Below are 102,909 nucleotides of genomic sequence, written 5' to 3' on the forward strand. Positions count from 1 at the left end.
GGTCGAACCACCAACTACCGGAGACCTCACCAATTCACGACCACCGCCACACCGACAAGCGGCCAGCAATCCACAACCACTTACCAAACACGGCTTAGGGGTGCCATCCACCCACCGGGAAATACCGGTGAAATCACCTCAATGAAGAGCGCAGATCGTCGGGAGCTGCGACTTGTCGGCGTTGCCGAGCCACACGCCCGCCTTACCTAAATGAAGGGCAGCTCCGTCGGGAGCTGCGACGTCCCGAATTTCGGGGCGTACAGGTTCGTGCCGTAGAAGCCTCAATGAAGGGCAGCTCCGTCGGGAGCTGCAGCTCACCTACTGGTGACCCGGGACGGCCTGATGGGGCTTCAATGAAGGGCTGCTCTTCTCGGTGCCGCAACCCAATGGTCATCGTGCGCTGAGCGTCCGTCAGTTCCTCGCCTGAATGAAGGGCAGCTCCGTCGAGAGCTGCGACCGGGTACCTGCCTCGGCACCAATTTGGTTAAGACCGCGCCTCAATGAAGGGCAGCTCCGTCGGAAGCGGCGACTGACCCTGAGCGTCGCACTGGACCCGAACACCCTCGAGCCTCAATGAAGGGCGGCTCCGTCCGGAGCTGCGACATGGCGGCGACAACCGCGACGGCTACGTCGAGGCGATGCCTCAATGAAGGCAGTTCCGTCGGGGAGCTGTGACCAACGGCGCAAACCAACCTGACCTATGACGTCGATCCTCGATGAAGGGCAGCTCCGTCGGAAGCGGCGGAGAGCCGCAGGTGACGGGCGACCAGGCGAACTCGTCGGCTCAATGAAGGTAGCTCCACCGGGAGTTACGACTTACCTGATAGGTATCAGTGGCTCGCCAACCGTCTCCACCCAGGTGGCCCCGACGGTGTGGGACGCCTGATGCGGCATCAGGATGACGGCAGAAGGTCACGGTGCCGTCGTCGAAGGACATTAGCGGATGCCTGTCTTGAGTAGCTCACCGATCATGGCTCGGCGTTCGGGCGCGCTGTCGCTGCCGAAGCGTTTCACCTGGAAGCGCACGACAGCGCTCACGCCGCGGCTGCGGAGCCACTCGCGAGCGGCCTCGTCGGTCAGCCCTGATCTGTCCGGTCGTAGTCCGTGTTCGGCGAATCGCCGCAGTGGGCCGCTCGCGACGACGGACCGGAGGCGTGCGGTCCGCCAGGCGCCCTGCCAGACCGGCACATAGAAGTGGCCGGCGGTACCCTTCCCGAGGTGGCCGCTCGTGTCCGCGAAGCCCTGCGTTCGGTACGCGATGGGAAACTGTGAGATTCCCCAGAGCGCGCACCAGGCCACAGCATTGTCGACCGGTCCCGGCGAAGCGAAACCAGTGGATGTGCGGCTGGTAGGCGAGTCCTTGCCAATCTCGTCCCGGAGATTCCGGCCCTGCAGGCCGTCGCTGATGGCGGACGGGGTACGGGCGGCGACCGCGGCGGCGAGCGGGCGGAGCCGGTTACCGACAAACTCGGAACCCTGATTGCGGGGCTGCATCTCCAGCCGGCTTGCCCCGTCGTCCTGGAGCCGCTGCTCCTGGCGGTTGAAACGCCAGTAGCTCGGCTCGCCCAGCGCGGCGATCAGCCGCAGGTCGAGCAGCGCTCGCGCCGTGGTGAGTTGGTCGAGCACCTCGTGCCGGCGGGCTTGGAACGAGCGCCACCCGTCGCGGGTGGTGATGACGCCGAGCCGTGGGCTCATCAGGCCACGTGACTCGCTGTCGCTGACGTGCCGGGCCGGCCAGGCGTCCGGGGCCGCGAGCCGTTGCGCGTGCGCGCGGACCAGTTCACCGATGACGTCCGGTGTCGCCTGCGGCGCGCTGAGCACCGGCCGGGTCGACATCCCACCGCTCCAGGAGAGCCGGACGCCTTCGAGGCCGCCGTCCTCGACGATTGCCGCGAGTCCATACAGCGCCATGTGGGACAGCATCGTTGTGGGATCGGCCGCCGCCAGTACGAAATTGTTCATCGTCCCTCCGCCGAGATCTGCCCGTCGGCGGCGCGGAGCACGGCCTCAAGGTAGGCGCAGCCCCAGACCCCCCAGTGCGCGTGCGTACGCTCGATCAGCTCGTCCCAGATGCCCTCGTCGAACAGTTCGGCCGCGACGTCGTCGGGCTCGGGCAGCAGGTGGCGGCTCGGGTGCGGGAAGCCGTGCCGGCCCCGCCCGTGGCTCGTGCCGACCAGGCGCACGGCGAGGTCTCGCTGCACCGCGTCCTGTCCGGACAGCGCCCGCCAGGCATGGACAGCGGACAGCTGCTCGTGCCGCCAGCCTGTCGGAAGACCCGACGCGTCGCGGAGCCGCCGCATCCATTGCACGTTTACCGTGCCGCTCTTGGCGAGCGGCTCCATGGTGCGCGGGTCGGCGCCGAGCGAACGCTGGAACCGCGGGTCGGACTTGCCGTCGTCGTGGTGCAACCCGGCGAGGCGCATGATCTCGATCAGTTGTGCGCCGAGGCCCAGCCGCGTCGCGGTCACCGCGGCCCGTTCGGCGACATCGGCGGCGTGGTTTTGGAGCGTTACCCGCCGCCGGTGGCGTGACCACGACTGCCGCAGTTCGTCGTCGGCTGCCGCCTTGCGGAGGTCGACCACGATCAGCCGAGTCAGCCCGGCGCCGGGGTCCGACAACAGTCGGTGGACCGTGATTCCCGCGTCGGCGGGTCCGTCCGCGGACGAGTCGAGCAGGGCTGCGGCGGCACGTACCATCGGCGCGGGCTTCAGCTCGGTCGCGTGATCGTGCAGGAGCCGGGCGAGGTCGGCCGGACTGAGGTCGCCCTGTTCGTCGAGGAGGGCCTCCGCCGCGTCGAGCAGGCGGCGGCCGGCCTCCGTGTCGCGCTCGATCCGCAGCACCACCTGGCCGATCTGCGGCGGGTCGATGTCGTGAAGCACATCGCTGACCTGCCCGGTGCCGTCGGCAGTGAGCACCCCGGCGGTGAACAACTCCGCGGTGTCGTCCACAACCAGCTGGTCGCCCGGCCGAAGGCGTTCGCCCTCGAACGTCCGCAGCGGATCCCCGGGCCGGACGAGGACGGCCGGGACCTTCAAATCGAGCATCCGGGTCGTCACGACAGACTGGATCCGTACCGGGAAGACCTCGTACGGGCGCGGCGGCAGGGCCTGGATCAGCCGGATGGCGTCGGCAGGGTCGTCCGGCAGCATCCGCCGAACGACAAGCCCGATCTCGTGATCCTCACTGAGGTCGTCGGAGAGCCATAGGTCCAGGTCGTCCGGCTCGGCTGCCAGGTCGTCGCTGGTCCGGGCCAGATGCCATATCTGGCCCAGTTCCAGGCGCTGGAACAGGTCGCGCGTGGGTTCGCGGGACGGTGGTCGACTGTCCCGTAACGCCCACGGTGCAAGGCCGCGCGGGTCGGCGCATCGTTCACGGAGCCATTCGTGCGCGGCGGTCAGGTCGCTGCTGCGATATGGGGAGTCGTTCATCTTGTCCGGCAGGTCAGTAGCCGGTGCGACCACGGACACTTCGGTCTTGCGCTGGCCGAGCCGGTTGACCCGGCCGGCCCGTTGCGCGAGCGCGCCGCCGGATGCGAGCTCGGTCACGGCGGCGGCCAGGTCGAGGTCGGCGCCGACCTCGAGCGTCTGAGTCGATACCAGCACGTCCACCGAGGAATTCCCGGTGAGATTGAGCAGGCCAGGACGGCGGTGGCGCAACGCCGCGACGTCATGTGGTCTGAGCCGCCCGCAGATCAGCTCAGTCTGCATGCCCCGTGACCGCAGCTCGTGAGTGACGGCCACAGCGACGGCGACGGTGTTGACGAAGCAACCGACAGTCGGCCCGTACGTCTGCCGCAGGCGCACCGCCTCGTCGACCAGGACTTGGATCCCCGTCGTTTGCGCGGCGCCGCTGCGGGGGATCGGCCAAGCCTGAAGCGGGATGAGGCCGACGGGTTTCGGGGTGGTCAGCCTCTGCTGTAGTAGTTCGTCGGCGTTGAGGTCGTCCGGCTCGACACCGACGGTCACGCCTGCGTCGGCGCTGGGCGTCGCGGTCGTCTCGACCACCTGCAGCACCGGCACGGCCAGCGGTTCGTCGGCGACTGCGGCGAGCTCGGCGACTCTGCGGGCCGTGATCACCAGTTGCTGGGAGAGGTGGGCCTCGTCCACGACGGCCACCGTGTCGTACGCCAACAGCCCGGCCTCGCGCGGCCGGGCCTCTCGTCGCGACCCGTAGCCTGCGAGCAGGAGCCGTGACCCCCACATGTCCGGCGTCGCGCAGATCACTGTGCAGCCGATCGGGTCGTCGCGCCACGACCGGGGCGGCGGTGCCCCGCCCCGCAACTTGACCGTCCGCAGCGGCGGCAGGATCGGGGCGCCTTTCGGTTCGCCGCCGGACCACCGCAGCAAGTCGAGTGCCGCAGCCACCCGACCCAGGACGTCGTCGCGGCCTCGGGCATCGCGGAGCCTGCCGGCGACCTGCTCCGCATGGTCGTACTGGTCGTCGACGAGTGCCCGGCGATCGACCACCAGCGCGAGCCGACGGGGTACCCGCCGCCCGTGTCCGGCCGCCATAAGCGCCACCGCGAAGACGTGCACGTCGATGACGCTGGTCTTGCCTGCGCCGGTCGGGGCGACGATCTGGTCGGGCCAACACCCGGTGTCGAGGACGTGGTCGAGCAGTCGAAGCTGCCAGCGGAACGGCCGGTGCCCGCCGTGAACCTCGGCGAAGAAGGCACCGAAGTCGGCGCGGTCGAGGCTCACCGGGCCAGCCTCCGGGCGTTCTCCACCGGCACGTCGACCGGGACGAGGAGGCCACCACCGAGGTGCCGGGTCTGCCCGATGGCCGCAATCGTCCGCGGACCGGCCAGATTGCCGAGGCTTAGCGTTGCCCGGTACGGCTGGATCAGCGCATCTGGATTGATTTTGTGCACGTACCGGCCGACGTCACCGTCCATCACCCGCATCGCCGAATGCACTTGGACGCCGCGCGTGACGGCGCCTGCGGCCAACGCACGGTAGCGGGTGTCGCCTCGGCCGGATACGGGGATCTCGTACCGCCAGACCATGCCGACCGACATGGCCACGGCATCCGCGAGGGACCAGCGGCCACCGCGGGGCGGGCGACTGTCGGGGATCGCGACCGGGTCGGTGCGCCACCACCGGACGGTCCCGGCGGCAGGCGCCGGCCAGAACTGGTCGGCCGGCACCAGCTCCGGCGCGCCAGCGACTCCGAGCCGGCCGTACGACGACGTGACGTGACGCAGCCGCGAGACCGCGGCGCCGATCATGGCGAATTCGACGTCGGTCGTGTCCTGTGGCAGCAGAAGGGCCAGCGTGGACCCGCCGACGAATTGAATCGCGCAACGGTTGCACGGACGCGGCGCGCCATCGGCGTACACCCCAGTCAGCACCGCCGGCGCGCCGTCGCCGACATGCGAGATGAGCGCACGGTGAACAGCGACCGCCCACCGAACCCGCTGCTCCGGCGGGACCTCCTGGCCGAGCGGAAGGCGTAGCACCGACGTCCACGGCGTGACTGGAACCGGCGGCGCTGGCTCGGCGTAGCGTCCCGTGACGACACCGGCGGTTACCACCGGTGGTGGTGTGGTCCGCTCACTCGACCGATGGGCATCCGCCTTCATCGCCGGTGGCACCGTCGCCACCTGATGCGCCGCCTCCAGCGCGTCGGCACGTCCGGCAGTGGCCACCGTCAGGTCGAGGCCGGACCCGGTGAAGAGGTCTGCTTCGCGGTCGAGGAGATGCGTCGGTTCGGCCTCGGCGACCGAGAGCCGGACGGGTGACTCGGACGTGCCGAGGTACGGGACCTCGGGGCACAGCTCGGTCAGGGCCGCGACCACCGGCTCCGGCGGCCGCTGCTGCCACGTCCAGGCGAACCTTCCCCGCACCGCGACGCCGTCGACGGCCGCCTTGCCGATCAGCTTCTCCTGCAACGGGCTGCGACCCTCTTTGACGATCACACCGTCTTTCCGGTACGCGGTCGCGTCGCTGTCGATGCGCAGCGTCGCCGGGACGACGATACCGTCCGGCGGGTGCTTCTCCAGCCACCGCAACGCCTCACGGTCGGCGTCGCACGGTCGCAGCTTGTCGCCCTCGGCAACCGCTCGAATTCCCTGCGCCGCCGCACACAGCAGGGCGGCGTGCAGTCGAGCTGGAGACGGTAGCGAATCCGGCTCACCACTGCCGACATGCCCCTTGTAGACACCGAGCAAGGGCTCGGCAACGATCGCGAACGTCACTCGCCGCCCTCCGCATCCGCGTCGACCGCGCCCGATACAACATCCGGGTTGCCGACAACCCGCAGCGCAAGGCCCGACCACTTGACATCGGCGACCTTCTCGGCGTGCGCGAGCGCCTCGCCGAGCAGGTGATCGGCCGCGTCGATGCCGAGCGGTTCGACCTCGAGAAACTCGCCGCGCCGCTGGTCGAGCCGGACCTGGGGGGTCGCGGCTTCCCGCAGGTCGCAGTTGGCGCGTAGGAAGAGCTCGGCGTCCGACCGGGCCAGCGCGTTGAGCGCCAGAGCCGCCAGCAGCGCCCGACACGCCGCGTCACCCTCCGGACCGGCCCCGAACCGCATCTGCCGCAACGTCGCGAAGGACAGCACGTGTGTGCGGATGATGGTGTCGCACGCCACGCCCGCCAGCTGATCCAACGTCGGCGGAATGCCGCCAAGCCCCAGCGAGGACGCCGACATCGACGCACCCGCCTTGACGGCACCAGCCGCCTTGGAGAGCTTCTCTACCGTCGCAACGCTCATCTCGTCCCGCTGACCGGTTGCCAACTCCTTCATGGCCTTGCCGCTAACGTTGATCTGCATGCCAACAGGGTCGACACGCGCTCCCCCACGCAATGCTGGCCTTGGTTGGACCAGGTTGCCCTTCTCGTCGCGACCAGCTGCAACGAACCCCACGATCTCCCCGACCAGCGCACTGCGCCAGCGACCCTGGCGACTGCGTCGGCTCGAGTCCCAGCCGCCGAAGATCAACGTCACCGGACTCATCTCAAGCAAGGCCCGCGCATTCGCCGGCGTCGCATCCCGAACTGCTCGATAGATGGGGACCTGCGTGGTCTGCTGCCCGTCGACCGATCCGGCACGGATGTGGCCATCGAAGACACGGTGGGGCAACGTCAGGTCGTAGTAGCGGTCGACTCGCCCCTCCCGTTCGTACGTGACCAGCACATGCGGCAAACGCGACAATAGCGGGTGACCGTCGTCGACAGCCTGGGCCAGCGCCTGCTCTGCCCGGTTGAGCTGGGACTGTTTCGAGTCGAGGATGACCGCGTACCGATCCTCGCCATCGAGGAAGCGCTGCTCATACGCATACACCCCGCCCTTCTTGCCCCGCTCGGCGAACTTGGCCGGCGCAACGGACATATGCGCTCCCCCGGCCGGCTCAAGCGGTGTGGTCGACGTCAAGCAACTCGATCCGCCCGGCGACGCGGCGGCGAGCAGCGCGGCGAGGTCCAACGATCGCATTCAGAGATTCCCTTCTGAGGCAACTGACAGCCGGAGCGCTCACTCTCGACTCATGGCAGAAGAGTACATGGTTTTTCGCGATGTGGAGTCCTGGTGCTACGGTGGTCATCGATCGAGAAGCGGGAGAGGAGCGCGATGCGCAGAAAAGTTTCGATCAACTATGAGGTTTTGGATGGTCGCTCGATCCGAGGTGGCGAAGAGCTGACCCGTCGCCGGCTCCGTGTCCGTGTCCGTGTAACGGAATCGCCGGACCAGTTCGTCACCGGCCACTTTCTGTGGCTGCGCGCTCTGGCGAACGCCGTCGCCACCGTCGCACTGCTGAACGTGAGACAGTCGGCCTGACGAACAGCGCTCGCGCCCGACATTTCCCGGATGTATTTGCCGATCTTGACCAGCTGGTCCAGACTGGCCCTGCGGGAGGGGGCGCCCTTCATTGAGGCATGGTGTTTCGCGATGTCTGGTAAGTAGGGAGTTCGTCGCGTCCCTTTCCGCGTCGGCTGTCCGACCGTCATAGGAGCCGTCGCTGTCCCCTCGGATGACGGCACGACTCGTCGGGCGCGGTTGATCACGTCGTCTGTGGACAGCGGGTTGGGGGTGGTGGCTGAGACACAGTGGGGTGCGGACCTTGCGAAACGGTTCACCCTCCAGCGCCACGTAGTACTGGCCAGCACTCAGACGCGAGATGTCCGGCACGTCGCCACCCTTGAACCGGGCCATCTCGCGGGTCGCCTCGATGTGGACGGGGACGCTGAGAAGGCCGAGGGACCGCGTCGCCGCGTTACCGGAAATGTGGCTGTGCAGACCCTTGGGTTCCTGTGTGGCGGAGATCAGACCGAGTCCGTGCTCGCGGGCATGCGACGCCGGCATCCGCGTGCACACGGTCATCGCGCCGGACGGCGCCAGTGTCTGCGCCTCGTCCATGACCAGCAGACCGCCCAACGGATGATCGCCGGTCGGATTGCGCTTGACCCACGAGAAGAGTGCCATCTGCAGCTGGCTGACGAAGCCCTGCTGTTTCTTACCCCGAAGACCGACAAAGCTGATCACCGAGATCCGCGCCCGCTTGTTCGCCGCCGGCGTCAGGCGACTTCCGGGGTCGGCCGAGTGCCCCACACCGCTGAACAGCGGATCGTTGATCGGCGCGGCTTCGAGGTTCTCAGCGCGTTCGGCGGCGATCGTAACGTTCTCCACGGGCCGCACCGTAGCTGCTGGGTACGACAAGAATGACGGGCGATGACACGAACGAGTGACGGGCATCCGAACCGGGTGCGGTCGACTGTCGCCGCTTGTACCGCACCGCAGCCCAGGCCGGTCACGTCGAAGCCTCAAACAACCCGGCGGCGGTCCTTGCCGAGGGCTGCGAGCACCAAGCGGCCGAGCGCTTCTACCGGTTCGCGACGTCGTCGGGCAAAGTCACGAGCATGGTCAATCTCGCGGCTGCTCGAGGCGCTCGACCGAGACGACGAGGTTGAGGCGCTCCATCGACAGGCGGTCGCCGGCGGCAGCTCCGACACGGTCCGGTACCTTGCGTTGCTATTGATCCGGACCGGCCGGGAAGCCGAGGCGGTGGCGACCTACCGACTGCGTCCGGACGCATTCTCCGAGCCGCCCACGCCACCGATGGGACCCGGTTATTTCGGTCTCATCAATGAGGTCTCGCCGGAAGTCCATGGATCATCCAGCGGCGTGGGGATCAGAACAGGTGCAGTTGGTCTTCTTCGATGACTGGGGCGCTGACACCACCGTCCAGCGGGACGTCTGCCACGGCGGTCAAGTCAGCTATTGCCGGGTCGGTCTGCCATTGAATGTGTATGAGTGCGCCGAGCAGCAGCGCGGTGCCGACGGTGTCCCAGAGGGCGCGGTGCGGTTGGCTGCCCGGCGCCATGGTGTCGACGGTGGCGGTGAGGTCGAGCGTCTTGAGCAGGTTGGTGAGGCTGTAGCTGGGGGTGTTCATCACCGCTCGCGCGAGTTTGTAGGTGTCCAGCAGTGCGATCGGTCTGATTGACGGGCACCGCCGCTGTAAGAGCCGCCAGTCCACGCGGACGTTGTGTCCGACGAGTACGGCGCCGTCGAGCAGGGCGGCGAGCCCCGGCTCGACGGCGGCCAGCGGTGGGGCGGACGCCAGAGCGTCGTTGGTGAGTCCGGGTGAGATCCACGGTCGGGCCGGGATCGGCCGGCCGGGGTTGACCAGCGTGGTGTAGGCCGTGGCGACGTCCGGTGCGCCGTCGATGAGGGGAACGGCGGCGATCTCCAGGATGGCTTCGTCGGCGCCGTCTTGTGCGCCGGTGCCTTCCAGGTCGAGGGCGACGAGTCTGGCGGTCCGCCATGACGGTGCGGCTCCGGCTCTGGTGTGCGCCACGCTGGCCTCCTGCCGCTGGTTCAGTCTTCCTCGTGCCGCACGGCGGCGGTCACCGTTGCCCTGGCCTGCGCGATTCTGTCCAGGTCTTCCGGGGTGATCATATGGCCGTGTGGGGATCGGCCGTGTGCGCCGAGGTAGTGCGGCGAGCCGAGGTTGTGTACCTGGAAGCCGAGCAGGTGCTGGATCGGGTAGCGGTTCATCTCGTCGAGGCCGTCGACCCAGACGTGGCCGTCTTCAATGGCGTAGGGCACGGCGCCGAGGTCGAGACGGTTGAGGACGGCGTCCATCGCCTCGGACGTTGGTTTGGTGTGGGCGGCGGCGCAGCGTTGAAGCTGCCTGGTGGGGCAGATGTCGCAGATGCCGGCGATGCCGACGTGGCCGTTGTAGTCCGGCGCCCCGTGGGCGTAGGAGACGCCGCAGCTCGTCTTGCGGAACAGCGGGGTGGCGATGCCGGATCGGCGCCACGCGGCGATGACCTGGGCGTCGAGTTCGTGGGACATGGTCTTGCGGCGGTGGAAGTCGCCGGGACCGAAGGGCACGGGAACGCCCAGCGCGGTCAGGTGCTCGTAGTTCTCCTGCTTGTGGTAGTAGCCGGTGAAGACGATCGCGTCGACGTCCCGACCGATGTCGAGCACGTGGGCCATGGTGTTCTCGGCGTCGTTCCAGCCGGGGACGATGGGCCGCCAGTACAGCACGACGCCGGTGCGGCGCTTGTGGGCTGCCGCGGTGCGGATCGAGGTGACGGTGATGTCGGACTTGGCGACGAGTTCGATGCGCGGGTCGGTGATGCCGGAGTACGTGAACAGCAGGGTGACCCGCACGTGTCGCAGCGTCTCGAGTTCGGCCATGTCGGCTTCGGTGACCTTGAACCGGCTGATGATCAGGACGTGGTTGGTGTGACCGAGGCGGTCCAGGGCGTGCAGGATCTCGAACACATGCGGTTTGACGCCGGGTAGGAACGGGTCGGTGGCCTTGTTGTACAGCTGGATCGGGGTGACGTGCGGCTCGAACCCGGGGTGGTTGAGCAGCATGGTGATCGCCTCGACGGTGGGGACGATCAGCTGGGGGATCTTCTGGTCGTAGTTGTCCCAGAAGTGCCGGACGCAGTAGCCGCAGTCCAGCGGGCAGCCGATGATGTTGTTGAGGGACAGGCCGGACTTGCGGTAGCTGATGACCGTGGCCATGTACGAGTCGAGCGCGGCGACTTCGCTCGCCGACAGCAGCCGCAGCCGGCCCGGACCACTGGGAATGCCGGGATCTACCTTCATGACGAGCCTCCAGCGCGGGTTGTAGGGATGGTCGCCGGTGCGGGCCGGCGCAGCAGGTGGGTGTTGGCGGGCCCGTACCAGGTGGCGAAGTCGCGTGGGACGGCGGCCGGGTTGTCCGAGGTGTGGATGAGGTTGTCCACGAGCCGGCCTTCGGCCGTCGCTCGGGCGAGGGTGTCCTCGGCATAGCGGCCGCGGATCGTGGTGGTGGGTGCGGCGGCGGGGTCGGTGGGGCCGACCAGTGCCCGGACCCGTGCGGCGGCGTCCGGGCCGTGGCCGAGGGCGACGGTCACGGTGTTGCCGACGAAGATGCGCCGCAGCTCGGCCGGCACATCCCGGCCGATCTCCTCGGACAGCGGGAGCATGTCGTCGTAGTGGACGAAGATCTGCTCTTCGGTCGGCTGGACCTGCCGGACGTCGACGAGGTCGACGACCTGACCGATCCAGAACAGCACCGGCGCGACCAGATGCCTGCGCAGGCAGTCCGGTTTGAGCAGGACCACCGTCCAGTCACCCCACCGTTGGTCGGCCGCGTCCAGCGTCGCGCCGACGCCGGCCGGATGGGCGTTCACCGGGCGCCGACCGAGGCGCGGGGCATCTGGTCCGGCCAGCGGGCGGCGAGCAACCACCGGTGGCCGGGGTCCAGGGCAGCTAGGACGTCGGCGGTCACCTGCTGGCGTGGTGTGCGCACGATCTGCCGGAATGCCTCGAACAGCAACACGATCCGCTGCCAGTAGCCGGGCAGTGGCAGGTCCGCCGCCTGCTCGGCGGTGAGGGACGCCTGGTGTTTGCGGAGCATCTCCTCGTACTGCAGGACGGTTCGCAGGGTGTCCCAGGTGGTGCTGGCCGGCATCGGCTCGGCCGGGAACTGCCGGACGGCGCCGGCGTCGGCTTCCGCGATGATGGTGCGGACCTGGTCGAGGTCGGCGGTGTTGACGTGCATCGACCCGACGTGGTGCGTGTAGGTGCCAAGCTCGGCGCCGAGGAGCCGGGCGGCGAACTCCTGGATCATCGTGAAGGAGTGCACGTCGCAGAGCAGGCCGATCCGGGCGTCGTTGCCGCGCATGTACCCGGTCATGTGCAGTTGGCCGTTGCGGAGCATGAGCTGCAGGGCGAGGGTGCAGGCGACGTCGGGGTTGCTGAGGTCCAGCAGCTCACCGGGCTCCATGACGATCATGGCGGCGCGTTTGCTGTCGGGCTCGTGGCGCGCGAAGTCGAGGGCGCGGTCGAACTGGCTGCGGTCGTCGGGCGCGGTGCGGCCGAACAGGCGAGGTCCGTAGGCGGTGCCGGTCAGCGTGCGGCCGTCCTTGGAGAGCTTCCGCAGCCTCGGGGCGTAGTGGCCGATCATGTCGAGGTCGTTGCGGCCGGCGACGTACCAGAGGAATTCCGCGGCGGTGAAGACGGGGTTGGCGCGTCGTGCCGCGATGAACGGGGTCCGGGCGGTCGGGTCAGCCAGTCGGAAGGTCACGTTCGGGACCTCCAAGGCGTCCTTGCTGCGCCCCCAGGTCGTGATGTGCGGTCCGTCGACGATGGTCCGGAGCACCTCGACGTACGCGTCGGTGAACGTGGTGAAGGTCGTTGGGGTGAGCACGGTCAGCTCCTGTTCGGGGTGGTGGCCGATGCGGCGGCCGGGTCGCGGGCCGGCGGGTTCGTCATCGTCCGCAGGACCTGGGTGAGGTAGGCGACCTGCCGGGAGGTACGAAACGGTTCGAGGCATGCCAGGCACGCCCGGATCAGGTCGGCGTGTTCGGGACTGCCCTGGATGCCGCGCAGCCACGCGATGCGGTCGAGCACGTCCGCAGCGCTGACCACCCGCAGTTCGGCCGGGACGAACACCTCGGCGAGCGCGAGTTCCGCCGGCGCCAGGGGCAGGCAGCCGGCGGTGACAGACTCGAACCACCGGGAGCCCATCGCGGCGACGGCCGCGTAGCGGTCCGGCATCAGCAGCACGGTCGTCAGCGACCGGCGGTGTTTGCCGGCGACGTCGGGATAGGCGCAGCGGCCGGTGAACGTGACATGCGGCCACGCGCCGGTCCTGGGCCACTTGCCGGCGACCTCGTGGGAGACCCGCGCTGCGGCGGGGGCGAAGTACTTGGCGAACGCCGGATCGCGGTCGTACTGGTTGCCGACGTACACCAGCGATGTCGGGCGGGCGGCCGCGGCAAGCGCGACGGGGTCGGCCGTGTCCAGCAGCGCATCGGGTACCGGGCACGGCAGGGCGAGCACGCCCGGCCTCTGCTGCAGGGCGAAGTCCGCGACGGTGACGTTCGGCCAGCTGCGCAGGGCGTCGCGTTCCGCCAGTTGCCGGTCGAGGTCCCAGATCAAGGTTGGCAACGTGCGGTCTCGCGTGTAGTGCTCCAGCAGCTCGTGCTGGCGGTGCAGGTCGCAGGTGTGCCCGGTACTGCCGCACGGCGTGTCGTTGCGGCCCCGCAGCCGCCACCGCCACTCGACCATGAGCACGTCGAGGTCGGGCAGCTCGTCGTCCCACCGGTAGCGGCCACGCAGGTCGTCACCGGCGTCGAGCAGGTCGCGGTTGCGTTGCAGGAACACCACGTCGTGCCCGGCCGACATCAGCTCGTCGATCAACGCGCTGCGGTAGCTGCGCGAGCCGTCCGGAGTGTCCAGCACTCCATCGCCGAGAAATCCCCACATGCTGTACCCGATCCGCATCGAAAAGCTCCGTCCGCCATGTCGGTATCTGGGGTGCGGTCGCGAGGGGTCCGCCCGTCAAGCGACCTGGTCGTTCGCCTGCGCAGGCCGTCAGGCGGGGGCCGTGCTGCGACGGCCGGTCTCGATGTAGGCGGTCGAGGACCGCAGGTGCGGGAACGGGCCGGCCAGCTTCCCGGGGTTGCGCAGGAGGGTCTCTTCGTGGGTGAGCAGGACGCCGGTGACCGGGTCGAGCACGAGGGTTTCCCGCGATACGCCGTCGGTGCTGTCGATGCTGACCGCGACACCGGTCCGCCCGGCCCGGTCGGTCACATCGCCCCGCCAGATGACCGGACTCTGCGCCAGCACGAGCAGGGCTGCGGCGCGGACCGGACATGAGAGGGCGTATTCGCGGGCGATGTCGGCGAGTGCCCGTATCCGGGCCTGGACACCGACCCTGGCAGGCTGGACCAAGTCGAGTTGCCCGGCGAGAGTCTGCGGGTCGCTGCTCGGTTCGCCCGGGAACCGGTTGTGCCAGGCGCCGGTGGGCGCGTGTTCGCGTTCGGTTCGGCCGCCCGGAACGTTCGGGCCGGGGCTCGCGGTGCCGTCCGGGAATGTCGTGGTGATGGTGGCGGCGGAGCCATCGGCGGCGAACCAGCTCTCCGACATCGACACCCGCATCGTCGTGCGCCCTACCTGGTCCGCGCCTGCGGTCATGTCGCTGGCCCACTCGTACAGGCGGACGTAGGTGAACTCGCCGGTCAGGGTGTCGGCCGGTGCGGTGACGAGGGTCGCGGCGGTCAACTGGAGCCAACCCGACGCGTCGGTGTCGCGGGCCGATCGCGCCTGCGTGGGCGCGCCAGCATCGGCGGGTTTGCACGGTGTGCTCCCGCCGCTGGCCTTTGCAGGGCCGGGGACGTGCGGCCTGGCCACGGACGCCTGGTCGTGCCACGTACTTGGGCCGTCCGACTGGCGCTGCCCGGCGGCGACGCCGGCCACGGTGGCAACGGCAAGGACAACGACGGCTGGGATCAGCCAACGCCAGCGCCGGGGAGACGGCGGTGCAGTGGTGGACATCGTGCGACTTCCTTCCAGGACGGCAGACGGTGTGGCTGGTGGCGCGGGGTGGCCCGGCCTGGGGGAGGCTCCGGGTGCGGGCCACCCCGCGACAGGTGGCGGCAGCCCTTGACGGTGGAGGGCCGTTCGCCGCCGCCCCGGCTCTCCTGGGCCGGGACGCTGGACGTTCAGCCCGCTGTGAGGACCTGGGCAGGGCTCATCGGTAGACCGCCACGGCGGTTTCGGCGATGAGGTGGTCGGTGGCCGTGATGACCTGCTGCACGGCTGGGTGTTCGGCACCGACCCGGCCGACCATCCAGCTGAGCAGGGCGCGGAGGTCCAGGCCGGTGCCGTCGAGGTAGAGCTCCGCGGTCAGGTTGAGGGCGAGCATCAGGCCGCCGAGGGTGCAGGTCTGCGGGTCCGGTGCGGTGTGGCCGGTCAGCACGCTGCACAGCCGACCCCGGACCCGGGCGATGACGGCCGCGTCGCTCGGCGGGTACCGTCGCCGCCCACCGAGTGCCCGCCGGCGGGTCACCTCCTGGACGAGGTCCCCGGCGACGAGGCCCGCCGCCGTGCGCTGGTACGCATCCACGGCCAGCGCCCGCAGCGCCGCCCGCAGCTGCGTCGGCCGGCTCGTTTCCAACGCCGACATCCGTCGTCCGTCAAGGGTCCGGACCGCCCAGTCGGCAACCGGATCACCAGAGAAGCTTGAGGTGGTGACCACGACCAGCTCACCGACGAGCCGTATCCGCGGTTCCGGCCGCAGCAGTTCGTCGACCAGTACCGCGCCGGCGAGGGCCACGCCGAGCGCGCCACCGTGCACGAGGGGTTCGCCGGTCTCGGCGTGGGTCAGGAAGAACAGCTCGACCCGCGACGGCTGGCGCAGGTTCGGCGGCGGCGCACCGTAGGCCGGATATGTCATCGCCGGTCACCACATCGACCGGGCCACGTCACGCAGCCTGCGGTGGACGCCGCCGTACGCGCTGGCACCGTGCAGCACCGCGGTGTCGATCGCGGCGTGCATCGTGTAGTTCGGGTCGCACACGTTGCCCGGCGCGGCACGCCCCGCCTGCGACACCAGCTGGTACGCGTCGAGCAGGTCTAGGCCGGTCAGGTCGGCGACCCAGGTGACGAGGTCGTGCTGGCTGATCCTGTACGCGTCCTCAAGGGGACGTGCGGCACCGACGGACATAAGCTGGTGGTCGGTCTCGATTCGCGGCCACGGCGTCGGCACACCTTTGATGAGGTCGACGGCGACGGTGACCCGCATCGCGCACTCCACCCCGACGCCGCACACCTCGCCCTGGCCTTGGCGGGCATGGCCGTCGCCGAGCGCGAACAGCGCTCCGGGCACGTTGACCCCGAGGTACAGGGTCGCGCCGGGCCGGAGTTCGGGGGTGTCGAGGTTCCCGCCGTGGGCGTCTGGGACGATGCTGGAACGCACTTCGCCGCCGGCCGGGGCAACGCCGACCGTGCCGAGCATCGGATCCAGTGGCAGCTCGACCACGAAGTCTGACCGTCTCGCGTGGTACCGCACGACACCGGCGGCCAGGTCGACGTCGTACTGCCAGACCCGTTCCTCCAGGGGCGGGTGGAGCGTGGCGGTGGTGCGGGTGCCGGTCAGGGCGCCGAAGTGCGGGAACGTCGCCGACATCGCCCAGTCCCGGGCCGGGACCAGCGACACGACGTGCAGGGCGAGGGTATCGCCGGGTTCGGCGCCCTGGACGTAGAACGGGCCGGTGACCGGGTTGAACGCCTCGCACACCTTCGACGGCAGGTCGTCCACGGTCAGCACCGCCCCGCCGAAGCAGTCCTCGGTGTACGTCCGCAGCACCTGCCCGGGGCGCAGCATCGCCACCGGCTCCGCACCGCCGAACGTGTACAGGGCCGGCTCATCGGGCTCGAAGTCCACCACACCGGCCGTGGTTGCGATCTCAGCGGAGGTCATGACTGGGGCTCCTGCCCGACACCGGAAAACACCGGACGGCGACCGGCCGCGTACAGGCCGATCAGGACGACGACACCGATGCCGAGCCACACAAACGCGAGGCGCTGCGCGGCGACGTTCGCATTGACCGCCACGTAGGCGAGGATCGCGAACCCGACCGCCGGGACCAGCAGGTGCGACCACAGGTTCCGGCTCCGTTTCCGCACCAGGTAGTGCCACATCACCGCAACGTGCAGGGTGAGGAACGCGGCGACCGCACCGAAGTTGATCAGCGAGGCGAGCAGCGAGATCCCGTCCTCGCGCCACGCCATGTACAGCCCTATCCCGACCGACAGCACACCGGTCAGGGTGATCGCGTTGGCCGGGACGCCGTACCGGACCGAGATCCGGCGCAGGAACGACGGCAGCTGCCGGTCCCGGGCCATCGCGAACAACAGCCGCGACGTGGCCACCTGCGCCACCAGGGAGTTCGCGACACCCCACGCGATCGCTGTCGCGACCGCGCAGAGGGTGGCGAGCCAGCCGCCGCCGGCGACTCGGGCAGCGTCATAGAACGCCACTCCGTCCGGGTCACCGTGCGCGAGCAGCGCAGCCGGGTCGGGCACAAGGAGCGCGGCGACCCAGGTCTGTACGATGAACAGCAGCCCGGCCAACCCGAGGGCGGCGGCCATCGCCCGGCCGATCTGCCCCGGACCGCCTTTGTTCTCCTCGGCCAGCATGCTGATGCCGTCGAACCCGAGGAACGACAGCACCGCCACCGACACCGCGCCGAAGACGAGTGGCCACGTGAAGGTGCCGGCGTTGAACAGCGGCTCCCACGAGAACCCGCGGCCACGGCCGGCGAGCAGCGCGCGGACCCCGACGACGAGAAAGACCGCCAGTACGAGCGCCTCGCCGACGAGCATCACGCGCGTGATCGCGGCCGTCATCCGGATGCCGAGCAGATTCGTGACGGTGTTGAACAGCACGAACCCGATCAGCCACGCCCACACCGGCACCGCTGGGACCGTGGCGTGCATCGCCACCGACGCGATCAGGTACAGCAGGCTCGGCACGAGTAGGTAATCCAGCAGCACCGCCCATCCGGCGAGGAACCCGACCGGCGCCGTGACCCCCCTCCCGGCGTAGTTGTAGACCGACCCGGCGAGGGGGAACGCCTTCACCATCTGTGCGTACGACGCCGCCGTGAACACCATCGCGACCATGCCGATCACGTATGCAAGTGCGACCATCCCGCCGGACGCCTGGAACACCCCGCCGAAGATCCCGAACGGCGCGATCGGCACCATGTAGACCAACCCGTAGAACACCAGATCCTTGAAACCCAATGTCCGCCGCAACTCCGGCCGATACTCGCCAGACTTCGGCGGCCCGCTCGCGTACACCGGCGCGGACTGCTCGATGCTCATACGTCCTCCCCATTGGTCAACAACGCCGCCGACATGCAGCCGGCGGGCATGACGCATCCGCGCGCATCACCGCCTGAGCGCGCAAACGAACGAATACGTGAAATTGCCGATCCAGGCTGTTCGCCGCCCTTAGCCAACGCAGGGACGGCGAACAGGGCTCCTAGATCCGCCAGCGGTACGTCAACGCCGCAACGTCCGCACCAACCCGCACCTCCACGAAGAGGCTCCTGAACACCGGACCCAAGTCGCTGGCCGCCGCACCGGCCACCAATGCGACCGACGCAGCCTCAACCCGGTCCCGCACCACCCGCTCAACAAGACCGGCATCAATCGCTTGCCAGCGGCAACCGCACAGGAACAGGTAAACCCGCTCACCCGCCGCGGTTCTCGACGGCTGCAACCGGCGGTCGCACCCGCCGCACGTCAACAGCGAGCTGAGGCTGTACGTCCCAACGGCGGCGCCATGGCTGGTGCGCGTAGCCGAGGACGCCTGGACTGCAGCGGCGTCCGACAAGGTGATCGACATCGTGGTCCTCGAATCCGTTACAGCCAACGGCAGCAGTGAATGTCAGGTTCGGCCAGCATCCAGATCCGATTGATGCTTTCCATGGCAAGAACGGTACGATCGACGCACTGGCCGATGAACTCACTGGGAGTACGAGTTCACGCCGAATCGGCTCTCCACAAACAGTAGAATCGCCGCGCTATAGCCGACTGTGAGTACGCATCGGGGGTGAAGATGCCACCAAAGGCTGGGCCAGCGGCCCGACGCGGCGCCGTCACCGGATACATGTTCAAACTCATCCGCGAGTCCGTCCCGGCGAGCCAGGAGCGTCTCGCGGCGCACCTGGGCATCGACCGCGCGACGGTGCAGAGCTGGGAGTCCGGTCGGCGTCCGTTCACCTCGGTAGGCTTCGGCCAAGCGATCGCTGTCCGCCACAAGTTGATCCAGCTCGGCGCCGACGCGCAGCTCCTCAGCATGCTGGACGAAGCCGCCGAGGCGGACTACCTCCTCGAACTGATCATCGATGCCGACCCGGCAACACTCGATGTTGATCAGCACCCGCTCGGTTGGACCGTATTGACACACTCACTGACCGAGATGCTCGCCTGGGCGGTGATCGGTCAAGAGCCGGCCCGTCTCCAAGGCCACTACCGGCCAGCTCACCGACGAGGTCCGAGCCCATCCGCACCGTCACTGGAATCCACCGAAGCACGTGCGTTCTTCGACAATCTGCACGTCATCGCAGACCGAACCGGACAGCGCGACTCGACCAACATGCTGCTGCACCGGCAAGCATGCTTCCTCGCCAGCCTCGACCTCACCGGCAGAACAGCCGACTGGCTCAGCTCGACGCGACGATCGACATTCCCATCGACGTTCCACGGCTGGTCACCGATGTGGCCAGACGCCCGATCGATCGCCACTTCCCTGGCCAAGCACGGAGATCCCCAACCCTTGCGAGACTTCATCGCACGCGCCCACCCAGACGACGCGTGCGAACTGGCCGGCCTGAACTATTCGGCGTACTGGGTCGGCGACGTGAGGCACCGCCAACACCACGACACGTTCATGCCGGACCCGGCGCTGTCATGGCGTGGCGGACGGCTTCTGCGGCACTTGGTCGAGCGACTCGATGCGGACCATCCGTTCGTCGACCTGAACATCCACAGTCTGTGGGCACTCTTGACCGCTCGGCAGCACCTGGCGCAGGACGAGCCTCACCTCGGCACCGAGCTGCTGCGGCGCGCGGCCGAAGTGCTCGACACCGACATGATTTCCCCGCAGTCCCGCCGAGAGCTAACGTCCATCCTCTACGGACTTCGGATGAGCGGGGTCCGGGAGCCAGGGACGGGGCGATGACCGAAACCGACGCAGCCGGGGCGATGCGCTTCATCTTCGAGGTCGGCATGCTCAAGCGAGCCAAGCGGACCGGTTGGTGGATCGCCGGGATCAGCGAGCCGGAATCCATCGCCGACCACTCATTCCGGACAGCCATCACCGGGACCGTACTCGCGGCGATGGAAGGCGTCGACGCCGCTCGCGTCGCCCTCATGTGCGTCCTGCACGACACGCAGGAGACGAGGGTCGGCGACATCTCCCGCATCGGCAAGCGGTACGTCCAGACCACCGACAACACCAGCGTCACCGCCGACCAGGTCGCGGCCTGCCCGCCGCCGGTCGCGGACACGATCACCTCCGCAGTGGCGGAGTACGAGGCGGGCATCACCCCCGAGGCCATCGTGGCGCGCGACGCCGACAAGCTGGAATGCTTGGTGCAGGCCATCGAGTACCAGCGCCAAGGCGTCACCACGGTCCAGTCATGGATCGACAACTGCCGCGCCGCCCTCAAGACGGACTCCGCCCACCGCCTCGCAGACGCCGCCATCGCCGGCGATCCCGTGGCCTGGCTCATAGCTGGTCCGCACGATTGAGTCACCCAACAGCGGTCGCTGTTCGCTTCAATCTGGTGCGTGCACCACGAAGTACGGCACTGGTCTCGGCACCACGCCGACCGAACTTTATTGCCGAGCACAGCCTTAGACGAGCGCCAGCCGACCGGCGCGTTCGATCTGTGGCAAGAGTATACGCATTGCCCGTGAACCTCTGTGCGCAGCGATGATCGGTGTGACGAACCAGCAGCGACTCCAGCAAATGATCGATGAGCTCCGCCGTGGTCGTGACCGGCACGAGCCGAAGCCGGACTAGAACCTTCGTTACCTTCGTTACTCAAACGCCGTAGCCCGATGCGTTGGAATTGTCGATGACCTGTCGAAAGACTGGTCGGTTAATCGAAATTGTTAAAAGGCGCGACGAGTTACCGCTCGCATCACGGCATATGCGAACTTATGATCGATCGACTGCATAGTATCCAAGTGGTGGGCGCTTCCCGCTGCCCGCGGCCCGCCATCCCTGATGGCAGAGAAGGCGGCCGAATCGCGGGCAGTCGGCTTACTGAGTTGACCGACGCGGTCAACTCGTCGGAGATTTTCGCCACCGTGAAATGGGGTTCCGATCGCCTGCCGGCCCAAACGTGCAGGCTAGGCTGCGCGGCGGCGGCCGGGCAACACCGGAGAGCCTACGAGGCGGGAGGCGGCGACGCCGGAAGCGGTGGCAGCACGCCCCACTGCTGCAGTCGGTACCTGAGGAACTCGACCGCCATCCGCGCGCCGACGGGCACCACCATCTCGGATACCCTCGTGAGCACCGCGAACACGCGACTCTGGTTCGGATGCGTTGACTCGGCCTCCTCGGCGACCTCTTCAAGCGCCGCTCGGGCCTCCGGCTCGGCGTCACCGAACTGGCTGAGTTGCGGCAGCAGCATGGCGACGAGTTCGCGCAGCGCCGCTTGATCGAGGCCCACGTTCACGTGTTGCGTGGCCTGCGTGTTGCCGATCTGAATACCCGACCCGCCGCTGATCGACCCGATGTGATTGTTGTGCATCGCTGCTCCTAGACGTTGCCGTGGATACTCGCCGATGGCTTGCTGAGGGGCGACCATGATCGTGTTGCGCTCGCCAGTGATCACCAAGTGGACTGCCTGGTCTACGGCCGCCCGGTCCGGCACTTCCTGGGAAACTGGGGTTAACGCGATTAGCTCGGCGACCATTTCAGCAAATGCGGTTCGAATACGGACCATCACGCCCCGCAGCGCAGCATCGGTCACTGGCCAGTAGACGTATTGCACCCTGCTGTTATATGCCACGTTGTACTTATTTAGGGTGTCGATTACGATGTCCGCCCAGCCGGGCATGAAGTGATGCTCGCTCGTTGCCGAGTTTGCCAGCGCTTCCAGTTCGCCGACACCGGAGCCCAGGATCGCCACCTCCAGGTCTGCATCCTGAGTGCGCATAAAGTCAATGATTTTGCTGGGGAATATCGAAGGACTAATCCTCTGGGTGATCGGATTGTAGCCTGCCGAGTTCGTGATCTTGGCAACCAATGTCGTAGTGATTCGCCGGTAATCCGGTACCGGGTCACCACCATAGCCGTTGAGCTCCTGGCGGGCCCAGTCCCGCATCTTCTCGGATCCGGCCTGCCCACCGAGCACGATGCACTTCTGGAGCAGTGAGGCGAGCGGCACGGAGTCATCAACTACGCCAGCTTCGATCTGGGCAAGGATGCCTTCCCGTTTGTGAGCCATGTCGAGCATCCTCCCATTAACATCGCCGCAGGCCTACGGGCCAGCCTCTTCGCGAAACCCACGATTTGATCGGGCGGGGGCAAGTGCCCAGGCCTGAAGGCAGGGGCGGCGCCGTGCCTGCTTGCCGCCATGCCCCGTCCAAAATGATGTCCGCCTGCGGCAGGCCACCCCGTGGTGCGGGTCCCCCGGGGCGGTGCACGGAGCGTGTGTTGATGGTGGCCGCGACGCCTAGTCGAAGGCAGGAGCAGACGCACAGGCCGTACACGAACCAATCCAAGCCCGCATGCTAGACCTCGAACTTCGCGGCAGCATTCAGTTTCTGCCTGATCAAACGTTGTGGATCAGGCAATGCAAGTTCGCATTGTGAGCAGTTTCGCTCCTCGCCAGTTTGACCTCCAAGGCCGCAGTATTGACACGTGCTCGATGACTCATTCGCCAATGCATAGCGCAGGGCTTCTAGGATTCGCTCGTGGACGAGGTCGGCGTCGGTGAGAGCTTCGACCGCATCGACCCTGACCAGGTTGTCGGTGTCACGTATCCCGCCAAGAAGGATCGACTGCCGTTCTGGATGCTCACGAAGTACGCTCATCACTGAGCTGCGAAGCACCGGGTCTGCCGTATCGCGCCATCGGTCGATCATGGCGTCGCGATTGAAGTAGCAAGCCAGCTGGGCCGCAAGAAAGCGATTCCGGGTGGGCACCGCCTGATTCTCAGCGGCAGTCCGGGCCAGATTCAATGCCTGGGGACGATATTCGCCGGGCACTTGACTCAGAGCCAACTGACTTTGACGGGCCAAGAGGTAGCCCTTCCGGAGGAGATCACCTAACCACATGAGAGTCTCAGGGACGTCAATCACATCCCAATGCGTCAGCCTGCATCGAGGAAGTTCGCAGAGAAGCGCGACATCACCTTCGGGCTCCTGCAATCGTGCGATGGCCTCGGACGCCACGGTGGACCGGTCCAAGCCGCCGCAGTCCACAACGAAATTGATCATGCGAGTCAAGTCGGCGGGGTACCTCCGGATGGCGTTGCCTATCGCGCCAGCTTCTAGTTTCATGTAGGCGAGGCCGTGTACAACTCGACCCACGTTGTTCAGGCGCCTACGCTCGACAGCTTTCAAGGGGCGCAATGGACCAAGTTCGCTGAGCCGTTCCAACAGCCACGCTTTTTCCTGCCGGCTGCGCGCAATAAAGGCTTCTATGCCGTCGAGCGTAGTCTCACGGCTTCGATCGACAAGTTGATAGCCCTTCGCGGCCAAGAGGCCGTCAATCTGCGCGCGGATGCGGTGATCGCAGCGTTTGTAGGCGACCTCCTGAATCTGTTGTGCCGCGTCAGGTTGGCCCGACGGCAGGCGCATCGCTGCGCCGAGCATGGCTGCTTCGAGGGGGCCGTCGTGTGCGCTCCGACCGCCCAGATCGAAGATGCCGTCTTCGGTTATATGCGGTGGCTCGCTGTCGTCTTCGGGCGGAGACATGGCAACATCGAGACAGAGCGTGAGGGCGTCGGGCTCATCCCAGCGGTGTGCCAGCATCGCCTCCCACACCGGCAGCTGATGCGGAGGCACCAGCCCGCGCACCTGTTCTCGTATGCGACTGCGGGCTGTCAGCGAAGCGGGTAGCCCGCAGATCGCCTCGGCCGCCTCCAGCGCCCTTTCGTCACCACGTGCCGCCATCGCACTCAAACTTGCTATGAGTTCGGAAATCGCATCTTGTGGCGCGTTTTGCCGCGACTGCACGCCGTCGGCCAGTGCGAGAAGCACGTCGATGCTGTCCTCGGCTGAGAGGAGATCCACCGCTGTGGTTAGGACCTCCGGGTTGAGCGCGACTGCCATGGTCAGGACGTGCGTCATTGCGGGATCTGCGATGGCCTGGCCGAGCAACAACGCACGGGCGGCCAGCGGCGCATCGGCGAGGTGACGAGCTGCGGAAGCTTCGACGACGTTGCGGGCCCGTGCGTTCAGGCCACCCTCGTCGTCCCGGACGAGCACGCCGGCCTCATCCCAAAAGTCCAGGCATGACTCGGACAGGATTCGCGCTTTGCCGAGAGGAAGACCCTGGTCGGCGTGAAACCGCTCACTGAGAAGAGCAAGAAGGTAGCTCTCAGGGGGCGATCCGGTGGACGTAACGCATTCCCAACCGACGATTGATAGTGCGTCGCTAAGGGCTGCCTCGATCTGGCGGTCGGGAAGGTCTGGCATGCTGATTCCGCCCCGCCCGCTTCGGCGTTCCCAGTCGAGCGCGATCCGACGTGAGACCGAGTCCATGAGTTCAGCCTTACTAAATGTCGGCACAGAGCGGCCGGAGGCGCAAAGCTCCAGCGCTAGGGCGGTGACCAACAGCGGCGTCTCGCCCAGGTACGGGGTCTGAGTCAGCTGGTCATCAAGAAGCCTCAGCCGTGCACCGACCCACACGCTGTCACGTCCGTCGCGCTGCGCGACCGCATGGATGATCGGCTCGGCTATTGCCCGAGGCCACCGCGGGCCGAGAAGACGAGCACCGGTCCATCCGAGAATCGCAGCAGAAGCATGGGCACTGGATCGCGTTGCTAGAAGTACGTCACAATCGACGTGCAGGGCGGACACGAGCCGCCGGATCCAGCTCACCACCTCCCGGCGATGCTTGCGGGTTTCGTCCAACGAATCCAGACAAAGCAGCAGCCTTCCCTGCCCAGCTGACCGTCGGATCGCCTCGGTCAGAACAGGACGATCTTCCGGCTCGGCAGCCTCGACAGCCATCGCTGCAAGCTCATCTAGCGGGTTGCCCCGCAACTCAAGTATCGGCAGGTGCTCCCGGCCCAGGGCCACAGGCTGAAGCAGCCGGCGAAGGTCAATCAGGACGGGCAGGCACCAGCCACGGTGTGCCTCACGCTGAGCTACGTCACGCAGCGCCGTGGACTTACCCGATCCCGGTGCGCCGATCATGAGCACGCGCCCGTAGCGGCGGAAGAAGTCGTCGAGCTCGACTTCTTTGTCCTCGCCATCGACGGCGCTGACCCAACAGCGGATATCGGCCTCGATCGGCGGCAGGTCCGCCCCAACGGAAAGCAAATCGATACTGCCAGGATTTCCGAGCCGCTCGCAGTAGCGGCGCACGGCTGCGTCTTCGATGATCTTCCTCGCTGCCGCGCTCGCGGCTCCGTTGGTGAGCAGCGTGAAGCGGCCGGCTAGGAGGTCAACCCACTGATCGAAGTCGAGCCCGCTGCGAAGCGAGGCCGACTTGCGATGTGCCTTCGCCAGCTCTCCGACGGCCATTCCACCCTGCCCAGCAGCCACCACATTGCCGTCCAGCATCGCTACGGAGATAGACAGACCGCCATGGCGTGCGTGCCACGGGAAGACAGTGACGGAAGCCCGGTCGAGCACAGCGTCGCGCACTGCAGGTGCCAGCCTTGCCAAGGCCGTGTCCAGTTTGGTGAGCGCCTTTTTCTCCGACGGCGACGGCAACGAAGCATGACGGTCCCGCCGGCGGTCCAGCGCATCGGCCAAGTGCTGGATCTCGGCCGAGCCTGACGCGGCCACAACGACCAGAGGAGTGTCATCATCCGGGTTGGAAACGACCTGCTGCACCCACTGGTCGATCACCTTGCGAAAGGGCTTGTCGACCGAAATCGCTAGGTCCAACGACTTCTTTAGCTGCAACAGGACACGCCGCCCGCCGTCGAAGACGACCTCCAGATCGTCAACGTCCTCGTCGACCTCGGCCCGGATCAGATACGGACGTCCACGAGTGCGCTCGTCACCGCTGATCTCGACGTCCAAACCACGAAGTCCATGAGCCGCGAGGTGAGCCGCGTAGTCCGCGCGGAAGTCACCACCCTGCTCGTTCTCGGACCCGCCAAGCGGACCTCGCGCCGCCACCCTGGTCGACATCCAGCCATCATGCCTCGGGAGTACGACAAAATAAATTCGCCGCGGACGGCATTTATGCCGGCCACATCCACGCCTACGACAGGCAGCGTGCCGTCACACTGGGCACGCACAGCTCGCGGCATCGGATCCGGGAACTGCGGCTGGTCATCCAGACGCCGCATCGTCCGCCGACTACGGCAGGCCGAGCGGTCGCTGCGGATTTCGGCGCTCGCTGCCTTAGCCAGACGCCGGACGGCTGTCACCGGAGAGATCCGCTTGCGGAAGGCTTGGACGGCGCAGCACGAATCATGACCCGTCAACACTCCGCGAACCGCATTAGCACCAATTAGCACGAAGCTCAATATGCGTTATAAATTTGTTATGATCGACTTATTGACCGGGATGGTGCCGTGGCTGCCTACTGGTGGTACGTCCCCGTGCGGCGACCTCGGTCGCCGGGCCACATATCTTGGCTGATCTGTGGGCGCTCCAGTGGGAGCGCCCGTTGTCGTCAGTGCCCGGTCTCGTGGCCACGTCCACTACGCGCGTTGATCGACAGGAGGCCCAGATGAAGGACCTGCGCTCCGCGAGCTGATCCGTAAACCCTGCACCGGCACACATGCGGTCGACACGACCCCGGTGACCGATGCAGCGGCGCTGGCCAACGGCTCAACCGGATGTCGTCATCGACGATCCTCCGCCTGACGCGACCACGCTCCCCGTGGCCGCGGATTCGACCCTGCTCTCCTACCACTGCCCCGGCATGCCGGTGGCGCCGTGCGTTGACAAATCCACAGTGGAACGACCTGCACCGCAAACCGCCCGGCCTGGCGTAACCCGGCAGGGAACCCCCTGCCCTGAAACCGGCCGACGCAACCAACACCAACCCATGCTGTTCACGAGGAGACCTGTGTTTGCCCCTCATCCGATCCGTTCGAGCCTCCGCTCAAGCGGTGACCGTCCCCGGCTCACTGTCCGTGCGGGTGTCCCGCCGGCAGTCCATGCTGACCTCCGTCTTGAACCGGATCCCCGCATGGACCCCTCGGTCAGGCTCACAGCGCAGCCTGTGGCCGCTGTCAGCAGCTGCGGGCCCGCTGCGACTGACCCGTCCAGTCGGGTCCTGTCCTGGGTGGAAGTACGCATCGGCGGTGGTGCCTGGTGACCGATCCGGTCCTGCGGGTGCAGTCGCACCTGACCGACCGCGACCACACCCTGCTCGGCTGGCTCGCCGACCACGGTGTGCTGACCTCGTTCCAGATCGCCGACGCGTTGTTCCCGTCGCTGGACTTCGCCCAGGAGCGGCTCCGGACGCTCACCCGCATCGGTGTGCTCGACCGGTTCCGGCCGCAGAAGCCCGACGGCGGTTCCTACCCCTACCACTACGTCCTAGCCCAGCTCGGGGTCGAGGTCGTCGCAGCACAACGCGGCGACGATCTCCCCCGCCGGGACCAGGCCCGCCGACGGCGGTGGCACCTGACCAACCGGGCCAACCTGCCGCACCTGCTCGGCACGAACGGGTTCTTCACCGACCTCGCCGGCCACGCCCGCACCCACCCCCACACCGCCCTTGTCAGGTGGTGGCCGGCCGCACGCTGCCAGAACATGGGCGCGTTCGCCCAGGACGGCGACGACATCAACGTCCGCACCTACACACCCACGTCGCGCCCCGATGGGCACGGCGTCTGGGTCGACGGTGCCCGCAGCGTGCCGTTCTTCCTGGAGTTCGACACCGGCACCGAACGGCCCCTGACCCGGCTGGTCGACAAGCTCGACGGCTACTTCGACCTGGCCCGGGTCACCCGCCGGGTCTGGCCGGTGCTGTTCTGGCTGCCCTCCCAGGCCCGCGAACGGCACCTGCACCAGCACCTGTCGCAGGCCGGGGTCCGGTACCCGGTCGCTACCGCCGTGCACCGCGCGGCCGGCGGCGGTCACCCCGCCGGGCCGGTGTGGTGGCTGCACCGCCACCCCGGCGCCCCGCGCCGCCTCGCCGACCTCATCCCGCCCACCCACGCGGACACGACTTGACCAATATGCAAAGTCAAGCGTCGATCGACAACGCCGCCGTCCGGTCCATGGACGCGCCTCCCAGGCCCTGGCCCGGACGGCGGTCTCCAGCCCGCTGATTCGAGGAGGCCGTCGATGACGTACACACCGCACCCACGCACCCGGCCGTCGGGGCGGCGCCGGCCGCCCGCTGATGTCGTCGACGTGCTGCTCTGGCAGCTCGCCGTCGACGTCGCCGCCGCCCACCGCCCCGACCGTGACGGGAACTGCACCAACCTCGCCTGCGCCGGGCGGCGGGGGCGGTGCGACGCCTCCTGGTACGCGGAACGGGCGTTGCACCTCGCACGGCGACAGCCGGACGGTCCGCATCCCAGTGCTCCAGCCGACCGAGCACGAATGGAACCGGCGGTCGGCCGCGCCGTCGTAACGACTACCCGGAGCCGCTTCACCGGCTGGTTCTCAACCAAGCAGCAGCGCCAGGCGCGGCGAATGCCGGGAGCAGCACTGGTCGCCGCCTGAGCACCGAGCACGGAAGCTACCTCGCCCTTCGCTCACAGGCGATACCTCCGGACTCACAGCCGCTGTCCGCCGCTCACAGCGCTCGGCTGACAGCAGCTGTGAGTCACCGTCTGCCCCTCACACGAGAAAGGACCACGCATGGACACACGACTCCGACCCCAGCCGGCACGCACGTCCTTCGGAGGACCGTGGCCACCACGCCGCACCACGAACACGCCGCCCGGAACCGTCCGGGCAAACCGCAGCACGGCACCACCGCACTCAACGGTGGTGCGCAAGCCTCCCGACCGAGGCGGCCGATCCCGCTGCAGGTCGCCCGTATCGACACCCTCGCCATGACCGACGACGAGCTCGACGCCGCCGCCGAAGCCCTCGCAGTGCTGCTCAACCGCTTCCGGCAGGCCCATCCGGGCCTCGCCGCCTGACCAGACGCTGGTGGCGGCCCGCACGGGCCGCCACCACTCCCACCCCGGAGGACACTCCTCGATGACCGCCACCCCGACCACCGCACCGAAGCGACGTGGCCGACGCGCCTACGTCCCACCCAGCACCGACCAGGCCACCGGACCCCGCCGCGTCTGCATCTACATGCGACGCTCCACCGACGACGAACACCAGCCGTTCTCCCTCGACGCGCAACGCGCCGCACTGGAGAAGTACGTCGCCTCCCAACCCGGGTACACCATCGTCGCCGAGTACGAGGACGACGCCTCCGGCGCCACCACCGAACGGCCCGGCCTGCAACGAGCCCTCCAAGCCGCGAAGGCCGGCATGTTCGACGTCCTGCTCGTCTACCGCCTCGACCGGTTCAGCCGCAGCGTCGCCAACCTCCTCGACCTCATCAAGACCCTCGAGACGGCGAAGGTCCGGTTCTCCTCCGCCACCGAGCCCGTCGACACCGGCGGACCCTTCGGCCGCATGATGGTCCAGCTCCTCGGCGTGTTCGCCGAGTTCGAACGCAACATCATCATCGACCGGGTCAAGAGCGGCATGGCCGCCAAGGCCAGCAAGGGCAAGTGGGCCGGCGGCAGCCGCCCATACGGATACCGCATCCAGCCCGACACCTCGCACCTCGTCCCAGACCCCGACGAGGCACCGGTCCTGCGGGACATCTTCCGGCTGTACACCCACGACCGCCTCGGCACCCGCGCCATCGCCACCGAACTCAACAGCCGAGGCATCCCCAACCGCAACGGCAGACCCTGGTCCGGCCAGACCATCAACAGGATCTTGGACAATCCGGCGTACACCGGCGACATCGCCTTCAACGACACCTACGTCCCCGAGGCCCACGAGGCGCTTGTCGACCGCGACACCTTCCACCGCGCCCAGCAGATCGCCGCCGGTCGCAACGGCACCCACCAGCAGCGAGCGATGTCCAGCAGCGACTACTACCTCACCGGCCTGATCACCTGCCCGGAATGCGGCAACCGGTACGTCGGCACCTCCGCCAACGGACGCACCAGGCGCTACCGCTACTACACGTGCTTCACCAGGGCCCGCTACGGCAAGACCGCCACCTGCGCCGCACCCCGGCTCCCCGCCGACGAGGTCGACGACCTCGTCCTCCACGCCCTGTACGACTTCTACACCACCGCCGAACCGGTCCTCACCGCCATGATCGACCGCGCCCGTGCCCAGCAGGCCGCCGCCGACACCGACCAGCACGCCGAACACGTCGCCGTGACCCACCAGATCGCCACCACCGAGGCCGCCATCGCCCGGTACCACACCGCGTTCGAACAGGGCACCATGGACGACGCCACCGCCGGTCCCCGCATCCGTGACCTGCGACAACGCCTCGCCCAGCTGCAGACCCGGCAGGCTCAGCTCGAAGCCGGACTCGACGGCCCGCCCGCCGCGCCGCCGCCCGCCACCATCACCGGCATCCGCGACTGCCTCGCGGCGATCATGTCCAGCGGCACGATGCTCGAACGCAAGGCCGCCATCGAGGCGCTCGTCGCCGAGGTCCAACTCACCGATCAGGGAGTCATCCCCGTGTTCAAGATTCCAACCCCAGACACGACGATGCCCCCGCCCGAAACGGACGAGGGCACAACCGAAGCTCGCACAATGGTGCGACTGGTGGAGTTGAGGGGACTCGAACCCTGACCCCTCGATGCCGTGCTGAACTTGCTTAGGTTCACCGTCATACGGCTCAGCAACGCCCAGAGCTTGCCCGAGTTCAGGGACAGCCGATCCTGCTGGCTCTGGGATGCTGTGGCCTCTTCAACAGCCGCTGCACCTGTCGCCGCTGACAGGCAAGCCTCGCCGCGAGCGCAACTGGCCCCGCGATGAGGGCAGCCCAACCCCCAGGTAGCCCCCGCGAAGGTTTTGAGGGGGTGTGGGTGGAGCGAAGCTCCCCCACAGGGGAGCGAGGCGAAGCCTTGCGCGGAGATCCAACTCCACCGCAAACGCGAAAAGGCGCAGCCTTTGAGCAGGCTGCGCCAATCGGGTGGAGTTGAGGGGACTCGAACCCCTGACCCCCTCGATGCGAACGAGGTGCGCTACCAGACTGCGCCACAACCCCAGTGGCCCGCCGGAGTGGGCCGGGGCCAAGAGTAGCAAACCCCTGGGAGGCCGCGCGAATCAGATCACTGCCCTGAGGCTCGCGTGTCGTACGGGCGGCCGCGCAGCGCCGCGAGGCGGGCCGCTTCGCGGCGGGCGCGGTCACGTTCGGCGAGCTGGGCGGCGACGGCCTCGCGGCGTTGGGCGGCGCGGCGGAGCTGTTCGCGGCGGACCTGGGCCTGGCGGCGGGCGATCCAGGCGGCGTACTGGGCCTCGCGCCGGCGGCGGCGTTGCTCGGCGAGGGCACGGGTGCGCAGGTGCGCCACGTAGGCGACCAGCAGCGCGCCGGTGACGGCGAAGCCGACCCAGAAGCCGCTGCTGACCAGGGCGACGCCGCCCAGCTCGGCGAGGTTGAGCAGGACGAGGGCGAGCAGGACGCGGCGGCGGCGGTAGACGGCGCGGGGGACACGGGGCGGGCGGCGGCGGCGCGCCGTCGGGGGCACGACCCGCAGGGGTGGTGGGGCGACGGGGCGGTGCACGACGCTGCGGGGCGGGTTGACGGGGCGGCGGCCGGGGACGGTCCGGCGGCGGCGGTCGCGATGCATCCCGGCACGGGTCAGCACCCGTGCGGTTGACAACGCCCGCTCCGCCACCAGCCGCTCTGTGGCGTCGTACCGGCGCACCAGTGCGGGCGCCAAGGCCAGGAGCCCAGCAGCGGCGAGGACGGCGAGGAGCACCGAGGTCGGCACCCTCACGCCTCCGTTCACGCCTCGCGCACCGGTCCCCCCGGGTGCGCGAGTCATCCAAGTCTGTGGAAGTTACAGCGTGGTAACTCCGACTCAGAACAGTACGGGTCGCGCAGCGTTACACCACGTCAACACGCAGGAGGAAGGAAAATCAGGCGGCGAGGACCTTGTGCCACCTGGCGAGGAGCCCACCTTCGGCGGAGACGTCCTCGGTGGTCATGGCGTAGCCGAGGTGGTCGCGCCAGTCGCCGTCGATGTGCAGGTACCGGTGGTGGTACGCCTCCTGGCGGAAGCCGAGCTTCTCCACGACGCGCCGGCTGGCGAGGTTGTCGGGCCGGATGTTGACCTCGATGCGGTGCAGGCCGCCGACGCTGAACGCGTGGTCGACGGCGAGGGCGAGGGCGGTCGGGGTGATGCCCTTGCCGGCGTGCCGGGAGTCGACCCAGTATCCGGCGTAGCCGGAGCAGAACGCGCGGCGCACGATGTTGCCGAGGGTGAGCTGGCCGACGAGCTGGTCCTCGTAGCAGACGGCGAACGGCATGGCGCTGCCGTTGCGGGCGGCGCGGCGCAGGTCGGCGTGCACGGCGCGGAACGCGGCGGGCGAGTTGAGGTCGTGCCAGGTGCCGTACGGTGTCGGCTCCCACTTGGACAGCCACTGCTCGTTGGCGCGGCGGACCTCGGCCCAGGCGCGCGCGTCGGCCCGCCGGTAGGGCCGCAGGGTGACCGGGCCGTCGACCAGCACCGCCGGCCATCCGGGCTGACTCATCGTCGTCTATCCAACATGATGACGTCCACTGTAGAGCCCGCGGCGGCGCTGATCACCTTCTCGCCGAGGACCATGAGCCCGTTCGCGTCGGCGAGGCCGGAGAGGGTGTACGGGCCACCGGCGAGCGGCATGACGGTGTAGCCGCCGCCGCGGCGTTCGGTGATGTACGCGGGCCGGAACTCCCGCATGCCGGAGGGCGAGCTGACGGTCTCCAGCAGGTGCGCCCGGACGCTGGGCCGGAACACGGGGTCGGCGCCGGCGAGGAGCTGGATGACGGGCCGGGCGAGGACCTCGAAGCCGATGAGGGCGGCGCCGGGGTCGCCGGGCAGGCAGACGATGGGCACGCCGTTGGCACCGGCGGCGCCGCCGATGGTGCCGTAGCCGAGCGACGAGCACGGGTACACGGACAGGTCGGAGAACACGACGGAGCGCGACAGGATGCGCCGGACCATGTCGCCGGGGCCGGTGCCGGTGCCGCCGGTGGTGATGATGAGGTCGGCGCGCAGCATCTGGTCCTCGAGCAGGCCGCGCAGGCCTTCGGGGTCGTCGTCGCAGATGCCGACGCGGTACGCGTGGGCGCCGGCCTCCGCGGCGGCGGCGGTGAGGGCGTGGGAGTTGGCGTCGACGACCTGGCCGGGCTGGCTGGCGCGGCCGACGTCGACGAGCTCGTCGCCGGTGGCGATGACCACGACGCGGGGGCTGGGGCGCACGACGACGTGGCCGATGCCGCTGGCCGCGAGGACGGAGACCAGCGGCGGGGTCACGTACGCGCCGGCCCGGGCCAGCACGGCGCCGGCGGGCAGCTCGTCGCCGGCGCGGCGCACCCCGTGGCCGCGTTTGGTGGGGTGGTACACCTCGACGGCGGCCATCCCCTGGTCGGTCATGCCGGGCGGGACGACGACGTCGGCGGAGACCGGCATGAGGGCGCCGGCCGCGACGGAGAAGCAGGTGCCGGGGGTGAGCCGGACGGGGCGCCAGCTGGAGGCGACCAGGTCGCCGACGACGCTGAGCCGGACCGGGCGGCCGGGCTGGGCGTCGCTGATGTCGTCGAAGCGGGCGGCGTAGCCGTCGATCGCGGAGTGGTCGAACGCGGGCACCGGGCCCGGTCCGACCACGTCCTCGGCGAGTACGTTGCCGTGCGCGGCGGTGATCTCGAGGTCCAGCGGGGGCAACGGGCGCAGGCCCCGGAGCACGCCGGCGAGGTAGTCGGCGAGCGGGACGCGCGCGTTCGACCCGACGCCCGCATCGCGTGCGGCGTCGTGGTGGGAGCCCGTCGCTGGAACCGCTGTCACCCGCGCAGATCCTTCTCCACGAACTGGGTCAGCCACTGGCTGAACGGCTGGCCGAGGTCGTCGCGCTTGCACGCGAGCTGGACGACGGCCTGCAGGTACCCCAGCGGCATGCCGGTGTCGTAGCGGGTGCCGCGGTAGACGATGCCGTGCACGGGGGTGCCCTCGGCCAGCAGCAGCGCCATCGCGTCGGTCAGCTGGATCTCGCCGCCGGCGCCGGGGCCGATGCGGCGGATCGCGTCGAAGAGGGTGGGTGGCAGCACATACCGCCCGATGACGGCGAGGTTGCTCGGCGCCTCCTCCGGCTTCGGCTTCTCGACCAGGCCGGTCACCCGCAGCACCTCGCCGGCGTCGCCGGTCAGGTCGGACGGCTCGACGGAGGCGATGCCGTAGCGGCTGGTCTCGTCCGGCTCGACCTCGATGAGGGCGAGGACGATGCCGCCGGTCTGCGCCTGCAGGTCGAGCATCGCCGGCAGCAGCGGCTCGGTCTCCTCGACGAACTCGTCGCCGAGCAGGCATGCGAAGGCTTCGTTGCCGACGTGGGACTCGCCGTAGGAGATGGCGTGGCCGAGCCCGAGCGGCTCGCCCTGCCGGCAGGTGTAGATCTCGGCCAGCTCGCTGGGGCGCCGGACCGCGGCGAGCCGCTCGTCGTCGCCCTTCTCGGCGAGGCGCGCCTCCAGGTCGGGGCGGCGGTCGAAGTGGTCGACCATCGAGGTCTTGCCCCTGCCGGTGACCAGCAGGATGTCTCTGATGCCGGCCGCTGCGGCCTCTTCCACGATGTACTGCAGCACTGGCCGGTCGACGACCGGCAGCAGCTCTTTCGGCACGGCTTTGGTCGCTGGGAGGAAGCGGGTGGCCAGGCCCGCCGCCGGGATCACGGCTTTGACAGCCCGCTGGCGCGACGGCGCGGGCTGGTGAGGAGTCGTGTCAGGCATGTGGCAAGGCTAGCCGCCGCGGCTCTGTCGTGGCGGTTGTGCCGCCTTTGGCGCGCCGGGCGTCACCTCCGCACTAGCCTTCACGGGCGCATCCGCGGCCTTCACCGGCCCGTCCGCGGTCTTCACGGGCGCATCCGCGGCCTTCACCGGCCCGTCCGTGGTCGTCGCCGACGCCTCCGCGGTCTTCGCGGGCGCATCCGTGGTCCTCACCGTCGCGTCCGGGGCGATCTTGTACGTGTCCCGGCCGCCGGCCTTGGCCGCGTACAGCGCGTCGTCGGCGGCCTCGAGGACCGCGGCGCCGGTCGCGCCGTGGATCGGGTAGACCGCGATGCCGATCGACACGGTCACCGGGATGCGCCGCGGCGGCTGGCCCGGTGTGGAGGAGATCACCAGCACCGGGGAGCGCCGCACGGCCGCGCCGAGCCGTTCGGCGAGGACCGCGGCGCCGGTCGCGTCGGTCTCCGGCAGCAGCACCACGAACTCCTCGCCGCCCTGCCGGAACGCGAAGTCGACCTCGCGGATCTCGGCGCGCAGCCGGCGGGCGAACTCGGCGAGGACCGCGTCGCCGGCGGCGTGCCCGTAGGTGTCGTTGACCTCCTTGAACCGGTCGAGGTCCAGGGCGAGCGCGGCGAGGCTGCGGCCGAAGCGGCTGGCCCGCTCGACCTCGCGGCGCAGCGACTCGCGCAGGTACCGGTAGTTCGACAGGCCGGTCAGCGGGTCGGTGAGCGACAGCCGCTGCGCCTCCTCGTGCACCCGGACGTTGTCGACGGCGACCGCGGCCTGCCCGGCGAACGTGCGCAGCGTGATCAGGTCGGCGTCGTCGAACTCGTCGAAGCCGTGCCGGTCGTACAGGGCGAGGACACCCCGCGCGGCGGGCGGCAGGTCGGACTGGGGTTCCAGCCCGGTGGTGGGCCCGACGCCGGGCGCGGCGATCGGCACGGCCACGTACGTGATGCAGCGCGGCTCGCCGGTCGCCAGGCTCGGCCCGTCCCGGTCGACCCGGCCGCGGCGTGGCTCGCCGGACGCGGCGACGCCGCCGAGCAGCCCGTCGCCCAGCTGCAGGCGCAGCTCGGCGACGTCGAACCCGGCGAGCCCCTCGGCGACCTGGCCGCGCAGCTCGCCGCTGGCCGGGTCGACCATGAGCACCACGCCGGACTGGGCGCCGGTCGCGGCGGTCGCCGTCTGCAGGATGACCTGGAGGATCCGGTCGAGGTCGTGGGTGCCGGCGAGGGTGTCGCCGAGCACGCCGAGCTGCCCGCGGAGCTGGTCGCGGCTGGCGGTCAGGGCCTGGACGTACCCCTGCATCTCGCGGGTCATCCGGTTGAACGTCTGGCCGAGCCGGCCGACCTCGTCCTGGCTGCGCACCGGCACGCGGGCGCTGAGGTCGCCGTCGGCGACGCGCTCGACCGCGAGCGCCAGCTCGGTCAGCGGGTGGGTGGTGGAGCGGGCAAGCCACCAGGCGACGCTGATCGCGACGACCCCGGCGCAGGCGACGACGGCGACGAGGACGGCGTAGAGGCCCTCGGTGTCGGGCTTCGGCACCGACAGCGCGAGGGTGAGCGGCTGGCCGGACTCCGGGGTGAGCCGGCGCACCAGCCGGCCGCCGCTGGTGGTGCCGGTCTCGCCGGCGGTGAGCCCGTTCGCGGCGGCGGCGATGCGGGCGCCCTCCTCCGACTCCGGCTGCCCGGACGCGAGCGAGTCGACGCGCACGCCGCTGGACTCGGCGAGCCAGCTCAGCAGGGTGGCGTCGACGGGCTCGACCGCGTAGGCCCGGCCGATGCGGCGTGAGCTGGGGTCGAGCACGTCGACGGCAGCGACGATCGCGGCGTGCGCGGTGGGGGCCGGTGCGGCGCAGTCGGCCCACGGCTTCGGCGGCAGGGTGCCGGCGGTGGTGAGGACGATGCCGTCGGCGCCGGTGACCTCGACGGCGCGGGCGAGGCCGCGCAGCACGGCCCGCTGGGCGGCGTCGGGCTGGTCGCCGCCGGCGGCGACCAGTGCGGTGGTCTCGGCGGCGAGCCGCAGGCGCTGGCAGGTGAGGGCGAGCGCGGCGTGCACGTTCTGGGTGCCGGCGTCGAGGCGCTCCGTGGCGCGCTGGTCGCTGACCGCGGCGACGGCGATGCCGACGAAGACCGCGCCGAGCAGCACGGGACCGAGCACGACCGCCAGGAAGGCCGCGGTGAGCCGCGCCCGCAGCGTCACGTCCGTCCTCCCGTAGCTGTGTTTCTGCGATGCTGTCACAGATGAGGAGGAATTGAGCCTTGCCGTCTGCGGTGTCCCCGAAATCTGAGCTGCGATCGCACATCCGGTCCGCCCGCCGCGCGCTGCCGGCCGCCACACGCGACGCTTCGGACAAGTCACTCATTTCCGCATTTTCGGCCATTGTACGGGCATCGCACGCGCGGACGGTCGCCGCGTACGTGCCGCTGGCATACGAGCCGGGCGGCGCCGGCCTGCTCGACGCCCTGGCCGCGGCGGTGCCACGGCTGCTCCTGCCGGTGCTGCTGCCCTCCCGCGACCTGGACTGGGCCGTGTACGACGGCACCCTGACCCCGGGGCCGCTCGGGCTGTCCGAGCCGCCCGGCCCCCGCCTCGGCGCCGACGCGGTCCGCGCGGTCGACCTGATGCTGGTCCCGGCCCTCGCGGTCGGGCTGGACGGCACCCGGCTCGGGCAGGGCGGCGGGTCCTACGACCGGGTCCTGCCCCGGGTCTCGGCGCCGACGGTCGCCCCGCTGCACCCCGGCGAGCTGCTGCCCGCCGTCCCGGCCGAGCCGCACGACCAGCGGGTCCGCGCGGCCGTCGTCGGTGCCACCACCGGGTATGAGACCGCCCACCTCCACTGGACGAAAGGATGTGCGATACCGCACTATTGGCACTCGATAGGGTTGAGTGCCAATGATGGAGGCTGAACGGTGCCTACCTACCAGTACGCCTGCACGGCTTGCGGCCACCAGCTCGAGGCGGTGCAGTCGTTCACCGATGACGCGCTGACCGAGTGCCCGCAGTGCCAGGGCCGCCTGCGCAAGCAGTTCTCGGCGGTGGGCGTGGTCTTCAAGGGCTCGGGCTTCTACCGCACCGACTCCCGCTCCACCACCAAGTCCAGCGGCTCCTCGACGTCGTCCGCCTCGTCGGCCTCGTCGTCGGAGTCGAAGTCGTCGGACTCCTCGACGGCCTCGAAGCCGGCCGCGGCCGCCTCGTCGGGTGCCTCGTCCGGCGCCTCGGCGGGCGCGTCCACGAAGTCGGCCTCCTCGGCCGCCTGACCAGCGAAGTCCGCCTGACAGCGCAAGCCGCCTGACAGTCAGGCCGCCTGACCGGCGAAGTCCCGACGCCGGGCGCCGCGACCACGGTCGTCGCGCCCGGCAGTCGTGCCTAGTCCCAGTGCGGCGGCCGGTCGGCGAGCAGCCGGTCGTCGTTGCTCGCGCCGCGCTCACCCCAGCCCGCGTCGGTGTCGTCGGTCGTGGTGTCCGGCAACACGACCAGCTCGTCCGCGAAGTCCTCGAAGCTCACTTCACGCTGCTCATCGGCGGATGCCCAGCCGCTCGTCCCTGCCACGCGGACGAGCGTACTCCGGCGAGTTTGCCGGAAGTTGGCCGAATGACGACAGTCGCCCTTCCGTCGACAGGTCACACTCGGCGGCATGACGCAACCCACCCCTGAGTCCTCCCCCCAGCACCGGCCCGACGCGGAGCAGCCGCCGGCCGACGAGCAGCCGACCGTGCGGCTGGTTCCGGCCGACCCGGACGCCACCCGTCCCATGTCGCTCGCGGACCTGCTCAACAGCGACTGACCGGCACCGGCCGGGCAGCGCCGGCCCACCGGGCGGGAGATGACGTCCCGTCCGGTGGGTACGCTCGTGGCGTGAGTGACGACGCCTTCTGGCAGCGGCCCGCGCAGGGAGCCTCGCAGCCACCGCCGTCGGCGCCGAGTTCGCCCGCGCCGGCGCCCTACACCGGCGCGCCGCGCAGCGCGCCGCCGCCGCGGGGCTGGCGACCGCCGACCGTGGAGCGGCCGGCGCCGCCGAGGAAGCTGCCCGCGCAGGACGTCGAGCGCATCGAGCGGGAAGAGCAGGCGGCGACGATCCTCACGAAGGGCATGGGCATCTTCGCCGGGGCGGTCATCCTGGTGCTGCTGCTGATCTTCTGCGGGCGGCTGCTCTTCTGAGACCGGCGGCCTAGAAGCCGTCCCAGACCATCTTCGCGCCGCTGTCGCCGGTCTTGAACACGTAGTAGCAGGCCGCCAGCCCGAGCACCACGGTCAGCCCGATGAGCGCGTAGTGGGCGAGCGCCGGCCCGACGGACTCGGCCGTGGCCGGGCGCACCAGGTACGCCATGACCAGCACGACCAGGGCGAGACCCAGGATGATCCAGAACAGGTTGTCGGCGAAGCCCTCGTGCGTCTCGATGCTGGCCTGCAGCTGCGGCGACTGGAAGTTGTCGCTGCCGCTGAACTCCTCGCCGGACTCCTTCGCGGCGAACACGGCCCCGGGTGTGGCGACGGCCAGCACGATCATGGTCCAGCGGACGTGCCGGCGGGCGCCCGGCCAGACGGCGTACAGGATGCCCGCGACCACCAGCAACGGCACCAGCACGACGGCTGCGTGGATGAAGAGCGGGTGAGCCGGTAGACCGAGCACACGATCGAACACGGGGCCTCCTCTGTCGGTGCGATCCTCCCCCACCGGACGTGTACACAACCCGAGGACCTGCAGTTCAATCAAGAGTCCGGAAACATTTGAACGGTTCCAGGGTGCGTGGTGTTATTGAAGGCGTGTCGGGTGAGGATCTGCTGCGCGCCCGGGGCCTGCGGGTGACGCGGCCCCGGCTGGCCGTGCTGGAGGTCCTCGAGGCGTCCCGGGGGCAGGCGGCGGGGCATCTCGACGTCGACCAGATCGCCGCCCGGGTCCGGGCCCGCCTGGAGACCGTGTCGACGCAGGCGGTGTATGACGTGCTGAGCGCGCTGTCGCGGGCCGGTCTGGCCCGCCGGATCGAGCCCGCGGGCAGCCCCGCGCGGTATGAGTCGCGCGTCGGGGACAACCATCACCACGTCGTCTGCCGCGGCTGCGGGGAGATCGCCGACGTCGACTGCACCGTGGGCGAGGCGCCGTGCCTGACCCCGTCGCAGGCGCACGGGTTCGTCCTCGACGAGGCCGAGGTCACGTTCTGGGGCCTGTGCCCGGCCTGCCAGCAGCGGCGGGCCGAGGACGTGGCGCCGGAGGGCGGCTCCGGTGACTGACGCCGGCCTGTTCGGCCCCGACTCGGTCACCTGGCGGGTGCACCGCGAGCCGATCGTCGCCGTCGGCGGCCTGCGCAGCCTGTACCTGCAGGCCCTGCTGCCCCGCGCGGTCGCCGGCGTCGAGCAGAACAGCCGGTACCGCAAGGACCCGTGGGGCCGCTTCCAGCACACCGCGACCTACGTGGCGACCGTCATCTACGGCACGACCGAGCAGGCCGAACGCGCCGGCCGGCGGGTCCGGGCGATGCACGCGCGGATGACGGCGACCGACCCGCGCACCGGCGAACGGTTCCGGATCGACGACCCGCACCTGCTGCGGTGGGTGCACGTCACCGAGGTCGAGTCGTTCCTGGCGGCCGCACTGCGGGGCGGGCTGCGGCTGAGCGGGGCGCAGATCGACGCCTACTACGCGGAGCAGACCCGGGCGGCGGCGCTGGTCGGCCTGGATCCGGCGACCGTGCCGGACTCGGCGGCCGCGGTCGCCGACTACTACGAGCGGATGCGCCCGGAGCTGGAGCTCACCGTGGACTCGGCGGCGACCGGGATCTTCCTGACGCTGCCCCCGCTGCCGTACGCGCTGGGCCTGACCCCCGTCCGGGGTGCCGCGCTCGGCCTGTCCGCCCTGGCGATCGGGCTGCTGCCGGCGTGGGCGCGCCGGCTCTACGGGTTGCCGGGCCTGCCCGCCACGGACCTGATCACCTCGGCGAACGCCCTCGTCCTCGGCCGGATGCTGAGCGCGATCCCGATCGACTGGATCTCCCCGATGCGCCGCGACGCGGTGCGCCGCCTGGCCGCCTGACCGCTCTCGCCGCGTCCCGGCGGCGTCACGGCGGGCGCTGTTGCCGCGTTGATCCGGTGGCATGCGCGCGAAACTTCCATGGATCGCCCTCGCCGCGGCGACCGTCACCGTGCCCGCGGCGCTCGGCACCGCACCCCTCGACCTTGTCCGTTATGCCGCTTACATCCTCTACGCGGTTGTGGTACCCGGGACGCTGCTCTACCGGGCGGTCCGCCCCACGCCGCGCTCCCTGCTGGAGGACCTCACCTACGGCACCGTGGTCGGGCTGCTCGCCGAGACCGTCGCCTTCGTCGCCGCGAGCCTCCTCGACGCCCGCGGGCTGCTCTGGGTCTGGCCGCTGGTCGTCGCCCCGCTCGCCCGGCGGCACCTGCGCGCTCCCGCGTACCCGCTGCGGCCGTCGACCGGCTGGTCATGGGCGGTCGCCGGGATCGCGGCGGGGTTCCTGGCGTACCTGACCGCCGCCTTCCTGGCGGTGAACCCGCCGGTGCCCACGGCCGGCCCGCACGACTACATGATCGACCAGCTGAACCTGCTCGCGGTCAGCGCCGATCTGAAGCACCACTTCCCGCTCGCCGTGCCCGAGCAGGGCGACCGGGCCCTGGGGTACCACTGGTTCGCCTACGGCCACCTCGCCGCGGGCGGCCTCGTCAGCGGCGTCGACCTGCCGGTGCTGTGGTTCCGCCTCGACCTGCCGGTGCTCGCGGTCCTCGCCGTGTGCCTGCTCGCGGTCACCGGCTGGCGGGTCGCCCGGCACCCGTGGGCGGGCCCGGTCGCGGCGGCGCTGATGTTCACCGTCGGCGAGCTCGTCCCGCAGCGGCAGGCGCCGGCGTTCTTCGGCTCGATCACCGCGTACTACAGCTGGTCGAGCCGCTCCCTGCTGTTCGGCGCGGCGCTGAGCATGCCGCTGATCGCCGCGATCGCGTCGGTGCTGCGCCGCGACGACCCGCCGGGCCGCGACCGGTGGCGCGGCTGGCTGCTGGTGCTGCTGTTCGCGGCCGGCACCACCGGCGCCAAGTCGACGATCGTGCCGCTGTTCGGCGCGGGCGTGGCCGTGCTGTGCGCCGTACACCTGCTGCGGAGAAATCCACAATGGACGCCGTGGCGGCTCGGGGCGCTGCTCGCCGCCGTCGCCGCGGCCGCGGTCACCGTCATCTACGGCTTCGAGGGCCAGGGCCTGCGCTGGGGCCCGTTCGCCATCATGCTCGACTTCGTGGGCAGCCAGCGACACGGCACCACGCCGCGGGACGTCCCGCTGATCCTGTGGGGGCTCGGCGCGTACGCCATCGCCATGGGCGCCCGGCTCGCCGGCGTCGCCGGTCTCGGGCGGCACTGGGACGACACGGAGATCTTCCTCGCCGGCACGACGGCCGCGGGAATCGCCGGCACGCTGTGCGTCTGGCACGTCTCGTGGAGCGAGCACTTCTTCATCGTCGCCGCCTGGCCGTGCGCGGCGATCCTGTCCGCCGCCGGCCTGGTCCGGCTGCCGTGGTCACCGCAGGCGCTGCGCCGCGCGCTCGCCGTGGCCGCGCTGCTCGCCGGCGCGTCGGTGCTGGTGCGGGTGCCGTCTCCGGCCAGGTGGGGGGTCCCGCTGCCGGTCTACGCCCTGGGCGCGCTGGTGCTCGCCGCGGCGCTGCTGCTCGGGCTGCGGCACGGCCGGTTCGCGGCGCTGGTCGTGGTGCTCGCCGCGGGTGCCGCCCGGCTGCCGTACGACGCCGCGACCAGCGCCAACCTCGGCGTCGCCTACCACGTCCGGGTCACGCCCGATCAGGCCGCCGGCGCCCGCTGGCTGCGCGCGCACAGCACCCCCGAGCAGTACGTGGCGACCAACGTGCACCGGGTCGGCGCCGGGCTGCAGGGCGCGCAGAGCCTGGCGTACTGGATCTCGGCCTACAGCGAGCGCCGGGTCCTGCTCGGCAGCTGGGGCTACTCGCCGGAGTCGACCGCGGCGCAGTCACGCGCGCACCGCCTCGGCCCGGCCCTCACCTACTGGGACCCGGCCCGCCTGGCCCTGAACGACGCGGCCGTGCTCGACCCGACCCCGGCGCGCCTCGACTGGCTGTGGCGGCAGCGGGTCCGCTGGATCTTCGTCGACCGCGCCCAGGGCGCGCCCACCGCCGCGCTCCCCGCGCTCGCCGACCTCGCGTGGCAGCGCGACGACATCGCCGTCTACCGGCTGCGGGCCACCGCGAACTGCACCCCGGTGAGCTGCTCGGACAGCGTCCAGAGCCGCTGAGCGTCGGCGGGGTCCTTCGCCGCGTCGACCGGCTGGACCACGGTGGGCCAGCCCCGGTGCTCGCCGATGCCGTCGGGCCCGATGAACTGCCCGCTCCGCGCGTCCGGGTCGACGGCCGCGTACAGCTGGCTGAGCGCACCCCGCGCGGCGGACTGCGCCATGACCGCGTTGCCGACGCGCATGAACGCCTTCATGATCCCGGTCGGCCCGGACGTCTGCAGGTTGGTCGCCGAGTAGCCGGGGTGCGCGAGCAGGCTGCGCACCGGCGAGCCGGCCGCCCGCAGCCGCCGGTCGAGCTCCAGCCCGAACAGCACGTTGGCGAACTTCGACTGGCTGTAATACCGCGTCGGCGAGTAGCTCCCGGCCCCGTCGAGGTCGTCATAGTGGATCTTCCCGGGCCGGTGCAGCGTCGAGCTGACCGTGACGACCCGGTCGGCGACCCGGTCGAGCAGCAGGCCGGTCAGCGCGAAATGCCCGAGATGGTTCGCGGCGAACTGCAGCTCGTGCCCCTGCGCACTCAACGTCCGCGGCGGCATCATCACCCCGGCGTTGTTGACCAGCACGTCGATGTCCACCTGGTCGCGGCGCAGGTCGCCGGCGAGCCGCCGCACCGTGTCCAGGTCGGCCAGGTCGACGGTCCTGACCTCGGCCAGCTCCGGCCGGGGCAGCTTCGCCCGCGCCGCCCGCCCCTTCTCCGCACTGCGCACCGCCATGATCACCCGCGCGCCCTTGGCCACCAGGGCCCGCGACATCTCGAACCCGAGCCCGCTGTTGGCCCCGGTGATCAGGAACGTCCGCCCACCCTGATCCGCGATCCGCTCTTCATTCCAACGCATGCTTATCAGGGTGCCATTTCTGGCACACAGTGTCAACATCGTGCTTCTGTGCCAGGCTGATCACGGCGCATAGAATGCCTGCGTGAGCCTCGCCGAACGCAAACGCCAGCTCGTCCGCGACGAGCTGACCGAGGCAGCACTGAAGCTGCTCGCGTTCCAGGGCTTCGAAGAGACCACCATCGACCAGATGGCCGCCGCCGCCGGCGTCTCCCGCCGCACGTTCTTCCGCTACTTCCAGTCCAAGGAAGACGTGATCATCGAGTTCCTCAGCGACCACGGCCGGCAGCTCAGCCAGATCCTGTCCGCCCGCCCCACCACCGAACCCCCCGCCGTCGCCCTCCAGCACACCCTGCGCGCCTTCACCGACACCTTCTGGGAGCACCCAGAGAAGTCCCAGCGCCTGGCCAAGGCCACCATGACCACCCCGGCCCTGCTGGCGCGCTACCTGGAGCGCCAGTTCAGCTGGCGGGCCATGCTCACGCCGGTGCTGGCCGCCCGGATGGGCGCGGACGCGGACACCGACCTGCGGCCGGCGGTGCTGGTGGGGGTCGCGTTCGCGGCCTTCGACACGGCGCTGATGCGGTGGGTGGAGCTGGACTCCGCCACCGACCTCAACGCGCTGCTGTCGGAGTGCTTCGCCACCGCGTTCCCGTAGTTTTCGCAGTGCGCTGTGTCCGCGTGCGGGACCGATGCCCCTTTTTTTTATGTATCTGTTCAGGCCAGGGGACTTCGTGGTTCCGCGCGGCCACACCGCCGAGCGTTCCAGCACCAGGACATACCGCACTGAGGACAATCATTGCGGTCCGCGGTGGCCTTCAAGGCCCCGCATCGATGGTCGTTCGTTCTTGAACCCACGACGGCGCGGAGCCACGAAGGCCGCAGCACTCACCAGCGAAACACACATGGCCCATCGGCTCCCGCACGCGGACCGCAACCAGCGGCCCACCCACCAGCTCAACAACCGACGGTCTCTGTTCTTGGAACTGCACGCGGAGTGGCACCACCGAACGACGACCTCGACGGCGGCCGAGCATGTGAGGACGGCGCCCGGGGACCATCACCGCGACCACGCCCCGGACCGCGACCACGCCACCCTGTCGCACGGCCGGCAGGCCGCGCGGAACCACGAAGGCCGCAGCACTCACCAGCGAATACACATGGCCCATCGGCTCCCGCACGCGCACAGCACCCAACGGCCACGCCAAACGCCAGCCCGCAAAAACCACGGGACGGTGTCAGCCCGCGGACCGCTCCACCGCCGCCCAGGGCTCCTTCGGCTCGACCCCCGCCCCGGCCGGGCACGACCGCCGGAAGTCGCACCATGCGCACTGCGGTCCGGGGGCCACCGGGAACGCCTCGTCGGGGGAGGTGCCGGCGGCGAGGGCGGCGTCGGCGGCGGTGATGTCGGCGGCGGTCGCCTCGGCGCGGCGCAGGTGGCGGGTCAGGGACTCGTCGGTGTGGTCGTGGGCGGCGACGGTGCCCGTGGGCAGGTGGTGCAGCTCGACGCGGTGGCAGGGCTTGCGGAACACGCGGGCGGCGGCGATCGCGTAGAGGGCGAGCGCGCGGGAGCCGCGGGCGTCGTCCGGGGTGAGGCCGGAGCGGCCGGTCTTGTAGTCGACGATGACGAGCTCGCCGGCGCGCTCGTCGATGCGGTCGACGCGGCCGGACAGGGCGAGGGTCTCGGTGCGGGCGGCGACGGTGCGCTCGACGCCGACGGGCTCGTCGTGCGGGTCGAGGCCGTCCACATAGGACTCGAGCCAGCCGAGGGCGCGGCGGAAGACGTCGCGCTCCTGGGTCTCGTCGCGGTAGCCCTCGCTGACCCAGGTGGCCTTCAGCAGGGTCGGCAGGGCGGCGCGGTCGCGGCGGTCGGGGTCGAGGGCATACCAGCTGCGCAGCGCGGTGTGCACGGACGCGCCGAGCGAGTTGTGCGCCCACGGCGGCCCCTTCGGCGGGGACGGGCGGTCGACATAGGCGAACCGGTACCGCCGGGGGCAGTCCTCATACGTGCCGAGCTTGCTGGGCGTGCAGGTGAACAGCCGCTGAGGCGGGGCGAAGAGACCGAGCTGCTCATTGTCCACGCCCGCATCCTGCCACCGCGGTACGACAAAACCTCAATGGGGTGAATGCAGGTACTCGGTGACGAAGGCCCCGATCGCGTCGGCGAGCAGCTGCACGGCGATGGCGGCGACGAGGAGGCCGGCGATGCGGGTGACGACCTCGATGCCGCTCGGGCGCAGGATGCGCACCAGGATGCCGGAGAAGCGCAGCACCAGGTACACGATGGCCATGACGGCGATGATGCCGACGGCGACCGCGACGTAGTCGGCGACGCCCGATGAGCGCCGGACGAAGAGCATGGTGGCGACGATCGCGCCGGGGCCGGCCAGCAGCGGGGTGCCGAGCGGCACGAGAGCGACGTTCGAGGTGACCTCCTGCCGGGGGTCGTCCGTCTTGCCGGTCAGCAGCTCCAGGGCGACGAGCAGGAGCAGCAGGCCGCCGGCGCCCTGCAGGGCGGGCAGGTCGATGTGCAGGTACGCGAGGATCTGCCGCCCGACGAGCGCGAACGCGACGATCACGCCGAAGGCGAGGGCGACCGCCTGCAGGGCGGCGCGGTTGCGGTGCTTGGCGGCCATCGATCCGGTGAGGGCCAGGAAGATCGGCACCGCGCCCGGCGGGTCGAGGATGACCAGCAGGGTCACGAATACTTCGCCGAAGAGCTTGAGATCCACTCCCGGATTGTCGTGGTGCGCCCGCATCGACCGGAAACCAGGGTCTTGACGGCATCGAACGGCGCCCCTACGTTGCCCTAAAACAGCAAACTTTCCTTACAGTCATGGAGGGTTCATGGGCAGACGCTCCGTCCTGGCCGGGTTGGCGGTGTCGCTGACGCTCGCGTCGTTGGCGGTCGTGCCAGGCACCGCGTCGGCGCACAGCGCGCCGCATCAGGACCAGTACAAGCGCGTCGGGTACTTCATCCAGTGGGGCATCTACGGCCGGCAGTACTACGTCAAGAACCTCGAGACGAGCGGCCAGGCCAAGAGCCTGACACACATCAACTACGCGTTCGGCAACGTGGACGCGACCGGCAAGTGCGTCTCCGCCGACCCGTGGGCCGACTACCAGCGGCCGGTCTCCGCCGAGGAGAGCGTCGACGGAGTCGCCGACGCGCCGGGGCAGACGCTCAACGGCAACTTCAACCAGCTGCGCAAGCTCAAGCTCAAGCACCCCGGGCTGAAGGTGCTGCTGTCGCTCGGCGGGTGGACGCTGTCGGCGAACTTCTCCGACGCGGTGCTGACCGACGCGTCGCGCAAGGCGCTCGTCAAGTCCTGCATCGACACGTTCTACTCGACCGGCGTCTTCGACGGCTTCGACCTGGACTGGGAGTGGCCGGGCTCCGAGGGCAACCCGGGCAACGTCATCCGCCCCGAGGACAAGCAGAACTTCACGCTGCTGCTCGCCGAGTTCCGCCGGCAGCTGCCGAAGAAGGCCACCCTGACCGCGTTCCTGCCGGCCAGCCCGGCGAAGATCGACGCCGGCTTCGAGGTCGACAAGATCTTCAAGTACCTCGACTTCGGCACCGTCCAGGGCTACGACTTCCACGGTACGTGGGAGCCCACCACCAACCAGCAGTCCGCGCTGTTCATCCCGCGCGGCGCGCCGACCACCCCCGACTTCAGCGGCGCCACCACGCTGAAGGCCTGGACCGACCGCGGCGCGCCGAAGAAGTCGCTGGTCCTCGGCATCCCGTACTACGGGCAGGGCTGGACCGGCGTGACCAACGCCAACGACGGCCTCTTCCAACCCGCCTCGGGCCCGGCGCCCGGCACGTGGGCCGCCGGCAACGAGGACTACAAGGTCCTCGCCACGCTCCCGCAGCAGGGGTACACGGTGCACCGTGACCTGCGCGCCGGCCACGCGTGGCTGTTCAACGGCACCACCTTCTGGACCTTCGACGACCAGATCACGGTCGCGCAGAAGTCGCTGTACGTCCGGCTGTCCGGCTACGGCGGCGCCATGGTCTGGTCGCTCGACGGTGACGACGCCAACGGCACCCTCACCAAGACGATCGCCACGGCCCTGCGGTAAAAGCTGCGCACCTGGGCCGCCTTCACTGTCGCAGGCGGCCCAGGTGCGCGTCGATGCCGTCCAGGACCCGTTCCAGCCCGAACTCGTACGCGCGGACCGGGTCGCCGGCGCCGTACTCCTCCCCGGCCGCCTGGCCCACCCGCGCCGCCGTCGGGAAGCGCGCCGGGTCGAGGACCTCGCCGAGCAGCGGCGCGTACGCCCCCCACCACTGCTCCTCGCTCATTCCCGTGCCCTGCTCGGCCTGGTCGGCCTGCACCGCCGCGCGCACCGCACCCGCGACGTAGTTGAGCACCAGGCTCAGCAGCAGGTCGGCGTCCACGTCCGGCACCACGCAGGACTCGAAGGCGCGCAGCTCGAAGTCGTACTTCGCGATCACGTTCGGCCCGAGCACCGGGCGGCTGGTGGCGATCTGCAGCAGCCACGGATGCCGCCGGTACAGCGCCCAGTTGGTGGCGGCGATCTCGGTGAGCCGCTCCCGCCAGCCGGATCCGGTGAACGCCGGGCGGACCGCCTCCGCGCTGACGGTGTCCACCATGACGTCGAGCAGCTCCGCCTTGCTGGGCACGTAGGTGTACAGCGACATCGCCGTCACCCCGAGCTGCTCGGCGACCCGCCGCATGGACACGGCGGCGAGGCCCTCGGCGTCGGCGAGGGCGATCGCGACGGACGTGACGCCGGCGACGGTGAACTTGGCCTTCGGCCCACGACGGGCCGGCGCGGCGGTGCCCCACAACAGCTCGATGCTGCGGCGGGGATCCCCCGCCCCGCTGTACTCGGTCGTCATGCCGGCACCTCCGCTGCGCTCCGGCGCCGGCCTGACCGAAACACTGCGCCCACGATGACCGGCTCCTCGCTAGGCTGCGGACCGGTCATGCCGTCACCTCCGCTGCGCTCCGGCGCCGGCCTGACCTCGAAACTGCGCTCATGATGACCGGCTCCTCGCTCCGCTGCGGGCCGGTCATGCGACCACGGCGGTGCCGGTGGCGGCCTCGACGATGCGTTCGAGGACCTCGGGGGCGGTGGTCCTGGCGCCGAGGCGCACGGTCTTGTTGGTGCCGTGGTAGTCGCTGGAGCCGGTGACGACCAGCCCGAGCCGGCCGGCCAGGGCCCGCACGTGCGCCCGCTCCTGCGGGGTGTGGTCGGTGTGGTCGGCCTCCAGACCGAACAGCCCTTCCTCCGCCATCTCCTCGATCACCTCGTCGGGGACGACGGGCCCCCGGGCGCTGGCCCGCGGGTGGGCGAAGACCGGCACGCCGCCGGCCTCGATGACCAGCCGGAGCGCGACGAAGACGTCGAGGTCCTCCTTGCCGACCCGGTACCGGTGCCCGAGCCACTCCGGCAGGAACGCCTCCGTCACCGTGTCGACCAGCCCGCGGCGGATCAGCGCCTGGGCCAGGTGCGGGCGGCCGACGGTGCCGCCGCCGGCGTGCTCGAGGACCTCGGCCCACGTGACGTCGATGCCGTCGGCGCGCATGAGGTGCACCATCCGCTCGGCGCGGGTCTCCCGGGAGGCCCGGATGCGGGCCAGCTCACCGGTCAGCGCCACGTCGGTCGGGTCGAACAGGTACGCCAGCAGGTGCAGGGAGATCGGCCACGGCCCGCCGTGCCAGCGGCACGACAGCTCCGCGCCCGGCACGAGGGTGAGCCCGGCCGGGCGGGCGGCGATCGCGGCGGACCACCCGGACGTCGTGTCGTGGTCGGTCAGCGCCATGACGTCGAGCCCGGCGGCGGCCGCCTCCGCGACCAGCTCCGCCGGGCTCGACGTGCCGTCGCTGGCCGTCGAGTGACAGTGAAGATCGATCCGCACTCAACCAGAGTAGAGCGGTTCGATCAGCACGACGCCCTCGCTTTCGGTGTTGAGCGACTCGGACGTGCCCGCCACCGCCGTCGGGCTGATCGCGCGGAACTTGCCGCCGCTGTCGACCACGAACGTCGACGCGTTCATCCACACGGTCTTCGTGGTGACGTTCAGCGTCCACGTCTTGGCCGCGCCACCGGTGAAGATCTTCGTGAGGTCGAGCACGGCGACCTGTTTGAGGCCCTCGACGGGGTACGCGAGCCAGTTGCCGTCCGGCGAGACCCGCCCGCCGGCCTTCGCCGCGACCGGCAGCCCGCACCGCCGCTGCACGACCTTGAACGGCTGGTCCAGGGCGAGCAGCGCCAGGCACATCGACTTCTCGTCGTCGATGGGCTTGACCTCGGCGTAGACGCTCTTCGCGTCGGGGTGGACCCCGAAGATCCGCAGGACGTCGGGGTCCCACGACTCGGTGTAGGCGCGGCCGGCGTACCAGACGTCGAAGCCGGCGCCCGCCTCGCGGCCGAGGACCAGGTTCGGCCCGACGAACGTCACCGGCACCGCGGTCTGCGGCACCTCGGCCGTGGCCTGCTGGGTGAGGTTCCCCTGGGCCGGGGGTGACGCGTTGGGCGAGCCGCCGGCGGGCGTGGCCGTTGAGCGGGAGGCGACCGTCATCGTGCCCTCCTGCGCCCAGGCGACCTTGTCGCCTCCCTTGGACACCGCGATGTCCGAGGCCTTCTTCACCAGGACTTCCTGATTGTTGTGCTCGTCCTGCAGCACCAGCTGCTTGTTGCCGCTCCCGCCGCCGGTGTTGACGACGAGGTAGCCGTCCTTCGCCTTGTACGCGGCGGCGACGGTGCCGTTGTCGCTCAGCTTCAGGTGGACGGTCTGCGACGGCTGCGCCTGGCCGTCGATCGCGGGGACCTCCTTGTCCGCGGCCGGCGGGGCGGTCTGCGAATTGAGGGTCGCCTCGGGCGCGACCGTCTGCCGGCTGGTGTCGCCCTCGGCGACAGTGCTGCCCGGCGAGGACGGGGTGATCACGTGGAACGTGGCGACGGCGGCGACCGCCATGACGACGAACGCGGCGAACCCGGTCACCGCGGCCCGCCGCCGGCGGCGGACCCGCCCGGCGTTACGGATGACGACGTCGGCGATGCCGTCCAGCGACCGGGGCGGCTGGGTGCCCGCCTTGGCCGCGAACGCCTCGCGGAGCGCATCTTCGATCATGGTCACGTCACCAGTCCCACTTCCACCGGCCCGGAGGCCTCCACCAGGACGGCCTCCCGTTCGGGCGTCTCGCACTCGTCGTCGGGTGCGGGCTGCTCCTTCGGTACCACTTCCACCGCCGCGGCGGGCGGCACCGGCGCCGGCGCCGCCGGTCGCAGCCGCACGGTCGGCGGGCGCGCCGGGCGCGCCGCGGGTTCGATGCCGTCGGCGCCGAGCCGCAGCCGTAACGTCGCCAGGGCCCGCGACGCCTGGCTCTTCACCGTGCCGACGGACACGCCGAGCAGGCGCGCCGTCTCGGCCTCCGACTGGTCCTCGTAGAAGCGCAGGACCAGCACGGCGCGCTGCCGGTTGGGCAGCTCCCGGACGTGCCGCCACAGGGCGTCGCGTTCGAGGGTCTCCTCGATCCGGTCGGCGGCGGCCGACTCCGGCAGCACCTCCGTGGGGCGTTCGCCGTGCCAGCGGCGGCGCCACCAGCTCGTGGAGGTGTTGACCAGCACCCGGCGGGCGTAGGGTTCGACGGCCTCGATGTGGCCGAGCCGTTTCCACGCGAGGTAGGTCTTGGTCAGCGCGATCTGGAGCAGATCCTCGGCGGTCGCCCAGTCGCCGGCGAGCAGGTACGCGGTGCGCAGCAGCGCACTGGACCTGGTCTCGACGAAATCACGGAAGTCTTCCTCACGGAACCCCGCCTCGTCCGGCACCGCCGCTCCCTCCCCCGCTCCGCCCACCAGGCAAGACGCGATGGAGGGGCGGCACGGTTGCACCCCGGACGAAAAATCTCAGGTGCCGTCGTCCTCGACGCCGGCGGCGCGGCCCAGGCGGGCCTCCACGGCCTCGGGCTCGTACATCTCCTCGACGATGCGCAGGTACAGCTCGTTGGGGTTCGGCAGGTTGCGGATGTTGCGCAGCGCCTGGTCCTGGCCCGCGGATTCGAGCTCGAAATGCCCGTAGCCGAACATGCGGCCGGTCAGCGACTGCACGTATTTCATGTCGGTGACCCGCAGCAGCGGCATCATGGCCACATTGCGGGTGAAGATCCCGGACACCACCATCACCCGTTTGTTGGTGAGGATGAAGCGGTCATACCACCAGTCCGCGACCCGCCAGGCGCAGTAGAGGATCACCACGGCCCAGATGACCAGCACGGCGGTGCGCAGCTGCGTCTGGTTGTGCTTGGTCAGCCAGCCCGCGATGTATCCCATCGCGATCGTGGCGGCCACCGCGATCCCGCCCTCCTTGGCGAGCTGGATCCAGTGGCGTTTCCATTCGCCGCGGAACTTCTCGGTCGGGAAGAGATAGCGGGCGGCGTGCCGGCTCGCCTCCTCGTCGAGGGGCGCCATGCGGCTGCCGGGCGGCACCGAGGGGCCCGGGTCGCCGGAGCGCAGGCCGGAGAACTCGTCCTCGGTGAAGGTCGGCGGGCCCTCGTTCACGTAGTAGTCGTCGCGGCCGTAGCCACCGATTGTGGCCGACTGTGCACCGTCGTCGTAGGGATCGGCGAAGTCCTCGGGGTCGGGATTGGTGGGACGCGCCCGCGGGATCGGCTCGGTGTCGCGATCTTCCCAGCGGCGGGCGCCCGGTTCTTCGGCGGGAGGCTCAGGCCCGGTGGTCATCGCAGTCAGGCGACCAGACTGGAGAAGAAGTCCCCGAACCCGGTGGCGATGTCCATGATGCCGCCGCCGATGGACTTGAAGACCTCAGCCGCGGACTGCGGCCGATATGCGACAAAGAAGATGAGGAAAGCAATGCTTCCCCAGGTGAGGACCTTTTTGACCATTGCCGTCAATCCCCTCCCCGCGGCGTCGTGCACAGCACCGCGGCGAACTCAGCGTATCAGTTGCACGGCACACGGTGAATGTGTGCCGCGCCGACAGCGACCCCATCGACCCGAGGGTGATCCTAGTCGTGTCCTTCTACGCCTTGCCGTGAAGATACGGCGACGGCGCGCCGTAAACGAGGTGGGTTGGCACATCGTCGGCCAGGTCGTGCAGGTCGAGCTCCTCCTCCAGCAGGTAGCCCGCGGCGGCCGGCCACGTCACCACGTACAGCCACACGCCCATGGCCTCGCCGACGTACGCGCAGCGGTCCTCCGGCGACTTGGCCATCCACAGCGGGGTCGGCCAGCCGGCCGCCCGCACCTTGGCGTGCGCGACGGTGGTGGCGATGTCCGCGTCGAAGAACGGGCCGGGGTCGGTGCCGGGGATGCCGGCGAACCGGGTGCCGAGACCGACGCCGGGCTCCTCGGCGACGATCACGCAGTCGGCCGGGCCGTGCTCGACCGGGCACGGGCCGCTGCAGGCGACCGCGGTGGCGCGCACGCCGGAGCGCTCGTCGCCGACCCAGCCGACGCCGGTCACGGTCCAGCCGGTCGGCAGCGGCCACGGGCACCACAGCGGCAGCGGCCGTTTCTCGCCGGTGCGGTGCGCGGCCGCGGCGAGTTTCACCCTCGCCGACTCGACGATCTCCGGCCCGATGTGCTGCGCCACGTGCAGCGGCAGCACACCGCCGTCCTCATCGCACCTCCACTCCGAGTGCATGAGGTCCGGTGGCCGCACCGGGCCGCCACAACGGGGACAGCTGATAGCGACGCCCATGTACCCACGGTAATTGGTCCTATGGGCTGTTGTCGCCGTACGCCCGGATCCAGGCGTGCATCGCGATCCCGCTCGCGACGCCGGCGTTGATCGACCGCGTGGAGCCGTACTGCGCGATGGAGTACACCGCGGCACACGCCTTCCGGGCAGGTTCCGACAGGCCAGGGCCCTCCTGGCCGAAGAGCAGCACGCACCGGCGCGGCAGGTCGGCCCGCTCCAGGGGCAGCGCGCCGGGCAGGTTGTCGATCCCGATCACCGGCAGGTCGTGCCCGGCGGCCCAGTCCAGGAACTCCTCGACGGTCGGATGGTGCCGCACGTGTTGATAGCGGTCAGTGACCATTGCGCCGCGCCGGTTCCAGCGGCGGCGACCGACGATGTGCACCTCGGCGGCGAGAAAGGCGTTGGCGTTGCGCACGACCGTGCCGATGTTCAGGTCGTGCTGCCAGTTCTCGATCGCGACGTGGAAATCGTGCCGGCGGGTGTCGAGGTCGGCGACGATCGCCTCGAGCCGCCAGTACCGGTAACGGTCCACGACATTGCGCCGGTCACCCGCGGCGAGCAGCTCAGGGTCGTAGTGCGCCGCGGCCGGCCACTCGCCGGCCCACGGCCCCACACCGACCTCATCCTCGTTGTGCATCTACCGTGAATCCCCGGCCCGACACTCATTCACCCTGTGGCGCTCACCCGATACGCTACGTTCCTTGCAATCGCGGGCCCAGAGGGGATTGGCGGCAATGGTCAAGAAGGTCCTCACCTGGGGAGGCATTGCCTTCCTCATCTTCTTCGTCGCGTATCGGCCGCAGTCAGCGGCCGAGGTGGTCAAGTCCATCGGCGGCGCGCTGATGGACATCGCCGGCGGCTTCGGCGACTTCTTCGCGAGCCTGTTCGGCGGCTGAGCCGCCCCTGCCCGCGCCGCGCTCGTCCGCGGCCGGGCCGGTGGTGGCCGGGTCGTCGCCCGGGGCGTCGTCCGTGGCCGGCGTGCCGCGCTTGAGCAGCCGGCGTGCCCAGACGACGGGGGTGACCCGCTCCAGCGGCAGGAAGCTGGTCATCGCCACCTGGTGCGGGATGAACGAGATCGTGATCAGGCTGAAGGTCAGCACGTGGAAGGCGTAGAAGCCGGCGACCATGGCGTAGCGCAGCTTCGGCTTGAGCACGAACACCAGCGGGCTGAACAGCTCGAAGCCGACGATGCCGATCTGGCTGGCCGTGGTGAAGCCGGGGATGCCGAGCAGCCAGTGCGCCAGCGCGGTGCCGCGCCGGATGAAGGACCGGGTCAGGGTGGCCCCGGTCAGCCAGGCGAGGCCGCCGAAGCGCAACTTGGCGATCGATGCCAGGAAGTACGTGCAGATCACGCCGATCTGGGTGAGCCGCAGCGCCCAGCCGCCGGCCTCGCTGGTCTCCGGGTCGCCGTGCCGGGCCCGGCCCGCGGTCGGCAGCACGGCGAGCGCGACGAGCAGGCCGAACCGGTCGTGGTCGATCTTGCCGTAGCTCATCGCGATGATCATCCACTCGAAGTACAGGACGAACACGCTCCAGCCGAGCAGCCGGTGGGCCCGGCCGGTCGCGGCGGCGAGCGACAGCGGGATCAGGGCCCAGTAGATCGTGCCGACGACCAGCGGCGTCGGCGTCGGCAGCGGCAGGAGGCGGCCGACGACCAGCGGCTGGTAGAGGTTGCCGGGCAGGTCGCCGTGGTGCTTGATCCAGGCGCTGAAGAACACCACGTCGAGCGCGACGAAGAGGTAGACGAGGGTGCGGAAGGCGGCGATGCGCCCCTTCGGCACCGGCTCGAAGAGCCAGTTGCGCAGGTGGGTCACGGCCGCCACCTCGCGAGCACGACCTCGGTGATCTCGCCGGTCGGCTGGGCGTCGCGCAGGTGGTGCTGCACCTCGACGATGTCGACCTCCACCAGGGGTGGCCGGCCCGGGTTGCGGGCGGCGTAGGCGCCCTGGACCGACCGCAGCAGGCTGGGGTCGGCCTTGAACCGGTCGATCTGCGCCTCGATCTCCGCCCGGCGCACGCCGGCGTTGCGCTCGTCGAGCACGATCCGCCGGCCGGTGGTGTCGACGCCGTCGGCGCGCAGCACCATCACCGGCGCGTTCGGGTCATCGGCGATCGCGAACATCTGGAACGGGGCGAACGGGAAGTCGTAGTCGTCGCCGGCGATCGTGCCGGCGAAGGTCAGCGCGGCGACCACCAGCGTCACCGCCACCCGCGTCACGCGCCCCCGCGCGCTCAACCGTTCCATCGCCGCCGGACTTTACCGTCCGCGGTCCAGTGGGCCGGTGCATCACTACGCTCTGTAGTGAGACCATCAACACACTCCGTAGCCGCCACGCTCAATTTTCGTCTCATTTCCATAACTGTGATCTGCGTCTCTATACGGAGCGTTGCATCCGCCCTCAAGATACTGGTCACACAGCGTGGGCGGCGGGTGCCAGGGAGGGCCCCGCCGCTCACTGCGTATTTGTCACACTCGGCTGAATTTCGCGGCCGTACCCGGCATGCTTGCAGACCCCACAACGACGAGGGAGTGCGAGATGCAGTTCGGCCGGTATTTCGAGGAGTTCGAGGTCGGCGCCGTCTACCGGCACTGGCCGGGCAAGACGGTCACCGAATCCGACGACCACCTGTTCTGCCTGCTGACGATGAACCATCATCCGCTGCACCTGGACGTCCACTACGCCGAGACGTCCACGCATTTCCAGCGCAACGTCGTCGTGGGCAACTACGTCTATTCGATCCTGCTCGGCATGTCGGTGCCCGACGTGTCCGGCAAGGCGATCGCCAATCTCGAGGTCGAGTCGCTGCGGCATACCGCGCCGACCTTTCACGGTGACACCATCTACGGCGAGACCACGGTGCTGGACAAGCGCGAGTCGGAGTCCAAGGACGACCGCGGCGTGGTGACCGTCCAGACCAAGGGATACAAGCAGGACGGCACCCTGATCTGCGTGTTCCGGCGCAAGGTCATGGTGCCGAAGAAGTCGCACGCCGGCCCGGAGATGCCGAGTTTTCCGGTGCCCCGCGAATAGACGCGTTTGAGGAGGACGGCAGTGGGTCTACTGCGCAGGCTGCTGGGGCGCGAGCCGGCATGGGTCGAGCGCTGGGCCGTGTACCCGGGCGAGATCGGCGAAGCGATGGCGATGTACAACATCGACCTCGGCGCCGTCGAGGCCGCCCCGGTGGCACGGCTGCCGCAACGCTTCGACGTCGACTTCACCTACGCGGGTGACGGCGCCAGCGGCATGCCCGCCGAGTCGGAGCTGGGCGCCATCCACGCCCTCGACGAGGCCCTCCGGCAGGCGCTGCGCGGCGCCGGCGGCGCCATGGTCGGCCGGGTGGTGACGGCCAACACCGGCCGCATCACCGGGTACCTGCCCGCCGGCGCGGCCGCGCCCGCGCTGCCCGACATCCCCGCGCTGCGGCCGGTCGGCACGCTCGGGTCCGACCCGGGCTGGACCCGGGTCCGCGACGAGCTCACCCCCGACGCGTGGCAGCGCAACATCATGGAGGACAACCAGGTCGTGCAGGAGCTGGAGGGCCACGGCGACCGGCTCAGCCAGCCGCGGCCGGTGGAGTTCCTCGCGTACTTCCCCGACACCGACCGCGCCGAGGCGGCCGCCGGGGACCTGCGCAACCTCGGGTTCGCGGTCACCGTCGAGCGGGGCGACGAGGCGGACTTCGTGCTGCAGGCGATCCGCCGCGACGCGGTCGAGCCGCCGACGCTGCACGAGGTCACCTGGGAGGTCCGGGGCATCGTGGAGCGCCACGACGGCATCTACGACGGCTGGGGCTGCATGGTCCAGGTCTGACGCCGTCTCCGGGACGGGCCGGGGGTTCCGAGGCGTCCCGGAGGGCGTTTGGAGGCCAGCCGGATGAGAAGGATTGCCCAGCCCACCCGACCGGCGCCCACCGGCGCGCCGCCCGCTAGTGGCGGTGCAGGGCCCGCGCCAATTCCCTGCCGATCTCGTTGACGAACTCCCGCTCGGCGAGCAGGATCTCGACGCCGCCGAGCCGGATCACGCCGGGCCGCCACGCGGTCCGGCCGACGCTGGCCGCGACGTCCATCAGCCACTCGCCGTAGGCGAGCGCGACGTCCGTGCCCAGCCGCCCGGCCAGTATCCGCACGGCCGCGCCACACTCGGCGAGCACGCCCGCGCGGTCCAGCGGCGCGGTGACGGTCACCTGCTCAGCGAAGATCGCCGCGACGACGCCCCGGACCAGCAGCGCCCTGGAGCGCTGGCCGGCCGCGATGGCCTCGACCCCGGCGACGGCGTCGACCTCCTCGTCCCCGGCGCTGGCGACGACGAGGACGTGGCGGGGGAGCCTGACGAGCCGGTCCCACTCGTGCCGGTGCAGCGGCAGGTCGACCCCGGCGCTGGGATGGCTCGGTGTGGGCTGGCTCGGCATGGCGTACCTCCCACTCGCGAGCGTATGCCGAAAAGTCCGACCCAGCCGCAATTCTGCGGGTTTGCCCCCAGGTGCTCCTACCGGACGCCGCGCGGAGGGCTCGGCGCGACCGTTCAGCGAACGGTGCGACCTGTCAGTGCGCGGCGCGGCCGCTCAGTGGGCGGCGCGGGCCGGTGGTCGGCTGGGAGCGCACGGCCGCTCAGTGGGCGGCGCGGGCCGGGTGGTCGGGCGGCAGGGCGCAGGCCGCGGTGCCGCCGGGCATCCGGTGCCGGTTGCGGGCGACCCACCGGTACACCGGCCAGGCGAGCGCGGCGACGGGCCGCAGCCCGAGGACGGCCCCGGCGGGCCGCCACAGCAGCCGCCCGGCGAGCCCGGGGGCGGTCCTGAGCATGTCGGCGATGGCGACAGGACCGGCGGTCGGGGCCCGGCCGGCGCTCACCCACTGCACCGCGGCGCCCGCCTGCTCCTCGGTCACGCCGAGCGCGTCGAGGTCGGCGAACTGCCACGCCACGACGTGCGCGGCCGGCCTGATGCGGCGCTCGATGAAGCGGGCGCATGATGAACAGAACGCGCAGTCACCGTCGAACACGAACGTCGGCCGATCCATGTCCTCCATCATGGATCACGCGCCCGCGGAGGCCATCGTGAGCCCGGACACCGGTTGGGAATGCCGGTAAGGGGTACGTGGTTACAACGGTGCGTACCCGACGCCCGAAAGGATCGGACAGACATGGCAACCGTAGAACTGACCGCCGAGAACTTCGCCGAGAAGGTCGGCGGCGAGGGCATCACCCTGGTCGACTTCTGGGCCGAGTGGTGCGGGCCGTGTCGGGCCTTTGCGCCGACGTACGAGAAGGTCTCGGAGAACAACCCGGACCTGCTCTTCGGCAAGGTGGACACCGAAGCCCAGCCGGAGCTCGCGATGGAGTTCCAGATCCGCTCCATCCCCACGCTGATGATCGTGCGCGACGGCGTCGCGGTGTTCTCCCAGCCCGGCATGATGCGTGAGCAGCAGCTCGAGTCGCTGATCAAGCAGGTCCGCGACCTGGACATGGACGAGGTCCGGGCGCAGATCGCCGAGCACACCGCCGGCAAGCACGGTGACGCCAAGACCGCCGACGCCCCGAAGGCGGAGACGGCCAAGACCGAGACGGCGAAGACCGAGGCCTCGGACGCCACCCCGGCCGGCGTCACTGAGCGTGAGAACTCGGTGGGTGAATCGGTCGAGGCGTAGCTTGCGGTTCGTTCGTACGCGTGTTCGAATGAGCGTGTGCGATGGGACAATCTGAAGGCGGCCGGCGGTCCCGGCACCGGTGATGCCGGGCCAGTGCGAGCCCTGCCGCTCGCACTGCCCGGGGCCGTCGCCCGCACCTTCGACACCCCGGAGTTCCGGGGTGTCACGTTCTACGAGGTGCAGGCAAAGTCCCTGATCAACCGGGTTCCCGGGCGGTCGAGGGTGCCGTTCGAATGGACGATCAACCCGTATCGGGGCTGCTCGCACGCGTGCGTCTACTGCCTCACCGGCGACACCCCGATCCTCATGGCCGACGGCACCACCCGCCCCCTCGCAGACCTGCGCCCGGGCGACGCGATCATCGGCACCGTGCGTGACGGACGGTTGCGGCGCTACGTGCCGACGACCGTCCTCGCGCACTGGTCGACCGTGAAGGCCGCGCACCGCGTCACCCTGCACGACGGCACGACCCTGATCGCCTCCGGCGACCACCGCTTCCTGTCCGACCGCGGCTGGAAGCACGTCACGGGCGCCCGGCACGGCCGCGCCCGCCGGCCCCACCTGACCACCGCCAACCGGCTCGCCGGCTTCGGCGCCCTGCCGGAGCGCCCGCCCGAGTCACCGGCGTACCGGCGCGGCTATCTGTGCGGCTTCGTGCACGGCGACGGTCACGTCGGCCCCGTCGCACCCGCCGCGCTGCGCCGGGCCAGGGCATATGCCACGGCGTGCGGCGGGCTGCACGCGATGGCCCACGACGACCGCGAGTACGCGGGCGCCAGCGTCCGGGACGCGAGCGCCGTCCTCGACTGGCCCGACGAGCCGGCCCGCGCCTGGCGGCAGGGGTTCGTCGCGGGGCTGTTCGACGCCGCGGGGCAGCTCTCCCCCGGCGACGGCGACCTGCCCGTCTTCGACCTGGTCGACAAGGTCGTCATCGACTGGCTCGTCGAGTGCCTGGCGGTGCTCGGCTTCGCCACCGTCACCGACGGCACCCTGACCAGGGTGCTCGGCGGGGTGCGGGAGCGGCTGCGGTTCGGGCTCATGTTCGCCCCGGCCACCCCGACCGGCACCGTCGCCGGCGAGCTCGTCCGCGGCGACGACGGCCTGCGGGTGACCGCGATCGAGCCGCTCGGCGTCGACCTGCCCATGTTCGACATCACCACCGGCACCGGCGACTTCATCGCCGCCGGGGTGGTCAGCCACAACTGCTTCGCCCGCAACACCCACACCTACCTCGACCTGGACGCCGGCCACGACTTCGACTCGCAGATCGTGGTCAAGGTCAACGCCGCCGACGTGCTGCGCCGCGAGCTGGCCGCGCCGTCGTGGCCGGGCAAGCACCTGGCGATGGGCACCAACGTCGACTGCTACCAGCGCGCCGAGGGGCGGTATCAGCTGATGCCCGGCATCCTCGCCGCGCTGCGCGACCACGCGAACCCGTTCTCGATCCTCACCAAGGGCACCCTGATCGCCCGCGACCTCGACCTGCTGACCCAGGCGGCGGCGGTGACGAGTGTCAGCGTGTCGATGTCGATCGGCTTCCTCGACGAGGCGCTGTGGCGCTCCGTGGAGCCGGGCACGCCCAGCCCGCGCCGCCGGCTCGACGTGGTGCGCCGCTTCGCCGACGCCGGGTTCGCCGTCGGGGTCCTCATGGCCCCGATCCTGCCCGGCCTCACCGACACGCCCGAGTCGATCGACGCGACCGTCGCCGCCCTCGCCGCGGCCGGCGCCGCCAGCGTGGTGCCGTTGCCGCTGCACCTGCGCCCCGGCGCGCGGGAGTGGTATCAGGCGTGGCTGGCCCGCGAGCACCCGCACCTGGTGCCGCGCTACCGCCAGCTGTACGGCGCCGGCGCGTACACCGGCCAGGCCTACCAGCGTGAGGTCGCCGCCCGGGTCCGCCTCGCCTGCCGCCGCCACGGCCTGCCGACGGGCGGCACCGGCACGACCCGCCAACCGTCCGCCGGCCCGCCTGACGTCCCGACCGCCGTCCCGACCGCCGTCCCGACCGCCGTCCCGACCGCCGTCCCGACCGCCGTCCCGTCCGGCGTCCTGTTCGGCGGCCTGCTGGACGGGCTGGCGGACGGATTGACGGGCAGGCCGACGGACGGGCTGGCGGGCGGGCTGGCGGGCGGGCGTTCCGTGGGACCTTCACCCGCTGGTTCACCACCCGACGCGCTGTTCGGCACCGAGCCGCTCGCGGCACCGGAGACGGCGGCAGGGGCGGCGCGCGGGCCGTCGCCGGCTGGGCGGCCGCGGTCCGTGACGGAGGTCGATGCGGAGACAAAGGTCGGGGCAGCCGCGCCCGACCGGGTCGCCACCACCGCCGTGCCGGGGCGGCCCGCGACCACCGCCGCGGACGATCGAGCGGCCACCGCCGCGGACGATCGAGCGACCACCGCCACGGGTGACCGGTCCGCCACCGCTCCGGGTGACCGCGCGACCACCGCCGCGGGTGACCGGACGAGCGCCGCTACGGGCGATCGGGTGACCACCGCCCCGGGCGGCCGGACGATCGTCGCCGCGGGTGACCGGGCAGGCGCCGCCACGGGTGACCGGGCGGGCATCACCGCGGGCGAGCGGGCGGGTGCCGTGGCGGGTGGACGGGGGATCCGGCTGGTGGAAACCGTCGAGCAGCTGTCGTTGCTGTGATCGGCGGTCAGGAAACCGTCAGCTAGCGTGCATAAGCTCGGTCGTATGCGTGCTCGTGCCGGTGACTTCCTGGTGCTCCTCGCGCCGACCGTCGTGGTCGGCGTGCTGGTGCCGGTCGTGGCCAGAGACGACCCGGGCGCCTATGTGCCGTTGCTGCTCGCGCTGCTGGTCATCGCCACGATCGGGATCGCGTTCGGGCTGATCCTGCTGGCGCAGACGACCCGGGGGCCGTCGACGTTCGCGATCGTGGTGTGGCGGGAGCAGGCGGCGTTCCGGGTCCGGCCCAGCTTCCGCCGGCAGTGCGTGTTCTACGGGGTGCTCGGCGCCGCACTGATCCTGATGGCGTTCAACGGTTTCCGGGTCGGTCACCTGTCGGTGCTGCGGGCCATGTCGTACGGGATCATCGTCCTCACCACCCTGTTCCTGCTGATCCTGTCGGTCAGGATGCTGCGCAGCGGCCCGCTGGTCCTCACCGCCGAAGGCATCGCGATCGACGGTGGTCGTTCGTTCGTACCGTGGGACGCCCTGGACACCACGTCCGAGCCGGGCACGTGGGCGGTCTGCAGCCCTGAGCTGGTGCGGGGTCGGCGGGTGCGGGAGTTCCGGCCCGGTGAGGACGTGCCCCTCGAGGTGTCGCTGTACTTCCTGACCCGCGTCATCGACCTGTACGCGCGGCAGCCGGAGCGGCGCGCCGCGATCGGTACCCCGGAGGAGCTGGAGCGGCTGCGCGGCACGCTCACCCGGCAGGTCACCTGATCCCGTCCGCGCCGCGGGAGACCGTTGAGCTGTGCGTGGTCCGGTCCCGCGGGCGTTGGTGACCGTCGTGGCCGGCGGCGTCGGCTACTACCTGGTCCCGCTGCGCGTGGTGAGCGCCGCCGCGGACTGGCTGCAGGCCGGTGTCGCCGTGGTCGCGTTCGGTGTGCTGGTCGCGTCGTTCCGGCGGCAGCTGCGCCGGCAGCTGCACGGCGAGGGGACGCCGGAGATGCGGCTGGAGACCCTGCTGCACCTGCTCATCGTCACCGTGCTGGGGTTCTCGCTCGGGTACGTGGTGCTCGCCGGCCACGAAGGGCAGTTCGCCGGGCTGACCACCAGGACCGACGCGCTGTACTTCACGCTGACCACGCTCGCCACCGTCGGCTACGGCGACGTGCACCCGGTCGGGCAGGCCGCCAGGATCACGGTCAGCGGCCAGATCCTGTTCAACCTCATCTACGTCGGCGCGGCGGTCGCGATGATCGGCGGTGCCGTCCAGCGCCGGCTCGCCCCCGATCGGGTGACGCAGCACGTGGACCGCAATCCGTAGCGTATGGCCATGACCGCGCCGCGACGCAACCCGCTGAACTGGCTGTGGGTCGCCGTCCCGCCCGCGGTGACGCTGCTGGGCGGTGCCCTGCTGCTGGCGTACGGCGGGCCGGTGCTGCTGCCGTTCGTGCTGGCGAACGTGGTCGTGCACGGCGCCAACTTCGCGGTCAACGAGCTGCGCCGCCGGGAGGACGGGCCGGCGCGACCCGCGTGGGAGTTCCACCGGCCGTTCCGTGAGGGGTGCGCCGGGGTCGGCCGGCTGTTCGCGGTCGGCTCGGTGCTGCTCGCCGGCGCGCCGCTGGCCGGGGCCGGTCCGGTCGTCACCGCCGGTGCGCTCGCCGCCGCGGCCGCGCTGTACGCGACCGGCGTCCGCGGGCTGTCGCGGCTCGTGCGCGGCACGCCCACCGTCCGGCTCACCGGCGACGGCGTGGCGGTCGGGTCGCGGACGTACCGCTGGGACGGTGTCGAACGGGTCGAGCTCAACGGCGACCGGTGGCACCCGCGGATCGACCTGCAGGTGGTGGGCCGGCCGCGGCCGGTGACGGTGCGGCCGGAGGACGTCGACGGCAGCCTGCTGTTCCTGCTCGACCTGATCGGGTACTACGTCGCGCACCCCGCACGGCGTCCGTCGATCGGTGCCCCCGCCGAGGCGGTGCGGGTCCACGCGGCGCTGCTCGGGGCGCGGCTGTCGGCGGGACTGGCCGGCGGTCCGACCCCGATCCCGGCGCACTGACCGGTTCGGGATCCCGGCGCACCGACCGGGTTTCGTGACCCGCGCCGCGGCGGGCGGGGCGGTGCGGCGCGCTACGGTCGAGGCATGCGCAGCGCTGAGCAGATCCTGCGGCAATCCTCGACCATCGCCGTCGTCGGGGCGTCGCGGGACCCCCGCAAGACCGCCCACTCGGTGCCGCTGTCGATCCAGCGGCGCGGCTGGCGGATCATCCCGGTGAACCCGTACGCGACGGAGATCTTCGGGGTGCGGGCGTACCGGAGCCTCGCCGACATCCCGGAGCTGGTGGATTTCGTGAACGTGTTCCGGCCGTCGGCGGACGCGACGCAGGTGGTGAAGGACGCGATCGCGATCGGCGCGCCGGCGGTCTGGCTGCAGCAGGACATCGTCTCGCCCGAGGGGCGCGCCCTGGCCGAGGCCGCCGGCGTCGACTACGTCGAGGACACGTGCATCGCCGTGGTCCGGGCGGTGCACGCGATCAACGGACCCCGTACTCCTTGAGCAGCCCCCGGCTGATGATCGTCTTCTGGATCTCGCTGGTGCCCTCGCCGATGAGCAGGAACGGCGCCTCCCGCATGAGGCGTTCGATCTCGTACTCCTTGGAGTAGCCGTAGCCGCCGTGGATGCGGAACGACTCCTGCACGACCTCGGCGCAGTACTCGCTGGCCAGCAGCTTCGCCATGCCGGCCTCGACGTCGTTGCGCTGCCCCGCGTCCTTGAGCCGGGCCGCGTTGACCATGAGCGCGTGCGCGGCCTCGATCTTCGTGGCCATCTCGGCCAGCTTGAACGCGATCGCCTGGTGCTTGACCAGCGGCGCGCCGAACGTCTGGCGCTGCTGAGCGTACGCGATCGCCAGCTCGAACGCGCGGATCGAGATCCCGCACGCCCGGGCCGCGACGTTGACCCGGCCGACCTCGATGCCGTCCATCATCTGGTAGAAGCCACGACCGGCCTGGTCGGCGCCGCCGAGCACGGCGTCCTTCGGGACCCGGACGTCCTCGAGGACCATCTCGGTCGTCTCGACGCCCTTGTACCCCATCTTCTCGATCCTGCCGGGGATGGTGAGGCCCGGCAGTGCCTCGTTCTCGCCGAAGCCGGGCGCCTTCTCCAGCAGGAACGTGGTCATGTTGCCGTACACCGACTCGGCCCCGAGGTCGGTCTTGACCAGCGTCGCGACGACCGAGGAGTAGGCGCCGTTGGTCAGCCACATCTTCTGGCCGTTGATGACGTAGTCGTCGCCGTCGGCCACGGCCTTGGTGCGGATCGCGGCGACGTCCGAGCCGCAGCCGGGCTCCGACATCGAGAACGCCCCGCGGACCTCGCCCGCCGCCATCCTCGGCAGCAGGCTCGCCTTCTGCTCGGCCGAGCCGTGCTGCGACACCAGGTACGCGACGATGAAGTGGGTGTTGACGATGCCCGACACCGACATCCAGCCCCGCGACAGCTGCTCCACGACCAGCGCGTACGTGAGCAGCGACTCGCCCAGGCCGCCGTGCTCCTCGGGGATGGTGAGCCCGAACAGGCCCATCTCGCGCATGCCGTCCACGATGTCGGCCGGGTAGACGTCGTCGTGCTCGAGGTGCTGCGCGTGCGGGATGATCTCCTTGTCGACGAACTCCCGCACGGTCTCGAGGATCGACTCCTGCACGTCGGTCAGACCGGGCGTCTGGGCGAGGCGGGCCATGGTTGACCTCCATTGGTCAGCGGCGCAAGTTACCGGCGGGTATGCACGCAGTATCCCGGGAGTGCCTGCCCCGGGCCAACGTGACCAGCCCACACACCGCTGTGAAATGGTTCTCAGGTGCGTTACAACAAGATGGCCGTCGCCGCCCTGGTGTGCGCGGTGCTGGTGCCGCCGTTCGGCATCCTCATGGGGCACATCGCGTGGGCGCAGACGACCCGCACCGGTGAACGCGGCCGCCGCCTCGCCCTGGCCGCGCTGGTGATCGGGTACGTGGAGCTGCTCGTGCTGTGCGGCGTGCCGATCGTGCTGCTCGGCTTCTGACGACCTTGGACACGTTGCCCGCGCACGCACGCGGTCAACGTGTCCAAGGTCGAACCAGGACCGTCAGCGGTACTGCGCCTCGCGGACGCTGTTGCCGCCGTCGATGACGAGCATCTGGCCGGTGATGTACGAGGCGCCCGGCGAGCACAGGAACGCGATCGTGGCGGCCACCTCCTCGGGGGTGCCGGGGCGGCCCATCGGGGTGCCGAAGCCCTGCTTGAGCTCGACGAGGGTCGAGGCACCGGTGTGGATGATGCCGGGGGCGACCGCGTTGACGGTGATGCCGTCGGCGACGAGCTCCATCGCCAGGGCGCGGGTGAGGCCGACGACACCGGCCTTCGCGGCCGCGTAACCGGCCTCGGCGGGCAGGGCGTTGACGGGGCCGGCGGTCGCGGCGAGGTTCACGATGCGGCCCCAGCCGTGCTCGGCCATGCCGCCGACGAAGGCGCGGCTGACCAGGAACGCGGTGGTGAGGTTGCGGTCGATCTCGGCGCGCCACTCCTCGTAGGTGAGCTGCGCGACCGGGCGCAGCACCTCGGGGCTGGCCTTGCTGGCCAGGCCGGCGTTGTTGACGAGGATGTCCACCGCGCCGACTTGGTCGACGATCGCGTCGGCGAGCGCGCCGACCTCGGCCTCGACGGTGAGGTCGGCGACGAAACCGGTGACACCGAGCTCGGTGGCCCGGTCGTGGATGCGCCGGGTGGTCGACACGATCGCGACCGCGGCGCCCATCGCCTTCAGCCGGCGGGCCGTGGCGTAGCCGATGCCGTCCGGGCTGCCGGCGCCGGTGACCAGCGCGACGCGCCCGTCGAGACGGTCGATCGCGGCGCTGCCCTCGTCCTCGGCGACCGGCTCGTCGGCGAGCTCGGGCCCGGTCGAGGGGACGGCCCGCAGGGTGCGCCGGGCCGCCGAGGGGCGGCTCGCGTCACGCCGGTTGCCTTTGCCGGCGGGACCGGTGGATCGTAGGTCGGGTGCCATAGGGCAAATCCTGCCTGCCCGGACCGCCCCCGGGCAATGCGACACGGATTTCTCAGGCCGGCGGGGTGAACGACGTGGTGCGCGACATGCCCGCGGCGCGGCCCTTCGCGGAGATGACCAGGGCCATCTTGCGCGACGCCTCGTCGATCATCTCGTCGCCGAGCATGACGGCGCCGAGCTTGCCGCCGGCCTCCGAGGTGTAGTGCTCGTACGCGTCGAGGATGAGCTCGGCGTGGTCGTAGTCCTCCTGGGCGGGCGAGTAGACCTCGTTCGCGGCGTCGATCTGGCCGGGGTGCAGCACCCACTTGCCGTCGAAGCCGAGCGCGGCGCTGCGGGTCGCGACCTCGCGGAACGCGTCGACGTCGCGGATCTGCAGGAACGGCCCGTCGATCGCCTGCAGGTCGTGCATCCGGGCGGCCATCAGGATCCGCATGAGGATGTAGTGGTACGGGTCACCCGGGTACCCGGGGATGAGCCCACCGACCACCAGCGACTTCATGTTGATCGAGGCCATGAAGTCGGCGGGGCCGAAGATGATCGTCTCGATCCGCGGCGACGCGGTCGCGATGGCGTCGACGTTGACCAGGCCGGCCGCGTTCTCGATCTGCGCCTCGATGCCGATCCTGCCGACCGGCAGACCCATCGTCTTCTCGATCTGGGTCAGCGTCAGGTCCAGCCACTCGACCTGCCCCGCCGACTGGACCTTCGGCAGCATGATGCAGTCCAGGTGCTCCCCGGCGCCCTCGACGACCTCGACGACGTCGCGGTACGTCCACGGCGTCGTCAGGTCGTTGACCCGCACGACCCGGGTCTTGCCGCCCCAGTCGCCGTCGTTGAGCGCGGCCACGATGTTCTTGCGGGCGTCCGGCTTCGCCAGCGGCGCCACCGCGTCCTCCAGGTCGAGGAAGACCTGGTCGGCGGGGAGCCCCTGGGCCTTGTCGAGCATCTTGACGCTCGAACCGGGCACGGCGAGGCAGGACCGGCGAGGACGCATGGCGGGGCTCCTTAGCGAACATTAAGGGGGACCTCCGTCACGGTAACCTCGTCGCGTGAGCGCGCAGAACGCCCCTGTGGGAGATCTCACCGGCCGTACCGTGGTCATCACCGGTGCCAGCTCCGGGATCGGCCTGGCCGCCGCCGTCGCCATGGCCCGGCGCGGCGCGCACGTCGCCCTCGTCGGCCGCGACCCCGACCGGCTGGCCGCCGCCGTGGCACAGGTGAGCGCCGCCGGCGCCGGGCGCACCCCACCCGCGTACCGGGCCGACTTCACCCGCCTCGACGACGTGCACGTGCTCGTGGACCATCTGCGGCAGCGGTACGAGCGCATCGACGTCCTCACCAACAACGCCGGCGGCGTCGTGGCCGGCGCGGCCCGCACCGTCGACGGTTTCGAGCCGACGCTGCAGTCCAACCACCTCGCCGGGTTCCTGCTCAGCAACCTGCTGCGCGAGCAGCTGCGCAACGGCCGGATCATCAACACCTCCTCCGCCGCGCACACGTGGGGCAACCTCGACCCGGCCGACGTGACCGGCGACCTGCGCGGCGCGCGCAAGGCCGGCATGTGGAAGCGGTACGGCGCCGCGAAGCAGGCCAACATCCTGTTCGCCGCCGAGGCCGCCCGCCGCTGGCCCGACATCATGTCCGCCAGCTACCACCCGGGCTTCGTGCGCAGCAGGTTCGGCGCCGGCATCGGAGTGCACCTGGTGACGAAGGTGACACCGTTCGCGAAGACCCCGGAGCAGGGCGCGGACACGCTGGTCTGGCTGGCGTCGACCCCCCGGCCGCAGCTGGTGTCCGGCGGGTACTACGAGAAGCGCAAACTGATCCGGCCCAACGCGCAGACCGACGACGCCGGGCTGGCCGCGGCGCTGTGGGAGGCCAGCATGACGGCGGTCGGGTTCTGAGGCTCCGGGCTCTCGGCGGGGTTGCGCAGGCGGTATCACGGTGGGTGATGAGACGGTTCGGCGATTAGGTGGGGTGGAGTACCGTCTGATTGAGGCAGAACGCCGGTGACGGGTCGTCGGTGACGTGGACTTCCGGACGCTTGATCGGCCTGTGCGGTTCGGCGCTTGCTTTGTGGCATCGGCCGTGGCGGGCACAGGCCCGGATGGTTTTGGCCGGTGCGGTTTGCGTGACTGGGCGCGGAGGGGGTTGCCTGGCCCGCGGGCGGGGACGTCGGCCGGACGCTCTGGACCTGAGCCGCAGGGCGGGTGCGCAGGCCGGACGCCCGGGACCTGAGCCGCACGGGCGAGGTGCGCAGGCCGGACGCCCGGGACCTGAGCCGCGGGGCGGGTGCGCAGGCCGGACGCTCTGGACCTGAGCCGCGAGGCGGGTGCGCAGGCCGGACGCCCGGGACCTGAGCCGGACGGGCGAGGTGCGCCGCGCGGGCCGTTGGACCGATGCCCTGGATCTGGGGCTGCGTGGGCCGCCCGGACCGGGTTGGTCAGCGCCGGGCGTTGCGCACCTTGTGCAGGCGGAACGGCCGCTTCGGCAGCCTGGTCGCCGGCGACGGCTTCGGCGGTGCGGCCTGCGAGTCGTCGGGCATCGGTGCCAGCGGTGCGTCCTCGACGGGGGTGAGACGGGTGACGACGCACTCGGCGGCCCAGCGGGTCGCGAGGTCGGTGCCGCCGTTGAGCCGCTTCCCGGCGAGCTGGGGCACGAGCTCCGCCCACGCCTCGTCGGCGGGGTCGAGGCGTTCGACCGCCGCGGTCCAGGTGACGATCCGGCCGCCGTGGTCGCCGCGCAGCGTCACGTCGACGGTGGTCGCGTCGGCGAGGCCCGGTGCGGCCTGCTCGCTAGGGCCGCTCACGACCAGCAGCGACCCGCCGAGCCACGCGCACCAGACCAGGTAGGACGGGCCGGCGCCGGGCACGGTGAGCCAGGCGATCGCGGCCTTCTTGGCAGCCTCTTCGACCAGCGGTTCCACGCACGCCATCCAATCACAACGAAGGGCCCGAACGACCCGTCACCACGACGGGCCGGACGGCGGCAGTGCATCACAGTGGCCGGCGGGGTGAGCGGTCCTCGTACTCGGTGGAGCCGTACCCGAGCGCCCGCATGTCGGGGGGCCATTCGCGCCAGCCGCCCTTGCGGAGGAGGGCGTCGACGAACTGCTCCGGGGACGGCAGCTTCGACCACACCGACGGCAGGAACGTGGCCCGTCGCGTGCCGTCGGTCAGGATCAGCCCGTGGACCTGCGGCACCAGCGCCGCCAGCAGGGCCTGGCGGGTGGTGGCGGGCAGGGCGGCGGGGCGGTCGAGGACGGAGACCTTGACGTCGAGGGCGGGCCAGTCGGCGGCGGTCACCGGTGGTACCCGCGGATCCTGCATCGCCCTGACGGCGTTGTGGACGACGTCGCGGTGCAGCGGGCGGACCGGTTCGAGGGTGCCGACGCAGCCGCGGAGGGTGCCGGCGAGCTCGAGGGTGACGAAGGAGGCGCCGTCGGCGTGCAGTGGCCCGGACGGCGGGATGGTGGCGGTGAGGCGGACACCGGACAGCCTGGCGCGGACGGCGCTCGCCGCGAGTCCGGCGAGCAGCCGCCCATCCGTCGGCGACAACGGCGCCGTCACCAGTCCAGCATAGGGGCCCCGCTCCCGGCGGGCAGCCGCTCACGGCCGTCGTCGAGCACGGCCCCGACCAGCCCGTCGTCGATGCCGGCCCCCGCCAGGCCGTCGTCAAGGCGGGCCTCGACCAGGCGGTCGTCGAGCCCGGCGCCGGCGCCGAAGACCAGGTCAGGGATTTCGGCGAGGCTGGTGATCCGGGCGCCGTCCCAGTCGACGTCGGCGTGGAACGTGAGGTGGTCGCCCAGGTCGGGGGCGTCGAGCTGCACGGCGGTGAGGCCGAAGCGGCGGGCGCCGGTGAGTTCGTGGCCGCCGCCGTCGCCGACGTACAGGCAGGCTTCGGGGTGCACGCCGAGGCGTTCGCACGCGGTGCGGTACATCGCGGGGTGGGGTTTGGCGTGGCCGACCTGGGAGGAGTAGACGCCGGCGTCGAAGAGGCGGCCGATGCGCGTGTCGGGCAGGACGGACGGCAGTTCGAACCAGCAGTCGCTGACGACGGCGGTGCGGATGCCGCGGGCGCGCAGCAGCCGCAGGACGGGTTCGGTCTCGGGGCGGGGCGGGGCGTCCTGTTGCAGGGAGAGGATCCGCAGTTCGGCGGCGCGACGCAGCTGGTCGGGGCGGGGTGCGGCGCCGAGCTCGGCGCACAGCGCGCGCAGTCCGGCTAAGACGCTGCCGTGGGCGCCCGTGGCCCGGGCGTCGAAGGTGCGGTCGAGCAGCGCGAGCCACGCGTCGGGGTCGACGCCGAGGACCTCGGCGGTGCGGCGGTGACCGTCGCCGCGGACGACTGCGGTCGTGCACGTGTTGAAGTAGTCGAAAAGGACAGCACTAAACACCGATCGGCCCTCCGGAGGTCATACGAAAGTACGAGCGCAGACTGCTTCGGTCTACTATCGCGGATCGGAGATCGGTGTCGGATCCAAGACAATTTTCACAGAATGACAACATCGGCGTATGCGTCACATCGGATGGCCCGCCGTGGTCGCCCTCGCCGTCGCCGTCGTCGCGATCTCGTCGTCGGCGCCGCTGATCGCGTACGCGGCGGCGCCCGCGCTGGCGATCGCGTTCTGGCGCAACATGCTCGGCGTCGCGGCGATCGCGCCGGTCGCGCTCACCGTGCGGCGCGACGAGTTCCGGTCGAAGGTGCTCGGCGCCAGCGTGTTGTCCGGCGTCTGCCTCGCCGTGCATTTCGCGACGTGGGTACCGAGCGCGAAGCTGACCAGTGTGGCCATGTCGGTGGCGCTGGTCTGTACGACGCCGATCTGGACGTCGCTGATCAACGTCGTGCGCGGGGTGCGGGTCGCGGCCAGCACCTGGGCCGGGGTGGGGGTGGCGGTGCTCGGCGTGACCGTAGCGACCGGGGCCGATCCGGACCTGTCGGGCCGGGCGCTGCTCGGCGACGCGCTCGCCCTGATCGGTGGGATCGCGGCCGCCGGGTACACGATGCTCGGCGCGCACGCCCGCGGTTCGATCGCGACGAGCACGTACGCGACGATCTGCTACTCGATCTGTGCCGCGCTGCTGGGCCTGACCTGCCTGCTCGGCGGCCAGGACCTGACCGGCTACCCGGCGGGGACGTGGCTGGCGCTGGTGGCGATGACGGCCGGGCCGCAGCTGCTCGGCCACACCCTCATCAACTACGCGCTGCGCCGGGTACCGCCGACCACCGTCGCCGTGCTGATCCTGCTCGAGGTGCCGGGAGCGCTGCTGCTGGCGTGGCTGATGCTGGACCAGCTGCCGGCGACGCAGACACTGCCCGGGATCGCGCTGCTCCTGGCCGGCGTGGCGATCGTGGTGATCGGCGGCCGGCGGGACCAGCCGACGACCGGCGGCCGGCGGGACCAGCCGACAACCGGCGGCCGGCGGGATCAGCCGACGAACCGCGGCCGGCGGGATCAGCCGACGAACGGCGGCACGATCATCTCGCCGGAGGCGATCGGCACGACGTGGCCGGAGACGCTCGCCGACACGGCCACTCCCCCGGCGGCGGTGACCGAGCACGTCAACAGTGACGGGCGGTGCATCTCGGAGCCCTGACGGATCTGGTACCGGCTGACGCCCTCCCCCGGCAGCAGCCCCGAGGCGACCAGCCAGACCCCGAGGCCCATGGCGGCGGAGCCGGTGGCGGGGTCCTCGGCGACGCCGGCGTCGGGCACCAGCACGCGGACGTGCGCCTCGTGCCGCTCCGCGTCCCAGTGCAGGATGCTGGCCTGGTCGACGAGGGCGGACGGCCGCAGCCGCCCGACGGCCTCGTCGGTGACGGACAGGAACGTGAACTCCAGCCCGCAGCCGGCCTTGCGCGGCGCGGGGCCGACGTAGTCGGCGTCGGTCATGCCGACGGCGGCGAGCAGCGGGGCCGGGTCGAGGGCGGGTCCGACGGTCGGCGTGCCGCCGGTGACGACGGCGCTGCCGTGGGTGTCGTCGATGCTGATCGGGATGAGGCCGGCGCCGCACTCCTGCACGACGTCGGTGTCCTTGACGAGGCCGTCGCGGCGCAGGGTGACGGCGCAGCCGACGCTCGGGTGGCCGGCGAACGGCAGCTCGGTGCCCGGGGTGAAGATCCGCACCCGGTACGTCGCCTCGGGTGTCGTCGGCGGCAGCACGAAGATCGTCTCGGAGAGGTTGAACTCGCGGGCGATCGCCTGCATCTGTTCGCCGGCGAGGTCGGCGGCGTCGAAGACGATGGCGAGGGGATTGCCGGTGAACGGGCGGTCGGTGAAGACGTCGACCACCTTGTACCGCAATGTGCTCATGTGTCGAGCGTAGGTGAGCGGCGGTGCCCGGGAGCGGTCCAACCGCCAGCCGGTGGTCTGCTTCAGTAGTCTTGAGCCTCGTGAGCACCGCGCCCAGGGTCTATGTCGCGCGCCTCGCCGGCCTGAGCGTGTTCGACCCAAACGGCGACCAGGTCGGGCGGGTGCGGGACGCGGTCGCGCGCGCCCGGACCGACGACCTGCCGCCGCGGGTCGTGGGGCTCGTCGCCGAGATGCCGATGCGGCGGCGGATCTTCCTGCCGATCGGCCGGATCACCGCGATGGAGCCCGACGCGGTGGTGCTCAACACCGGCACCCTGAACCTGCGCCGCTTCGAGAAACGGCAGGGTGAGCTGCTGGTCCTGGAGGACTTCATCGACCGGCACGTCAGCATCCCGGCGACCGGCCGCACCGGCACCGTGGTGGACGTCGCGATGGAGGCGGACCGCACGGGGACGTGGGCACTGAGCCGGGTCGCGGTCCGCGAGTTCTCCGGCCGGCTCACCCGCCGCGGCCACCTCAGCCAGCTCGAATGGGGTGAGGTGGCGGGGCTCGCCGGCACCCCGCACGCGCAGGGCACCGCCGGCATCCTCGCCGTGCTGGACAACATGCGCCCCGCCGACCTCGCCAACGTGCTGCAGGACCTGTCGGAGAGCCGGCGGGTCGAGGTCGCCACGGCCCTGGACGACGAGCGTCTCGCCGACGTCCTGGAGGAGCTGCCGGAGCACGACCAGCTGGAGATCATGGCCGCGCTGGAGCCGGAGCGCGCCGCCGACGTGCTGGAGGAGATGGACCCCGACGACGCCGCCGACCTGCTCGCCGAGATGCCGAAGGGGGAGCAGGACGTGCTGCTGGACCTGATGCAGCCCGATGAGGCGTCGCCGGTACGCGCGCTGCTGGACTACCTGCCCGGCACGGCCGGGTCGGTGATGACGTCGGAGCCGATCGTCATGGCGCCGCACGAGACGGTCGCGGAGGCCCTGGCCCGCATCCGGGAGCCGCAGCTGTCCCCGGCCGTGGCCGCCGGTGTGTTCGTGACCAGGCCGCCGATGGCGACGCCGACGGGCCGGTACCTCGGGGTCGTGCACTTCCAGCGGCTGCTGCGGGAGCCGCCGTCGGCGCTGCTCGGCGGTGTCGTCGACAACGACATCAAGCCCTTGGCGCCGCAGAACACGCTCGGTGAGATCACCCGGCGGATGGCGACGTACAACCTCGTGGTCATGCCGGTCGTCGACGACCACGACCGGCTCGTCGGCGCCGTCACCGTCGACGACGTCCTGGACCATCTGCTGCCCGAGGACTGGCGCGACCGTGAGCATGCCGAGCCCGCGTTCCTGAGCCCGGCCGGCGACGTCGGTACCGGCGCAGGACGCAGCGGCGGCGGGAGGAGCGGCGGCGGGACGGGTGACGGCACGGCGCGCGGTGGGGCGGGCGGCAATGGCTGACCGGCGGCGGCTCGACCAGCCCCGGGAGCCGGGGCGGTTGAAGCTGCCCCGGTTCGACCCGGAGGCGTTCGGCCAGTGGTCGGAGGGGATCGCGCGGTTCATGGGGACCGCGAAGTTCCTCGTGTACATGACGGTGTTCATCCTCGCCTGGGTGGTGTGGAACACCCTCGCGCCGAAGAACTGGCAGTTCGACCCGTACACGTTCACGTTCCTGACCTTGATCCTGTCGTTGCAGGCGTCGTACGCGGCGCCGCTGATCCTGCTCGCGCAGAACCGGCAGGCGGACCGGGACCGGCTCGCCAGCGAGGAGGACCGGCGGCGGGCGGCCGCGCAGAAGGCGGACACCGAGTACCTGGCCCGGGAGATCGCGTCGCTGCGCATCGCCGTCGGTGAGGTCGCGACCCGGGACTTCCTGCGTTCCGAGCTGGCCCGGATGAGCGAGGAGCTCGACGAGGCCGCGGTCCGCCGGGCGAAGCTGGAGCGGAAGAAGGCGAAGAAGGCCACGCTGGACGAGCCGGTCGAGGAGGACGAGCTCGACCCGGACGAGGACCCGCCGCGCCGGCGGGCCCGCTCCGGCCGCTGACCCGCCCCCGCCGGGCCTTTCTGCCGGGCCTTTCTGCCGGAACTTTCTGTCGGGCCCTTCTGCCGGGCCCTTCTGCCGGGGACTGGCCGCCTTGACCGGTTTACTGGGCTCTGGCCGCCACGAGGAGGCCCTCGCCGAGCGGCAGGATCGCCGGCACCCACGCGTCGCTGTCGCGCAGCGCCTTCACGGCCTCGCGCAGCAGGACGGTCTCGACGTCGCGGATGGTGGGGTCGCTGACCCGGCCGCCGCCGAGGGCGCCGGCCAGCACGAGGGTGCCGCCGGGGCGCAGGAGGCGCTCCGCGGCGGCGGTGACCGCCACGTACTCGGTCGGGTCGTGGTCGACGAACACCAGGTCGTAGGCGCGGTCGGCGAGCCGGGGCAGCACGTCGAGGGCGCGTCCGCTGATGATGCGGGTCCGCGACGGCGGGTTGCCGGCGGCGGCGAAGACCCGGCGGGCCACCCGCTGGTGCTCCGGTTCCAGGTCGATGGTGGTGAGGACGCCGTCGCGGCGCATCCCCCGCAGCAGCCACCCGCCGCTCACCCCGGTGCCCGTGCCGACATCGACGACCGCCTTGGCGTTGCTGACCGCGGCCACGACCCGCAGCGCCGCGCCCTCGCCCCGGCTGACGCTGGTGATGCCCAGCTCGGTGGCCTGCTCACGGGCCGCGGTGAGCACGGGATCCTCCAGCACGTAGCCGTCGACGAAGTCGGCGAACTGTTGCGCGGCTCTGACGGACGGGGGGATGTCGCACCTCCAGGAGACGTCGATCCCCGCAAGCCTAGGAGACCTCGCCCTCACGTGTGGGATGCCGGCCCGTGTAATGCTGGATGCGAAACGGACGGAGGAGCCGATCGTGACAGACGGTTCGGCCTGGCGTCAGCCCGGCCACGGCGCGCCGACCAGCCACGCGGGCTGGCCGGCGCCGCCCGCGCAGCCGCGACCGCAGCCCGCCCCGAGCAGCTGGTGGTCCGACGCCCTCGCAGACCCGTGGCGTGACCCCGACGCGCAGGTCGTCGTGGTCAAGACCCCGGCCGAGGAGCCGCCCGAGCTGGAGAAGCCGCCGCCGCCCGGCCCGGGCACCCGGGTCGGCATCGGCCTGGTGCTGATCGTGTCGATCGTCACGGCCCTGCTCGCCGGCGCGCTCGGCGGCACCCTCGGCTACGTCTTCGCCGGTGGCGGCGGCAGCGTCCTGGGCGGTGGCCCCCTCGGCAGCGACCCGCCGCTCAACGGCCGTCCGCCGGAAACGGTCGCGGCGCTGGCGAAGAAGGTCCTGCCGAGCGTCGTCACGATCAGCATGCGGGTCGGCTCCGGCACGTCCCTCGGCTCCGGTTTCGTGGTCTCCAACGACGGTTACGTCATCACCAACAACCACGTGGTGCAGGGCGGCACCGGCTCGGCCACGGTCCGGTTCAGCGACGCGTCGGTCGCGCCGGCGGCGGTCGTCGGCGGCGACGACGAGTCCGACATCGCCGTGTTGAAGATCGACACCGCGGGCCTGGCCGATGACAAGCTGCAGCCGGTCGAGTTCGGCGACTCCGACCAGCTGCAGGTCGGCGACCCCGTGGTCGCGGTCGGTGCGCCGCTCGGCCTGACCAGCACCGTCACGTTCGGCGTCGTGAGCTACCTGGACCGTCCGATCCGGACCAGCGAGGGCGGCACCGCACGGTACTACTCGGCGATCCAGACCGACGCCGCCGTCAACCAGGGCAACTCCGGCGGCCCGCTCTTCGACGGCGCCGGCCGGGTCGTCGGCATCAACTCCGTCATCGGCACCCTGTCGGAGGACCAGGCGACGGCCGGCAACGTCGGTCTCGCGTTCGCCATCCCGATCAACCACGCCCGCCGTGTCGCCCAGGACGTCATCAACACCGGCAAGGCCCGCCGCACTGTGATGGGTGTCTCACCGGACCCCACGTACCGGAACCCGGCCGGCGGCGCCCGCCTCGCGTCCGTCGAGGCGAACGGTCCCGCCGCCGGCGCCGGCCTGCACGCCGGCGACGTGATCCTGGCCGTCAACGGCAAGCCCGTCGAGGAGTACTGGGACCTGACCGCTCTCGTGCGCAAGTACGCCCCCGGCGCCGTCGTCGAGGTCCAGTACCTGCGCGGCACCAGCAGGGAGAAAACCTCGGTGACGCTGGTCGCCGACGCGAAGTGACCGGTGGGCCCTCCCTAAGCGGGCCCGTTGGTGCGTACGCTGACGGGTGAGAGCAGGGAGGGCCGGCAATGGGCTTGGAAAACCTCGGTGGCTGGGAGTTCATCGTCATCATCCTGGTGGGGCTGTTCATCTTCGGCCCCGACCGGCTGCCGAAGGCCATCAGCGACGGCATGCGCATGCTCCGCAACGTCCGCCAGATGGCCCGCAACGCCACCGGCGACCTGAGCCGTGAGCTGGGCACCGACATCCAGCTCGAAGACCTCCACCCGAAGGCGTTCCTGCGCAAGCACCTGCTCAGCGAGGCCGACGAGGCCGCGCTGCGCCGCCCGCTGCAGGACATCGTCGGCGAGGTCCGCGGCGTCGCCGACACCGTGAAGCGCGACGCCCAGGCGGTCGCGAACGGCGCTTCCTCGACCGCGTCGACTGCGGCTCCTGTTCCGTTGACGAAGCCTGCGGCGGCGGTCCGGCCCTCGTGGGATGACGTCACGTAGGTCGCGGTCCGCGCGCGGGACCGATGCACCGTTTCTATGTATCCGTTCAGGCCAGGGGACTTCGTGGTTCGGCACGGCCTTGCCGGCCGCGCGCCTTGGTGGCGTGGTCACGGTGATGTTCCCCGGCCGCCGTCGAGGTCGTCATTCGGTGGTTCCACACCCGCCGGTAGACCTGAGAACCACGACACATCGGTCTGAGAAGTCGCTGTCGCTGCCCGCCGTGCGATTGCCTGGGCGATGCGCCAGCCAGGCACACCCGCCAGCCAGGACGGCCCAGAGCTAGGGGGCCACCCTCCAGGCGACGTCACCCACCCACAGCCCTCAAGGCAGCCCGGCCGGCCACAGCCGCAGCCCACGGGACAGTCCGGCGATCACGAAGCCGGCCCTCTCACCACCAAAGCCGTCAGCATGGGCACTTGAACCCCGGACGACGCTGTCCGCCGGGCGCGGTGCCGAGCCCGGAACCTGGCCGCAGGTGGGTCGACAGGGTGGTTCATCGGGTGAACCGCGCCCGCATCCGAAGCCAGCGTCACGCCGCTTCGCGGCCCGGTCCAGCGCACCGACGGGTCTCGTTCCTGGGAACCGCACGGGGAGTGGCACCACCGAACGACGACCTCGTCGGCGGCCGAACACGTGAGGACGGCGCCCGGGGCCATCACCCCGGGCACGGCACGGACCAGCACCACGCCACCCTGTCGCGCGGCCGGCAGGCCGCGCGGAACCACGAAGGCCGCGGCACTCGCCAGCGAAACACATGGCGCATCGGTCCCGCACGCGGACCGCGACCAGCGGCCCCGCCCCCGCGCCGCAGACCACCACCGGCCCACGACGCGGGGGAAGGCAACCGTCACCCGGCCACCACCACCTCCGACCGGTCCCCGCCCGTCACGGCACGCCGGGCACGCGCTGCCCGCGCCGCGGCGCGCTGGTCGCGCTCGATCCAGTCCAGCGCGGTCCGTGCCGTGTACGCCCACCAGCCGATCGTGCCGCCATACCAGTCGCGCAGGTCGGTCGGTGACGGTGTGGGGGTGCCGTAGATGGTGGCGGCCGCGGTGAGGTGCTGCCGCAGCTCCAGCGGGGCGCGGTCGGGGTGGCCGAGGACCCGCAGCAGCAGCGCGTGCGCGGTGAACGGGCCGATGCCGCGCAGCGACAGCAGCGCGGCGTAGACCTCGTCGGCGGGGCCGGTGCGCAGCCAGTGCTCGTCGAGGCCGCTCAGGCCGGTCAGGACCGCGTGCAGGCGGCGGGCGCTCAGCACGTTGCTGGCATAGGGCGTGAGGCCCTCGACGCCGAGCGCGGTCAGCTTCGACATGGGCGGGAACGCGGCATAGGCGACGCCGTCGACGACGCCGTGCGGGCCGTGGTCGGACAGGAGCCGGCGCTTGTACGCCTTGGCGAACCAGTGCGCGGAGTGGTGCACGAGGGTGTAGAAGACGGCACCCTCGGTGAGGGAGGCGAACCGGACCTGGTGGAGGCCTTCGGCGACGGCGAGGACGGGGGTCATCGCGGGGTCGGCGCGGGCCAGCCGCAGGAACGTGTCACGGTCGTCGCGGAGGCTGAGCCAGTCGCTGACCCGCTCGCCGACCGCGGTCGTCTCGGCCGGGGTGAGCGGGGCGTCGCTGAAGACGGTGAGCGCCACTCCCGGGACGCCGTCGTCGCGGCCGACGACTTCGGTGACGACGGCCCGGGTGGGGTCGGTGGGGTGCAGGAACGCCCGGCGGACCCGGCCGTCGACGACGAGCTGGTCGCCGCCGCACGGGGCGAAGGTCTCCATGGCGCGCAGCGAGCAGGCGAGGTCGAACGGGGCGGTGGCGCGCAGGACGGTGGCGGTGGTGGTGCCGAGTTCAGTCATGCCCCGATTTTCGAACAGGGGTACGACAATTTCGGCGGGAAAAAGCCGCGTGCCTCAAGGGGCGAGGCGCGCGGCGTTATGAACGATGATCCCATTGCCGGGGACGTGGGACAAGGGCGGCACCGTTCGTGTGATGCGTTACCGCGGACGGCCGGTCACCTGAACAGGCGGGGGTGCCGACGTACCATGGCGGACATGTCAGCCCCGGCCACCACCGTCGAAGCCGCGATCGCCGCCGCACTGTCGACCGTCGACGACCCCGAGATCCGCCGTCCGATCACCGAGCTCGGCATGGTCCGGGACGTCGTGCTGCGCCCCGACGGGGTCGCCGTGATCGGTCTGCTGCTCACGGTCGCCGGTTGCCCGTTGAAGGACAAGCTGCGCACCGACATCACGGCCGCCGTCGGCGCCGTCGACGGGGTCACCGGGGTCGAGATCGACTTCGGGGTGATGACCGCCGAGCAGCGCAAGGAGCTGCAGAGCAGCCTGCGGGGTGACGTGCAGGAGCCGGTCATCCCGTTCGCCCAGCCTGGCTCGCGGACCAGGGTGTATGCGGTCGCCAGCGGCAAGGGCGGCGTGGGCAAGTCCAGCGTGACGGTGAACCTGGCGGCGGCGCTCGCCGCGAAGGGGCTGCGGGTCGGGGTCGTCGACGCCGACATCTACGGCCACTCGGTGCCCCGGATGCTCGGCGCCGAGGGCCGGCCCACCCAGGTCGAGTCGATGATCATGCCGCCGTCGGCGCATGGTGTGAAGGTCATCTCGATCGGGATGTTCACCCCGGGCAACACGGCCGTGGTGTGGCGGGGGCCGATGCTGCACCGGGCGTTGCAGCAGTTCCTCGCCGACGTGTACTGGGGCGACCTGGACGTGCTGCTGCTGGACCTGCCGCCGGGCACCGGTGACGTGGCGATCTCCCTGGCGCAGCTGCTGCCGTCGGCGGAGATCCTGGTCGTGACGACGCCGCAGGCCGCGGCCGCCGAGGTGGCGGAGCGGGCCGGGTCGATCGCGTTGCAGACGCACCAGCGCATCGTCGGTGTCGTGGAGAACATGTCCTGGCTGGAGCTGCCCGACGGTCAGCGCATGGAGGTCTTCGGCAGCGGCGGCGGCACCCAGGTCGCGGAGTCGCTGAGCCGGCTCGTGGGGGCGCCCGTGCCGCTGCTGGGGCAGATCCCGCTCGACACGCGCCTGCGTGAGGGCGGCGACGCCGGTGTGCCGCTGGTGCTGTCGGACCGGGAGGCGCCCGCCGCGGCGGCCCTCATCGGGGTCGCGGACCGGCTCGCGGTCCGCCGGGAGAGCCTCGCCGGCAAGCCCCTCGGCCTGAAGCCCGCCGGCCGCTGAGCCCGGGCAGCACAGCGGCGGCGGCGCCGCTCAGCTCGTGGTTTCCAGCCAGCGCAGCAGGGTGCGCACCCCCCAGCCGGTCGCACCCTTGGCGAGCTCACCGTCGGCGGAGTCCGCCCACGCCGACGACGACATGTCCACGTGCGCCCACTGCTGGCGCAGGCCGCCGGTGAACTCGCGCAGGTAGAGCGCCGCCATCAGGGACCCGGCGCCGACGTCGGTGGAGTTGACGATGTCGGCGACGTCGCTGTCGAGGGCCTCGACGTAGTCGTCGTGCAGCGGCATCCGCCACACGGACTCGCCGGCGGTCGCGGCGGCGTCGGCGAGCTGCCCGGCGAGGGTGTCGTTGTGGCTGTACAGGGCCGCGGTCCGTTTGCCGAGGGCGACGCCCTGCGCGCCGGTGAGGGTGGCGAGGTCGATGATCGCGTCGGGGCGCAGCCGCCGCACGGCGTAGGCCATGGCGTCGCCGAGGACCAGGCGGCCCTCGGCGTCGGTGTTGTGGATCTCGCTGGTGATGCCGCCGTAGTGGCGGACCACGTCACCGGGGCGGAACGAGTCGGCGCCGAGCGCGTTCTCCGCGAGGGGCGCGAGGGCGGTGATCCGCAGCGGCAGGCGCAGCGACGCCGCGGCGAGGGTCGTGGCGACGACGGCGGCGGCGCCGGCCATGTCCTTGCGCATGAGTTTCATGCCGGACAGTGGTTTGACGCAGATGCCGCCGGTGTCGAAGGTGATGCCCTTGCCGACGAGCACGACGTGCCGTTGGGCGCCGCGGGGCCGCCAGGACAGCTCGACGAGGCGGGGGCCGCGGGTGGAGCCGCCACCGACGGCGAGGATCGCGTTGAACCCCTGCTCGGCCAGGATCTTCGGGTCGCGGACGGTGACGGTGACCCCCGGGACACCCGCCGCGGCCTTCTCGACCCGTTTCGCGAACCAGGCGGGGGTCTTCTCGTCGCTGGGCATGTTGGTGAGGTCCCGGGCCAGGACCGTCGACTCGGCGGTGACCTTGGCGACGGCGAGCCCGGCGGCCAGGTCGGTGGAGGCGGTCCCGGACGGTGGTGGCGCGAGCACGACCCGGCGCAGCTCGGGGGGCTCGTCGGCGCCGAGCCGGAACCGGTACGACGCGAGCCAGAGCCCCTCGCCCAGCCCGCGCACGGCGGCCGGGGTGACGTCGTCGGGCAGCAGGACCGTGAGGGTCGGCTCGCCGCTGGCGGACCGTGCGAGTTTCGCGCCCGCGGCGCGCCAGCCGGCCTCGTCGCCGGCGCCGACCCCGACGAAGAGCAGGAGGTCGGGGCGGCGCCCGGCGCGGGGCAGCTTGTGCAGGGTGCCGGCCGACCCGGAGTGCTCGACGTCGGCGAGGAACGCCGTGACGTCGTCCAGGTCGGCCGGGCCGAGCTTCAGCCTCGCCAGCGTCAGGCGCACGGCCGCGACGCGCGCGTCCGTGAGCTCCTCCGGCGAGGGGTCGTCAATCGTGGTGTCCCCGCCGGCCGGCACGACGACGGCGACCGCGCCGGAGGCGTTGCGGGCCGTGGCGAACCGTATGTCCAGCAAGAGCGTGCCTCCACTCGAAGTTTCCGCGCATGCCTCGGGGAGCGACCGCCTCAGGGCCACTCGGTTGCGCGGGGTCGTGCCGGATGAACGAGAAGACCTCAGCCGGTGGCGGTCTTCAGCGCCTCGCTGAGCTCGTTGGCCTCATCCTTGGTCATCTCGACGACGAGCCGCCCACCGCCTTCCAGCGGGACCCGCATGACGATGCCCCGCCCCTCCTTGGTGACCTCCAGCGGACCGTCGCCTGTCCGCGGCTTCATGGCCGCCATGTTGTCTCCCTTCGCTCCCTGATGTCCCAGACACCAGGTGGCACAGCCGTCCCCGCATGCCCGCGCGGCCTCTCACCAGCGTCGACCGGGACCTGCCTCCCGGCCGTCCGACTCGTGATGAACGCGCCAACAGATGATTTTCCCTGATGATGGCCCCAAGACCCAAACTGGGACGCGAACCATGTGACAACTCCTGGCGGTGGATGCCGGTCAACTGTCACAATAAGCGGCCATGCAGGCCCGGTCCGCCCTCTTTGATCTCTATGGCGACCATCTCCGTCCCCGCGGTGGACGGGCCGCCGTCGCGGCCCTCGTGCGCCTGCTCGCCCCCCTCGGCATCGCCGCGCCGGCCGTCCGGACCGCGGTGTCGCGGATGGTACGGCAGGGTTGGCTGCACCCTTTACGGTTGCCGACCGGCCCGGGCTACGGCATCACCCCGAAGGCGGCACGGCGGCTCGACGCGGCCGGTGCCCGCATCTACCGCACGCCGAAGGGCGACACCGCCTGGGACGGACGGTTCGATCTCATCACGTTGGACCCGCCGCAGCACCGAGGCGCGCGGGCGAAACTCGTCGCCAACCTGGGATTTCTCGGGTACGGGGCGATCGATCCCTCCACCTGGATCGCCCCGCGCCCCGGCGAGGGCGTCGACGCGCTGCTGGCCGAGGCCGGGGTCCGCTTCGACCGGTTCAGCGCCAGCCACGTCGCCGGCGGCGGATCGCTGGTGACCAGGGCCTGGGACCTGGACGAGATCGGCGCCGCGTACGAGGACTTCGTCGCCCGGCTCACCCCGGTCGTGGCCGGGATCGGGCCGGGCACCGACGACGAACAGGCGTACGCGGCCAGGTTCACGCTCGTGCACGCCTGGCGGGCGTTCCTGTTCCGCGACCCGCAGCTGCCGCCGGAGCTGCTGCCGCAGCGCTGGCCCGGCACGGCCGCCGCGGCGTTCTTCGACCGGCACGCCGGTCGGCTGCGCCCCGCCGCCGACCGTTACGTTGACCAGTGTCTGCACAGCTGAGAAAGGGATTCGCATGAGCCTGCAGGTCGAGCGCAACGCCGCGGTCGCCGTCGTGACCCTCAACCGCCCCGACGCCCTCAACGCGCTGGACACCGCGACCAAGGTCGCCCTGCGCGACACGCTGCGCGACCTCGCCGGCGACCCGGCGGTCCGGGCCGTCGTGCTGGCCGGGGCGGGCCGGGCGTTCTGCGTCGGGCAGGACCTCCGCGAGCACGTCGCCATGCTCGACAGCGGTGACCCGGCGCCGCTGTCGACCGTGCGGGAGCACTACAACCCGATCGCGGAGCTGGTCACGGGCATGCCGAAGCCGGTGGTCGCGGCGGTGCGGGGCATGGCCGCCGGCGCGGGCGCGTCATTGGCGCTGCTGGCGGACTTCCGCGTCGGCGGCCCCGGCACGAAGTTCCTGATGGCGTTCGCGAACGTGGGCCTGGCCGGCGACACCGGCGTGTCGTGGACGCTGCCGCGGCTCGTCGGGCCGGCGAAGGCGGCGGAGCTGCTCATGCTCGCCGAGCCCGTCGACGCGGCCACCGCCGACCGGCTGGGGATGCTGTCGCGGCTGGTCGACGACGACGAGCAGGTGCTGCCGGCGGCCCTGGAGCTGGCGGCGCGGCTGGCCGCCGGACCGACCGTCGCGTACGCGCAGATCAAGCGCCAGCTGTCGGCCGCCGCGGCCGGCCCGCTCAGCGACGCCCTGGCCGTGGAGGCCGACGCGCAGGCGGTCTGCGGGCAGAGCAGCGACCACCGGGCATCGACGGCGGCCTTCGTGAAGAAGGAACGGCCGGTGTTCGAAGGCCGCTGAGACAGGCCGCTGAGGGCCACCGCGACAGAGCCCTGAACGCGGCTTTACCTGCCTCGAACATGCCGGTCCTACTGTGACCGCATGGCCGACCGGAAAGCACTCGCACACCTGCTGCGCCGCGCGACCTTCGGACCGACCGCCGACGAGGTCGACGCGGCGGAGCGGGCCGGCCTCACCGCGACCGTCGAGGCCCTGCTCGACCCGCCCACCGCGGACGCGGGCGCCGCCCGTACACCAGTGCCGAAACTGCCACCGGTGGTCAACGCGAAGGCGGACCGGGCCGCGCAGATCCGCACCGTCGGCCTGTGGTGGCTGGACCGGATGGTGCAGGCGGAGCACCAGCTGCACGAGAAGCTGACGTTCTTCTGGCACGGGCACTGGGCGACCTCCGCCGACAAGGTGAAGTCCGGCCCGCTGATGCTCGGCCACCAGCAGACCCTCGCCCGCACCGCGCTCGGCGACTTCGGCACGATGGTCCGCGCGATGCTGCGCGACCCGGCGCTGATCATCTGGCTGGACGGGCAGAAGAACACCGTCAAGGCACCGAACGAGAACCTCGCCCGCGAGCTGATGGAGCTGTTCACCCTCGGCGTGGGCCACTACACCGAACAGGACGTCCGCGCCGGCGCCCGGGCCCTGACCGGCTGGGTCGTCGACCAGAAGACCGGCACCGCCAGCCTCAACCCGAAACGGCACGACCCCGGCACGAAGACGATCCTGGGCCGCACCGCCGCGTTCGACGCCGACGGCTTCGCGGCGCTGCTGCTGGAGCAGCCGGCGTGCCCGCAGTTCATCGCCCGACGGTTGTGGCTGCGGTACTGCAGCGACGCGCCGATCCCGCAGGCCACCCTCGACGCGGCGAGCGGCCAGCCGACCACGGCCGCGGTGCTGCGGGTGCTGCTGCTCGCCGACGGCCACGCCGAGCTGGTGAAACAACCCGTGGAGTGGCTGGTCGGGGCGCTGCGCCAGCTCGGGCTGCGCCCCGGTGAGCTGCCCGAACAGCAGCAACGGCAGCTGCAGAGCGGGCTCAACCAGCTGGGCCAGGTGCCGCTGCGGCCGCCGAGCGTCGGTGGCTGGCCGGCGGGCGCGGCGTGGTTGACCACGTCGGCGACGCAGGCGCGGCTGAAGCTCGCCCAGCTGCTGGCGGGCCGGGCCCCGCAGCCGGTCCTGGACCGGCTCGCCGCGGTGCCGCAGGCGCAGCGGGTCGACGCGCTCGCCCGGCTGCTCGTCGTCGACGCGTTCACCGACCGGACCCGCGCCACGCTCACCCCGGCCGCCGGCGACCCCCGCAAGCTGCTGGCCCTCGGCCTGGCGAGCCCCGAATACGCGATCCAGTAGGAGGCGCACATGGACACCGTGACCCGGCGCAGGTTCCTGATCGCCAGCGGCGTCGCCGGCGGCGCCGCCCTCGCCGCGGGCGGCGCGTGGACGCTGCGTGACGTGCTCGCCACCGCCACCTGGGACGACCGGCCCGGCGACGCGAAGACGCTCGTCCTGGTCACCCTGTACGGCGGCAACGACGGCCTCGCCAACGTCATCCCGTTCGCCGAACGCGGCTACCGCGACGCCCGCAACGAGCTCGCCTACGACGCCGAGGAGGTGCTGCGGCTCGACGACACGCTCGGCCTGAACCCGGCCCTGACCGGCTTCAAGCGCATGTACGACGCGAAGAAGCTCGCCGTCGTGCGCGGCGTCGGCTACCCGAAACCCGACCACAGCCACTTCCGGTCGATGGACATCTGGCAGACCGCGCAACCGGACCGGCCCGGCAACACCGGATGGCTGGGCCGCTGGCTCGACACGTACGGCGGCGACCCGCGGCACGCGATCTCCTTCGAGGCGGTCCTGCCGCCGCTGCTGGCCGGCGCGACGAGCGCGGGCGCGGCGGTCCCGGTGACCGGCCTGGCCCTGCCCAACGGGGTGCGGACCGAGACGCTCAAGGGGTTCGGTGCCGCCGCGGCCGGCGAGCCGCCGCTGCAGGCCAGGGCCGCCCGCGCGTTCGCCGACCTGGTCAGCGTCGACGCCCTCGTCGACGGTGTGGACAGCGACGGCGACGACGACACCGAAGGCGGCGGCGGCACCGGCACCGGCGGCCGCTCCGACCTGCGGGCGCAGCTGGACCTGGTCGCCCGCTGCGTCGAGGCGAACGTCGCCACCAGGGTGTTCTCGGTGTCCCTGGGCGGTTTCGACCTGCACGCCGACGAACGCGACTCCCAGGAGCAGCTGCTGCGGCGGCTCGACGAGGCGCTGACCGGCTTCGCCGAGCGGATGGCGAAGACCGAGGCGGGCCGCAAGGTCGTCGTCGCCGTCTACTCCGAGTTCGGCCGGCGGGTCGCCGCGAACGGCTCCGACGGCACCGACCACGGCACCGCGTCGAACATGTTCCTGCTCGGCAGCCCCGTCACCGGCGGCCTGTACGGCGAGCAGCCCAGCCTGTCCGACCTCGACAACGGCGACCTGAAGTTCACCACCGACTTCCGGTCCGTCTACGCGACCCTGCTCAGGGACGTGCTGGACGCCGACCCGCAGCGGATCCTCGGCTACGACAAGACCCTGTCCGGGCTGCTGCGGTGACGGCCGGTCACTCCTCCTCGGGGTCCTGGTTGGCCTCGGCGCCGAGCACGAACGCCTGCATGGCCAGCTCGTCACCGACCGGCCACACGAACGCGGGCAGCTCGGCCGGGCCGAGGTCACGCACGTACGCCCAGAACTCCCGCACCGCCTCGGCCGGCGACGACGCCTCGATCGGCAGGTCGACGCTCACCAGCCAGGTCCGCTTCGCCGGCGCCGCTTCGGCCCGGGGCACCGCACTGAACGCGGCCTCGTCGACCGGGTGCGTCCCGGGTTCGAGGGCTTTCCCCGGGAACGGCAGCGGCGCGTCGATCAGGTTCACCGTGTACCGCAGCCGCCCTTCCCCGTCGGCCCGCGCGACCCCGAAGACCACGGGCTCGTCGAGCGCCGCGACCAGCAGCGCCTCGTCACCCGCGGGCAGCCGCACACCGGACACGAACCGCTCGGCGTAGAGCCGCTCCTGCGAATACCGCTCCTCGGCAACGACCACCGCCCACTTCGCCATGCCCCCATTCCACCATCCGCCCGGTCCGGTCCCCGCTGCGACGTGCGGCGGCCGGAACGTGTCGTCCCGGTGGTCAGCGGTCCTCGACGGTCCAGCCGGTCTGGTTGGCCCACTGCTCGGCACGGTCGAGCATGTCGAAGATGAAGTCGGTCTTCGCGCGGGTGTAGCGCTCGCGGTCGTCGGCGAAACGGATGGCGAGGCGGCGCTTCACCTGGGCATACGCGTCGGCGGCGAGGTCGTGGTTGCGCAGGAAGTCGACGAAGAGCAGCTGGACCCGCTCGTGGGAGGAGCCGCGTGAGGTGACGTGGACGTGGCGGGTGCGGGGCGGGGCGGCCGGCCGGTAGAACGACCAGGACGCGGCGGCGTCGCGGTGGGCGAGGGCCATGCCGGTCGACTCGATGCCGGCGCGGTAGCCGTCGCGGTCGTGTTCGTCGGCGACGACGACGAGGATGTCGATGACGTTCTTCGCGGCGAGGCCGGGCACGGCCGTGGAGCCGATGTGCTCGATGCGCAACGCCACCGGGCCGAGCGCGTCGGCGAGCTCGTCGCGGTAGTAGGCGAACTTCGCCGGCCAGCCCTCGTCATAGTCGACCAGGTCGAGCGGGCCACCGTAGTCGGCGGCGAACTCGGCGGTCATCGGTCCACACTCCCGTCACTCACCGGGTCATCGTCAGTCCGGATCATGGCCGCTCGAGCTGCACAAAACAAGAGGCGAGGTGGTCGTCGACCATGCCGGTGGCCTGCATCAGCGCATAGGCGGTCGTCGGGCCGACGAACCGGAAACCGTGCCGCTTCAGGGCCTTGGCCAGGGCTTTGGACTCCTCGGTGACGGCCGGGACGCCGGCGAAGCTGGCCGGTCGGGCCGCCCTGGGCTCCGGCGCGAACGACCACAGCAACTTCGCGACGCCACCCGGCAGGTCGGCGGCGGCGCGGGCGTTGGCGATCGCGGCCTCGATCTTCGCCCGGTTACGCACGATGCCGGTGTCGGCGAGGAGCCGCTCGACGTCGGCCTCACCGAACTCGGCGACCGTGGCGATGTCGAAGCCGGCGAACGCGGCGCGGAACGCGGGCCGCTTGCGCAGGATCGTGATCCACGACAGGCCCGACTGGAACGCCTCCAGGGTGAGCCGCTCGAAGAGCCCGTTGTCGTCGCGGACCGGCCGGCCCCACTCCGTGTCGTGATAGACCGCGTAGTCCGGCGTGGAGGCACCCCACGCGCACCTGGCCAGCCCGTCGTCACCGATGACCACATCAACCACGACACGGAATGTACTGCAGCCCTACGACAGTTTCCCCGCCTCGACGAGCCGGGCGAAGCGTCGCAGGGCTCCGGTGAGGCTGACCTTGGAGCCGGGCCAGAGGACGGGCCAGGCGGCCTTGCCGGCGACCCCGGCCGGCAGGTGGAACCATTCGTGCCAGACGACCTGGGTGCGGCCGGCGCCCAGGGGCGTGCAGCGCAGCACCCCGGGACCGCGCAGCACCTTGCCGTGGTGCACGACGCGGATCTCGTACGGCGGGTCGACCTTCACCACGCGCATGAGGTCGTGCACGGCGGCGGGCCCGACCCGGGTGACCGCCTCGATGGAGCTGCCTTCGCCGCCGTCGCCGGACAGCACCCGGACCGTGGTGAACGGGATCCAGTCGCTCTGCCGGGGCCAGTCGACGAGGGCGGCGAAGACCCGTTCGGCGGGTGCCCGGACGATCACCGTCGCGGTCACCTCGCCGGTGCCGGGTTGCGCCGCCGCGTCGTCGAACGACGGATCGGTCACTTCACCACCGGGGACGGGCTGCCCCAGGTCTCGTCGCTGGGCAGGCCCCAGCTGTTCGACTTGCCGTGCTCACCAGGAGCTTCGGTGTCGGTGTCCGTGTCGGTGTCGGTGTCGGAGATGACGTCCGCGGCGGGTGCGGAGTCGGCGGCCGGCTTCTCCAGCACGACGTTGGTGCCGCCGGCGCCGGTGACGGCGGCCTGGCGGGCGTCGCGCAGCGCGTCGGCGTCCTCGGTGCGCCCGTCGCGCAGCGCCTTGATCTCGGCCTCGAGGACCTGGATCAGCTCCTCCTTGTAACCGATGTCGTAGCCGGCGCGGCGCAGCGCCGCGTCGACCTGCGCCATGCGGTAGCCGCGCAGGGCGGTGTCGAAGCGCACGTGCCCGACGTCGCCCTCGACCAGCGGCCGGGACGAGGGCAGCGGCACCGCGCGCCCGTCGGGCTCGTGACCTTCGATCCCCGGGTCGTCGCCGGTGATCAACAAGGACACGCCGAACCCGATGGCCCCGACGACCACGGCGGCGATCAACACCAGGAGGAACTCAGCCATAGGGGGAATCGTGGCACGCTGACTGGGCGGGGGCGACCCCGGCACACCCATCTGAAGGAAAGACGGAGGGTCCATGATGTTTCGGCTGGGCGGCCGGGAGTTCACCGACGGTGACTATGCGGTGATGGCGATCGTGAACCGGACCCCCGACTCGTTCTTCGACAAGGGCGCGACGTTCGCCGAGGACGCGGCGCTGCGGGCGGTCGAGGCGGCGGTCGCCGAGGGCGCCGACATCATCGACATCGGCGGGGTGAAGGCCGGCCCGGGCAGCACCGTGGACGCCGCGGAGGAGCTGCGCCGGACGCTGCCGACGGTCGTCAAGGTGCGGGAACGCTTCCCTGACGTGGTCATCTCCATCGACACGTGGCGGGCGGAGGTGGCCCGGGAGGTCATCGCGGCCGGCGCGGACCTGATCAACGACACGTGGGCGGGCGCGGACCCGGGACTGGCGGTGGTCGCCGCGCAGACGGGCGCCGGGCTGGTGTGCTCGCACGCGGGCGGGTTGACGCCGCGGACCCGTCCGCACCGGGCGGCCTTCGCCGACCCCGTCGAGGATGTGGTACGCACCGTGACGGGCCTGGCGGAGCGGGCGGTGTCGCTGGGGGTACGCAGGGACGGCATCCTCATCGATCCCGCGCACGATTTCGGGAAAAATACCCGGCACTCGCTGGCGATCACGAACCGGCTCGGGGAGATGACGGCGACGGGCTGGCCGGTGCTGGTGGCGCTGTCGAACAAGGACTTCATCGGCGAGACCCTGGACGTGCCGGTCGGCGAGCGCCTGGAGGGGACCCTGGCCGCGACGGCCGTGTCGGCGTGGCTGGGCGCGCGGGTGTTCCGGGCGCATCAGGTACGGGCGACCCGCCGCGTCCTGGACACGGTCGCGGCGATCCGCGGCGACCGCCAGCCGGCCGTGGCCCGCCGCGGGCTGGCGTGAGCGGCCAGCGCAGCGAGGGTGAGCGGCCAGCGCAGCGGGGGTGAGCGGCCAGCGCAGCGGGGGTGAGCGGCCAGCGCAGCGGGGGGTGACGGCGTGACCGCTGCGGGATCCGGCCGCCGGGGCTAGCGTCAGGTCCAGCGCAGGATGCGCTTGCGCCAGGCGTACAGGATGCCGAGACCGAGCACCGCGACGAAGATCGCCATCTCGACCACGGCGGCCGTGCCGAACTCGGGGCGGTCGAAGATCACTGCCCAGGGGAAGAGGAACACGCTCTCGACCGCGAACAGTGCGTACAGGAAGGCGTACACGTAGTAGCGGATCTGCGCCTGCGCCCAGTCGCCACCGACGGGGTCGAGGCCGCACTCGTACGTGTCGAACTTCGCGGCCGTCGCCCCGCTGTCAGCCGATCGGCGGGGTCCGAGCAGCCGAGCAGCCGTAAAGGCCGCGACGAAAACACCGGCGCCGACCAGAAGCAGGAGGCCGAGCGTCGCATAACCACCCAGATAGCCACTCACAACACGCACCGTACCCGCATAAACACGATCTCCGACATGCCGAAAACCAGAAGTTGTCTAGATAATGGGCTTCCTTGCCCTACTGCAAGCAAGTACCCCTGAGCAAGCGGATCGCCGCCGAGATACGAGGACACCCCCATGGAAGCACCCGCGCGCCGCCGCGCCCGGCTTCGTGCTGCCTTCGTCGCGTTGAGCACGGTCTGCTCGCTGCTGTTCACGCTGTCCCCCGCGGCGTACGCCGAGCCTGACCCGGAACAGTCGACGACAGAGCCGACCGACCCTCCCGTCACCACGGCGCCGCCACCGCCGCCGACGGAGGAGCCGACGACCCAGCCCCCACCGCCGCCGACGACCGAGGCGCCGCCACCGCCGCCGAAGGTCCGCAAGTTCGCGCTGTCGGTCAGCGACGTCGTGCTCGGCGACGGGTACTGGCAGGGCGACGGCTCCGGCAAGCTGGTGATCTCCGTACAGAACCTCGGCGACGTCGCCGAGACCATCACCGGGTTCTCCACGTTCCCCAGCGGCACCCGCGCGACCGGCGGCTACGGCACCGACGGCTGCACGACCAGCAACGGCACGCTGAGCTTCAGCTGCCCCCTGGCGCCGGGCAAGATCGGCCACGTCGTGGTCACCGTCGACGTCGCCCCGGACGCGTGGCGCCTGTCCGGAGCCGGCAACGCGACCGCGGTCATGGAGAACTTCCCGCCGAAAGTGCGGAATTTCTCAATCACGTTCAGCACCAAGCCGCCGGTGCCCGGCATCGAGCTCAGCGCCGACCCGCTGAACCTCCCCGCGCTGGCCACACCGCAGGCGCAGACCGCGACGCTGCAGGTCAGACTGCGCAACACCGGCTCGGCGAAGGCCGCCGGGGCGGTCGAGGTGGTCACCCCGCCAGGGGTGGACGTCGTGTCGTTCCCGAGCGTGTGCAAGGTCAGGAAGCGGCTGACGGCGGAACGGGACCGGTGTGAGCTCGGTGACGTCGCCGCAGGCCGGGACGTGTCGGCGAGCTTCGGGCTGTCGATCAGCGCGTCCGCGCGGGCCGAGCTGCCGCTCGCCGGCGCGGTCCACGGGTACCTGGCGCCGATCGGCCGGGACGCGGTCGAGACCCGCGCCGACTACAAGATCAGCGGGCCGCCGGTGGCGGGCGAGACACCGCTGCCCACCGAGGCGCCCGCGTCGCCCTCGGCGGTGGCGGTCGCGGCCGGCACCGAGGTCGCGAAACGCCGCCCCACCAGCGGCCTGACCAGCGATCCGCTGTCCAGCGGACCGCTCGTCGGCGGCATCATCGGCCTCGTCGCGCTGGTAGGCTTCCTGGTGGTGTTCTCGCTGCGCCGCCGGCTGCGCGACGGGTCCGAGATGCCGGTGGCCGCGGCCGCCGAGGCCCCGGTGGGCATCCCGGAGCCGCGCAGGAGTGACGAAAATCTACCCGCGCTGCCCCAGCGATCGCCGATTCCCAGGTCGCTGACCCTGCCCCGGCTGCCGGACGGCCCCGTCGCGGGCTCCGGATTCCGCGGCACCGAGGAGTAAACGCAGGATACGTACGGGTTTGCGCGGTTGCCCGGCAGCCGCGACAATCCGGGATCCGACCCACATGGACAACTGCGGCGGCGGCAGAAGGGGACCTTCGACGTACCCTCTGATTGTCAGCAAGGATCGGGCCGGCTCGACGACGTGGTCGCACCAGCGGATCCGGAGTTTCCGCCAGCTTCAACAGGAGGTCAGCTCACGTGACCAAGCAGGTCCGCCAGCTGGATCGAGTGGTCATCAGGTTCGCTGGCGACTCCGGCGACGGCATGCAGCTCACCGGTGACCGGTTCACCTCGGAAACCGCACAGCTCGGCAACGACATCTCGACCTTGCCCAACTTCCCCGCGGAGATCCGCGCCCCCGCAGGCACCCTGCCGGGCGTGTCGAGCTTCCAGGTGCACTTCGCCGACTTCGACATCCTGACACCGGGTGACGCGCCCAACGTCCTGGTGGCGATGAACCCCGCGGCCCTCAAGGCCAACCTCGCCGACCTGCCCAAGGGCGCCTCGATCATCGTCAACACCGACGAGTTCACCAAGCGCAACCTGGCCAAGGTCGGCTACGCGACCAACCCGCTCGAGGACGGCTCGCTCGACGGCTGGAACGTCGCGCCCGTCGGGCTGACCTCGATGACGGTCAAGGCCCTCGAGTCGCACGGCGTGTCGAAGAAGGACGCCGAGCGCGCCAAGAACATGTTCGCGCTCGGCCTGCTGTCGTGGATGTACTCGCGCCCGCACTCCTCGACGCTGCGCTTCCTGGAGCGCAAGTTCGCCGCCCGGCCCGAGCTGGTCGCGGCCAACGTCGCCGCGTTCAAGGCCGGGTGGAACTTCGGCGAGACCACCGAGAACTTCGCGGTGCGCTACGAGGTGAAGCCGGCGAAGATGGCCGCCGGCAACTACCGCAACATCACCGGCAACGCCGCGCTCGCCCTGGGTGTCGTCGCCGCCGGTGTACGGGCACAGCTGCCCGTCTTCCTGGGTGCGTACCCGATCACCCCCGCCTCCGACATCCTGCACGAGCTGAGCAAGCACAAGAAGTTCGGCGTGACGACCGTGCAGGCCGAGGACGAGATCGCCGCGATCGGCGTGGCCCTCGGCGCGTCCTACGGCGGCGCCCTGGGCGTGACGACCACGTCGGGGCCGGGTGTCGCGCTGAAGGGTGAGACGATCTCCCTCGCCGTCGCGCTCGAGCTGCCGCTGCTCATCATCGACGTGCAGCGGGCCGGACCGTCCACGGGCCTGCCGACCAAGACCGAGCAGGCCGACCTGAACATGGCCCTGTTCGGCCGGCACGGCGAGGCCCCCGTCGCGGTCATCGCGCCGCGCTCCCCCGCCGACTGCTTCGACGCCGCGATCGAGGCCGCCCGGATCGCGCTGACCTACCGCACGCCGGTCATCCTGCTCTCCGACGGGTACATCGCCAACGGCTCCGAGCCGTGGCGGCTGCCCGACGTCGCGGACCTGCCCGACCTGCGCACCGAGTTCGCCACCGAGCCCAACAGCGAGGACGGCACGACGTTCCTGCCGTACCTGCGCGACCCGGTGACCCTGGCGCGGCCGTGGGCGGTGCCCGGCACACCCGGCCTCGAGCACCGCATCGGTGGCCTGGAGAAGGCCGACAAGACCGGCGACATCTCCTACGACCCGGCCAACCACGACTTCATGGTCCGCACCCGCGCGGCCCGCATCGAGGGCATCGAGGTGCCCGACGTCGAGGTCGAGGACCCCGACGGCACCGCCCGCGTCCTGGTGCTCGGCTGGGGCTCCACGTACGGCCCGATCGGCGCCGCCGCGCGTGCCCTGCGCCAGCGGGGCCTGCCGATCGCGCAGGCGCACCTGCGGCACCTGTCGCCGATGCCGAAGAACCTCGGCGCGGTCCTCGCCGCCTACGACAAGGTCGTCATCCCGGAGATGAACCTCGGCCAGCTGGCCGGCGTCATCCGCTCGAAGTTCCTGATCGACGCGATCGCCTACAACCAGGTCCGCGGCCTGCCGTTCACCGCCGCGGAACTGGAGTCGGTGCTGGAGGAAGTGGTCAAGAATGCCTGAGGCGCTCAAGCTGACGACGAAGGACTTCAAGTCCGACCAGGAGGTGCGCTGGTGCCCCGGCTGCGGGGACTACGCGATCCTGGCGGCGGTCCAGTCGTTCATGCCGGAGCTCGGCATCCCGCGTGAGCGGATCGTGTTCGTCTCCGGCATCGGCTGCTCGTCGCGCTTCCCGTACTACATGAACACCTACGGCATGCACTCGATCCACGGCCGCGCGCCGGCGATCGCGAGCGGCCTGTCGGTGTCCCGCCCCGACCTGTCGGTGTGGGTGGTGACCGGCGACGGTGACGCGCTGTCCATCGGCGGCAACCACCTGATCCACGCCCTGCGCCGCAACGTCAACCTGAAGATCCTGCTGTTCAACAACAAGATCTACGGCCTGACGAAGGGCCAGTACTCCCCGACGTCGGAGATCGGCAAGATCACCAAGTCGACGCCGGCGGGCTCGGCGGACTCGCCGTTCAACCCGATCTCCCTCGCCCTCGGCGCCGAGGCGAGCTTCGTCGCGCGGACCATCGACTCCGACCGCAAGCACCTGCAGTCGGTGCTGCGCGCCGCCGCCGAACACCGCGGGTCGGCGTTCGTGGAGATCTACCAGAACTGCAACATCTTCAACGACGGCGCGTTCGACGCCCTGAAGGAGCCGTCCACCAGGGACGACTTCACCATCCGGCTCGAACACGGCCAGCCGATCACCTTCGGCAAGGACGGCGAGTGGGCGGTGACGCACCCGCCGGGCGGCTTCGGCCTGTCCGTCGTGCCGACCGCATCCGTCCAGCCCGGCGAGATCGTCGTGCACGACCAGTCCGTGGCCGAGCCGGCGTACGCGTTCGCGCTGTCCCGGCTGCCCGGCCCCGACCTGCGCAACACGCCGATCGGCGTGTTCCGCTCCGTCGAGCGTCCCGCCTATGACGACCTGGTCCGCGAGCAGCTGACCACGGCGAAGGCCAAGGTGAAGGGCACCCCGGAGGAGGAGCTCGGCGCCCTGCTCAACAGCGGCGACACCTGGACGATCCTGTAGGCAACCCGGGACGGGCCGGGAGCGTCTGAAGAAGTAGCGCACCGACACGTCGGTGAGCCCTCCCTGAGGTGGGGTGACAGTGCGGCGGGGCAACCCCTCAAAGCCCTGTCACTCCATCTGGGCCCACTCCGACCAGGGCGTACTACGTTCGGTGCCGACGTCGGAGATCAACTTGCTCCGGTCGGCTACCGTGTGACTACTCGACCGCGGAGAAGCGGATCGAGCCAGCGACCAGGTCGGGGTGCTCGATCGTGAGCGCGAGGGCGACCGACTCCTCCAGGCTCAGCGCGCCGCCCGCGGCGTAGGCCTCGTCGAAGTCGGCGTCGCCCATCGAGGTGCGCAGCGCGGCCTGTTGTTCGGTCCAGTACGAGCCGAAGCCGCCGGCGGAGCAGCGCAGCCGTACCCGGGCGGCCTCCGCGGCGCCGAACAGCCGGGCGGCGGTGCCGGTCTCGCCAGCGAGGGCGCAGCGGACCGCGATCGCCATGAGGGTTTCGCAGACGCGCAGGTGGAAGCCGTGGCTCATGCGGGAGCGCAGCGCGACGATCAGGTGGTCGTGGGCGGCGACCAGGTCGCCGCGGGACAGGGCGATCAGGCCGAGGAGCATGTCGACGGTGCGGCGGCCGCGCTCCATCGGGCGGGTGTTCTCCAGGGTGCGGGCCGAGGCGAGGAGGTCGGCGGCCTCGTCGAGTGCGCCGCGGCGCCACAGCAGCTGGGCGAGGGCGTAGACGGCGAAGAGGGTCTCGCCGGCGACGCCCTGCTCCTCGGCGAGGGCGATGACGTCGCGGCAGGTGCGTTCGGCCTCGTCGAAGCGGCCCATGTCCAGCAGCGGCGCGCCGCGGCCGGCGAGGACGCGGGCGAGGAGGCCGGGGTCGCCGGCGCGGCGGGCGGCGGCCTCGGCGCGCTGGGAGAAGCGCAGCTCCTCGACCGTCTCGCCGTCGGCGCCCGCGTGCAGGGAGTGCATGTGGTAGGCGGCGGCCAGCTCGGCGTCGGGGACGGGCTCGCCGGTGGCGCTGATCCGTTCGTACAGGCGGAACAGCCACATGCGGCCCTCGCGGACGAGGCCGCGCTCGCGCCACCACTGGTCGAGGGCGCCGGCGACGGCGAGGCCCTGGCGGGCGCTGCCGCGGGTCACGGTCCAGTGCAGGGCGGCCCGCAGCTCGTCGGCGAGCGGGTCGAGGGTGTAGAGGGACAGGGTGACGGGCCGGCCGTCGGCGTCGAGGTACGCGTCGTGCGCGGCCTGCAGGCACCAGGCGACGTGCCGTTCCCGGGCTGATTCCTCCTCGCCGGCCTCGACGAGGAGCCGGGCGGCGTAGGCGCGGATGGGGTCGAGCATGCGGTAGGTGGCGTTGGCGGTGCCGGCCTCGGCCTGCAGCAGCGACTTGTCGACGAGGGTGGCGAGGGGGTCGAGGGGGTCGCCGTCGTGCAGCCATTCGATGGCGGGCAGGTCGACGGGGCTGGCGAAGACCGACAGTCGGCGCAGCAGCCGGGCGGCGCGCCCGTCGAGGGTCCGGTACGACCAGTCGACCGCCGCCTGCATGGTGCGGTGCCGGTCGCCGGGGACGTCGGGGTCGGCGGGGCGGCCGTGGCCCGCGTCGAGGGTGCCGAGGACGTCGTCGATGCGGTTGGCGAGCTGGGCGGCGGACAGCAGCCGCAGCCGCGCGGCCGCCAGCTCCAGCGCGAGGGGCAGCCCTTCGAGGGCCTCGGCGACGCGGGTGAGCTGGGCGATGTCGCCGGGTTCGACGGGGCGCCCGCCGCGGGCGGCGGAGGCCCGGTCGACGAGGAGGGCGACGGCGTCGCTGAACCCGCCGCCGCTGGCCGCCTCGACCGACAGCGGCGGGATCCGCCACACGACCTCGCCGGGCAGGCCGAGCGGCTCGCGGCTGGTGGCGAGGACGGTGATGGCGGGGCCGGCGGACAGCAGCCGGCCCACGAGCCGCCGGGCGGCCGGCAGCTGCGCGTCGGAGGTGTCGAGCAGGATGAGCATCCGCCGGTCGCGGGCGTGGTCGACGAGGGTCTGGATGACGGGCCGGCCGGGTTCGGGGCGCAGCCCGACGGCGGCGGCGACGGCGACGTCGACGAGGTCGCTGGTGGCCACGGCGCTGAGGTCGGCGAACCAGACCCCGTCGCGGAACTGTTCGACGAGCTCGCCGGCGGCCTCGACGGCCAGGCGGGTCTTGCCGGCGCCGCCGGCGCCGACGACGGTGACGATGCGGTGGGCGCTGACGAGGTCGCGCACGGCGGCGCGTTCGCTGGCGCGGCCGATGAACCGGGTGGTCTGCACCGGCAGGTTGTGTGCGGGGGCGTCGATGGTGCGTGGCCGCGGGAACTGCCGTTCGAGGCCGGGTGCGACCAGCTGGAAGATGCGTTCGCAGCCGTCGAAGCCGCGCAGCCGGTGCAGGCCGAGGTCGAGCAGGAACGCGTCGCCGGCGAGTGCGCCGACGCGGGCGGCGGTGGCGGCGGAGCAGAGGACCTGCCCGCCGTGGGCGGCGGCGGCGACGCGGGCGGCGCGGTGGACCTCGGGTGAGGTGTACTCCCCGCCGTACGGTTCGGCGAACCCGGTGTGCAGGCCCATGCGGACCTTGGGCCGGGCCTCCGCGCCGTCGGCGGTGACGGGCCAGGCGTGGGCGGCGAGCTCGCGCTGCGCTTCGATGCAGGCGGCGAGCGCGGCGGCGGCGTCGGCGAACGCCACGAAGAGCGAGTCACCCTCCGTGAACAGCTCGACACCCTCCGCTTTTGTCAGTGCGCGGCGGATCACCTGCCGGTGCTCCTGGAGCACCGGCCGATACCCCGTGCCGAGCATCTGGGCCAGTCGAGTCGAGCCCTCGATGTCGGTGAACAGGAATGTCACCAGCCCACTGGGCAGATGCGTCCGCGCCGACACGTGAAACCTCCGCCTCCCTTTTCAGGCGTGACCCATATTTCCCCACCCCGGGGGTCACGCGCATCGTAGAAACGGTCCCCAACGGCAACCCTCAAGGTCGATGAGAGGCTGCTCCATGCAGGTCAGCAAGCATACGGGGATGAAGCTTGAGTGGGTTTCGCGTGACGTAACGACCACATGACCCAGCGAGTTGTGGCACGCGCGGCCACAACATCAAAGCCGTCCGGCGACTATTACGAAACCGGCCCGTAACAATGCATCAACAACCGCATGCGCCGCCGCAGCAGCCACCTCCGGAAGGACGCGGTTGGGCGCCTCCCGCGTTGCCGCCGCCGACCGCGACGGTCGACAGCAGTTTCACCGTGTCGTCGTGGCCCGCCGGACAGGCGGCGTTCGCGTTGGCTTCACTCATCGGCCGCTGGACTTCGAACGTGTCGCCGCAGGCCCGGCACCGGTACTCGTAACGAGGCATTCCCTCAGGTTAGGCGACGGTGACACGCGCGCGGGAATTCGGAATACTCGACCTGTGGCAACGAAGCACGGTCCCGAGTCCGACGAGCAGCGACCCACCACAGTGGACACACTCTCGGTGACCGCGATCCGCCCACCGGCGCCCGCGGGCGCGCCCGAGCCGTCGCCGAGACACGGTAAAACCACCCCGAACCAGGACGAGAACGTCCCGGCGCAGCGGCACGTGCCGAAGCACGCGGCCAAGGAGCCCGGCGGCCTCACCCCGCCGGGGGGAGCCGGTGACATCCTGCAGAGCCGCCCGAGCCCGATGAGCGGCCGGCTGGAAGGGCTGCTGGTGTGGCTGCGCCGGCCCGCCGGCCGGACCGTCGCGGCCGGTGCGGTGCTCGCGCTGCTGCTCGGCGCCGCCTTCGCCGCCGGCCGCTACCTGGTCCCGGCGGTCGCGAAGCCGGCTGCCGGCGGCTCGGTCCCGCCGCCGCCGTCGGCGACCCCGGGCGGCATCGAGACGGGTGCCGCGCCCGCGCCGCTGCCGCCGACGGCGTCGTTCAGCCCGCCGGCCGGCACCAGGGAGCGCCCGTCGGACGTGCTGGCCGCGTGGGCCGGCCCGCGCGCCGTGAAGCTCAACATCCCGCCGGTGTCGATGCAGGCGTACGGCTACGCGGAGCTGATCACCGCCCGTACCACCCCCGGGTGCAAGCTGACCTGGACCACCCTCGCCGGCATCGCGAAGATCGAGTCCGACCACGGCCGCACCAACGGCTCGCTGGTGCAGGAGGACGGCAAGTCGGTGCCGCCGATCGTCGGGCCGCCGCTGGACGGGCAGAGCAACCGGCAGTCGGTCCGCGACACCGACGGCGGCGCCATCGACACGGACAAGACCTGGGACCGCGCGGTCGGGCCGATGCAGTTCCTGCCGGGCACGTGGAAGCAGTTCGGGGTCGACGCCGACGCCGACGGGGTCACCGACGTCAACGACATCGACGACGCGTCGCTGACCGCCGCCGCCTACCTGTGCGCGAACGGCCGTGACCTGTCCACGCTGGAGGGCTGGAACGCCGCGATCCACGCGTACAACATCCCGGAGGAGTACCGCACGGCGGTGTTCAACGCCACGAACGACTACGGCCGGCGCGACCGGACGGGGTAGATCCGGGCGGTTGAAGGCCACGCTCTGCGGCGCGGTACTTCCGCTGAGCCACAAAGGTAGGCAAGCTTGACTCCGTGATGGTGCGCGAGTGGGACCCAGGGACCGCGTCCGCGGCCGAGATCGAGGCGGTGCTGCGGGCGCTGAACGAGATCGTGGCGTTCGACGTGCCCGAGGACCCGCCATGGCGCGACGTCAAGTTCCGTGAATATCTGGCCGTGACGATGCCCGGTGAGCGGCGCACGTCGTGGCTGGCCGTCGACGAGTCCGGCGAGGTGCTCGGCCACGCGAGCCTGCTCGCGCTGGAGGAGATCGGCGTGCTGGAGCTGTCGGTGCGGCCCGCGGCGCGCCGCGGGCACGTCGGCACGGCGCTGCTGGCCGCCGTGGCCCGCCGCGCCGCCGAGGAGGGCTTCGAGTCCGTCGGGGTCGAGGTGATCGGCGGCACGCCGAGCATCAAGTTCTTCGAGTCGTTCGGGTTCGAGTGCGCGTTCATCGAGCAGCGCAACCTGCTCGACCTGGGTGGCGTCGACTGGCTGCGGCTCGGTGAGATGGCCGCCGGGATCGGCGCCGGCTACCGGGTCGAGTACCACCCGGGTGGCCCGCCGGAGCAGCACTACGCGGCCTACGCGGCGGCGAAGGAGGCGGCCCGGGCGGCCGTCGCGGCGGACCTGGAGCTGCGGCCCAGCTCCTACGACGCGGAGCGGCTGCGGGCGAGCCTGGCGACGCTGCACGCGCGGGGGTTGAAGCCGTACATCGTGCTGGCGGTGCACGAGGCGTCGGACACGATCGCCGGGCTCACCGAGGTCGTGGTGCCCGCGCAGCGGCCGACCCGCGCCGACCAGTACGACACGATCGAGGTGCCGGCGCACCGCGGGTACGGCATCAGCCGGGCGATCAAGGCGCGGATGCTGTTCGAGCTGCGGGCCGCGGAGCCGCACCTGCTGGACGTGCAGACGTGGAACGCGACGGAGAACGAGCCGCTGCTGAAGGTCAACGCCGAGCTCGGCTTCAAGCCGGACCGGGAGTGGCGCGAGTACGACGCCGACGTGGTCGACCTGCTGCGCCGCCTGAAATAGGCCACGCTGAGCAAACGGCTCAGCTGGGTGCCCAGGGACCTTGGACGAAGGTCCCTTCGGTGGTGAACGGGAACGAGTTGATCGTGCACCCGTTGAGCGCGATCGTCTGCGTCTGCATGATCGGGGCCGGCTGCCCCGAGCCCGGGCACTTCATGTGGTCGAAGCCGAGGAAGTGCCCCATCTCGTGGTTGACGGTGTTGGCGTGGAAGTCCACGCCCGGCGCCCCGTCGATGCCCTTCAGCCAGCGGCGCAGGTTGAGCAGGATGGTCTGGCCGTACCGGCACGAGTAGATGCCCTGCGTGCTCACCCCGACGGACGCGCACAGCTTGTCGACGGTGCCGGGGGTGGCCAGCCGCAGCCGGACGCTGTAGTCCTCGCCGCTGACCCGCTGGAACGACCAGCTGGCGTCGGTGAGCTTGTTGGGCGCGTACGTCACCGGGTGCTCCGCCGACATCGTCCAGCCCAGCTGCGCGCCGAGGGCCCGCTCGACCTCGGCGGCGGTCTTGTCGGTGGTCCACACCGGGTTGCTGCCCCACTGGATGCCGTTCTCGACCTCGACCCGGTACTTGACGAGGGTCGCGCCCGTGCCGACGATCCCGGTGCCGCCGCCCGCGACGGTGAACGTGCCCGCCCCGGTGGCCGGCACGCCGTCGCCGCCCGGCGCGGGCGGTTTCGCGCCGCCGGTGTCACCGCCGGCCGCGACCTGCTTCTTCAACGTCGACGACGGCTTCGGCGCCGGTTTCTTGCTGGCCGACGGCTTCGGCGACGCCGACGGTGAGGCCGGCGGCGACGTGACCGGCGCCGGTGGCGACGAGGTGACCGGCGCCTCGGAGCTCGGCGGGCCCGCGGCCACCCCCGCCGGGTCCGGGTGGCCGCCGCACGCGGCCAGTCCGAGCACCATCACCGACGCCAGCGTCAACCGCACCCGTGTCCCCAGCACCTGGGCAGCCTAACCGGCCGTGGCACGGCGACGGGGCCCCGGGCACGCCCGGAGCCCCGTCCACAGTGGTGGATGCAGTTACGGCAGGATCCACTTCTGGTTGGCCGGCACCGGGCTGATGCACGTCCACAGGTGCACGATCGTGCTGTCCGCGGAGTTGTTGCCCGACACGTCCAGGCACTTGCCCG

At 71.1% G+C, this 102,909-nt stretch carries 98 protein-coding genes, 1 tRNA gene and 3 pseudogenes; 40 read left to right on the forward strand and 62 right to left on the reverse strand.

Annotated features, from left to right (window positions below):
• Positions 1-936: 936 nt before the first annotated feature.
• From OP18_RS28585 to OP18_RS28650, 15 genes are all read right to left on the reverse strand, one after another.
• A complete protein-coding gene (locus tag OP18_RS28585) occupies positions 937-1,962 on the reverse strand; it encodes a hypothetical protein (protein WP_033362184.1) in 1,026 nt (341 codons plus the stop codon).
• Positions 1,959-4,700 (reverse strand): type I-G CRISPR-associated helicase/endonuclease Cas3g, encoded by a 2,742-nt coding sequence (cas3g, locus tag OP18_RS28590; RefSeq protein WP_033362185.1) that lies wholly within the window; start codon positions 4,698-4,700, stop codon positions 1,959-1,961. The genes OP18_RS28585 and cas3g overlap by 4 nt, the downstream gene beginning before the upstream one ends.
• Positions 4,697-6,196, reverse strand: coding sequence for a type I-G CRISPR-associated protein Csb2 (gene csb2, locus OP18_RS28595; protein WP_033362186.1), 1,500 nt, complete (start codon positions 6,194-6,196; stop codon positions 4,697-4,699). Before csb2 ends, cas3g begins: the two co-directional genes overlap by 4 nt.
• Positions 6,193-7,434 carry a type I-G CRISPR-associated RAMP protein Csb1/Cas7g gene (gene cas7g, locus OP18_RS28600; RefSeq protein WP_033362187.1) on the reverse strand — a complete coding sequence of 414 codons (1,242 nt, stop codon included), beginning with the start codon at positions 7,432-7,434 and terminating at the stop codon, positions 6,193-6,195. Before cas7g ends, csb2 begins: the two co-directional genes overlap by 4 nt.
• Before the next feature lie 105 nt (positions 7,435-7,539).
• Positions 7,540-8,625 carry an ATP-binding protein gene (locus tag OP18_RS57680; protein WP_156089862.1) on the reverse strand — a complete coding sequence of 362 codons (1,086 nt, stop codon included), beginning with the start codon at positions 8,623-8,625 and terminating at the stop codon, positions 7,540-7,542.
• A gap of 502 nt (positions 8,626-9,127) precedes the next feature.
• Positions 9,128-9,793: a 3'-5' exonuclease gene (locus OP18_RS28605; protein WP_052387501.1), complete on the reverse strand. Its 666-nt coding sequence runs from the start codon at positions 9,791-9,793 to the stop codon at positions 9,128-9,130.
• A gap of 20 nt (positions 9,794-9,813) precedes the next feature.
• Positions 9,814-11,061, reverse strand: a complete 1,248-nt coding sequence (locus tag OP18_RS28610; protein WP_033362188.1) for a radical SAM protein — start codon at positions 11,059-11,061, stop codon at positions 9,814-9,816.
• Complete coding sequence (locus OP18_RS28615; protein WP_052387502.1) at positions 11,058-11,630, reverse strand: nucleoside-diphosphate kinase; 573 nt, start codon at positions 11,628-11,630, stop codon at positions 11,058-11,060. Before OP18_RS28615 ends, OP18_RS28610 begins: the two co-directional genes overlap by 4 nt.
• Positions 11,627-12,649 (reverse strand): thymidylate synthase, encoded by a 1,023-nt coding sequence (locus OP18_RS28620; protein ID WP_033362189.1) that lies wholly within the window; start codon positions 12,647-12,649, stop codon positions 11,627-11,629. Before OP18_RS28620 ends, OP18_RS28615 begins: the two co-directional genes overlap by 4 nt.
• A 2-nt stretch (positions 12,650-12,651) precedes the next feature.
• Entirely contained in the window at positions 12,652-13,728 is a 1,077-nt protein-coding gene (locus OP18_RS28625) for a hypothetical protein (RefSeq protein WP_033362190.1), read from the reverse strand.
• Between the two features lie 90 nt (positions 13,729-13,818).
• Positions 13,819-14,781: a hypothetical protein gene (locus tag OP18_RS28630; protein WP_156089863.1), complete on the reverse strand. Its 963-nt coding sequence runs from the start codon at positions 14,779-14,781 to the stop codon at positions 13,819-13,821.
• A 196-nt stretch (positions 14,782-14,977) separates the two neighbouring features.
• Positions 14,978-15,682 (reverse strand): GOLPH3/VPS74 family protein, encoded by a 705-nt coding sequence (locus OP18_RS28635; protein ID WP_033362192.1) that lies wholly within the window; start codon positions 15,680-15,682, stop codon positions 14,978-14,980.
• Between the two features lie 6 nt (positions 15,683-15,688).
• Entirely contained in the window at positions 15,689-16,708 is a 1,020-nt protein-coding gene (locus OP18_RS28640) for an acetamidase/formamidase family protein (RefSeq protein ID WP_052387503.1), read from the reverse strand.
• Positions 16,705-18,117 (reverse strand): APC family permease, encoded by a 1,413-nt coding sequence (locus OP18_RS28645; protein WP_052387504.1) that lies wholly within the window; start codon positions 18,115-18,117, stop codon positions 16,705-16,707. The genes OP18_RS28640 and OP18_RS28645 overlap by 4 nt, the downstream gene beginning before the upstream one ends.
• Before the next feature lie 160 nt (positions 18,118-18,277).
• Entirely contained in the window at positions 18,278-18,643 is a 366-nt protein-coding gene (locus OP18_RS28650) for a hypothetical protein (protein ID WP_052387505.1), read from the reverse strand.
• Between the two features lie 213 nt (positions 18,644-18,856).
• On the opposite strand from OP18_RS28650, the gene OP18_RS28655 reads away from it, so the two are divergent.
• Entirely contained in the window at positions 18,857-19,981 is a 1,125-nt protein-coding gene (locus OP18_RS28655) for a helix-turn-helix domain-containing protein (RefSeq protein ID WP_033362257.1), read from the forward strand.
• A complete protein-coding gene (locus OP18_RS28660; protein ID WP_033362193.1) occupies positions 19,978-20,553 on the forward strand; it encodes an HD domain-containing protein in 576 nt (191 codons plus the stop codon). Before OP18_RS28655 ends, OP18_RS28660 begins: the two co-directional genes overlap by 4 nt.
• 644 nt (positions 20,554-21,197) lie before the next feature.
• On the opposite strand, the gene OP18_RS28665 is transcribed toward OP18_RS28660, so the two are convergent.
• The gene (locus tag OP18_RS28665; protein ID WP_033362194.1) at positions 21,198-22,271 is read right to left on the reverse strand and encodes an AbiTii domain-containing protein; all 1,074 of its coding nucleotides are present in this window, start codon (positions 22,269-22,271) and stop codon (positions 21,198-21,200) included.
• Positions 22,272-22,548: 277 nt separating this feature from the next.
• Positions 22,549-26,130 (reverse strand): NACHT domain-containing protein, encoded by a 3,582-nt coding sequence (locus OP18_RS28670; protein WP_033362195.1) that lies wholly within the window; start codon positions 26,128-26,130, stop codon positions 22,549-22,551.
• A gap of 1,137 nt (positions 26,131-27,267) precedes the next feature.
• On the opposite strand from OP18_RS28670, the gene OP18_RS28675 reads away from it, so the two are divergent.
• The 3 genes from OP18_RS28675 (at position 27,268) to OP18_RS28685 (ending at position 30,744) form a co-directional block, all read left to right on the forward strand.
• On the forward strand, positions 27,268-28,134 hold the full coding sequence (locus tag OP18_RS28675; RefSeq protein ID WP_033362196.1) for a replication-relaxation family protein: 867 nt from the start codon (positions 27,268-27,270) through the stop codon (positions 28,132-28,134).
• Positions 28,135-28,820: 686 nt separating this feature from the next.
• Positions 28,821-29,057, forward strand: coding sequence for a hypothetical protein (locus OP18_RS28680; RefSeq protein ID WP_033362197.1), 237 nt, complete (start codon positions 28,821-28,823; stop codon positions 29,055-29,057).
• 61 nt (positions 29,058-29,118) lie between these two features.
• The gene (locus OP18_RS28685) at positions 29,119-30,744 is read left to right on the forward strand and encodes a recombinase family protein (RefSeq protein WP_033362198.1); all 1,626 of its coding nucleotides are present in this window, start codon (positions 29,119-29,121) and stop codon (positions 30,742-30,744) included.
• A gap of 344 nt (positions 30,745-31,088) precedes the next feature.
• On the opposite strand, the gene OP18_RS28690 is transcribed toward OP18_RS28685, so the two are convergent.
• The 6 genes from OP18_RS28690 to OP18_RS28715 form a co-directional block, all read right to left on the reverse strand.
• A tRNA-Ala gene (locus OP18_RS28690) sits at positions 31,089-31,162 on the reverse strand.
• Positions 31,163-31,226: 64 nt separating this feature from the next.
• Positions 31,227-31,895, reverse strand: coding sequence for a divisome protein SepX/GlpR (sepX, locus tag OP18_RS28695; RefSeq protein WP_313900947.1), 669 nt, complete (start codon positions 31,893-31,895; stop codon positions 31,227-31,229).
• A 142-nt stretch (positions 31,896-32,037) separates the two neighbouring features.
• The gene (locus OP18_RS28700; protein WP_033362199.1) at positions 32,038-32,652 is read right to left on the reverse strand and encodes a GNAT family N-acetyltransferase; all 615 of its coding nucleotides are present in this window, start codon (positions 32,650-32,652) and stop codon (positions 32,038-32,040) included.
• Complete coding sequence (locus tag OP18_RS28705) at positions 32,649-33,944, reverse strand: molybdopterin molybdotransferase MoeA (RefSeq protein WP_052387507.1); 1,296 nt, start codon at positions 33,942-33,944, stop codon at positions 32,649-32,651. Before OP18_RS28705 ends, OP18_RS28700 begins: the two co-directional genes overlap by 4 nt.
• On the reverse strand, positions 33,941-34,876 hold the full coding sequence (locus OP18_RS28710) for a UTP--glucose-1-phosphate uridylyltransferase (protein WP_033362200.1): 936 nt from the start codon (positions 34,874-34,876) through the stop codon (positions 33,941-33,943). Before OP18_RS28710 ends, OP18_RS28705 begins: the two co-directional genes overlap by 4 nt.
• A gap of 9 nt (positions 34,877-34,885) precedes the next feature.
• Complete coding sequence (locus OP18_RS28715; protein ID WP_081971216.1) at positions 34,886-37,075, reverse strand: diguanylate cyclase; 2,190 nt, start codon at positions 37,073-37,075, stop codon at positions 34,886-34,888.
• Positions 37,076-37,146: 71 nt separating this feature from the next.
• Between OP18_RS28715 and OP18_RS28720 the strand changes: the two genes are divergently transcribed.
• Together OP18_RS28720 and OP18_RS61980 are read left to right on the forward strand one after the other, a co-directional pair.
• A complete protein-coding gene (locus tag OP18_RS28720) occupies positions 37,147-37,782 on the forward strand; it encodes a 5-formyltetrahydrofolate cyclo-ligase (RefSeq protein ID WP_211273709.1) in 636 nt (211 codons plus the stop codon).
• Between the two features lie 3 nt (positions 37,783-37,785).
• Positions 37,786-37,926: pseudogene (locus OP18_RS61980) on the forward strand (FmdB family zinc ribbon protein); the annotation flags it as partial.
• 14 nt (positions 37,927-37,940) lie between these two features.
• On the opposite strand, the gene OP18_RS60940 reads toward OP18_RS61980, so the two are convergent.
• On the reverse strand, positions 37,941-38,159 hold the full coding sequence (locus OP18_RS60940) for a hypothetical protein (protein WP_033362202.1): 219 nt from the start codon (positions 38,157-38,159) through the stop codon (positions 37,941-37,943).
• 83 nt (positions 38,160-38,242) lie between these two features.
• Positions 38,243-38,425, reverse strand: coding sequence for a hypothetical protein (locus OP18_RS28730; protein WP_033362203.1), 183 nt, complete (start codon positions 38,423-38,425; stop codon positions 38,243-38,245).
• A gap of 85 nt (positions 38,426-38,510) precedes the next feature.
• On the opposite strand from OP18_RS28730, the gene OP18_RS57685 reads away from it, so the two are divergent.
• A complete protein-coding gene (locus OP18_RS57685) occupies positions 38,511-38,660 on the forward strand; it encodes a hypothetical protein (RefSeq protein ID WP_156089864.1) in 150 nt (49 codons plus the stop codon).
• Between the two features lie 71 nt (positions 38,661-38,731).
• Positions 38,732-39,034 carry a hypothetical protein gene (locus OP18_RS28735; RefSeq protein ID WP_033362204.1) on the forward strand — a complete coding sequence of 101 codons (303 nt, stop codon included), beginning with the start codon at positions 38,732-38,734 and terminating at the stop codon, positions 39,032-39,034.
• 10 nt (positions 39,035-39,044) lie between these two features.
• On the opposite strand, the gene OP18_RS28740 is transcribed toward OP18_RS28735, so the two are convergent.
• The gene (locus OP18_RS28740) at positions 39,045-39,518 is read right to left on the reverse strand and encodes a DUF2231 domain-containing protein (RefSeq protein ID WP_033362205.1); all 474 of its coding nucleotides are present in this window, start codon (positions 39,516-39,518) and stop codon (positions 39,045-39,047) included.
• A gap of 122 nt (positions 39,519-39,640) precedes the next feature.
• Here OP18_RS28740 and OP18_RS28745 point away from each other — a divergent pair, with 122 nt between their 5' ends.
• The 3 genes from OP18_RS28745 to OP18_RS28755 all read left to right on the forward strand — a co-directional run bounded on the left by OP18_RS28745 (position 39,641) and on the right by OP18_RS28755 (position 43,137).
• A complete protein-coding gene (locus OP18_RS28745) occupies positions 39,641-40,105 on the forward strand; it encodes a Fur family transcriptional regulator (RefSeq protein WP_033362206.1) in 465 nt (154 codons plus the stop codon).
• The gene (locus OP18_RS28750; protein WP_033362207.1) at positions 40,098-40,904 is read left to right on the forward strand and encodes an oxygenase MpaB family protein; all 807 of its coding nucleotides are present in this window, start codon (positions 40,098-40,100) and stop codon (positions 40,902-40,904) included. Before OP18_RS28745 ends, OP18_RS28750 begins: the two co-directional genes overlap by 8 nt.
• 61 nt (positions 40,905-40,965) lie before the next feature.
• On the forward strand, positions 40,966-43,137 hold the full coding sequence (locus tag OP18_RS28755; RefSeq protein WP_033362208.1) for a hypothetical protein: 2,172 nt from the start codon (positions 40,966-40,968) through the stop codon (positions 43,135-43,137).
• On the opposite strand, the gene OP18_RS28760 is transcribed toward OP18_RS28755, so the two are convergent.
• On the reverse strand, positions 43,071-43,973 hold the full coding sequence (locus OP18_RS28760) for an oxidoreductase (protein ID WP_033362209.1): 903 nt from the start codon (positions 43,971-43,973) through the stop codon (positions 43,071-43,073). The two genes, OP18_RS28755 and OP18_RS28760, sit on opposite strands and share 67 nt — an antisense overlap.
• An 82-nt stretch (positions 43,974-44,055) precedes the next feature.
• On the opposite strand from OP18_RS28760, the gene OP18_RS28765 reads away from it, so the two are divergent.
• Positions 44,056-44,628 carry a TetR family transcriptional regulator gene (locus OP18_RS28765; protein ID WP_033362210.1) on the forward strand — a complete coding sequence of 191 codons (573 nt, stop codon included), beginning with the start codon at positions 44,056-44,058 and terminating at the stop codon, positions 44,626-44,628.
• Between the two features lie 580 nt (positions 44,629-45,208).
• Here the strand turns inward: OP18_RS28765 and OP18_RS28770 are convergent.
• Positions 45,209-46,051, reverse strand: a complete 843-nt coding sequence (locus OP18_RS28770) for a RecB family exonuclease (protein ID WP_033362211.1) — start codon at positions 46,049-46,051, stop codon at positions 45,209-45,211.
• Positions 46,052-46,084: 33 nt separating this feature from the next.
• Positions 46,085-46,702, reverse strand: coding sequence for a MarC family protein (locus OP18_RS28775; protein WP_033362212.1), 618 nt, complete (start codon positions 46,700-46,702; stop codon positions 46,085-46,087).
• A gap of 115 nt (positions 46,703-46,817) precedes the next feature.
• On the opposite strand from OP18_RS28775, the gene OP18_RS28780 reads away from it, so the two are divergent.
• Complete coding sequence (locus OP18_RS28780; RefSeq protein ID WP_033362213.1) at positions 46,818-48,059, forward strand: glycoside hydrolase family 18 protein; 1,242 nt, start codon at positions 46,818-46,820, stop codon at positions 48,057-48,059.
• A 22-nt stretch (positions 48,060-48,081) separates the two neighbouring features.
• Here OP18_RS28780 and OP18_RS28785 read toward each other — a convergent pair whose 3' ends face one another.
• From OP18_RS28785 to OP18_RS28830, 10 genes are all read right to left on the reverse strand, one after another.
• Entirely contained in the window at positions 48,082-48,843 is a 762-nt protein-coding gene (locus tag OP18_RS28785) for a TetR/AcrR family transcriptional regulator (protein WP_033362214.1), read from the reverse strand.
• A 174-nt stretch (positions 48,844-49,017) separates the two neighbouring features.
• Positions 49,018-49,866 carry a PHP domain-containing protein gene (locus OP18_RS28790; protein ID WP_033362215.1) on the reverse strand — a complete coding sequence of 283 codons (849 nt, stop codon included), beginning with the start codon at positions 49,864-49,866 and terminating at the stop codon, positions 49,018-49,020.
• A complete protein-coding gene (locus OP18_RS28795; protein ID WP_033362216.1) occupies positions 49,867-51,081 on the reverse strand; it encodes a hypothetical protein in 1,215 nt (404 codons plus the stop codon).
• A 2-nt stretch (positions 51,082-51,083) separates the two neighbouring features.
• Positions 51,084-51,779: a SigE family RNA polymerase sigma factor gene (locus OP18_RS28800; protein ID WP_081971218.1), complete on the reverse strand. Its 696-nt coding sequence runs from the start codon at positions 51,777-51,779 to the stop codon at positions 51,084-51,086.
• A 78-nt stretch (positions 51,780-51,857) separates the two neighbouring features.
• Positions 51,858-52,688, reverse strand: a complete 831-nt coding sequence (locus OP18_RS28805) for a PH domain-containing protein (RefSeq protein WP_033362217.1) — start codon at positions 52,686-52,688, stop codon at positions 51,858-51,860.
• A gap of 5 nt (positions 52,689-52,693) precedes the next feature.
• Positions 52,694-52,885 carry a hypothetical protein gene (locus OP18_RS28810; RefSeq protein WP_033362218.1) on the reverse strand — a complete coding sequence of 64 codons (192 nt, stop codon included), beginning with the start codon at positions 52,883-52,885 and terminating at the stop codon, positions 52,694-52,696.
• Between the two features lie 103 nt (positions 52,886-52,988).
• The gene (locus OP18_RS28815; RefSeq protein WP_341483913.1) at positions 52,989-53,669 is read right to left on the reverse strand and encodes a DUF6758 family protein; all 681 of its coding nucleotides are present in this window, start codon (positions 53,667-53,669) and stop codon (positions 52,989-52,991) included.
• 19 nt (positions 53,670-53,688) lie between these two features.
• The gene (locus OP18_RS28820; protein ID WP_033362219.1) at positions 53,689-54,306 is read right to left on the reverse strand and encodes a TrmH family RNA methyltransferase; all 618 of its coding nucleotides are present in this window, start codon (positions 54,304-54,306) and stop codon (positions 53,689-53,691) included.
• Between the two features lie 166 nt (positions 54,307-54,472).
• Complete coding sequence (locus tag OP18_RS28825; RefSeq protein ID WP_211273710.1) at positions 54,473-55,483, reverse strand: MFS transporter permease; 1,011 nt, start codon at positions 55,481-55,483, stop codon at positions 54,473-54,475.
• Complete coding sequence (locus OP18_RS28830; RefSeq protein WP_033362220.1) at positions 55,480-55,914, reverse strand: hypothetical protein; 435 nt, start codon at positions 55,912-55,914, stop codon at positions 55,480-55,482. The genes OP18_RS28825 and OP18_RS28830 overlap by 4 nt, the downstream gene beginning before the upstream one ends.
• A gap of 292 nt (positions 55,915-56,206) precedes the next feature.
• On the opposite strand from OP18_RS28830, the gene OP18_RS28835 reads away from it, so the two are divergent.
• Both OP18_RS28835 and OP18_RS28840 read left to right on the forward strand, forming a co-directional pair.
• Positions 56,207-56,701: a MaoC family dehydratase gene (locus OP18_RS28835; protein ID WP_033362221.1), complete on the forward strand. Its 495-nt coding sequence runs from the start codon at positions 56,207-56,209 to the stop codon at positions 56,699-56,701.
• A gap of 21 nt (positions 56,702-56,722) precedes the next feature.
• Positions 56,723-57,481, forward strand: a complete 759-nt coding sequence (locus tag OP18_RS28840) for a DUF695 domain-containing protein (protein WP_033362222.1) — start codon at positions 56,723-56,725, stop codon at positions 57,479-57,481.
• A 115-nt stretch (positions 57,482-57,596) separates the two neighbouring features.
• On the opposite strand, the gene OP18_RS53220 is transcribed toward OP18_RS28840, so the two are convergent.
• Positions 57,597-58,079 (reverse strand): hypothetical protein, encoded by a 483-nt coding sequence (locus OP18_RS53220; RefSeq protein WP_052387509.1) that lies wholly within the window; start codon positions 58,077-58,079, stop codon positions 57,597-57,599.
• A 199-nt stretch (positions 58,080-58,278) separates the two neighbouring features.
• A complete protein-coding gene (locus OP18_RS28850) occupies positions 58,279-58,686 on the reverse strand; it encodes a thiol-disulfide oxidoreductase DCC family protein (protein ID WP_033362265.1) in 408 nt (135 codons plus the stop codon).
• A gap of 123 nt (positions 58,687-58,809) precedes the next feature.
• Between OP18_RS28850 and trxA the strand changes: the two are divergent.
• The 6 genes and pseudogenes from trxA to OP18_RS28880 form a co-directional block, all read left to right on the forward strand.
• Positions 58,810-59,163: pseudogene (gene trxA / locus OP18_RS28855) on the forward strand (thioredoxin); the annotation flags it as partial.
• Between the two features lie 186 nt (positions 59,164-59,349).
• On the forward strand, positions 59,350-61,959 hold the full coding sequence (locus OP18_RS59850; protein WP_425388662.1) for an intein-containing Rv2578c family radical SAM protein: 2,610 nt from the start codon (positions 59,350-59,352) through the stop codon (positions 61,957-61,959).
• A gap of 45 nt (positions 61,960-62,004) precedes the next feature.
• Positions 62,005-62,715 carry a hypothetical protein gene (locus tag OP18_RS28865; RefSeq protein WP_033362223.1) on the forward strand — a complete coding sequence of 237 codons (711 nt, stop codon included), beginning with the start codon at positions 62,005-62,007 and terminating at the stop codon, positions 62,713-62,715.
• Positions 62,716-62,746: 31 nt separating this feature from the next.
• Positions 62,747-63,262: a potassium channel family protein gene (locus OP18_RS28870; RefSeq protein ID WP_063745625.1), complete on the forward strand. Its 516-nt coding sequence runs from the start codon at positions 62,747-62,749 to the stop codon at positions 63,260-63,262.
• 9 nt (positions 63,263-63,271) lie between these two features.
• Positions 63,272-63,994, forward strand: a complete 723-nt coding sequence (locus OP18_RS28875) for a hypothetical protein (protein WP_156089865.1) — start codon at positions 63,272-63,274, stop codon at positions 63,992-63,994.
• A gap of 84 nt (positions 63,995-64,078) precedes the next feature.
• Positions 64,079-64,492 (forward strand): CoA-binding protein, encoded by a 414-nt coding sequence (locus OP18_RS28880; protein ID WP_033362225.1) that lies wholly within the window; start codon positions 64,079-64,081, stop codon positions 64,490-64,492.
• Here the strand turns inward: OP18_RS28880 and OP18_RS28885 are convergent.
• Entirely contained in the window at positions 64,470-65,675 is a 1,206-nt protein-coding gene (locus OP18_RS28885) for an acyl-CoA dehydrogenase family protein (protein ID WP_033362226.1), read from the reverse strand. The genes OP18_RS28880 and OP18_RS28885 overlap by 23 nt on opposite strands.
• A 117-nt stretch (positions 65,676-65,792) precedes the next feature.
• Between OP18_RS28885 and OP18_RS28890 the strand changes: the two genes are divergently transcribed.
• Positions 65,793-65,996: a DUF4190 domain-containing protein gene (locus OP18_RS28890; protein ID WP_033362227.1), complete on the forward strand. Its 204-nt coding sequence runs from the start codon at positions 65,793-65,795 to the stop codon at positions 65,994-65,996.
• 63 nt (positions 65,997-66,059) lie between these two features.
• On the opposite strand, the gene OP18_RS28895 is transcribed toward OP18_RS28890, so the two are convergent.
• Together OP18_RS28895 and OP18_RS28900 are read right to left on the reverse strand one after the other, a co-directional pair.
• Positions 66,060-66,974, reverse strand: a complete 915-nt coding sequence (locus OP18_RS28895) for an SDR family NAD(P)-dependent oxidoreductase (protein WP_033362228.1) — start codon at positions 66,972-66,974, stop codon at positions 66,060-66,062.
• A gap of 52 nt (positions 66,975-67,026) precedes the next feature.
• Entirely contained in the window at positions 67,027-67,968 is a 942-nt protein-coding gene (locus OP18_RS28900) for an HpcH/HpaI aldolase/citrate lyase family protein (RefSeq protein ID WP_033362229.1), read from the reverse strand.
• A 55-nt stretch (positions 67,969-68,023) separates the two neighbouring features.
• Here OP18_RS28900 and OP18_RS28905 point away from each other — a divergent pair, with 55 nt between their 5' ends.
• On the forward strand, positions 68,024-68,878 hold the full coding sequence (locus OP18_RS28905; protein WP_279327085.1) for an SDR family NAD(P)-dependent oxidoreductase: 855 nt from the start codon (positions 68,024-68,026) through the stop codon (positions 68,876-68,878).
• Positions 68,879-69,417: 539 nt separating this feature from the next.
• On the opposite strand, the gene OP18_RS28910 is transcribed toward OP18_RS28905, so the two are convergent.
• The 3 genes from OP18_RS28910 to OP18_RS28920 all read right to left on the reverse strand — a co-directional run bounded on the left by OP18_RS28910 (position 69,418) and on the right by OP18_RS28920 (position 71,367).
• Positions 69,418-69,909: a hypothetical protein gene (locus OP18_RS28910; protein WP_033362230.1), complete on the reverse strand. Its 492-nt coding sequence runs from the start codon at positions 69,907-69,909 to the stop codon at positions 69,418-69,420.
• A gap of 61 nt (positions 69,910-69,970) precedes the next feature.
• The gene (gene amrA, locus OP18_RS28915; RefSeq protein WP_052387511.1) at positions 69,971-70,543 is read right to left on the reverse strand and encodes an AmmeMemoRadiSam system protein A; all 573 of its coding nucleotides are present in this window, start codon (positions 70,541-70,543) and stop codon (positions 69,971-69,973) included.
• Positions 70,540-71,367, reverse strand: coding sequence for an HAD family hydrolase (locus OP18_RS28920; protein ID WP_063745626.1), 828 nt, complete (start codon positions 71,365-71,367; stop codon positions 70,540-70,542). The genes amrA and OP18_RS28920 overlap by 4 nt, the downstream gene beginning before the upstream one ends.
• A 118-nt stretch (positions 71,368-71,485) precedes the next feature.
• On the opposite strand from OP18_RS28920, the pseudogene OP18_RS55660 reads away from it, so the two are divergent.
• A pseudogene (locus OP18_RS55660) lies at positions 71,486-72,349 on the forward strand (DMT family transporter); the annotation flags it as partial.
• A gap of 77 nt (positions 72,350-72,426) precedes the next feature.
• Here OP18_RS55660 and OP18_RS28925 read toward each other — a convergent pair.
• Complete coding sequence (locus tag OP18_RS28925) at positions 72,427-73,284, reverse strand: PhzF family phenazine biosynthesis protein (RefSeq protein ID WP_033362232.1); 858 nt, start codon at positions 73,282-73,284, stop codon at positions 72,427-72,429.
• 80 nt (positions 73,285-73,364) lie between these two features.
• Between OP18_RS28925 and OP18_RS28930 the strand changes: the two genes are divergently transcribed.
• Entirely contained in the window at positions 73,365-74,726 is a 1,362-nt protein-coding gene (locus OP18_RS28930; RefSeq protein WP_081971219.1) for a magnesium transporter MgtE N-terminal domain-containing protein, read from the forward strand.
• Positions 74,719-75,309, forward strand: coding sequence for a DUF1003 domain-containing protein (locus OP18_RS28935; RefSeq protein ID WP_033362272.1), 591 nt, complete (start codon positions 74,719-74,721; stop codon positions 75,307-75,309). The genes OP18_RS28930 and OP18_RS28935 overlap by 8 nt, the downstream gene beginning before the upstream one ends.
• A gap of 100 nt (positions 75,310-75,409) precedes the next feature.
• Here OP18_RS28935 and OP18_RS28940 read toward each other — a convergent pair whose 3' ends face one another.
• Positions 75,410-76,000, reverse strand: coding sequence for an O-methyltransferase (locus OP18_RS28940; protein ID WP_033362233.1), 591 nt, complete (start codon positions 75,998-76,000; stop codon positions 75,410-75,412).
• A gap of 163 nt (positions 76,001-76,163) precedes the next feature.
• Here OP18_RS28940 and OP18_RS28945 point away from each other — a divergent pair, with 163 nt between their 5' ends.
• Together OP18_RS28945 and OP18_RS28950 are read left to right on the forward strand one after the other, a co-directional pair.
• A complete protein-coding gene (locus OP18_RS28945; RefSeq protein ID WP_033362273.1) occupies positions 76,164-77,465 on the forward strand; it encodes a S1C family serine protease in 1,302 nt (433 codons plus the stop codon).
• A gap of 68 nt (positions 77,466-77,533) precedes the next feature.
• Positions 77,534-77,956, forward strand: coding sequence for a twin-arginine translocase TatA/TatE family subunit (locus tag OP18_RS28950; RefSeq protein ID WP_033362234.1), 423 nt, complete (start codon positions 77,534-77,536; stop codon positions 77,954-77,956).
• Between the two features lie 847 nt (positions 77,957-78,803).
• Here the strand turns inward: OP18_RS28950 and OP18_RS28955 are convergent.
• Positions 78,804-79,805, reverse strand: coding sequence for a DNA glycosylase family protein (locus OP18_RS28955; RefSeq protein WP_033362235.1), 1,002 nt, complete (start codon positions 79,803-79,805; stop codon positions 78,804-78,806).
• Between the two features lie 195 nt (positions 79,806-80,000).
• Between OP18_RS28955 and OP18_RS28960 the strand changes: the two genes are divergently transcribed.
• Positions 80,001-81,143, forward strand: coding sequence for an Mrp/NBP35 family ATP-binding protein (locus tag OP18_RS28960; protein ID WP_033362274.1), 1,143 nt, complete (start codon positions 80,001-80,003; stop codon positions 81,141-81,143).
• A gap of 30 nt (positions 81,144-81,173) precedes the next feature.
• Here the strand turns inward: OP18_RS28960 and OP18_RS28965 are convergent, their stop codons facing one another.
• Both OP18_RS28965 and OP18_RS55665 read right to left on the reverse strand, forming a co-directional pair.
• Positions 81,174-82,562 carry a leucyl aminopeptidase family protein gene (locus OP18_RS28965; protein WP_389250117.1) on the reverse strand — a complete coding sequence of 463 codons (1,389 nt, stop codon included), beginning with the start codon at positions 82,560-82,562 and terminating at the stop codon, positions 81,174-81,176.
• A gap of 227 nt (positions 82,563-82,789) precedes the next feature.
• Positions 82,790-82,957, reverse strand: coding sequence for a DUF3117 domain-containing protein (locus OP18_RS55665; RefSeq protein WP_081971220.1), 168 nt, complete (start codon positions 82,955-82,957; stop codon positions 82,790-82,792).
• Between the two features lie 232 nt (positions 82,958-83,189).
• Here OP18_RS55665 and OP18_RS28970 point away from each other — a divergent pair, with 232 nt between their 5' ends.
• The 4 genes from OP18_RS28970 to OP18_RS28985 all read left to right on the forward strand — a co-directional run bounded on the left by OP18_RS28970 (position 83,190) and on the right by OP18_RS28985 (position 87,348).
• Entirely contained in the window at positions 83,190-83,975 is a 786-nt protein-coding gene (locus OP18_RS28970; protein WP_033362236.1) for a PaaX family transcriptional regulator, read from the forward strand.
• A 13-nt stretch (positions 83,976-83,988) separates the two neighbouring features.
• Positions 83,989-84,774 (forward strand): enoyl-CoA hydratase-related protein, encoded by a 786-nt coding sequence (locus OP18_RS28975; protein WP_033362237.1) that lies wholly within the window; start codon positions 83,989-83,991, stop codon positions 84,772-84,774.
• An 81-nt stretch (positions 84,775-84,855) separates the two neighbouring features.
• Complete coding sequence (locus OP18_RS28980; protein WP_033362238.1) at positions 84,856-86,112, forward strand: DUF1800 domain-containing protein; 1,257 nt, start codon at positions 84,856-84,858, stop codon at positions 86,110-86,112.
• A 9-nt stretch (positions 86,113-86,121) separates the two neighbouring features.
• Positions 86,122-87,348 carry a DUF1501 domain-containing protein gene (locus OP18_RS28985; RefSeq protein ID WP_033362239.1) on the forward strand — a complete coding sequence of 409 codons (1,227 nt, stop codon included), beginning with the start codon at positions 86,122-86,124 and terminating at the stop codon, positions 87,346-87,348.
• Positions 87,349-87,355: 7 nt separating this feature from the next.
• Here OP18_RS28985 and OP18_RS28990 read toward each other — a convergent pair whose 3' ends face one another.
• The 5 genes from OP18_RS28990 to OP18_RS55670 form a co-directional block, all read right to left on the reverse strand.
• Positions 87,356-87,850 (reverse strand): hypothetical protein, encoded by a 495-nt coding sequence (locus OP18_RS28990; protein ID WP_033362240.1) that lies wholly within the window; start codon positions 87,848-87,850, stop codon positions 87,356-87,358.
• A gap of 73 nt (positions 87,851-87,923) precedes the next feature.
• Entirely contained in the window at positions 87,924-88,487 is a 564-nt protein-coding gene (locus OP18_RS28995) for a GrpB family protein (RefSeq protein WP_033362241.1), read from the reverse strand.
• Between the two features lie 43 nt (positions 88,488-88,530).
• On the reverse strand, positions 88,531-89,109 hold the full coding sequence (locus OP18_RS29000) for a DNA-3-methyladenine glycosylase I (protein ID WP_033362242.1): 579 nt from the start codon (positions 89,107-89,109) through the stop codon (positions 88,531-88,533).
• Positions 89,110-89,130: 21 nt separating this feature from the next.
• Positions 89,131-89,619 (reverse strand): SRPBCC family protein, encoded by a 489-nt coding sequence (locus OP18_RS29005; RefSeq protein WP_033362243.1) that lies wholly within the window; start codon positions 89,617-89,619, stop codon positions 89,131-89,133.
• On the reverse strand, positions 89,616-90,164 hold the full coding sequence (locus OP18_RS55670; protein WP_081971221.1) for a DivIVA domain-containing protein: 549 nt from the start codon (positions 90,162-90,164) through the stop codon (positions 89,616-89,618). Before OP18_RS55670 ends, OP18_RS29005 begins: the two co-directional genes overlap by 4 nt.
• A gap of 73 nt (positions 90,165-90,237) precedes the next feature.
• Here OP18_RS55670 and folP point away from each other — a divergent pair, with 73 nt between their 5' ends.
• Positions 90,238-91,101, forward strand: coding sequence for a dihydropteroate synthase (folP, locus tag OP18_RS29015; protein WP_033362244.1), 864 nt, complete (start codon positions 90,238-90,240; stop codon positions 91,099-91,101).
• A gap of 128 nt (positions 91,102-91,229) precedes the next feature.
• Here folP and OP18_RS29020 read toward each other — a convergent pair whose 3' ends face one another.
• Positions 91,230-91,616 carry an NADH-quinone oxidoreductase subunit A gene (locus OP18_RS29020; RefSeq protein WP_033362245.1) on the reverse strand — a complete coding sequence of 129 codons (387 nt, stop codon included), beginning with the start codon at positions 91,614-91,616 and terminating at the stop codon, positions 91,230-91,232.
• 138 nt (positions 91,617-91,754) lie between these two features.
• Here OP18_RS29020 and OP18_RS29025 point away from each other — a divergent pair, with 138 nt between their 5' ends.
• From OP18_RS29025 to OP18_RS29035, 3 genes are all read left to right on the forward strand, one after another.
• Positions 91,755-93,143 (forward strand): hypothetical protein, encoded by a 1,389-nt coding sequence (locus OP18_RS29025; protein ID WP_156089867.1) that lies wholly within the window; start codon positions 91,755-91,757, stop codon positions 93,141-93,143.
• Between the two features lie 200 nt (positions 93,144-93,343).
• Complete coding sequence (locus tag OP18_RS29030) at positions 93,344-95,191, forward strand: 2-oxoacid:acceptor oxidoreductase subunit alpha (RefSeq protein ID WP_033362247.1); 1,848 nt, start codon at positions 93,344-93,346, stop codon at positions 95,189-95,191.
• On the forward strand, positions 95,184-96,212 hold the full coding sequence (locus tag OP18_RS29035) for a 2-oxoacid:ferredoxin oxidoreductase subunit beta (protein ID WP_033362248.1): 1,029 nt from the start codon (positions 95,184-95,186) through the stop codon (positions 96,210-96,212). Before OP18_RS29030 ends, OP18_RS29035 begins: the two co-directional genes overlap by 8 nt.
• A 196-nt stretch (positions 96,213-96,408) precedes the next feature.
• Here OP18_RS29035 and OP18_RS29040 read toward each other — a convergent pair whose 3' ends face one another.
• Both OP18_RS29040 and OP18_RS55675 read right to left on the reverse strand, forming a co-directional pair.
• Complete coding sequence (locus OP18_RS29040) at positions 96,409-99,093, reverse strand: ATP-binding protein (RefSeq protein ID WP_052387513.1); 2,685 nt, start codon at positions 99,091-99,093, stop codon at positions 96,409-96,411.
• A gap of 259 nt (positions 99,094-99,352) precedes the next feature.
• Positions 99,353-99,565 carry an FmdB family zinc ribbon protein gene (locus OP18_RS55675; protein WP_033362249.1) on the reverse strand — a complete coding sequence of 71 codons (213 nt, stop codon included), beginning with the start codon at positions 99,563-99,565 and terminating at the stop codon, positions 99,353-99,355.
• Positions 99,566-99,619: 54 nt separating this feature from the next.
• On the opposite strand from OP18_RS55675, the gene OP18_RS29050 reads away from it, so the two are divergent.
• A complete protein-coding gene (locus OP18_RS29050) occupies positions 99,620-100,708 on the forward strand; it encodes a lytic transglycosylase domain-containing protein (protein ID WP_156089868.1) in 1,089 nt (362 codons plus the stop codon).
• Between the two features lie 77 nt (positions 100,709-100,785).
• Positions 100,786-101,781, forward strand: a complete 996-nt coding sequence (locus tag OP18_RS29055) for a GNAT family N-acetyltransferase (protein WP_033362250.1) — start codon at positions 100,786-100,788, stop codon at positions 101,779-101,781.
• 19 nt (positions 101,782-101,800) lie between these two features.
• On the opposite strand, the gene OP18_RS29060 is transcribed toward OP18_RS29055, so the two are convergent.
• A complete protein-coding gene (locus OP18_RS29060; RefSeq protein WP_156089869.1) occupies positions 101,801-102,721 on the reverse strand; it encodes a DUF3152 domain-containing protein in 921 nt (306 codons plus the stop codon).
• Between the two features lie 78 nt (positions 102,722-102,799).
• On the reverse strand, positions 102,800-102,909 hold a 110-nt coding region (locus OP18_RS62635), incomplete at its 5' end, for an RICIN domain-containing protein (RefSeq protein ID WP_162189852.1).

This window comes from Dactylosporangium aurantiacum, assembly GCF_000716715.1.
GTDB classification, from domain to species: Bacteria; Actinomycetota; Actinomycetes; order Mycobacteriales; family Micromonosporaceae; genus Dactylosporangium; species Dactylosporangium aurantiacum.

What these genes read in the sequence shown, in the direction of transcription:
- folP (WP_033362244.1), top strand. Translation starts at nt 90,238, where the DNA reads ATGATGTTTCGGCTGGGCGGCCGGGAGTTCACCGACGGTGACTATGCG.
- OP18_RS28875 (WP_156089865.1), top strand. Translation starts at nt 63,272, where the DNA reads ATGACCGCGCCGCGACGCAACCCGCTGAACTGGCTGTGGGTCGCCGTC.
- OP18_RS28805 (WP_033362217.1), bottom strand. Translation starts at nt 52,688, where the DNA reads ATGACCACCGGGCCTGAGCCTCCCGCCGAAGAACCGGGCGCCCGCCGC.
- OP18_RS28820 (WP_033362219.1), bottom strand. Translation starts at nt 54,306, where the DNA reads ATGCACAACGAGGATGAGGTCGGTGTGGGGCCGTGGGCCGGCGAGTGG.
- OP18_RS28610 (WP_033362188.1), bottom strand. Translation starts at nt 11,061, where the DNA reads ATGAAGGTAGATCCCGGCATTCCCAGTGGTCCGGGCCGGCTGCGGCTG.
- OP18_RS53220 (WP_052387509.1), bottom strand. Translation starts at nt 58,079, where the DNA reads ATGCCGAGCCAGCCCACACCGAGCCATCCCAGCGCCGGGGTCGACCTG.
- cas7g (WP_033362187.1), bottom strand. Translation starts at nt 7,434, where the DNA reads ATGCGATCGTTGGACCTCGCCGCGCTGCTCGCCGCCGCGTCGCCGGGC.
- OP18_RS28895 (WP_033362228.1), bottom strand. Translation starts at nt 66,974, where the DNA reads ATGGCACCCGACCTACGATCCACCGGTCCCGCCGGCAAAGGCAACCGG.
- OP18_RS28960 (WP_033362274.1), top strand. Translation starts at nt 80,001, where the DNA reads ATGTCAGCCCCGGCCACCACCGTCGAAGCCGCGATCGCCGCCGCACTG.
- OP18_RS28955 (WP_033362235.1), bottom strand. Translation starts at nt 79,805, where the DNA reads ATGACTGAACTCGGCACCACCACCGCCACCGTCCTGCGCGCCACCGCC.
- OP18_RS28785 (WP_033362214.1), bottom strand. Translation starts at nt 48,843, where the DNA reads ATGACGACCGAGTACAGCGGGGCGGGGGATCCCCGCCGCAGCATCGAG.
- OP18_RS28760 (WP_033362209.1), bottom strand. Translation starts at nt 43,973, where the DNA reads ATGCGTTGGAATGAAGAGCGGATCGCGGATCAGGGTGGGCGGACGTTC.
- OP18_RS28830 (WP_033362220.1), bottom strand. Translation starts at nt 55,914, where the DNA reads ATGGAACGGTTGAGCGCGCGGGGGCGCGTGACGCGGGTGGCGGTGACG.
- OP18_RS28655 (WP_033362257.1), top strand. Translation starts at nt 18,857, where the DNA reads ATGCCACCAAAGGCTGGGCCAGCGGCCCGACGCGGCGCCGTCACCGGA.
- OP18_RS28900 (WP_033362229.1), bottom strand. Translation starts at nt 67,968, where the DNA reads ATGCGTCCTCGCCGGTCCTGCCTCGCCGTGCCCGGTTCGAGCGTCAAG.
- OP18_RS57685 (WP_156089864.1), top strand. Translation starts at nt 38,511, where the DNA reads ATGACGCAACCCACCCCTGAGTCCTCCCCCCAGCACCGGCCCGACGCG.
- OP18_RS28970 (WP_033362236.1), top strand. Translation starts at nt 83,190, where the DNA reads ATGCAGGCCCGGTCCGCCCTCTTTGATCTCTATGGCGACCATCTCCGT.
- OP18_RS28990 (WP_033362240.1), bottom strand. Translation starts at nt 87,850, where the DNA reads ATGGCGAAGTGGGCGGTGGTCGTTGCCGAGGAGCGGTATTCGCAGGAG.
- OP18_RS29025 (WP_156089867.1), top strand. Translation starts at nt 91,755, where the DNA reads ATGGAAGCACCCGCGCGCCGCCGCGCCCGGCTTCGTGCTGCCTTCGTC.
- OP18_RS28755 (WP_033362208.1), top strand. Translation starts at nt 40,966, where the DNA reads ATGCGCGCGAAACTTCCATGGATCGCCCTCGCCGCGGCGACCGTCACC.
- OP18_RS28980 (WP_033362238.1), top strand. Translation starts at nt 84,856, where the DNA reads ATGGCCGACCGGAAAGCACTCGCACACCTGCTGCGCCGCGCGACCTTC.
- OP18_RS29035 (WP_033362248.1), top strand. Translation starts at nt 95,184, where the DNA reads ATGCCTGAGGCGCTCAAGCTGACGACGAAGGACTTCAAGTCCGACCAG.
- OP18_RS28985 (WP_033362239.1), top strand. Translation starts at nt 86,122, where the DNA reads ATGGACACCGTGACCCGGCGCAGGTTCCTGATCGCCAGCGGCGTCGCC.
- OP18_RS28950 (WP_033362234.1), top strand. Translation starts at nt 77,534, where the DNA reads ATGGGCTTGGAAAACCTCGGTGGCTGGGAGTTCATCGTCATCATCCTG.
- OP18_RS55670 (WP_081971221.1), bottom strand. Translation starts at nt 90,164, where the DNA reads ATGGCTGAGTTCCTCCTGGTGTTGATCGCCGCCGTGGTCGTCGGGGCC.
- OP18_RS28660 (WP_033362193.1), top strand. Translation starts at nt 19,978, where the DNA reads ATGACCGAAACCGACGCAGCCGGGGCGATGCGCTTCATCTTCGAGGTC.
- OP18_RS28670 (WP_033362195.1), bottom strand. Translation starts at nt 26,130, where the DNA reads ATGTCGACCAGGGTGGCGGCGCGAGGTCCGCTTGGCGGGTCCGAGAAC.
- OP18_RS28630 (WP_156089863.1), bottom strand. Translation starts at nt 14,781, where the DNA reads ATGTCCACCACTGCACCGCCGTCTCCCCGGCGCTGGCGTTGGCTGATC.
- OP18_RS28640 (WP_052387503.1), bottom strand. Translation starts at nt 16,708, where the DNA reads ATGACCTCCGCTGAGATCGCAACCACGGCCGGTGTGGTGGACTTCGAG.
- OP18_RS28880 (WP_033362225.1), top strand. Translation starts at nt 64,079, where the DNA reads ATGCGCAGCGCTGAGCAGATCCTGCGGCAATCCTCGACCATCGCCGTC.
- OP18_RS28885 (WP_033362226.1), bottom strand. Translation starts at nt 65,675, where the DNA reads ATGGCCCGCCTCGCCCAGACGCCCGGTCTGACCGACGTGCAGGAGTCG.
- OP18_RS28935 (WP_033362272.1), top strand. Translation starts at nt 74,719, where the DNA reads ATGGCTGACCGGCGGCGGCTCGACCAGCCCCGGGAGCCGGGGCGGTTG.
- OP18_RS28995 (WP_033362241.1), bottom strand. Translation starts at nt 88,487, where the DNA reads ATGACCGCCGAGTTCGCCGCCGACTACGGTGGCCCGCTCGACCTGGTC.
- OP18_RS28585 (WP_033362184.1), bottom strand. Translation starts at nt 1,962, where the DNA reads ATGAACAATTTCGTACTGGCGGCGGCCGATCCCACAACGATGCTGTCC.
- OP18_RS28665 (WP_033362194.1), bottom strand. Translation starts at nt 22,271, where the DNA reads ATGCTCGACATGGCTCACAAACGGGAAGGCATCCTTGCCCAGATCGAA.
- OP18_RS28700 (WP_033362199.1), bottom strand. Translation starts at nt 32,652, where the DNA reads ATGAGTCAGCCCGGATGGCCGGCGGTGCTGGTCGACGGCCCGGTCACC.
- OP18_RS28815 (WP_341483913.1), bottom strand. Translation starts at nt 53,669, where the DNA reads ATGGGCGTCGCTATCAGCTGTCCCCGTTGTGGCGGCCCGGTGCGGCCA.
- OP18_RS28795 (WP_033362216.1), bottom strand. Translation starts at nt 51,081, where the DNA reads ATGATCGAAGATGCGCTCCGCGAGGCGTTCGCGGCCAAGGCGGGCACC.
- OP18_RS28780 (WP_033362213.1), top strand. Translation starts at nt 46,818, where the DNA reads ATGGGCAGACGCTCCGTCCTGGCCGGGTTGGCGGTGTCGCTGACGCTC.
- OP18_RS28645 (WP_052387504.1), bottom strand. Translation starts at nt 18,117, where the DNA reads ATGAGCATCGAGCAGTCCGCGCCGGTGTACGCGAGCGGGCCGCCGAAG.
- OP18_RS28650 (WP_052387505.1), bottom strand. Translation starts at nt 18,643, where the DNA reads ATGTCGATCACCTTGTCGGACGCCGCTGCAGTCCAGGCGTCCTCGGCT.
- OP18_RS28850 (WP_033362265.1), bottom strand. Translation starts at nt 58,686, where the DNA reads ATGGATCGGCCGACGTTCGTGTTCGACGGTGACTGCGCGTTCTGTTCA.
- OP18_RS28710 (WP_033362200.1), bottom strand. Translation starts at nt 34,876, where the DNA reads ATGCCTGACACGACTCCTCACCAGCCCGCGCCGTCGCGCCAGCGGGCT.
- OP18_RS28635 (WP_033362192.1), bottom strand. Translation starts at nt 15,682, where the DNA reads ATGACATATCCGGCCTACGGTGCGCCGCCGCCGAACCTGCGCCAGCCG.
- OP18_RS55675 (WP_033362249.1), bottom strand. Translation starts at nt 99,565, where the DNA reads ATGCCTCGTTACGAGTACCGGTGCCGGGCCTGCGGCGACACGTTCGAA.
- OP18_RS28865 (WP_033362223.1), top strand. Translation starts at nt 62,005, where the DNA reads ATGCGTGCTCGTGCCGGTGACTTCCTGGTGCTCCTCGCGCCGACCGTC.
- OP18_RS28625 (WP_033362190.1), bottom strand. Translation starts at nt 13,728, where the DNA reads ATGCGGATCGGGTACAGCATGTGGGGATTTCTCGGCGATGGAGTGCTG.
- OP18_RS28975 (WP_033362237.1), top strand. Translation starts at nt 83,989, where the DNA reads ATGAGCCTGCAGGTCGAGCGCAACGCCGCGGTCGCCGTCGTGACCCTC.
- OP18_RS28910 (WP_033362230.1), bottom strand. Translation starts at nt 69,909, where the DNA reads ATGGCGTGCGTGGAACCGCTGGTCGAAGAGGCTGCCAAGAAGGCCGCG.
- OP18_RS28925 (WP_033362232.1), bottom strand. Translation starts at nt 73,284, where the DNA reads ATGAGCACATTGCGGTACAAGGTGGTCGACGTCTTCACCGACCGCCCG.
- OP18_RS55665 (WP_081971220.1), bottom strand. Translation starts at nt 82,957, where the DNA reads ATGGCGGCCATGAAGCCGCGGACAGGCGACGGTCCGCTGGAGGTCACC.
- OP18_RS29055 (WP_033362250.1), top strand. Translation starts at nt 100,786, where the DNA reads ATGGTGCGCGAGTGGGACCCAGGGACCGCGTCCGCGGCCGAGATCGAG.
- OP18_RS28835 (WP_033362221.1), top strand. Translation starts at nt 56,207, where the DNA reads ATGCAGTTCGGCCGGTATTTCGAGGAGTTCGAGGTCGGCGCCGTCTAC.
- OP18_RS28685 (WP_033362198.1), top strand. Translation starts at nt 29,119, where the DNA reads ATGACCGCCACCCCGACCACCGCACCGAAGCGACGTGGCCGACGCGCC.